Source organism: Kitasatospora sp. NPDC091207 (assembly GCF_044768625.1).
In the GTDB taxonomy this organism is placed as follows: domain Bacteria; phylum Actinomycetota; class Actinomycetes; order Streptomycetales; family Streptomycetaceae; genus Kitasatospora.
This window is the reverse complement of the sequence record NZ_JBIVVS010000014.1, coordinates 37,368-150,280: the sequence shown is the minus strand read 5'-3', so window position 1 is coordinate 150,280 and position 112,913 is coordinate 37,368. Positions and strand designations below refer to the sequence as shown.

At 74.3% G+C, this 112,913-nt stretch carries 97 protein-coding genes, 1 tRNA gene and 3 pseudogenes (1 of these 101 only partly in view); 56 read left to right on the top strand and 45 right to left on the bottom strand.

From position 1 onward, the window contains the following. The 3 genes and pseudogenes from ACIQTO_RS23195 to ACIQTO_RS23185 form a co-directional block, all read right to left on the bottom strand. Positions 1 to 220: pseudogene (locus tag ACIQTO_RS23195) on the bottom strand (amidase family protein) (its annotated part extends 634 nt beyond the left edge of the window); the annotation flags it as partial. 57 nt (positions 221 to 277) lie between these two features. Then, positions 278 to 793 (bottom strand): hypothetical protein, encoded by a 516-nt coding sequence (locus tag ACIQTO_RS23190; RefSeq protein ID WP_402391094.1) that lies wholly within the window; start codon positions 791 to 793, stop codon positions 278 to 280. A 173-nt stretch (positions 794 to 966) separates the two neighbouring features. Then, positions 967 to 1,560, bottom strand: a complete 594-nt coding sequence (locus ACIQTO_RS23185) for a TetR/AcrR family transcriptional regulator (RefSeq protein WP_402391091.1) — start codon at positions 1,558 to 1,560, stop codon at positions 967 to 969. Between the two features lie 194 nt (positions 1,561 to 1,754). On the opposite strand from ACIQTO_RS23185, the gene ACIQTO_RS23180 reads away from it, so the two are divergent. The 3 genes from ACIQTO_RS23180 to ACIQTO_RS23170 all read left to right on the top strand — a co-directional run bounded on the left by ACIQTO_RS23180 (position 1,755) and on the right by ACIQTO_RS23170 (position 4,628). After that, on the top strand, positions 1,755 to 2,714 hold the full coding sequence (locus tag ACIQTO_RS23180) for an alpha/beta hydrolase family protein (RefSeq protein WP_402391088.1): 960 nt from the start codon (positions 1,755 to 1,757) through the stop codon (positions 2,712 to 2,714). Positions 2,715 to 2,860: 146 nt separating this feature from the next. Further along, a complete protein-coding gene (locus tag ACIQTO_RS23175; RefSeq protein ID WP_402391085.1) occupies positions 2,861 to 3,880 on the top strand; it encodes an aldo/keto reductase in 1,020 nt (339 codons plus the stop codon). Positions 3,881 to 4,001: 121 nt separating this feature from the next. Further along, entirely contained in the window at positions 4,002 to 4,628 is a 627-nt protein-coding gene (locus tag ACIQTO_RS23170; protein WP_402391084.1) for a hypothetical protein, read from the top strand. Between the two features lie 200 nt (positions 4,629 to 4,828). On the opposite strand, the gene ACIQTO_RS23165 is transcribed toward ACIQTO_RS23170, so the two are convergent. Further along, complete coding sequence (locus ACIQTO_RS23165; protein ID WP_402391081.1) at positions 4,829 to 5,920, bottom strand: VWA domain-containing protein; 1,092 nt, start codon at positions 5,918 to 5,920, stop codon at positions 4,829 to 4,831. A gap of 260 nt (positions 5,921 to 6,180) precedes the next feature. Here ACIQTO_RS23165 and ACIQTO_RS23160 point away from each other — a divergent pair, with 260 nt between their 5' ends. Then, the gene (locus ACIQTO_RS23160) at positions 6,181 to 8,295 is read left to right on the top strand and encodes a HelD family protein (protein WP_402391078.1); all 2,115 of its coding nucleotides are present in this window, start codon (positions 6,181 to 6,183) and stop codon (positions 8,293 to 8,295) included. Positions 8,296 to 8,485: 190 nt separating this feature from the next. On the opposite strand, the gene ACIQTO_RS23155 is transcribed toward ACIQTO_RS23160, so the two are convergent. Continuing rightward, positions 8,486 to 9,709: a saccharopine dehydrogenase family protein gene (locus tag ACIQTO_RS23155; RefSeq protein ID WP_402391076.1), complete on the bottom strand. Its 1,224-nt coding sequence runs from the start codon at positions 9,707 to 9,709 to the stop codon at positions 8,486 to 8,488. 544 nt (positions 9,710 to 10,253) lie between these two features. Between ACIQTO_RS23155 and ACIQTO_RS23150 the strand changes: the two genes are divergently transcribed. Continuing rightward, on the top strand, positions 10,254 to 11,684 hold the full coding sequence (locus tag ACIQTO_RS23150) for an FAD-dependent oxidoreductase (RefSeq protein WP_402391073.1): 1,431 nt from the start codon (positions 10,254 to 10,256) through the stop codon (positions 11,682 to 11,684). A 77-nt stretch (positions 11,685 to 11,761) separates the two neighbouring features. Here ACIQTO_RS23150 and ACIQTO_RS23145 read toward each other — a convergent pair whose 3' ends face one another. Next, a complete protein-coding gene (locus ACIQTO_RS23145) occupies positions 11,762 to 12,415 on the bottom strand; it encodes an RDD family protein (RefSeq protein WP_402391070.1) in 654 nt (217 codons plus the stop codon). Between the two features lie 456 nt (positions 12,416 to 12,871). On the opposite strand from ACIQTO_RS23145, the gene ACIQTO_RS23140 reads away from it, so the two are divergent. Then, entirely contained in the window at positions 12,872 to 13,171 is a 300-nt protein-coding gene (locus ACIQTO_RS23140) for a DUF4193 domain-containing protein (RefSeq protein ID WP_380571985.1), read from the top strand. A gap of 144 nt (positions 13,172 to 13,315) precedes the next feature. Here ACIQTO_RS23140 and ACIQTO_RS23135 read toward each other — a convergent pair whose 3' ends face one another. Together ACIQTO_RS23135 and ACIQTO_RS23130 are read right to left on the bottom strand one after the other, a co-directional pair. Beyond that, the gene (locus ACIQTO_RS23135; RefSeq protein WP_402391068.1) at positions 13,316 to 13,714 is read right to left on the bottom strand and encodes a DUF4440 domain-containing protein; all 399 of its coding nucleotides are present in this window, start codon (positions 13,712 to 13,714) and stop codon (positions 13,316 to 13,318) included. An 84-nt stretch (positions 13,715 to 13,798) separates the two neighbouring features. Then, positions 13,799 to 15,034, bottom strand: a complete 1,236-nt coding sequence (locus ACIQTO_RS23130) for a cytochrome P450 (RefSeq protein WP_402391065.1) — start codon at positions 15,032 to 15,034, stop codon at positions 13,799 to 13,801. 513 nt (positions 15,035 to 15,547) lie between these two features. Between ACIQTO_RS23130 and ACIQTO_RS23125 the strand changes: the two genes are divergently transcribed. The 3 genes from ACIQTO_RS23125 to ACIQTO_RS23115 all read left to right on the top strand — a co-directional run bounded on the left by ACIQTO_RS23125 (position 15,548) and on the right by ACIQTO_RS23115 (position 17,788). Continuing rightward, a complete protein-coding gene (locus ACIQTO_RS23125; RefSeq protein ID WP_402391062.1) occupies positions 15,548 to 16,066 on the top strand; it encodes a MarR family winged helix-turn-helix transcriptional regulator in 519 nt (172 codons plus the stop codon). A gap of 205 nt (positions 16,067 to 16,271) precedes the next feature. Continuing rightward, positions 16,272 to 16,811, top strand: a complete 540-nt coding sequence (locus tag ACIQTO_RS23120) for a hypothetical protein (RefSeq protein WP_402391060.1) — start codon at positions 16,272 to 16,274, stop codon at positions 16,809 to 16,811. Positions 16,812 to 16,933: 122 nt separating this feature from the next. After that, positions 16,934 to 17,788 carry an SDR family oxidoreductase gene (locus tag ACIQTO_RS23115; RefSeq protein WP_402391058.1) on the top strand — a complete coding sequence of 285 codons (855 nt, stop codon included), beginning with the start codon at positions 16,934 to 16,936 and terminating at the stop codon, positions 17,786 to 17,788. 121 nt (positions 17,789 to 17,909) lie between these two features. Here ACIQTO_RS23115 and ACIQTO_RS23110 read toward each other — a convergent pair whose 3' ends face one another. The 3 genes from ACIQTO_RS23110 to ACIQTO_RS23100 all read right to left on the bottom strand — a co-directional run bounded on the left by ACIQTO_RS23110 (position 17,910) and on the right by ACIQTO_RS23100 (position 21,200). Next, the gene (locus tag ACIQTO_RS23110; protein WP_402391055.1) at positions 17,910 to 18,980 is read right to left on the bottom strand and encodes a DUF4190 domain-containing protein; all 1,071 of its coding nucleotides are present in this window, start codon (positions 18,978 to 18,980) and stop codon (positions 17,910 to 17,912) included. Between the two features lie 168 nt (positions 18,981 to 19,148). Beyond that, positions 19,149 to 19,493, bottom strand: coding sequence for an SUMF1/EgtB/PvdO family nonheme iron enzyme (locus ACIQTO_RS23105; protein ID WP_402391052.1), 345 nt, complete (start codon positions 19,491 to 19,493; stop codon positions 19,149 to 19,151). Positions 19,494 to 19,691: 198 nt separating this feature from the next. Further along, positions 19,692 to 21,200, bottom strand: a complete 1,509-nt coding sequence (locus ACIQTO_RS23100) for a TolB family protein (protein ID WP_402391050.1) — start codon at positions 21,198 to 21,200, stop codon at positions 19,692 to 19,694. Positions 21,201 to 21,632: 432 nt separating this feature from the next. On the opposite strand from ACIQTO_RS23100, the gene ACIQTO_RS23095 reads away from it, so the two are divergent. Continuing rightward, on the top strand, positions 21,633 to 21,866 hold the full coding sequence (locus tag ACIQTO_RS23095) for a peptidoglycan-binding protein (protein ID WP_402391048.1): 234 nt from the start codon (positions 21,633 to 21,635) through the stop codon (positions 21,864 to 21,866). Positions 21,867 to 22,032: 166 nt separating this feature from the next. Next, positions 22,033 to 24,978, top strand: a complete 2,946-nt coding sequence (locus tag ACIQTO_RS23090) for a tetratricopeptide repeat protein (RefSeq protein ID WP_402391046.1) — start codon at positions 22,033 to 22,035, stop codon at positions 24,976 to 24,978. A gap of 43 nt (positions 24,979 to 25,021) precedes the next feature. On the opposite strand, the gene ACIQTO_RS23085 is transcribed toward ACIQTO_RS23090, so the two are convergent. Continuing rightward, the gene (locus ACIQTO_RS23085; protein WP_402391043.1) at positions 25,022 to 26,320 is read right to left on the bottom strand and encodes a YncE family protein; all 1,299 of its coding nucleotides are present in this window, start codon (positions 26,318 to 26,320) and stop codon (positions 25,022 to 25,024) included. A 433-nt stretch (positions 26,321 to 26,753) separates the two neighbouring features. On the opposite strand from ACIQTO_RS23085, the gene lanL reads away from it, so the two are divergent. The 5 genes from lanL to ACIQTO_RS23060 all read left to right on the top strand — a co-directional run bounded on the left by lanL (position 26,754) and on the right by ACIQTO_RS23060 (position 32,495). Next, positions 26,754 to 29,486 (top strand): class IV lanthionine synthetase LanL, encoded by a 2,733-nt coding sequence (gene lanL / locus ACIQTO_RS23080; protein ID WP_402391041.1) that lies wholly within the window; start codon positions 26,754 to 26,756, stop codon positions 29,484 to 29,486. A gap of 5 nt (positions 29,487 to 29,491) precedes the next feature. Then, positions 29,492 to 29,611, top strand: a complete 120-nt coding sequence (locus ACIQTO_RS23075) for an ALQxL family class IV lanthipeptide (protein ID WP_360642026.1) — start codon at positions 29,492 to 29,494, stop codon at positions 29,609 to 29,611. Positions 29,612 to 29,655: 44 nt separating this feature from the next. Further along, positions 29,656 to 29,775: an ALQxL family class IV lanthipeptide gene (locus tag ACIQTO_RS23070; RefSeq protein ID WP_402391039.1), complete on the top strand. Its 120-nt coding sequence runs from the start codon at positions 29,656 to 29,658 to the stop codon at positions 29,773 to 29,775. Positions 29,776 to 29,810: 35 nt separating this feature from the next. Beyond that, positions 29,811 to 29,930 (top strand): ALQxL family class IV lanthipeptide, encoded by a 120-nt coding sequence (locus ACIQTO_RS23065; RefSeq protein WP_360642024.1) that lies wholly within the window; start codon positions 29,811 to 29,813, stop codon positions 29,928 to 29,930. 210 nt (positions 29,931 to 30,140) lie between these two features. Further along, positions 30,141 to 32,495, top strand: coding sequence for an FHA domain-containing protein (locus tag ACIQTO_RS23060; RefSeq protein WP_402391036.1), 2,355 nt, complete (start codon positions 30,141 to 30,143; stop codon positions 32,493 to 32,495). Positions 32,496 to 32,552: 57 nt separating this feature from the next. Here ACIQTO_RS23060 and ACIQTO_RS23055 read toward each other — a convergent pair whose 3' ends face one another. Continuing rightward, complete coding sequence (locus tag ACIQTO_RS23055) at positions 32,553 to 33,197, bottom strand: TetR/AcrR family transcriptional regulator (protein ID WP_402391034.1); 645 nt, start codon at positions 33,195 to 33,197, stop codon at positions 32,553 to 32,555. A gap of 73 nt (positions 33,198 to 33,270) precedes the next feature. On the opposite strand from ACIQTO_RS23055, the gene ACIQTO_RS23050 reads away from it, so the two are divergent. Further along, entirely contained in the window at positions 33,271 to 34,155 is an 885-nt protein-coding gene (locus tag ACIQTO_RS23050; protein ID WP_402391031.1) for an alpha/beta fold hydrolase, read from the top strand. A gap of 58 nt (positions 34,156 to 34,213) precedes the next feature. Here the strand turns inward: ACIQTO_RS23050 and ACIQTO_RS23045 are convergent, their stop codons facing one another. Continuing rightward, a complete protein-coding gene (locus ACIQTO_RS23045; protein ID WP_402391028.1) occupies positions 34,214 to 35,494 on the bottom strand; it encodes an MFS transporter in 1,281 nt (426 codons plus the stop codon). Between the two features lie 133 nt (positions 35,495 to 35,627). On the opposite strand from ACIQTO_RS23045, the gene ACIQTO_RS23040 reads away from it, so the two are divergent. The 4 genes from ACIQTO_RS23040 to ACIQTO_RS23025 all read left to right on the top strand — a co-directional run bounded on the left by ACIQTO_RS23040 (position 35,628) and on the right by ACIQTO_RS23025 (position 41,498). Further along, positions 35,628 to 36,563 (top strand): LysR family transcriptional regulator, encoded by a 936-nt coding sequence (locus ACIQTO_RS23040; protein ID WP_402391026.1) that lies wholly within the window; start codon positions 35,628 to 35,630, stop codon positions 36,561 to 36,563. Between the two features lie 173 nt (positions 36,564 to 36,736). Next, on the top strand, positions 36,737 to 37,741 hold the full coding sequence (locus ACIQTO_RS23035; protein ID WP_402391024.1) for a phospholipase: 1,005 nt from the start codon (positions 36,737 to 36,739) through the stop codon (positions 37,739 to 37,741). Between the two features lie 217 nt (positions 37,742 to 37,958). Further along, the gene (locus tag ACIQTO_RS23030) at positions 37,959 to 40,259 is read left to right on the top strand and encodes a tetratricopeptide repeat protein (protein ID WP_402391021.1); all 2,301 of its coding nucleotides are present in this window, start codon (positions 37,959 to 37,961) and stop codon (positions 40,257 to 40,259) included. Positions 40,260 to 40,787: 528 nt separating this feature from the next. Further along, complete coding sequence (locus tag ACIQTO_RS23025) at positions 40,788 to 41,498, top strand: hypothetical protein (RefSeq protein ID WP_402391018.1); 711 nt, start codon at positions 40,788 to 40,790, stop codon at positions 41,496 to 41,498. Between the two features lie 93 nt (positions 41,499 to 41,591). Here ACIQTO_RS23025 and ACIQTO_RS23020 read toward each other — a convergent pair whose 3' ends face one another. From ACIQTO_RS23020 to ACIQTO_RS23010, 3 genes are all read right to left on the bottom strand, one after another. Further along, positions 41,592 to 43,148 (bottom strand): oxygenase MpaB family protein, encoded by a 1,557-nt coding sequence (locus ACIQTO_RS23020; RefSeq protein ID WP_402391016.1) that lies wholly within the window; start codon positions 43,146 to 43,148, stop codon positions 41,592 to 41,594. Beyond that, a complete protein-coding gene (gene uppS / locus ACIQTO_RS23015) occupies positions 43,145 to 43,858 on the bottom strand; it encodes a polyprenyl diphosphate synthase (RefSeq protein WP_402391319.1) in 714 nt (237 codons plus the stop codon). Before uppS ends, ACIQTO_RS23020 begins: the two co-directional genes overlap by 4 nt. A 347-nt stretch (positions 43,859 to 44,205) precedes the next feature. Continuing rightward, positions 44,206 to 45,108 (bottom strand): NADP-dependent oxidoreductase, encoded by a 903-nt coding sequence (locus ACIQTO_RS23010; protein ID WP_402391013.1) that lies wholly within the window; start codon positions 45,106 to 45,108, stop codon positions 44,206 to 44,208. 237 nt (positions 45,109 to 45,345) lie between these two features. On the opposite strand from ACIQTO_RS23010, the gene ACIQTO_RS23005 reads away from it, so the two are divergent. From ACIQTO_RS23005 to ACIQTO_RS22975, 7 genes are all read left to right on the top strand, one after another. Continuing rightward, positions 45,346 to 46,638 carry a hypothetical protein gene (locus ACIQTO_RS23005; RefSeq protein ID WP_402391010.1) on the top strand — a complete coding sequence of 431 codons (1,293 nt, stop codon included), beginning with the start codon at positions 45,346 to 45,348 and terminating at the stop codon, positions 46,636 to 46,638. Between the two features lie 525 nt (positions 46,639 to 47,163). Beyond that, positions 47,164 to 49,359, top strand: coding sequence for a transglycosylase domain-containing protein (locus ACIQTO_RS23000; RefSeq protein ID WP_402391007.1), 2,196 nt, complete (start codon positions 47,164 to 47,166; stop codon positions 49,357 to 49,359). Positions 49,360 to 49,688: 329 nt separating this feature from the next. After that, a complete protein-coding gene (locus ACIQTO_RS22995) occupies positions 49,689 to 52,481 on the top strand; it encodes a M4 family metallopeptidase (RefSeq protein ID WP_402391004.1) in 2,793 nt (930 codons plus the stop codon). Between the two features lie 246 nt (positions 52,482 to 52,727). Continuing rightward, a complete protein-coding gene (locus tag ACIQTO_RS22990) occupies positions 52,728 to 53,705 on the top strand; it encodes a 2-hydroxyacid dehydrogenase (protein WP_402391001.1) in 978 nt (325 codons plus the stop codon). Positions 53,706 to 53,812: 107 nt separating this feature from the next. Next, positions 53,813 to 54,769 carry a GlxA family transcriptional regulator gene (locus tag ACIQTO_RS22985; RefSeq protein WP_402390998.1) on the top strand — a complete coding sequence of 319 codons (957 nt, stop codon included), beginning with the start codon at positions 53,813 to 53,815 and terminating at the stop codon, positions 54,767 to 54,769. Between the two features lie 194 nt (positions 54,770 to 54,963). Continuing rightward, positions 54,964 to 55,962 carry a type I glyceraldehyde-3-phosphate dehydrogenase gene (gap, locus tag ACIQTO_RS22980; protein WP_402390995.1) on the top strand — a complete coding sequence of 333 codons (999 nt, stop codon included), beginning with the start codon at positions 54,964 to 54,966 and terminating at the stop codon, positions 55,960 to 55,962. Positions 55,963 to 56,207: 245 nt separating this feature from the next. Next, entirely contained in the window at positions 56,208 to 56,630 is a 423-nt protein-coding gene (locus tag ACIQTO_RS22975; protein WP_402390992.1) for a carboxymuconolactone decarboxylase family protein, read from the top strand. A gap of 44 nt (positions 56,631 to 56,674) precedes the next feature. Here the strand turns inward: ACIQTO_RS22975 and ACIQTO_RS22970 are convergent, their stop codons facing one another. The 7 genes from ACIQTO_RS22970 to ACIQTO_RS22940 all read right to left on the bottom strand — a co-directional run bounded on the left by ACIQTO_RS22970 (position 56,675) and on the right by ACIQTO_RS22940 (position 63,231). After that, complete coding sequence (locus tag ACIQTO_RS22970) at positions 56,675 to 57,127, bottom strand: MarR family transcriptional regulator (protein ID WP_402390990.1); 453 nt, start codon at positions 57,125 to 57,127, stop codon at positions 56,675 to 56,677. Further along, positions 57,124 to 57,618, bottom strand: coding sequence for a MarR family winged helix-turn-helix transcriptional regulator (locus ACIQTO_RS22965; RefSeq protein WP_402391317.1), 495 nt, complete (start codon positions 57,616 to 57,618; stop codon positions 57,124 to 57,126). Before ACIQTO_RS22965 ends, ACIQTO_RS22970 begins: the two co-directional genes overlap by 4 nt. Positions 57,619 to 57,705: 87 nt before the next feature. After that, positions 57,706 to 58,272: a TetR/AcrR family transcriptional regulator gene (locus tag ACIQTO_RS22960; protein ID WP_402390988.1), complete on the bottom strand. Its 567-nt coding sequence runs from the start codon at positions 58,270 to 58,272 to the stop codon at positions 57,706 to 57,708. Positions 58,273 to 58,423: 151 nt separating this feature from the next. Next, entirely contained in the window at positions 58,424 to 59,815 is a 1,392-nt protein-coding gene (locus ACIQTO_RS22955) for an amidase (protein WP_402390985.1), read from the bottom strand. Then, positions 59,802 to 60,011 carry a hypothetical protein gene (locus ACIQTO_RS22950; protein WP_402390983.1) on the bottom strand — a complete coding sequence of 70 codons (210 nt, stop codon included), beginning with the start codon at positions 60,009 to 60,011 and terminating at the stop codon, positions 59,802 to 59,804. Before ACIQTO_RS22950 ends, ACIQTO_RS22955 begins: the two co-directional genes overlap by 14 nt. A gap of 160 nt (positions 60,012 to 60,171) precedes the next feature. Then, positions 60,172 to 61,947 carry an oleate hydratase gene (locus ACIQTO_RS22945; RefSeq protein ID WP_402390980.1) on the bottom strand — a complete coding sequence of 592 codons (1,776 nt, stop codon included), beginning with the start codon at positions 61,945 to 61,947 and terminating at the stop codon, positions 60,172 to 60,174. Positions 61,948 to 62,199: 252 nt separating this feature from the next. Then, positions 62,200 to 63,231: a serine protein kinase RIO gene (locus tag ACIQTO_RS22940; protein ID WP_402390978.1), complete on the bottom strand. Its 1,032-nt coding sequence runs from the start codon at positions 63,229 to 63,231 to the stop codon at positions 62,200 to 62,202. A 438-nt stretch (positions 63,232 to 63,669) separates the two neighbouring features. Between ACIQTO_RS22940 and ACIQTO_RS22935 the strand changes: the two genes are divergently transcribed. From ACIQTO_RS22935 to ACIQTO_RS22925, 3 genes are all read left to right on the top strand, one after another. Continuing rightward, a complete protein-coding gene (locus ACIQTO_RS22935; protein ID WP_402390975.1) occupies positions 63,670 to 64,479 on the top strand; it encodes an alpha/beta fold hydrolase in 810 nt (269 codons plus the stop codon). Positions 64,480 to 64,603: 124 nt separating this feature from the next. Beyond that, entirely contained in the window at positions 64,604 to 65,053 is a 450-nt protein-coding gene (locus ACIQTO_RS22930) for an SRPBCC family protein (RefSeq protein ID WP_402390973.1), read from the top strand. A gap of 70 nt (positions 65,054 to 65,123) precedes the next feature. Next, the gene (locus ACIQTO_RS22925; RefSeq protein ID WP_402390970.1) at positions 65,124 to 66,008 is read left to right on the top strand and encodes a DMT family transporter; all 885 of its coding nucleotides are present in this window, start codon (positions 65,124 to 65,126) and stop codon (positions 66,006 to 66,008) included. Positions 66,009 to 66,090: 82 nt separating this feature from the next. On the opposite strand, the gene ACIQTO_RS22920 is transcribed toward ACIQTO_RS22925, so the two are convergent. Beyond that, positions 66,091 to 66,726: a TetR/AcrR family transcriptional regulator gene (locus tag ACIQTO_RS22920; protein ID WP_402390968.1), complete on the bottom strand. Its 636-nt coding sequence runs from the start codon at positions 66,724 to 66,726 to the stop codon at positions 66,091 to 66,093. 62 nt (positions 66,727 to 66,788) lie between these two features. On the opposite strand from ACIQTO_RS22920, the gene ACIQTO_RS22915 reads away from it, so the two are divergent. Further along, positions 66,789 to 68,303: an FAD-dependent monooxygenase gene (locus ACIQTO_RS22915; protein ID WP_402390966.1), complete on the top strand. Its 1,515-nt coding sequence runs from the start codon at positions 66,789 to 66,791 to the stop codon at positions 68,301 to 68,303. Positions 68,304 to 68,509: 206 nt separating this feature from the next. After that, on the top strand, positions 68,510 to 69,448 hold the full coding sequence (locus tag ACIQTO_RS22910) for an MBL fold metallo-hydrolase (protein WP_402390964.1): 939 nt from the start codon (positions 68,510 to 68,512) through the stop codon (positions 69,446 to 69,448). 73 nt (positions 69,449 to 69,521) lie between these two features. Here ACIQTO_RS22910 and ACIQTO_RS22905 read toward each other — a convergent pair whose 3' ends face one another. Then, entirely contained in the window at positions 69,522 to 70,898 is a 1,377-nt protein-coding gene (locus tag ACIQTO_RS22905) for an MFS transporter (protein ID WP_402390961.1), read from the bottom strand. Positions 70,899 to 71,344: 446 nt separating this feature from the next. On the opposite strand from ACIQTO_RS22905, the gene ACIQTO_RS22900 reads away from it, so the two are divergent. Next, positions 71,345 to 71,418 (top strand) — tRNA-Met (locus ACIQTO_RS22900). A 170-nt stretch (positions 71,419 to 71,588) separates the two neighbouring features. Then, positions 71,589 to 72,404 carry a maleylpyruvate isomerase family mycothiol-dependent enzyme gene (locus tag ACIQTO_RS22895; protein WP_402390958.1) on the top strand — a complete coding sequence of 272 codons (816 nt, stop codon included), beginning with the start codon at positions 71,589 to 71,591 and terminating at the stop codon, positions 72,402 to 72,404. A 34-nt stretch (positions 72,405 to 72,438) separates the two neighbouring features. Here the strand turns inward: ACIQTO_RS22895 and ACIQTO_RS22890 are convergent, their stop codons facing one another. After that, positions 72,439 to 73,257: a class I SAM-dependent methyltransferase gene (locus tag ACIQTO_RS22890; protein WP_402390955.1), complete on the bottom strand. Its 819-nt coding sequence runs from the start codon at positions 73,255 to 73,257 to the stop codon at positions 72,439 to 72,441. A 329-nt stretch (positions 73,258 to 73,586) separates the two neighbouring features. Between ACIQTO_RS22890 and ACIQTO_RS22885 the strand changes: the two genes are divergently transcribed. Together ACIQTO_RS22885 and ACIQTO_RS22880 are read left to right on the top strand one after the other, a co-directional pair. Beyond that, positions 73,587 to 75,677, top strand: coding sequence for a bifunctional lysylphosphatidylglycerol flippase/synthetase MprF (locus ACIQTO_RS22885; protein ID WP_402390952.1), 2,091 nt, complete (start codon positions 73,587 to 73,589; stop codon positions 75,675 to 75,677). A gap of 15 nt (positions 75,678 to 75,692) precedes the next feature. After that, positions 75,693 to 76,424 carry a hypothetical protein gene (locus ACIQTO_RS22880; RefSeq protein WP_402390950.1) on the top strand — a complete coding sequence of 244 codons (732 nt, stop codon included), beginning with the start codon at positions 75,693 to 75,695 and terminating at the stop codon, positions 76,422 to 76,424. A 140-nt stretch (positions 76,425 to 76,564) separates the two neighbouring features. Here the strand turns inward: ACIQTO_RS22880 and ACIQTO_RS22875 are convergent, their stop codons facing one another. The 3 genes from ACIQTO_RS22875 to ACIQTO_RS22865 all read right to left on the bottom strand — a co-directional run bounded on the left by ACIQTO_RS22875 (position 76,565) and on the right by ACIQTO_RS22865 (position 80,576). After that, entirely contained in the window at positions 76,565 to 77,740 is a 1,176-nt protein-coding gene (locus ACIQTO_RS22875; protein ID WP_402390947.1) for a macrolide family glycosyltransferase, read from the bottom strand. 261 nt (positions 77,741 to 78,001) lie between these two features. Then, entirely contained in the window at positions 78,002 to 79,087 is a 1,086-nt protein-coding gene (locus ACIQTO_RS22870; RefSeq protein WP_402390944.1) for an AI-2E family transporter, read from the bottom strand. Between the two features lie 286 nt (positions 79,088 to 79,373). Then, positions 79,374 to 80,576, bottom strand: a complete 1,203-nt coding sequence (locus ACIQTO_RS22865; protein WP_402390941.1) for an MFS transporter — start codon at positions 80,574 to 80,576, stop codon at positions 79,374 to 79,376. Positions 80,577 to 80,813: 237 nt separating this feature from the next. Here ACIQTO_RS22865 and ACIQTO_RS22860 point away from each other — a divergent pair, with 237 nt between their 5' ends. The 5 genes from ACIQTO_RS22860 to ACIQTO_RS22840 all read left to right on the top strand — a co-directional run bounded on the left by ACIQTO_RS22860 (position 80,814) and on the right by ACIQTO_RS22840 (position 83,904). After that, on the top strand, positions 80,814 to 81,200 hold the full coding sequence (locus ACIQTO_RS22860; protein ID WP_402390938.1) for a VOC family protein: 387 nt from the start codon (positions 80,814 to 80,816) through the stop codon (positions 81,198 to 81,200). Between the two features lie 56 nt (positions 81,201 to 81,256). Further along, positions 81,257 to 81,391 (top strand): hypothetical protein, encoded by a 135-nt coding sequence (locus tag ACIQTO_RS22855; RefSeq protein ID WP_402390936.1) that lies wholly within the window; start codon positions 81,257 to 81,259, stop codon positions 81,389 to 81,391. Positions 81,392 to 81,515: 124 nt separating this feature from the next. Further along, entirely contained in the window at positions 81,516 to 83,150 is a 1,635-nt protein-coding gene (gene abc-f, locus ACIQTO_RS22850) for a ribosomal protection-like ABC-F family protein (protein WP_402390933.1), read from the top strand. A 230-nt stretch (positions 83,151 to 83,380) separates the two neighbouring features. Further along, positions 83,381 to 83,710, top strand: a complete 330-nt coding sequence (locus ACIQTO_RS22845) for a hypothetical protein (RefSeq protein WP_402390931.1) — start codon at positions 83,381 to 83,383, stop codon at positions 83,708 to 83,710. Continuing rightward, complete coding sequence (locus ACIQTO_RS22840) at positions 83,701 to 83,904, top strand: response regulator transcription factor (protein ID WP_402390929.1); 204 nt, start codon at positions 83,701 to 83,703, stop codon at positions 83,902 to 83,904. The genes ACIQTO_RS22845 and ACIQTO_RS22840 overlap by 10 nt, the downstream gene beginning before the upstream one ends. A 98-nt stretch (positions 83,905 to 84,002) precedes the next feature. Here the strand turns inward: ACIQTO_RS22840 and ACIQTO_RS22835 are convergent, their stop codons facing one another. From ACIQTO_RS22835 to ACIQTO_RS22810, 6 genes are all read right to left on the bottom strand, one after another. Further along, positions 84,003 to 84,362: a hypothetical protein gene (locus tag ACIQTO_RS22835; protein ID WP_402390927.1), complete on the bottom strand. Its 360-nt coding sequence runs from the start codon at positions 84,360 to 84,362 to the stop codon at positions 84,003 to 84,005. A 176-nt stretch (positions 84,363 to 84,538) separates the two neighbouring features. Further along, complete coding sequence (locus ACIQTO_RS22830; protein ID WP_402390924.1) at positions 84,539 to 86,122, bottom strand: hypothetical protein; 1,584 nt, start codon at positions 86,120 to 86,122, stop codon at positions 84,539 to 84,541. Positions 86,123 to 86,331: 209 nt separating this feature from the next. Beyond that, positions 86,332 to 87,558: a cytochrome P450 gene (locus tag ACIQTO_RS22825; protein ID WP_402390921.1), complete on the bottom strand. Its 1,227-nt coding sequence runs from the start codon at positions 87,556 to 87,558 to the stop codon at positions 86,332 to 86,334. 166 nt (positions 87,559 to 87,724) lie between these two features. Continuing rightward, positions 87,725 to 88,660, bottom strand: a complete 936-nt coding sequence (locus tag ACIQTO_RS22820) for a GNAT family N-acetyltransferase (RefSeq protein ID WP_402390918.1) — start codon at positions 88,658 to 88,660, stop codon at positions 87,725 to 87,727. A 379-nt stretch (positions 88,661 to 89,039) separates the two neighbouring features. Further along, a complete protein-coding gene (locus ACIQTO_RS22815; protein WP_402390917.1) occupies positions 89,040 to 89,486 on the bottom strand; it encodes a hypothetical protein in 447 nt (148 codons plus the stop codon). Positions 89,487 to 89,861: 375 nt separating this feature from the next. Then, on the bottom strand, positions 89,862 to 90,392 hold the full coding sequence (locus ACIQTO_RS22810; protein WP_402390914.1) for a hypothetical protein: 531 nt from the start codon (positions 90,390 to 90,392) through the stop codon (positions 89,862 to 89,864). 303 nt (positions 90,393 to 90,695) lie between these two features. Here ACIQTO_RS22810 and ACIQTO_RS22805 point away from each other — a divergent pair, with 303 nt between their 5' ends. The 5 genes from ACIQTO_RS22805 (at position 90,696) to ACIQTO_RS22785 (ending at position 96,474) form a co-directional block, all read left to right on the top strand. Then, positions 90,696 to 92,270: a Re/Si-specific NAD(P)(+) transhydrogenase subunit alpha gene (locus tag ACIQTO_RS22805; RefSeq protein WP_402390912.1), complete on the top strand. Its 1,575-nt coding sequence runs from the start codon at positions 90,696 to 90,698 to the stop codon at positions 92,268 to 92,270. A gap of 6 nt (positions 92,271 to 92,276) precedes the next feature. Beyond that, on the top strand, positions 92,277 to 93,752 hold the full coding sequence (gene pntB / locus ACIQTO_RS22800; RefSeq protein ID WP_402390909.1) for a Re/Si-specific NAD(P)(+) transhydrogenase subunit beta: 1,476 nt from the start codon (positions 92,277 to 92,279) through the stop codon (positions 93,750 to 93,752). A gap of 221 nt (positions 93,753 to 93,973) precedes the next feature. Further along, positions 93,974 to 94,393, top strand: coding sequence for a YciI family protein (locus ACIQTO_RS22795; RefSeq protein ID WP_402390907.1), 420 nt, complete (start codon positions 93,974 to 93,976; stop codon positions 94,391 to 94,393). Continuing rightward, positions 94,366 to 95,697: an RNA polymerase sigma factor gene (locus ACIQTO_RS22790; protein WP_402390905.1), complete on the top strand. Its 1,332-nt coding sequence runs from the start codon at positions 94,366 to 94,368 to the stop codon at positions 95,695 to 95,697. The genes ACIQTO_RS22795 and ACIQTO_RS22790 overlap by 28 nt, the downstream gene beginning before the upstream one ends. A 363-nt stretch (positions 95,698 to 96,060) precedes the next feature. After that, complete coding sequence (locus ACIQTO_RS22785) at positions 96,061 to 96,474, top strand: pre-peptidase C-terminal domain-containing protein (RefSeq protein ID WP_402390902.1); 414 nt, start codon at positions 96,061 to 96,063, stop codon at positions 96,472 to 96,474. Between the two features lie 101 nt (positions 96,475 to 96,575). Here ACIQTO_RS22785 and ACIQTO_RS22780 read toward each other — a convergent pair whose 3' ends face one another. The 4 genes and pseudogenes from ACIQTO_RS22780 to ACIQTO_RS22765 all read right to left on the bottom strand — a co-directional run. After that, a complete protein-coding gene (locus ACIQTO_RS22780) occupies positions 96,576 to 97,463 on the bottom strand; it encodes a patatin-like phospholipase family protein (protein ID WP_402390899.1) in 888 nt (295 codons plus the stop codon). A gap of 58 nt (positions 97,464 to 97,521) precedes the next feature. Beyond that, positions 97,522 to 98,337, bottom strand: coding sequence for a GNAT family N-acetyltransferase (locus tag ACIQTO_RS22775; RefSeq protein WP_402390896.1), 816 nt, complete (start codon positions 98,335 to 98,337; stop codon positions 97,522 to 97,524). A gap of 134 nt (positions 98,338 to 98,471) precedes the next feature. Beyond that, on the bottom strand, positions 98,472 to 99,149 hold the full coding sequence (locus tag ACIQTO_RS22770; RefSeq protein WP_402390893.1) for a hypothetical protein: 678 nt from the start codon (positions 99,147 to 99,149) through the stop codon (positions 98,472 to 98,474). A gap of 141 nt (positions 99,150 to 99,290) precedes the next feature. Further along, positions 99,291 to 99,608: pseudogene (locus ACIQTO_RS22765) on the bottom strand (nitrate reductase); the annotation flags it as partial. Here ACIQTO_RS22765 and ACIQTO_RS22760 point away from each other — a divergent pair. From ACIQTO_RS22760 to cpt, 4 genes and pseudogenes are all read left to right on the top strand, one after another. Further along, positions 99,604 to 100,364 (top strand): annotated as a pseudogene (locus ACIQTO_RS22760) (amidohydrolase family protein); the annotation flags it as partial. The pseudogenes ACIQTO_RS22765 and ACIQTO_RS22760 sit on opposite strands and share 5 nt — an antisense overlap. Before the next feature lie 248 nt (positions 100,365 to 100,612). Then, complete coding sequence (locus tag ACIQTO_RS22755) at positions 100,613 to 100,978, top strand: PadR family transcriptional regulator (RefSeq protein ID WP_402390891.1); 366 nt, start codon at positions 100,613 to 100,615, stop codon at positions 100,976 to 100,978. Further along, a complete protein-coding gene (locus ACIQTO_RS22750; RefSeq protein ID WP_402390888.1) occupies positions 100,975 to 101,979 on the top strand; it encodes a hypothetical protein in 1,005 nt (334 codons plus the stop codon). Before ACIQTO_RS22755 ends, ACIQTO_RS22750 begins: the two co-directional genes overlap by 4 nt. A gap of 159 nt (positions 101,980 to 102,138) precedes the next feature. Next, positions 102,139 to 102,672: a chloramphenicol phosphotransferase CPT gene (cpt, locus tag ACIQTO_RS22745; protein WP_402390886.1), complete on the top strand. Its 534-nt coding sequence runs from the start codon at positions 102,139 to 102,141 to the stop codon at positions 102,670 to 102,672. A 108-nt stretch (positions 102,673 to 102,780) separates the two neighbouring features. Here the strand turns inward: cpt and ACIQTO_RS22740 are convergent, their stop codons facing one another. Continuing rightward, positions 102,781 to 103,554: an SDR family NAD(P)-dependent oxidoreductase gene (locus ACIQTO_RS22740; protein WP_402390883.1), complete on the bottom strand. Its 774-nt coding sequence runs from the start codon at positions 103,552 to 103,554 to the stop codon at positions 102,781 to 102,783. Positions 103,555 to 103,669: 115 nt separating this feature from the next. Between ACIQTO_RS22740 and ACIQTO_RS22735 the strand changes: the two genes are divergently transcribed. Then, positions 103,670 to 104,536 carry a helix-turn-helix transcriptional regulator gene (locus tag ACIQTO_RS22735; protein WP_402390880.1) on the top strand — a complete coding sequence of 289 codons (867 nt, stop codon included), beginning with the start codon at positions 103,670 to 103,672 and terminating at the stop codon, positions 104,534 to 104,536. Between the two features lie 25 nt (positions 104,537 to 104,561). Here the strand turns inward: ACIQTO_RS22735 and ACIQTO_RS22730 are convergent, their stop codons facing one another. Further along, on the bottom strand, positions 104,562 to 105,449 hold the full coding sequence (locus tag ACIQTO_RS22730) for a LysR family transcriptional regulator (protein WP_402390878.1): 888 nt from the start codon (positions 105,447 to 105,449) through the stop codon (positions 104,562 to 104,564). 151 nt (positions 105,450 to 105,600) lie between these two features. On the opposite strand from ACIQTO_RS22730, the gene ACIQTO_RS22725 reads away from it, so the two are divergent. The 3 genes from ACIQTO_RS22725 to ACIQTO_RS22715 all read left to right on the top strand — a co-directional run bounded on the left by ACIQTO_RS22725 (position 105,601) and on the right by ACIQTO_RS22715 (position 107,491). Beyond that, the gene (locus ACIQTO_RS22725) at positions 105,601 to 106,593 is read left to right on the top strand and encodes an MBL fold metallo-hydrolase (RefSeq protein ID WP_402390875.1); all 993 of its coding nucleotides are present in this window, start codon (positions 105,601 to 105,603) and stop codon (positions 106,591 to 106,593) included. Between the two features lie 99 nt (positions 106,594 to 106,692). Next, positions 106,693 to 106,986 (top strand): muconolactone Delta-isomerase family protein, encoded by a 294-nt coding sequence (locus ACIQTO_RS22720; protein WP_402390873.1) that lies wholly within the window; start codon positions 106,693 to 106,695, stop codon positions 106,984 to 106,986. 133 nt (positions 106,987 to 107,119) lie between these two features. Continuing rightward, entirely contained in the window at positions 107,120 to 107,491 is a 372-nt protein-coding gene (locus ACIQTO_RS22715; RefSeq protein ID WP_402390870.1) for a YybH family protein, read from the top strand. 56 nt (positions 107,492 to 107,547) lie between these two features. Here ACIQTO_RS22715 and ACIQTO_RS22710 read toward each other — a convergent pair whose 3' ends face one another. The 3 genes from ACIQTO_RS22710 to ACIQTO_RS22700 form a co-directional block, all read right to left on the bottom strand. Continuing rightward, positions 107,548 to 108,192 (bottom strand): TetR family transcriptional regulator, encoded by a 645-nt coding sequence (locus tag ACIQTO_RS22710; protein WP_402390867.1) that lies wholly within the window; start codon positions 108,190 to 108,192, stop codon positions 107,548 to 107,550. Beyond that, on the bottom strand, positions 108,189 to 109,694 hold the full coding sequence (locus tag ACIQTO_RS22705) for an MFS transporter (RefSeq protein WP_402390865.1): 1,506 nt from the start codon (positions 109,692 to 109,694) through the stop codon (positions 108,189 to 108,191). The genes ACIQTO_RS22710 and ACIQTO_RS22705 overlap by 4 nt, the downstream gene beginning before the upstream one ends. A gap of 144 nt (positions 109,695 to 109,838) precedes the next feature. Then, a complete protein-coding gene (locus tag ACIQTO_RS22700; protein ID WP_402390862.1) occupies positions 109,839 to 110,249 on the bottom strand; it encodes a Fur family transcriptional regulator in 411 nt (136 codons plus the stop codon). A 275-nt stretch (positions 110,250 to 110,524) separates the two neighbouring features. Here ACIQTO_RS22700 and katG point away from each other — a divergent pair, with 275 nt between their 5' ends. Further along, the gene (katG, locus tag ACIQTO_RS22695; RefSeq protein WP_402390860.1) at positions 110,525 to 112,756 is read left to right on the top strand and encodes a catalase/peroxidase HPI; all 2,232 of its coding nucleotides are present in this window, start codon (positions 110,525 to 110,527) and stop codon (positions 112,754 to 112,756) included. The last annotated feature ends 157 nt before the right edge of the window (positions 112,757 to 112,913 follow it).

The following is a 112,913-nucleotide window of genomic DNA, read 5'->3' as shown; positions in this document are numbered from 1 at the left end:
GAAGTGCCGAGCAGCGGCCGGTCCTCGCGCGCGCGGCGGCCCGGTCCACACCGCGTGCGGCGGCCCGCGCACGGTCGAAGTCCGGTACGCCGATCGCGTTGACCTCCCCGTCGTCCCGCTCGATGCGGGCGATCGCCTCGTCCGTCGGTTCCGCCGAACTCACGTCACCGGCCCGTAAGGCAGCTGTGATCTCTTCGGCCGTCGAATGGCTCCGCGTCATGCGGCCGACCGTAACGACCTCCGGAACAGGTCACGAAGCGCCGTTTCGCGCCATGGCCTACCAACCGCCGGAGGCGGTGGGGAAGCCGCGGGCGGCCGTGGTCGCCCCGGAGGTCCGGACCGGAGGCAGGTCCGCGCCGGAGGTGCTGACCCGGGCGCCGCCCCGCGCCGGATCCTCCTGGCGGCCGGCCGACTCCGTGGTGGCCCGCCAGGGGGCCGGCGCGGACGCGGGGGCCGCCGGCGGGCGCGGGTCCTCCCGGTCGATCCGCAGGACCAGGCTGCGGCCGCCGGGATTGCCGATCCCGTCCCGGTCGGTGCAACGGATCACCTGGCTGCGGGTGCCGTCGCGCTCCTCCCACCGGCCCACGACGGCACGGACACTGGGCCCCCAGGCGCCCTCGTGTTCGTACTCGACGGCGAGGTCCCAGTCCGCGGCGTCGATCAGTTCGCTGGCGCCGAGGACTCCCGGCACCACAACGGTGCCGCCGCCCCGGACGGTCACCACGGCGCGCTGCGGCCACTCGGCCTGCACCCCGATCACCGTGATCCGGTGGGCGTCTCGGTACTTCGGCATCGGTCACTCCCGCGGGTTGGTCCGGCTGATCCGTACTCCTCCTCCCTACTACGGCCGGCGGCCGGGCGAGGGTTCGCCGCCCGGTCGCCGGCCCTGCCCGAACCGGCCCGAACCGTGCCGCACCGTCCGTCGCGGCGCCGTCGCGGTCGGCGCCGGCGGTGGTCGGCGCGGCCTCAGGGCGACTGTGGTCCCCGCAGCCCCTGGAGCAGCAGGTCGATCAGTCGGCGGGGGTTGTAGCGGGGGTCGCTGTCGCGCCCGATGCAGAGGTTGCCGATGCCGCGCATCAGTTCGTAGGCCTCCGTACCGGGCCTGATCTCGCCGGCGTCGACCGCGGCGTCGAGCAGTTGGGAGCAGACGGGCACCAGGCGGTCGAGGAAGTAGGAGTGCAGCGCGTCGAAGCCGCTGTCCGACTGCACGGTGTTGGCGAGCCCGTGCTTGGTGACCAGGAAGTCGACGAAGAGGTCCACCCACTGACGCAGCGCCGTGAGGGGGGAGTCGCCGGCGGCCAGCAGGATCGGACCGGCCTCGGCACAGGCCTCGACCTGATGGCGGTAGACGGCGACGACGAGGTCCGCCCGGGCCGGGAAGTGGCGGTAGATCGTCCCGACGCCGACGCCGGCCCGGGCCGCGATCGCGCGGATCGGCGCGTCGATGCCGGAGGTGGCGAACACCTCGGCGGCGGCGGCGAGGAGCGCCTGCTGGTTGCGCAGCGCGTCGGCCCGCTTGCCTCGGGTCGGCACCTCGGCGGGCTGGCCTGCAGTGGACACCACGTTCTCCGTCCGGACGATGACTTCGACGACGATTCGGCGATTCGGCGATTGACCAAGCGGAACCTTGTTCCGTATCGTATCTGGAACAAGGTTCCGCTTTGAGCTTAGCCGAAGCGGTCCCTCCCGTCCGCCTCCCCCGCCACCGGCCGTACGAGGCCGGCAGCACGCCGCGGGAAGGGAAAGGCCATCCCATGACTGCATCGACCCACCCGCCCGACACCGTCGGCGAACCCACTCCGGTCCTCTCGGTCGGCCCGTTGGTCCTGCCGGCCCCCGGCCGCGCGGTGGACCTGCACCTGCGGGTCTCCGCCCCGGCGACCGGAAGCGACCTGCCGGTCATCCTCCTCTCGCACGGCCAGGGACCCTCCCACCACCTCTCCTCACTGCACGGCTACGCCCCGCTCGCCGACTACTGGGCGGCGCACGGCTTCGTCGTCATCCAGCCCACCCATCTGAGCTCGAGAACGCTGCGCCTCGACCCCGACACCCCCGGGGCGCCGCTGTACTGGCGGTCACGGGCCGAGGACATGACGCGCGTCCTCGACCACCTCGACCTGATCGAGGCCGCTGTGCCACAGCTCCCCGGACGCCTGGACCGGAGCAAGGTGGCCGTCGCCGGACACTCGATGGGCGGGCACACCGCGAGCCTGCTGCTGGGCGCCCGGCTCACCGACCCCCACAGCGGCGCGGAGGTGGACCTGACCGAGCCCCGGATCACGGCGGGCGTGCTGCTCGCCGCACCCGGCCGAGGGGGTGACGCCCTCACCCGGTCCACCGCCGAGAACTACCCGTTCTTCCTGACCACGGACTTCTCCCGGATGACGACACCCGCGCTCGTCGTCGCCGGCGACCACGACTCCTCCCCCCACCTGACGGTCCGCGGCGCGGCCTGGCACAGCGACCCGTACGTCCTCGCCCCGGGCCCCAAGTCCCTGCTCACCCTGTTCGGCGCGGGGCACGGTCTCGGCGGGGTCTCCGGCTACGACGTCGCCGAGACCACGGACGAGAACCCAGCACGGGTCGCCGCCGTCCAACGACTCACCTGGGCCTACCTCCGCTCCCAGCTCCACCCCGGGGACCTCAGCTGGCGCGCGGCGCGGGAGCTGCTCGCCGCCGGACCCGACCCGCTCGGACGGGTCGAGTCCAAGTGACCCACCGCGGCGCGGGACCGGATCGGGACTCCGCCGCCCTCCCGCCCACCAGCCGGCCGGCCCCGCACCTCGGCGAGCCGTCCACCCGTCGATCCGCCCACCCGCCCGTCCGTCGATCCGTCAATCCGTCATGGAGGAACACAGCCATGCAGTACCGCACCTTGGGCCGCACCGGTGTCCAGGTCAGCTCCCTCGCGCTCGGCGCGATGAACTTCGGCCGGCTCGGGCGGACCACCCAGGACGAGGCCACCGCCCTCGTCGACGCCGCCCTCGAAGCCGGGATCAACCTCATCGACACCGCCGACCTGTACAGCGGCGGCGAGTCGGAGGAGTTGGTCGGCCGGGCCGTCGCCGGCCGCCGCGACGACCTCGTGCTCGCCACGAAGGTCGGCATGCCGATGAGCGAGGAGCGCAACCACCGGGGCGGCTCGCGGCGCTGGCTGGTCACCGCGCTGGAGAACAGCCTCCGCCGCCTCGGTGTCGACCACGTCGATCTGTACCAGATCCACCGCTGGGACCCGAGCACCGGAGACGAGGAGACGCTGTCCGCCCTCACCGACCTGCAACGCGCCGGGAAGATCCGCTACTTCGGCTCCTCGACCTTCCCCGCCCACCGCATCGTGCAGGCCCAGTGGGCCGCCCGCGAGCACCACCTGAGCCGCTACGTGACCGAACAGCCCAGCTACTCGATCCTCCAGCGCGGGATCGAGACCCATGTCCTGCCCGTGACCGAGGAGTACGGCCTCGGTGTGCTGGTGTGGAGCCCGTTGGCCTCGGGCTGGCTGTCCGGCGCGGTCCGCGAGGGCCGCGAGATCACCACCAGCCGCTCGACGTTCATGCCGCAGCGCTTCGACACCACCGTCGCGTCCAACCGGGCCAGGCTCGACGCGGTCGAGCGGCTGGCAGGGATCGCCGACGCCGCCGGCCTGACCATGATCCAGCTCGCACTCGGCTTCGTGACCGCGCACCCCGCCGTGACCGGCGCGCTCATCGGCCCCCGCGCCCTGGAGCACCTGCACGCGCAACTCGCCGCCGCCGACACCGTTCTGCCGGCCGACGTGCTGGACGCGATCGACGCCGTCGTGGCACCCGGCGTCGACCTCGCCGCCCACGAGAAGAACGACACCCCGCCCGCACTGCTCGACCCGTCACTGCGCCGCCGCTGACCCCGCACGGCTCGCGGCCCTTCCCGTCGGGTCCGATGGACAAGAAGCTTCCCGCACCACCGGCTTGGAATGGCAGGATGCCTCGCAGGTACCCCTCCGACCGACAGCAAGGACAGTGGACGTGAAACGGCACCGCGCGCTGGCCGTACGATCGACGGCCCTTCCCCTGATCCTCCTGCTCAGCGCGTGCGGCAGCGTCGCGGCACCGGTCACGGGCGACGGAGCGCCCGCCTCGCCGCTTTCGCGGAGCGACCCCGGTGAGGCGGCCCTGCAGAAGCTGGAATCGGCGCTCGGAGACCAGGGACGCGCGGATTTCGCGGACACCTTCGGCACGCTTCAACTGGACGTGGCGGGAGGGCGTGTCATCCTGTTCGCCACCGGCGAGGAGCGGGCGCGGGCGCTCATCGAAGCGGCGGCGAAGGCGCATCCGGACATCGACACCTCCCGTGCCGAGATCCGGAGGTGCCAGTACTCGCGAAGGACCGTCGATCCCGCACTCCGACGGATCGCCGACGCCATGAAGTCGGACCGGCTACCCGCACCCGTGCACACCGTGGGCCTCCTTCCGGACGGATCCGGGATCAAGGTCACGACGACAAAGGAAGGAACGGCGTCGAAGGAACTGAAGGACGCTGTCGCGAAGCTGGCCGGGGGCATTCTGGTGGCGTACGAAGTCGGCAAACCCCTGAGGGGTCTCGATGCCACCGCCACGATGGGCCCTCCGGACGCCGGCTCGACGCCGCGGTAGAACGCGATCGCCCGATATCCGGAAGCTCGACGAGAACACCTCGACGAGAACACCGAATTCCGGCTCCACCGAATGAACGGCGGGACCGGACCGGTGGACCTCCCGGCAGGGCGGTCAGAGGCGGTCGAGCGGTGGGCGACAGAGCGGCGGGAACGGCGGGAACGGCCGGGGCGCGGCAGTGGCCGGATACCCGCCCCCGGCTACAGCAGGACCAGCAGCTTCGTCCCCGGCACCAGCTTCCGGTTGACGGAGGTCGACTGGACGAACACGGTGTAGGCGGGATTGTCGCCCGGCTTCACCGTGACCTCCGACTCCGGCAGGCCGAGCAGCCGGCGGGCCGCCGGACCCGAGAACACCCGGCCCGTCATACGGCCGGTGGCGACGTCCCGCTCCGCCACGGCGAGCTGCTTCCGGCCCTGGATCTTCTCCCGCTTGGACAGCTCGTAGAAGGCGCAGCCGGTCTTGTAGGGGTGCCCGGAGCTGGTGACGAAGTCGCGGATCGGGCTCTGCTCGTCGACCGGGACCAGGATGTAGGTGCCGCTGTCCAGCGCGTCGAGATTGGCCTTCACCTCGGCGGTGCTCAAGTCCTGGCCCATCGTGAACAGGTTCCTCGTGCCGCGCACGCCCTGCTCGCGGCCCCGCAGGAAGCTCGTGGCGGCCGCCTTGACGGTGCCGATGGCCTCCTCGACGCCCTTGCTGGAGTCCGCGTCCCAGATCGCGATGTTGCCCGCGGGGAAGCCGTACTCCTGGGCGGTGCGCTTGGCCAGGGAGTTGGGGACCAGGATCGCCGAGGTCCAGTGGTCGGGGAGGTGGTCCATGGCGCTCCGGATGCGGTCCATCCAGCCGCGCAGGACGGCGGTGCCCTGGCCGCCGCCCATCCGGATGTGCATCTGGCCGCTCTCCGAGCAGCCGGAGGCGTTCTCCTCGCCGTCGGTGACGACGACCTGGAGGAAGGAGTGCTCCCCGTACCCCTCCCAGATGTTCTTGAGGTCGTCGACGGACTTCACGGCCGCCTCGATCAGCGCCGTCGCCCCGCCGTCGACCTTGTAGAGGCCCTTCAGGGAGGGCAGGTGCTTGACGTCCATGTCCCAGACCAGGTTCTGCACCTCGTGGTCGAAGGCGTAGAGGCTGATCCGGGTCTCGTGACCGAGGCGGTCGGACTCCTCCTGCAGGCCCTTCACGAACTCGTCCACCACGCGCACCAGCTGCGCCTCGTGCTGGCGCATCGAGCCGGACTTGTCGACCACGAGCGAGACGTGGTTGACCTTGTGCTTGATCCTGTTCGCAGCCATGGTTCTACCCCTTTGCCCAACGCTCTTCCGACGCCTTCCGGCGTTCCCTCCGACGTTGATTCCACTCTATGAGCCGGCACTGACATTCCGTTCGGAGCCGGGGTCGCGCGGATACTCCCGCCCGGCACCGGAACGCGGGCGGGCGGGCCGGCGCTCCGGAGGACACGATCCGCCGGGTTCGGTCAACATTTACTTTTCCGGAATACGTCTGCATAGTGACGCCTCGAAATAGTGGTGGAGTTGGGCGGAGGGGGCCTTTCTTGTCTCAGATCGACGATGCTGCCGCGCGCGAGGTGGAGCGTGAGCGCGTTCAGGTCTCCGTGATAGCCGAGCTGTTCGACGAGCGGCTGGCCGGGGCACGGGAGCAGCTGGCGCGGGTACTGGCGTCGCCGCCCGACGGCGCGGGCCGGGCCTACGAGCGGGAGGTGGCGGCCGGGCGGCTGGCCGGGGAGATCCGTCGACTGGAGGGCGCCGAGGAGGGGTTGGTGTTCGGCCGGATCGACCTGGCGGACGGGACGGCGCTGCGGATCGGGCGGCTGGGGCTGCACCGGGACGCGGACGAGCTGCCGGTGCTGATGGACTGGCGGGCCGCGGCGGCGCGGCCCTTCTACGAGGCGACGCCGGTTCATCCCATGGGGCTGCGGCGGCGCCGCCATCTGCGCCTGGCGGGCCGCACGGTGGTGGGGGTGAGCGACGAACTGCTCGACGACTCCGCGCCCACCGGACAGGACGTGATCGGCGACGGCCCGTTGACGGCGGCCCTCCAGGCGAGGCGCACCGGCCGGATGGGTGCGGCGGTCGCCACGCTGCAGGCCGAGCAGGACGCGATCGTCCGGTCGCCGCACCGCGGGGTGACGGTGGTGCAGGGCGGTCCGGGCACCGGGAAGACGGTGGTGGCGCTGCACCGCGCCGCGTACGTGCTGTACGCGTTCCCGAAGGCGGCCGAGCACGGTGTGCTCGTCGTGGGGCCGAACGCACGGTTCCTCGACTACATCGGCCAGGTCCTGCCCTCGCTCGGGGAGAACGACGTCGTCCTGGCCACGTGCGAGGAACTGGCCGGCGTCGTACCGGTCGCCGCGGAGTCCTTCGCGGTGGCGCGGCTGAAGGGGAGCGCCGCGCTGGCCGGGGCGCTGGCCGCCGTCGTCCGCTCGCGGCAGGCCCCGGGCGGTGACTTCGCCGTCCGGGTCGGACAGGAGTGGATCCGGCTGCCGGACGAGGACGTCGCACTGGCGCGGGAGTCGGCACGGACCGGCACCCTCGCGCACAACCGGGCCCGCGGGCTGTTCAAGGAGCTGCTGGTCGACGCCCTGGTCCGGGAGTTCGCCCGCGGTGGCGCCGAGGCGCTCGAGGCCATCGACGCCCAGGTCGCCCAGCTGACCGGTCTCGATCTCGACCGGGTCGCGGCGGCGGACCTGCGGCGCCTCGGCCTGGACGACGCGCCCACCGCAGGTGCCGACGAGTTCGACGCCGACGCCCTGCGCGCCGACCTCCTGGACGATGCCTCGGTCGACCGGGCCGTCGAGGAGCTGTGGCCGCGCCTCACGCCCGGCGACGTGGTCCGCGCCCTGCTGACGGACGGCGACGCGCCGGCCGGGTACCCGCGGGAGTTCACCGACGACCAGCGGGCCCTGCTGCGGCGAACGCCCGACGCGCCCTGGACGGACGCCGACGTGCCGCTGCTCGACGAGGCGGCGAGCCTGGTCGACGGTCCGCCCGGGCAGACCTTCGGACACGTCGTCGTCGACGAGGCGCAGGAACTCACCGCGATGCACTGGCGGATGGTCGTGCGCCGGTGCCCGGGCCGGTCGATGACGCTGGTCGGGGACTTCGCCCAGGCGGGCCCGGCGACGGCGGCCCGGGACTGGAAGGAGGCACTCGGACCGGAGCTCGGACGGCGCTTCGACCTGCGCACCCTGACCGTCAGCTACCGGACCACGCAGGAGATCCTCGCCGCCACCGAGGACTTGCTGGCCCGGATCGCCCCGGACCGGCCACCGGTCCGGTCGATCCGGCGCGGCGAGGTGCCGCGCACCCTCGCCGCGGCCCCCGAGTCGCTCCTCGGCACTCTCCTGCGGGAGCTGCGCGAGCAAGCCGCCGCGCACCCGGGCGAGTTGACCGGGGTGATCTGCGCCGATGACCGGACGGCGTGGCTCGCGGCCGCCGGGATCGAGCGGCACGCCCGCCTGGTGCCGGCCTCACAGGCGCGCGGCCTGGAGTTCGACGCCGCCGTCGTGGTCGACCCGGACGGGATCACCGCCGCCCGCCCCGGGGGTGAGCGGGACCTGTACGTGGCGCTCACCCGGGCCACCAAGCGACTGTGCACGATCACCGTCCCGCCCACCGCGGAGGCGGGGCACGACCCGGCCGGCCCCTGAGCGTGCGGGCGGGAGAGTCCCGCTCCCCCGGCGGCCGCTGCGCCGGCGACCACGGCGTCGGCAACCGCTGCGCCGGGCCCGGGCCCGGCCCGGTGCCGTGCGGGGCGGCATCCGCGAGGGCGGTCGGTCCACCGAGCCCGGCCGGCCCGTCGGCGTGGCCCCCGACCGCACCCGCGCCCCGGACGCGCCCCTACCCCCGGCTCGGGGCGGCGGCCGGCGGGGCGTCCAGGACGGTGAAGCGCAGGCCTGCGGCGGTCAGCCGGTCGATCAGCGCGGTGCCCATCGCCACCGCCGGGGTGACCTGGCCGGCGGTGGCGGGGAGTTCGTCGAAGGCGAGGCTGAGCGCCGACTCCGCGAGCATCTTGGCGGTCTCGGTGTAGCCCGGGTCGCCGCCGGACACCTCGGTGAAGAGCCGGCGCCCGGGGCCGGACTCGCCGACGAAGCGGACGGTGAACCAGGAGTCGGCGCGCTGCTCGGCACTGGGCCCCGCGCCGGACTTGCGCAGGCGGGTCAGCGTCCGCCGCAGTGACGGCAGCTGCGCGGCGAGCGCCAGCAGGGCGAGGCCGGCACCACCGGCCAGCAGCACCGGCAGCCGCCGGACCGCCGCGTAGTGGCCGTAGCGGAAGGTCCCGCCGTAGTCGGGCCGTGCCGCGGCCGAGCGGGCGACCACCAGCGGGTCGATGGTGGGCAGCGGCACCGCCCAGGCGCGGGCCTCCGCCGACCGCCGGACCGGTCCGGCGGTGACACTGATCGTGCGGTCGGCCGGCCCGGGGTCGGCGGCGTGGCGCGCCCGGGCCGCCCGGGCGGCCGCCCCGCGACGGGACATCACGGTCAGCGCCGAGGCGAAGGTGCCACCGGAGAACGTCCCGCCGGCCCGGACGAAGCCGCGCACGGAGACCGCCGCACCGTCCGGCAGGGCACCGCGCTCACGCATCCGTTCCAGGGTGAACAGCACCCCCAGGTCGTGCGGAACGGAGTCGAAGCCGCAGGAGTGCACCAACCGGGCACCGGTCTCGACGGCCCGGCGGTGGTGCAGCAGGTACATCCGGTCGACGAACTCGGGCTCGCCGGTCAGGTCGAGGTAGTCGGTGCCGGCGTCCGCGCAGGCGGCCACCAGCGGCTCGCCGTGCTGGAGGTAGGGGCCGACGGTGGAGACCACCACCCGGGCCGCGGCCGCCACCTCCCGCAGCGAGGCGGGGTCGGCGGCGTCGGCGGCCAGCAGCGGCAGGCCGGCGCAGCCGGGGTCCAGGGTCGCGAGACGCGCGCGCAGCGCCTCCAGCTTGGCCCGGTCGCGGCCGGCCAGTGCCCAGCGGCAGCCGGCCGGCACGTGCCGGGCCAGGTACTCGGCGGTCAGCGCGCCGGTGAAGCCGGTGGCACCGAACAGGACCAGGTCGTACGGACGTTCGGCATCCATGAGAAATCCCTACCCACTGGTAACGAAGGAGCGCCTCACGCTAGGGACCGGGCGGCCGCGGCGTCAACCGCGGTCGGCCGGACGACGGCCGGCGCGGGGCCCGCGCCGATCCGGCCGGCACCGATCGGAACGGGGCCCGCGCCGCCACCGCCGGCGCTGCCGCGGGCCGTGCCCGTTCAGGTCCCGAACGGGCACGGCCCGGGGTGGCGGTGCCAGGTCCTGCCCGGCCGGCCGGACCACGTCCAGGGGTCGCCGAACGACCGGCCCGGCACCGGCTCCCCCGGAGCCCCCCAGGAGGGCCCCGGAAAGGCTCTGCCGTTGTTCTCACCGCTCCGACGGACGGCGGCCGGAGAGCGTGACAGGAAGCGGAGCGCCCGTGCCCCGCGCCCCTTCGCGGGCGGACCGCCCCGGCGCGACGGGGGGCGCGCGGGAAGCACGGCGGGAGCGTGCGGAAGCAGTGAGCCACCCTCCCTCTGGTCAGCCGCCCCGGTACCCCTGCACCCTGGTGCGGAGACGGGCGGGCGGCCGTCGGAGGAGGGGATCGATGGGAACGCGTACGCACGGGTCGGACGACCGTTGGAACCGGGCCGTGGTCATCGGCGGCGGATTCAGCGGTCTGGTGACGGCCCGCGTGCTGACCGGCTGCTTCCGCGAGGTCGTCGTCCTGGAGCGGGACGAGGTGGACGAGCACACCGGCGTCCACCCGCACGCCCCGCAGGGCAACCACGCCCACGCCATGCTGGCCAAGGGCGCGGAGATCCTGGAGACGCTCTTCCCCGGGCTGCGCGCCGAGCTGCTCGACCTCGGCGCGCCGGTCTACGACTACGGGGAGCGGATGAGCTTCCTCCAGCCGGCCGGCTACGCCCTGCGGCACCGGACGGGCGTGCTGATCCAGTCGTTCACCCGGGACGAGCTGGAACGCCGCCTGCGGCGCCGGGTGTTGGCGCTGCCCGGGGTGACGCTGCTGGCCTCGGCACGGTGCGAGGGCCTGCTGGCGGAGCGCCCCGGTGCCGTGACCGGGGTGCTGTACCGCACGGCCGGGTCCGCCGAACCGACCCGTCTGGAGGCGGACCTGGTGGTCGACGCCTCGGGGCGGGCCGGCGGCCTGGACGGCCGGCTCGAAGCGCTGGGCGTGACCGTGCCCGAGCGGCGCGTGGTGAAGGCGAGGATCACCTACACCTCGATGAACTTCGCCAGGCCGGAGCAGGACCGGCCGGACTTCGACGCCGCCTACCAGATGACGTTCGCGCCGGACATCCCGCGCGGGGGCGTCATCCTCGCCGTCGAACGGAACCGCTGGACGTGCTCGCTGTTCGGCTTCGACGAGCAGGTGCCGCCGACCGACGACCAGGGCTACCTCGACTTCGCCCGCAGCCTGGCGAACCCCCGGCTGGCCGACCTGATCGAGCACCGCACTCACCCGGAGCCCACCCACCGGTACGTCAACCCCAACAACCAGTGGAGCCAGTACCACCGGGTCAAGGACTGGCCCGAGCGGCTGCTCGCCGTCGGCGACTCGGTCTGCGTGTTCAACCCGGTGTACGGGCAGGGGCTCACCGTGGCGGCGCTGGAGGCCCGCCTGCTGCACCGCGTGCTGTCCGCGCGCCGGACCGCGGGCGGGGGGCTGGACGGGCTGAGCCGCGGGTACCAGCGCCGGCTCGCGCGTCTGCTGCTCGTCCCCTGGACCCTGTCGAGCAATTCCGACCTGATGTGGAACCCGCGCGAACGGCCGGCCTCGGCCCGGATCGCCCACTGGTACAACACCCAGGTCTTCGCGGTGGCCGTGCACGACCCGCGGGTGTGGTCCCGGTTCGCCAGGGTGGCCAACATGGTCGCGCCGCCCAGCGTGCTCTTCGCGCCCTCGGTCCTGCTGAAGGTCCTCCGCGCGGGCCTGCGGCGCCGCACCCCGCCGGCCGCCCGGGCCGACGGACCGGTGCCGGGGGCCACGGAGCCGGTCGCCCCCCGCACATGCTGACCGGACGGCCCGGCGCGCGGAGCCCGGTCCGCGGGTGACCGGGCTCCGTCGCTCCTGCCGGGGCGACCGGCCGGCGCTCAGGCCTCCTTGACCACCACGGTCTTGGCCGCCTTGTCGTGGAAGCACTGCTGCAGCGGCTTGTCCCACAGCAGCGACAACACGTTCACCAGGGAGAACAGCGAACCGATGCAGTAGAGCGCCTGGGGCAGCCCGTAGACCGCGCTGCGGGCCCAGAGGTCGTTGTCGGAGGGACGACCGCCGTGCAGCGCCGAGACCACCCGCAGCTTCATCGCCTTCTTGCCGACGGACTGCTGGCCCTGGGTGAGCATCATCACCGCCTCGTAGCCGAAGACGACCACGGCGCCGACGACGGCGCTCAGGATCGAGCCGGCCGCCGCCGTGACGGTGAGCTGGATCACGATCAACGGGATCAGCAGCACCCCGAAGTCGATCAGACGGGCCAGGAACCGGTCGGCGGGCGTGGCCAGGGCGGGGCTGCCCGGCGGCGGGTACCCCGGTCCGGCCTGCGGGTAACCGGGGCCGGTCTGTGGGTAACCGGGCGGCGGGTAACCGGGGGTACCCTGGGGGTGGCCGGCCTGCGGGTGGCCGGCTCCGGGCTGCGGGTCGTACGGGCCCTGCGGGACTCCGTAGCCCGACTGGGCCGGCGGAGGCTGCTTGTCATAGGGGTTCTGGTCCGACGGATAGCCGTAACCGGGGGGTGGGTTCGTCATGGTCCTGCCTCGTCTCGTGGCGGCTTGTCCCTCGGGTCTAGTGGCTCCGGCGATCTTTTAGGAAGTCCTTGAGGCCAACCGTTATATGAACAGCGAGGACGCGCCGCCCGGTCACGCACCGAGGGCGGCCGGTACGGGTTGGCGTCCCGCGGCACGCGCCCGGTCCCGCGCGGGCCGGCCCGCCGCTCAAGGAGTGGCGCGCACCCGGAGTCGGGAGCGCGGCCGGCGGGATCCGGGCGGACTTCATGGCATGATCAACAGCCGCGTCGGACGCGCGTGGCACCCCGGCCACCACCGTCCCGCACTTCGACCGCCCGAACCGTCCTCGTACGTCCCCACCCCGCCCCACCCCCGCCGGGCCTCCACCCGGCAGCCGGGGAACACTCGCTGTCCCCGGGCCGGCACGACCACATCGCACACGACGTAAACTTCAACCACGACAACAAGGGACCAGCTGTGGCAACCGACTACGACGCCCCCCGCAAGACCGACGACGACGGGTCGCACGACAGCATCGAGGAGCTGAAGACCCGCCGCACCGACACCTCCTCCGCCGCCATCGACGCCGTCGACCAGCTCGAATCGGCTGACGGCGTGGAGCTGCCCGGCGCCGACCTCTCGGGCGAGGAACTCACCGTCACCGTGCAGCCCATGCTGTCCGACGAGTTCACCTGTGTGAACTGCTTCCTGGTCCACCACCGCAGCCGGCTCTCGCGGATGAAGAACGGCCAGCCCATCTGCCTCGACTGCGACTGACCGACGGCAGACCACTCCCGCCGGTGGCGGGGAGGGAAGCGCGCCTCCCCCGCCGGTGGTGACCCGCCCGGCCGGGCGCCGGCGGTCAGCCCTGCGCCGGCCGACCGCCCGGCCCGCCACTCGGAGGGCCAGGGGACCAGGGGATCAGGGCTGGTCGAACCAGGAGAACGCCGCGATCCGCCAGCCCTCCGGAGTGCGGACGAACTGGATGGTCTTCGTCCCACCGCCCTCGTACGGCTCGCCGTCCAGGATCCCCGACTTGCGGTACTCGCCGAACCGCGACGCGATGTCGCCGGCGATCTCGGTGCGCTCGGAGGTCTCCCACTCGGAGAACTCGACCAGCCGGCCCTCGGTCAGCAGCCGCCGGCGGGGCTCGATGAACTCCTCCACGGTGTAGACGGCGAACGCCGGGCCGGTCAGGACGATCACACCGCCCGGGAGCATCAAGCGGCGGACCCGGTCGACGTCGGCGGCCCCGCCGCCCCGGTTGTCGAAGGAGCCGAAGAACTCGGCGGTCACCATGTCGATCTCAGACTTGGACATGGCGCGACGGTAGCACCGGGCGGGCGGCGGTCCCGGGCCGGTACCGGCAACCGGCAGGCGGCCACCATCCACCTGCACCGATCGTCACGCGGGGGCGGGGGGCGGGACGATCCAGAGTTCGGCCGGGCCGTTGACGACGGCGGACCGCAGCCGCGCGGCAGGCGGGCCGTCCTGGTCCCGGAGGACGGCGTTCGGGTAGGAGCCGAAGAAGCCGTCCAGGGCCACTTCCGCCTCCAGACGTGCCAGCGGGGCGCCCAGGCAGAAGTGCGGGCCGTGGCCGAAGGCCAGGTGGTCCTTGACGGGGCGCGTCGGGTCGAAGTCGTCCGGCCTGTCCGGGTGGACCTCCGGGTCGCGGCCGGCGGCGCCGAAGGCCAGCAGGACCGGCTCGCCCCGGCGGAGGACGACGCCCTCACCGAGGTCGATGTCCTCCAGCGGGTAGCGCAGCGGGAGGTGCATCACCGGGCCCTCGTGACGCAGCGTCTCCTCGATGACGTCCTCCCAGCCGAGGGCTCCCCCGTGGACCAGGGTGAGGTACCGGGGGTGGGTCAGCAGGGCCTGGAGGGCGCTGGTGATCAGGTTGACGGCGGTCTCGTAGCCGGCGCCGATCATCAGGAAGAGGGTGTCGCGGGACTGTTCCTCGGTGGGCTCCGCCTCGCCGGTGGGGACGGCGGCCACGTCGCTGGCGAGGTCCGGTCCGGGCTCGCGGCGCTTGAGGTGCAGCAGCTCGGTCAGCAGCGCGTCCATCTCCACCTGGGCGACCCGGATCCGGTCCGGCGTCGACGCCGTGATCAGCAGGCTGTCCATCGCCCTGCCGAGCGGCAGCCGCATCGCGGCGGGCACCCCGAAGAGGTCGCAGATCACCGTCATCGTCAACGGGAGCGACAGCGCCCGGCGGATGTCGACGGCTTCGCCCGGGGCGAGTCGGCCGATCGCACCGATCAGCTCGGCGGCCATCGCCTCGATCCGGGGGCGCAGCGCGGTCACCCGGCGGGGCGCGAACGAGGGGGTCATCCGCCGCCGGGCCGCGCGGTGCTCGCTCCCGTAGAGGTTGAAGAAGGTCTGCTGCAGTGCCAGGGGCGCCAGTGGCCACCCCTCGGGCACGTCCGCCAGCCCCGGCCAGTGCTTGCGCGGGTCCCGCGAGACCCGGGGGTCGCCGGCCAGGGCCCGGATCACCTCGGACCGGGTGACGGACCAGGCGACGATGCCGCCGGGGAGTTCGACCCGCACGGCGGGCCCGGCGGAGCGGAGCCGGGCGTTCTGCCGGTGCGGGGCTTCGGCGGCCATGTCGAGTACGGGGCAGCCGAGCTCGTCCGGAGTCATGGGCCTGCTCCTCGGGGTTCACGGGGCGCCCGGGCGGGGCGGCGTCACTGGCCCCGGCCTACCGTGCCAGAGGTCCACGTGTTCGTTGTAGGGCGGCCGGACGCGGCCGTCAACGGCGCCCCGCACGCCCGCCTTCCGTACCGTACGGCCGCTTCGGCCCGTCCGGCCGGCGCGGCCGCGCCCCACCGCACCGGCCCACCTGCGCCTTCGGCGCCCCGCACGGCGGCGCTTCCGTCGCCGGGCCGGCCCCGGAGCCGAGCGAGCGGCCGAACCGTCCGCCGCAACGGCATGACCGGCCCTGGACGTGCGCGCGGAGCCGGTCTCGTGCGGCCGGATGACCGTCTGCCCCGGAACGGCGTGGTCGGGCCGGCGCCCGTTCAGGCGCCCGGCCGGTTCGGCGGCCGTGTCCGTGTGCTCCGGGCGCACCCCGGCCACCCGTGCGGGCAGCGCCCGGATCGCCGGGGCCTCCCGCCCGCCTTGACGACCCGAGTAATTAGGTGCCATATTACTTTCATGACGCGAGACGGGGCCGACCACGAGGCACCCACCCTGGATCAGGCCAGACGGCAGGTCGAACACTACGGCCTGGAGGCCGACCCCCAGGCGGTGCTGGTCGCGGTACGGCTGATCTCGGCGGGTGCGCGGGTCGGCCGGGCGGCCGAGGCGCACTTCGCCAGGTTCGGCCTGTCGACGGGGCGCTACCGCCTGCTCGCCGACCTGGAAGCCCACGGCGGGGAGAAGTCCCCTTCGCGCCTCGCGGCGGACCTGGACGTCTCCAGGGCCACCATCACCGGCCTGCTGGACGGACTGGAACGCGAGGGCCTGATCGCCCGGCGCCCGTCCACGGAGGACGGACGGGGCACGGTGGCCATCCTGACGGCCCGCGGCGCGCAGCGCCTGCGCGACATGGCGCCCGAGCACTTCGGGCGACTGGAGGCGATGGTGGGCGGACTCAGCGTCGAGGAACGCGCGGTGTTCCTGGACCTGCTGGCCCGCGTGGTACGCGGAAGCACGGCCCTGGCCGCCGACTGACCCACCCCCGGCCCCCTCCCGGCTCGAACGACCGGCTCGACCTCCCGGCCGACCGACCCGACCCCCGGCCGACCTGGCCCCGCCCTCCGGGCAGGGCCCTTTTCACGGACCAATAGTTAGCCACCTAATTACTTGACCGGGGCAGGCCCGCCGTCCGCCCCGAAGCAACCTTCACTTTCCGCACGCCGACGAGAAAGAGGCCCGCATGCCCGCAATGAAGGACCCCTCGGTGAAGGACCCGGCTTCGAAGGACCGGGCACGGAACGACCCCGGGGTGAACGACACCGCGGTGAACGGCAGAGGCGGCCGGAGCCGGGCGGCCTCCCGGCCGTTCGTCCTGTGGCGTGAGGTACTGACCGCCTACGCCGCCCCCGCGCTGATGGCCGGCACCGCCGGAGTCGTCACCGGGCAGCGGGAGCTCGCGGTGGCGGCGTGCACGTCCATCGCCGGCACCTCCGCCGTGGTGGCGTTCCTGGTCGGCGCCTGGCTGCGGCGCGGCGGGCGGCCGCGGCGCTGGACCGTCGCCGTACCGCGCGTCGTCCTGACCGTCGTCCTCGTCGTCGCGACCGCCGGCACGGCGGCCCTGCTGGGGTGGTTCGCCGCCCAGTGGCTGCCCGCCCACACCGCGGTCCCCGGCAGCCCCTGGCTGGACCGCCTGCGCATCGACCTGCCGGTCTCCGCGGTCCTCGCCACCACCATCGTCAGCCTGCGCTGGCGCAGCACCACCGGCACGTCCCGGCCGTAGCCCACCCCGGCGCCGGCCCCACCCGCACCACCCGCACCACCGGCCCGGCACCACCGGGCCCACTCCGGCGGCACCCGCCGCCGGGAACCCACCACGAAGTGAGAACACCGATGATCGTTGTCATGGGAGCGACCGGAGCGACCGGGACCGCCGTGGTCCACAGTCTCCTCGCACTCGGCGAACCCGTGCGCGCGCTGACCCGTACCCCGCAGCGGCCGCTGCCCGGTCTGGCCGACGCACCCCGTTCACTCGTCGAGGTCCAGTACGCCGACGCCGCCGACCCCGAGTCGCTGCGCACCGCCTTCAAGGGCGCCGACGCGCTCTTCCTCGCGATGGCCAACGGCCCCGCGCAGGTCGAACTCGAAACCCGCGTCATCGACCTCGCCGCCCGGAGCGGCATCGGGCACATCGTCAAGATCTCCGCGCCGGCGGCCGAACCCGACTCCCCCGTCGCGGTGTCCCGCGGGCACCACACCGTCGAGGAACACCTGCGCGCCTCGGGGCTCACCTCCACCGTCCTGCGTCCCTACGCGTTCATGCAGAACCTGCTGCGGCTGGCCCCCACCGTCGCCCAGGGCGTCATCCTCGGCACGATGGGCGACGCGCCCTGCAACTACGTCGACTGCCGCGACATCGGCGACGTCGCCGCCGCCGCGCTCACCAGGCCCGGCATCGCCGGCGGCACGTACGGCCTCACCGGCCCGGAAGCCGTGTCCTATCCCGAACTCGCCTCCCGGCTGGCCGCCCTGACCGGCAGAGAGATCCGCTACATCAACCTCACCCCGCACGAGCTGCGCGACCACCTCGTCCAGCGGGCCCACATGCCCGCCTGGCTCGCCGAGCACGTGACCGAGATCCAGCTGCTCGCCGTCGCCCGACCCGAGACCCCCAACGGCACGGTCGCCGACATCCTCGGCCGCCCGCCCCGCACCCTGGACGCCTTCCTGCACGAACACGGCGGCCAGTTCCGGCAGTAGCTCCGGTCGCCGGGTGCCGCGGCGACACCGGCGCCGCGGCACCCGGGCCCTGGTCATCAAAGATCACCGCCGCCCGGCCCGCCGAAGCGGGCCGGGCGGCGGTGATCGTCGCGCGGTCCGGTCAGCCGGCCGAGCCGGACCAGACGACGTTCTTGCGCTGCCCGGTGGAGCCGTAGACGAAGTTGACCGAGAACGGGTCGGCCGCGTCCTCCGGCAGGGCGTACGCGGACAGCCCGGTGGCCTCCTGACCGGGGGCGAGGGAACCGCTGAGAAGCTTCATCCGTCCGCTTCCGTCGATCAGGATGAAGACGAGATTGCCCCTGGCGTCCCTGACCACGGGCATCCCCGACCCGTCGAGCGAGACCGGCGCGGACCCGGTGTTGACGACGGTGATCCTGATCTGGACGACCTTGGCGTTCTTGGGGGCCGAGGTCACGTTCCCGCGCAGGGCGTACGGCTCGGGCGCGGCCATCGTGACCTTCAGCCCGTCGCCGTAGGTGTAGGACTGGCCGAACGTCAGGCGCCGGGCCCGCTCGTCCGCGGCCTCCTTCTCCCGCTCGGCCTCCAGTCTCTTCCGCTCGGCCTCGATCCGTTCCCGCTCCTTCGCGGCGCGCTCCTCGGCGGCCTCGATCGCGGCGTCGGAGCGGGCCCGCGCGGCGTTGCGCTCCGCCCGCTGCTCGTCGGCGACCACCTGCACCCGCGACACCACGAAGACCCCCGCGCCGACCGAGACCAGCAGGCCGCCGATGCCCAGGATCACGCCCGCGAGCGCCATCCCCCGATTGGTCGCCAGGCCCTTGCGCACGTTGCCGAGCCCGATGGCGCCGAAGATCACGGCGAGCAGCGCCGGCAGCCAGGACAGCCAGAACAGGATGATGGCCAGGCCGAGGACCGTCCCGACGATGCCGAGCACCATGGCCGCGGTACCCAGGCCGTTGCGCGGCGGCGGCGCCGGCATCGCGTACGGCGGCCAGTACGGCGCCCCCGGAGCCTCGCCGGGAGCGGGGACGGGGGCAGCAAGGACGGGGGCAGCCGGGCCGGGGACAGGGCCGGGAGTCTCGCCCTGGCCCTGAGCCTCGCCGCCGCCCTCGCTCCGGCCCTCGCCCTGACCCGGGCTCGGCGGGGCCCACGGGTTGAGGTCGGCCGGCCCCTCCGCGGGCTGCGGGCTGTCGGGCAGGGCAGGAGTGGTCATACGAGATCCTTCGAGCACGGTGGGATGGCGAGCTGATACTCAGCCCCGACGCCGAAGTCTGTCCTGGCTCCCCGGTGAGAGCGACCCATATTCCGCGCGGCGGCACCGGCCCGGGCCGAGCCCGCACGTCAGCGCCGCGGGACAGGACACCGACGGGTCGGCGGGTGATCAACATACAGGGGCCCGGTGACAGCACCGACACCACGGGGTCCCGCCGGTGACGGCGGCCGCTTCGTCCACCGGGCCGGCGCGACGGGCCCGGGGCGGCGCCGGGGTGGTCCGCCGGTCCAGCCGGCGCTCGGCCACGGTCAGGTAGCCGGTCGCCTTCACGAAGCGGCGGAACGCGGCCGCGGTGACCGGGTGCTCGTCCATCCAGAAGCCGTCCACCACGACCGGGTGCACCGGCCGTTCCTCCGGACAGCAGCCGTTCGAGCCGATCAGGGCGGAACCACCCGGGATCCACGTCATTCCCCGGGCCGGCGCCGGGAGCGCGCGCTGCGCGGTGGTCGGCACGGCACCGACGGTGCGTCACCCGCTGCGGGGTGCCGTGCCGACACGCCGCGCGGCCGGCCGGCACCCGGCCCGTCGGCAGGTGCGTCAGCAGGTGCGCCACCCGGTGCACGATCCGGCCGGACGGGCCCACGGGCGCACAACCGCCGTGCGGTGGGGGCGGGTCGCTTCGCCCCCACCGCAGGGGCGGCGGGTCCGGTCTCAGTCGTCGTCGCCGTGCTGACCGGTGGGGCGGGCGAAGACCTGGTAGCCGGTGTTCTCCGGGCCGCCGGCGCCGCCGAGCAGGTTGCCGCTGGTCGAGCCGAACACCACCGTGTCGCCGTCGGCGTCCACGACAGGGTCGATCGAGGACCCGTTACCGAGCGAGCCGTCCGGCGCGGTGGAGATCCGCTCGGTGCGGCCGGTCCGCAGATCGTGGCGGTAGACGTCCCAGCCCGTGTGCTGCGGGCCCGCCACCAGGTTGTCGGCGGCGGAGGCGAAGTAGGCCCAGCGGTTGTCGGCGGTGATCCGGCCGTGGTTGGAGGAGCCGACCGATTCGGTGCCGGGCAGGCCCCCGCTGATCTTCGTGACGGTGCCCTTCCTGAGGTCCCGGACGTACAGCACGGTGTGGTAGCGGTGGCCGTTGGTCGAGCCGCCGGGCTCGGGCAGGGCGTAGATCGCGCGCCGCCCGTCGGGGCTGATCGTCGCGTCGAAGCTCGCGTAGCCGAGCTTGCCCTCGGGGTCGAGGCTCGCGGCGGAGATCCGGCCGGACCGCACGTCGAAGGTGTAGTAGGCGCCGGTCGTCGGCCGGGACAGGTTCGGCCGGGCGCCGCCGGGCGCGGCCGCGACGGCGTTCGGGGCCGGCTCCACATCGGCGGCCGCGCCCTGGGCGGCGGCCGCGGCGGCGAGCGCGGGGGTCTGTTCGGCGGGCAGCAGGTTGCCGGCGAGCGAGGTGAAGCCCACGGTGCGCCCGTCGGCGCTGATCGTGGGGTTGAGGGACATGCTGTCGCCCGGCTTGCCGTCCACGCCGAGGGTCACCAGACGGGTCTTCCCGGTCCAGCGGTCGGTGACGTAGATGTTGTAGTCCCAGGTGTAGGGCCTGGCCAGCGAGGAGCCGGCGGCCGGGTAGTCCGGGACGAGGTCGGTCCGGCTGGAGACGAAGGCCACGTAGCGGCCGTTCGCGCTGACCGAGGGCGCGTACGAGGAGTGGAACCGGTCGGTGTCGGTGTTGGTGGGCGCACCGCTGATCAGCTCGGTGCGGCCGGTCCTGCGGTCGCGGACGTACACCTCGGTGCGGCCCTGGACCGGCAGGCCGGGCACCACGTTCTCGGCCTCGCTCTCGAAGGCGACGTAGCGGCCGTCGGCGTTGATCGAGACGTAGTCGGTGAAACCGTCCAGCGCCTGGCCGTCGTCGGAGAGGTTGACCCGCTCGGTACGGCCGGTCCGCAGGTCGCGGACGTAGGCATCGCGACCGCTCTTCGCGGGCTGGGACACCAGGTTCTTGGCCCACGAGGTGAACAGGGCGTAGCGGCCGTCGGCGCTGACCGCCTGGCTCCATGACTGGTCGTCCGGCACGGCGCCGTTCAGCCCGACACTGACCTGGACGGTGCCGCGCGCCAACGGCCGGGCCTGGGCGGGCGCGGCGGTCGCGGCGAGCACGGCGGCCGCCGCGAGGATGCTTCCGCCGCCGGCCAGCCACCGGTGACGGGTGGTTCGGGTCCTGCGTGCCATGAGATCTGTCCTTCCCCTGGTGATCGCCCGGCCGGGCTCCCTCCCGGCGGCGGGCCTCAGGAGAGCCAATCCGCCGGGGGGCACGGCGGTCAACGGCCACGGGTGATCCCGGCGGAAGATACGCCAACGGGCGTATCCCGCACGGGGGTCACGGGCGGTACCGGAACACCTCGGCGGGGTACTCGGTGGCGCCCGGGGCGGCCGGGCCGACCTGCGCCCACCTGCCCGGCCCGGCCCGCCGGATGTGCTGCGCGGCACCACCGCCCGTCGTCCCGGGGTCCCCGGCGATCCCCGTCCCCCTGCCGTGGCCGTTCGGCGGCTGAGGCAGCACGCGCGTCGACGGCCGGGGGCCGCGCACCCGCGTGCGCCGACCAGGAGAAGCGCAGTGAGTCGCGGACGCTCGACGCCACCATGCGATCGGGGAACTTCCCCGTGCCGCTGAACCTGGCGATCGGGGTGCAGACCGCCCTGGAGGACCTGGGCGTCGACCCCAACGGCCTCGACGGCGTGTTCGGGAACGACACGCGCGCGGCACTGACATCGTTCCAGGCCACCAACGGTCTCGGGCAGACGCCCGCCGCGCAGGGCTTCGACGATGTCCCCCAGGAGACCCTGGACGCCCTCGCGAGCCGACTCGACGCCAAGGGGTTCGCCCACTTCCCGTAGCACGCGGCGGCACAGGACCGTCCACGTCCCCGGACGGGCGGTCGCCGGCGGACGGGACCGGACTCCTCCGATGCGGTGAAGTCGCCTCTCAGTAGCACCGGTTGGGCCTACAGTGTCGCCGTAACGGCGGGGCGGGCACGGGGGGTACCTGGTGGACGGCGGGTCAGTGGAGAACTCCATCACCGGCGGGTTCTTCGTGGGAACGGTGATCCAGGGCCGGCACGTCGAGCTGCGGCTGCCGCCGACGGTGACCCCGGTGACCGACGGGTTGCCACCGGCCGGCGCCACGTTCGTCGGGCGCGACGGGACGGCGCGGGAGTTGCACGAACGCCTCGCGCCCGGGCCCGCGGGCGGGGCCATCACCGTGCTGACCGGCCTCGGCGGGATCGGCAAGACCGAGCTCGCGCTGCAGGCCGCCCACCGGGCCGTGGCCGAGCCCGGCTGGTTCCCCGGCGGGGTCCTCTACCTGAACCTCTCGGTCCACGACGGCGAGCACCGCCGGTCACCGGAACAGGCCCTGGACACGCTGCTGCGCCACCTGGCCGTCCCGATCGAGCACATCCCGGAGACCCTGGAGAGCCGCGGCGCGTTGCTGCGCACCGTCCTCAACGGCTATGCCGAGCACGGCCGGCGCGTCCTCCTCGTCCTGGACAACGCCGAGGGAGCCGACCAGGTCCGTCCGCTGCTGCCCTCCAACAGCGGTACCCCGGTGCTGATCACCTCCCGGCAGACCCTCACGTTCCACCTCGGCGAGCGTCTGTACGACCTGGACGTCCTCGACCAGGACGCCGGGGTCGAGTTCATCCACCGCGTCCTCGACACGGCCCGGCCGGGCGACGGGCGGGTGGCCGCGGAGCCCGCCGAGGCCGCCCGGCTCGCCGAGCTGTGCGCCGGACTGCCGCTGGCCCTGTGGATCGCCACCGCGTTGCTCACCGAGGACCCGGCCCGCCCCCTGGCCAACCTGCGGGCCGCGCTGGAGGACTCCCAGCGGCGGCTGGACCGGCTGAGCCGGCGCGACGACCAAGCGGTTCGGGCCGCCTTCGAACTCTCCTACCGGGCGCTGACCCCGCAGCAGGCGCGGCTCTTCCTGTTCCTGTCCCTCAACCCCGGCCCCGAGGTGTCCACCGAGGCCGCCGCCCGGCTGCTCGACGAGGACCTGTACGACGTCCAGGACCTCCTCGGCGACCTCGCCCGCGCCCACCTCATCGGGCACGGGGCCTCCTACGAACGCTGGCGCCAGCACGACCTGGTGCGGCTGTTCGCGCAGGAGAAGGGCAACGCGCGGGTCGAACAGGACCGGCCCCTCGACGCCGTCAACCGGCTCTTCGAGCACTACCACCGGACCGCCGAGGCGGCGGACACCCTCCTGGCGCCCGGCGACGGGGACTCCGACGGCGACGCCGACTCCGACCGGTTCACCGACCGCGCCGCGGCCCTGGAGTGGCTGGAGACCGAACGGACCAACCTGGTCGAGACGGTGAAGGTCGCGCACACCCTGCGGCGGCCCGATATCAGCGCCCACCTCGCCTTCGTGCTCACCCGGTACCTCAAGCTCCGACGTCACCTGGACGACTGGATCGAGGTCAGCACGACCGCCGTGGCGCTGTACCGGCTGAGCGGCTCCGACGAGGGCACGGCCGCCGCCCTGAACAACCACGGCGCGGCGCTGGCCGAGGCGCGGCGCTTCCCGGAGGCGCTCGGCGCGCACCAGGCCGCCGCCGACCTCTACCACGCGGCGGGCGACCGGCAGGGCATGGCCGAGGCGGCCGGCAACAGCGCCGGGGTCCTGCACCAGGCCGGCCGTTCGGACCAGGCCGTCCGGCTCTACGCGGAGGTCGCCGAGCTGTACCGCGCGCTCGGCGACCACCACGGGCGCAGCGCCGCACTCACCAACCGCGCCACCGTCCTGTCCTACCTCCGGGAGTTCGACGAGGCCCTCGACGACCTCGCCGAGGCCGCCGAAGCCGCCGAGGCCGCCGAGGCCGGACGTCCGGACGGCGGCAGCGACGAGGACGCCCATACGCTCGTCTCACGCGGCCGGGCCCTGGCGGGCAAGCGCGAGTTCGCCGAGGCCGTCGCCCTGTTCACCCGCGCGGCCGAGATCGGACGACGGGACGGGGACCAGCACGGCGAGGCGGTCGCCCTCACCGATCTCGGGAGCGCGCTGTTCGCGACCTGGCGGATCGACGAGGCCGCCGAGGCCAACACCAGGGCCGCGGAACTCGCGCACACGATCGGCGACCGCCACCACGAGGCCATCGCCCGCAACAGCCTCGGTCTCTGCCTCCAGCGCGTCGGCCGGCTGTCCGAGGCCGTCGAGGCCCACACCGCGGCCATCGAGTCGTTCCTCGACACGGAGGACCGGCACGGGACCGGTCTGGCCCGGATCAACCTCGGCATGGCCCTGACCGCCTCGGGCCGCCCCGGCGAGGCGGCCGAGGAGCACCGGCGGGCCACCGGGATCCTGCACGCGTGCGCCGACCCGCACGGCGAGGGCATCGCGCAGAACCTCCTGGGCTGTGCCCTGCGCGGGACAGGCGAGTTCGAGCAGGCGCTCGCGGCGCACGACCGGGCCATCGAGCTCTTCCGGCGGAGCCGGGACCGGAAGTCCGAGGCCGACGTGCTCAACAACGTCGGTGTGTGCCGGCGCGCGATGGGGCAGCACGAACAGGCCCTCGCCTCGCACGCCGCCGCCACCGCCGTCTACCGGGAGGTCGCCGACCGGCACGGGGAGGCCGAGGCGGCGGAGAAGAGCGCGGCGGCGCTGCTGGAGCTGGACCGGTTCGACGAGGCGGCCCGGTTCGGCGCCCGGGCGGCCGAGATCTTCGAGGAGACCGGGGACCGCTACGGCACCGCTGTCGCGTACGTCAACCTCGGCGTCGCCCTGACGGAGCTGAGCCGGTACGACGAGGCCGTCGAGGCGTCGGGCAAGGCCGTCCTCCTCTTCCGCGAACTGGACTGTGCGCCGCAGGAGGACGGCGCGATGGGGAACCTGCTGTACGCGAGCAGCCGGCAGCGGTCGGCCGCCGCGGCGCCACCGGCCGGCCGGGGCGGCGCGCCGCGGACCCTGCTCGGCCGGTGGCGGCGCACGCGCGGGGACCGACGGGGTTAGCCGCACGGCCCGGCCGGTCACCGGTGTCGGTGCCAGGTCCGGCTCATGAACCGGAGGGACCGGTCCAGCCGGCCGGCACGTGGCCGATCCGCACGCGCTGCGGGTGGTCGCCGACCGGGACGGAGACCGTCCGCAGGCCGGTCGCGAAATCGATCGCGGTGACCTGGTCGGCGCCGCTCTCGGAGATCACGCAGGACGTGCCGTCGCCGCTCACGGTGGCCCAGTAGGGCTTCGAGGCGGGCACCAGCGGCCCTTCCCGGAGCGTGGCCCGGTCCACCACCGTCGCGTAGTCGTCCATGGTGCCCGCGACGCACAGCTTGTCACCGGCCGGGCTCATCGACAGGCCGTGGTGGCGCGAGTCGTTGACCCAGGTGGTGCGGTCCTCACTGGTCGCGGGGTTCTTCGGCAGGGTCGTGACCCGGGTGATCCGGTCGGCGGCGACGTCGTACTCGACCAGCCCGTTGAAGAAGGAGACCTGGAAGTAGAGCGTCGACTCGTCGGGGGTGAAGGCGGCCGGCCGGATCGCGTCGGAGAGGTCCGGGCGACCGGCGGCGTCCAGCCGCTCCCGCATGTCGATGACCTTGACCGGCGCGAAGGTGTCGGCGTCGACCACGGTGATCCGGCGGTCGCCCTTCGTCCAGTCCAGCCACGGCGCGTCGAGGGCGGTGTTCACCTCGCCGATCGACATGTTCCAGATCCGCCGGCCGCCGTCGGTGAACAGGTTCTCGTGGGGCTTGTCGCCGGTCGGGAAGGAGCCGAGCTGCGCGCCGGTGCGGACGTCGAGCACGTGCACCGTGTCGGAGGTGGAGGCGGAGACCGCCACCCGGGTGCCGTCCGGGGAGAGCGCCATGTGGTCGGAGCGGTAACCCGACACGGGGAAGCGCCAGTTGATCCGCCCGGTGGCCAGGTCGATGGAGACGACGTCGGCGAAGCTCGGCCGGGAGACCACCACGGCCGAGCCGTCCGGGGTGGTGTACATGTCGTCGACGAACTGGTCGTGGCCCTCCCCCGGGCCGAGCCGGATCCCCAGGAAGTAGGCGAGTGCGACGGGGTCGAGGGCGATCTCGGTCAGCCGCCGGTCCTTGTCGGGGATCACGTTGACGCGGCCGATCCGGGCGAAGTCGCCGGAGGAACGGATGACGTCGGCGGTGCCGTCCCAGTTGTTGCCCACGAACATCACCTCGCGCAGGCCCGGCGCGGCGCCCGGCGGCGGCGCCGCCGCGGCCGCCGGGGCGACGGCCGCGAGGGGCAGAAGCACGGCGGCGGCGAGGGCGCCGAGGGACCTGGCCGGCCGGGAACGGCGGGCGGGACGGGAACGGGGCCTGGGCTCGCGGAGAGACATCGCCGCTCCTTCGCGCGTTCGCGCAGAGTCGGGACAGGGCGTCGGCCGGATGGCGTTACTCGACGGTAAGTACTGGGCCCACGCCCTGCCAAGGCATCGGACGGCACCAATTGCCTTGGCCGGCCCAGCCGGTACGGCGCCTCCCCCGCGCGAGCGAGCGGGACCGTTCCCCGGGGCCGGCGAGCGTGGCCCCGTGGCGGCTGTGCACGGGGGGCGCGCCTCGACCCGGCCGGCCCGCGTCCCGCGGGGGCGCCGCCGGCCTCTGACAGTCCCTCAGCATGCTAGCGCCGCCGGCCGCACGGCCATATGGGGGTTCGTGGCTCGAAAGATACGCGCGGATCACCCATGAACCGCAGGTCCGGCGGCGCCAGGATCAGCGGTGCGGTCGGGCTCCGGCCCACTCCGGCAGTCTCCACGGAACGAAGGACGGACGATGGCAGACGGGTACACGGCGGGTCAGGACTCGGCAGATCCGTACGCCACGTTCTACCCCGACCTGATCGAGGCGGTGCTGCGCGGACAGGACGCGCAGGGCTGGTCCGTCAGCCCGCAGGACTTCTGGTGCCACGTCCGCCCGGGTGACGCCGGCGCCGGCCGCAGGCAGGGCTGGAAGCTGCACGTGTCGGCCACCCCGCTCTCCGCGCCGATGGTGCTGACCCGGGCCGCCGAGGTGCTCGTCGCCGCCCGGGCCCCGTTCAAGTGCGCCGGCACCCCCGGACACCTGACGGAACTCGTCTCCGCCCGCTACGACCGGGGCGGCGGCGGGAAGTTCATCACCGTCTACCCGAACGACGACGACCACTTCCGGCAGCTGGCCGAGGAGTTGCACCGGGCCACCGCGCAGCTGCCGGGGCCGGGCATCCTCTCCGACCGCCAGTACCGGCCGGGCAGCCTGGTGTACTACCGCTACGGCGCCTTCCGGGGCTTCCCCCGGCTCACCAACGACGGCTCGCCCGAGCCGATGCTGCAGGCACCCGACGGGAGCTTCGTCCGGGACCGGCGGCCGGCCGGATTCAGCCCGCCCGCCTGGGCCGTCTCCCCGCTGCCGCCGCCCGAGGAGCCGCCGGCCGCCCCCGGGACGAGCGTGCTGCTGGACGACCGCTACGTCGTGCGCAAGGCCGTCCGGCACGCCTACCGGGGCGGGGTGTTCCTCGGCAGCGACCGGCGGACCGGACAGGAGGTCGTCATCAAGGAGGCCCGCCGGCACGTCGGGGCCACCCTCACGGGCACCGACGCGGGCGAGCGGCTCGGCCACGAGGCCGAGATGCACGCGCTGCTCGCTCCGACCGGCCTCTGTCCGAAGGTGCTGGGCGTCTTCCACCAGGGCGGCAACCGGTACCTCGCGCAGGAACGCATCGCCGGACAGACCCTGCGCTCCTGGGTGACGGAGCGGCTGCGCCCCGACCGGGCGTCGGTGCTGGAGCTGGCCGCGCAGCTGGTGACCGTCGTCGAGGCCGTCCACGAACTCGGCCTGGTCCTGCGGGACCTCAGCCCCAACAACCTGATGGTCACACCGGACGGCGAGCTCCGCCTGATCGACCTGGAGGCGCTCGCCCGCCCCGGAGAACCCGTCCTGGGCATCCGCACCCCGGGCTTCTGCGCCCCCGAGGTGGCCGACGGCACCCCGAGCGGGCTGGCCCCCGCCCCGGAGTCCGACCTCTACAGCCTCGGCGCCGTACTGTTCCACCTGCTCACCGGTACCGAACCCGAACTGGCCCCCGACCTCGGGGCGGTCCGCACCCGGCACGAACGCCTCGCCGGCCTGCTGGCCGCCGCCCTCGCCGACCGCCCCGAACTCACCGCCTTCCAGCCGCTGGTGCTGGGGCTCATGGCACTGAACGGGAGCGACCGGTGGAGTCTGGACACCGTCCGCGAGTCCCTCGCCGGGCTGCTCGCCGCCCCGGTGGACGCGCCACCCGTGGACGCGACCCCCGCCGCCGGGGCGCTCCCGGCCACCGGGGCCGTCCTGGACCGCGGGACCGCGGAGCGGCTGCTCTCCGACGGGCTGACCCACCTGATGGACACCATGACCCCGCGCGACCCCGTCCGGCTCTGGCCCGCCGACCCCGCCGCCGAACGGACCGATCCGCTCAACGTGCAACACGGCGCGGCCGGCGTCCTGTCCGTCCTCACCGCGGCTGCCGCGCACCGCACGGACCCCCGGCTGCGGACCGCGGTCGCCGAGGCCGCCCGGTGGATCGCCGCCCGGGCCGATGTCGGCGGGCAGCAGCTGCCCGGGCTGCACTTCGGACGCTCCGGCACCGCCTGGGCCCTGCTGGACGCCGCCCGGCTGCTCGACGACGACGGCCTCGCCGCGCACGCGGCCCGGCTGGCCCGCGGGGTGCCGCTGCGCTGGCCCAACCCCGACGTGTGCCACGGTGTGGCCGGCGCCGGTCTCACCCAGCTCCACTTCTGGCGGGCCACCGGCGACGAGGAGTTCCGGGAGCGCGCGGTGACCGCCGCCGAACACCTGCTGACCACCGCCGCGAAGGGCCGGTCCGGCGTGGTGTGGCCCGTCCCGGCCGACTTCGACTCCGAGCTCGCCGGCATCACCCATCTCGGCTTCGCGCACGGCGTCGCCGGCGTCGGCACCTTCCTGCTGCTCGCCGGGCTCGCCACGGAGCGGGAGGACTTCGTCCACGCCGCCCGGGCGGCCGCCGAGACCCTGCTCGCCACCGCGCGGGTCCGGGACGGCGGCGTGGGCTGGCCCGTCGAGGACCGCACCGCCGACGCCCCCGTCCACGCGCCCCACTGGTGCAGCGGCGCCTCCGGCATCGGCACCTTCCTGATCCGCCTCTGGCAGGCCACCGGGGATCCGCGCTACCGCGAGACCGCCGAACAGGCCGCGACCGAGGTGCACCGCTGGCGGTGGGTGGGTTCCGCCGCCGCCTGCCACGGCCTGGCCGGCAACGCCGAGTACCTGCTCGACCTCGCCGAGGCCCTCGACGACCCCCACTACCGGCGCCGCGCCGAGGAACTCCTCGCCTGCGCCCACGCGCGGCACGTCCTCCACGACGGGCTGCTCCTGATCCCCGACGACACCCTGACCAGGGTCGGCGTCGGTTACCACACCGGACTCGGCGGGCCGCTCGGCCTGCTGGTACGGCTCCACCACGGCGGGCCGCGCCTGTGGCTGCCCGCCCCCGATCCGGCCGGAAGGAGGTGACCACCATGACCAACGACGTCAACGCCCTGCAGCTGCTGGACAGCGAGGAGCAGACCACCACGGACTACGTCTGTTTCCCGTTCTCCATCTTCACCTGCGGCAACTGGAGCTACGGCGACATCTGACGGGTCCCCGAACCGGCCGACCCGGCCGGAAGGAGGTGACCACCATGACCGAAGACGTCAACGCCCTACAGCTGCTGGACAGCGAGGAGCAGACCACGACCGACTACGTCTGCTACCCGTTCTCCGTCCTGACCTGCGGCAACTGGAGCTACATCAACGTCTAGCAGTCCCCCCCACCCCAGGAAAGCGAGTGAGTGCCATGACCAACGACGTCAACGCCCTGCAGCTGCTGGACAGCGAGGAGCAGACCACCACGGACTACGTCTGTTTCCCGTTCTCCATCTTCACCTGCGGTAACTGGAGCATCGACGACATGTGAGTCCGACCGGAGAGGTCGTGGAGACGCCTTCCGAGGTGACCGCGTAGTACCCCCACCCCGGCGCGGGTGACCGAGACGCCTCGGCCACCCGCGCCGGTCGTGTGCCGGCCGCCGGCCGGTCCCCCGGCGGGGCCGAGGCCCGGCGGTCACCCGGAGCGCCGATCCCCGCCACCCGGGCAGGTGCCCTCCGGCGGGACTAGCATCGGTCGTATGGCAGAGCGAGAATTCGCGCTCACCGCGCCCCAGCTCGTCCTCGAGACCGACAACGACTCGAAGGTGATCAGCCCGGGCCACAGCTACGCCGTCGGCCGTGACCCCACGAGCGACGTGGTGCTCAGCGACCCGAGGGTCTCCTGGCACCACGCCGTCCTGCACGTCGGGGACGGCCACTGGATGCTCGACGACACCGGCTCCACCAACGGCACCTTCTGCAAGGGCCACCGGGTCGAGCACCTGGACGTCGGCCCCGGGTACACGGTCCGGTTCGGCAGCGCCTCCGACGGGCCCCGGTGCACCCTGAGCGCCGTGGCCGGGCCGACCGCGGTGAGCGACCGGCCGCCGTCCGCGCTGACCTCCATCACCGGCTCGCACCGGCCGCCGACCAGCGTCCGGCCGCTGCCCACCAAGGTGATCCGGATCGGCCGGGCGCCCGACAACGACCTGGTCACCGGTGACCTGTCGGTCTCCCGGCACCACGCCGAGCTGCGGGCCCACGCCGACGGCTGGTACGAGATCGTCGACCTGGAGAGCCACAACGGCACCTACCTCAACGGCCGGCCCGTCCGGCAGGCGCTGGTCGGTTCCGGGGACCTGATCGGCATCGGCCACTCGGAGTTCTGCCTGGTCGGCGACCAGTTGCAGGAGTTCGTCGACACCGGCGACATCGATCTCGACGTCGAAGGCCTCAGCGTCGAGGTCGCCGGCGGCCGCGTCCTGCTCGACGACGTCACCTTCCCGGTCGGCCAGCACTGCCTGCTCGCCGTCGCGGGCCCGAGCGGCGCCGGCAAGTCCACCCTGCTCAACGCCCTCACCGGACTGCGTCCCGCCGATCGCGGCACCGTCCGCTACGACGGCCGCGACCTCTACCGCGAGTACGCCGAGCTGCGCCAGCGCATCGGCCTCGTCCCGCAGGACGACATCCTGCACACCCAGCTGACCGTCCGCCGAGCCCTCGGCTACGCCGCCGAACTGCGCTTCCCCGACGACACCGCCCCCGCCGAACGGGCCGCCCGGGTCGAGGAGGTGATCGCCGAACTCGGCCTGACCGAACGCGCCGACCAGGTGATCTCCAGCCTCTCCGGCGGCCAGCGCAAACGCGTCAGCGTCGCCCTCGAACTCCTCACCAAGCCCTCCCTGCTCTTCCTCGACGAGCCCACCAGCGGCCTCGACCCGGGCATGGACCGCTCCGTGATGCAGATGCTCCGCGACCTCGCCGACGACGGGCACACCGTCATCGTGGTCACCCACAGCGTGCTGAGCCTCGACCTGTGCGACCGCCTGCTGCTGCTCGTCTCCGGCGGGCGGCTCGCCTGGTACGGGCCGCCCGGGGAGACGCTCGACTACTTCGGGTTCGGCCGCTGGTCCGAGGCGTTCGACGCGTTCGAGAACCAGACCGACCGGGACTGGGTCGGCCAGTACCGCGCCTCCCCGCCGTACCGCCGCTACATCGCCGGCGCGATCCCGGGGCCCGTCCCGCCCGGCCCCCCGGCCCCGGCGGCCGCCGCTCCACCGGCCGCGCCCAAGCCCAAGCCGCGCCGCTGGAGCAAGCAGGTCTCCACCCTGGTCCGGCGCTACGCCACCGCGCTGTCCGCCGACCGCACCTTCCTCGCCGTGATGATCGCCCTGCCGTTCATCATGGGCGCCCTGGCCCGGGCCCTGGCCGGCAGCCGGCTCGACAACTCCACCGCCCTCAACACGCTGCTCATCCTCTGCGTCAGCGGCGTGCTGATCGGCGCCGCCAACTCGGTGCGCGAGCTGGTCAAGGAGCGCAGCATCTACCAACGCGAGAGAGCCGTCGGCCTGTCCAGATCCGCGTACCTCTGCTCGAAGGTCGTGGTGCTCGGCACCATCACGGTCGTCCAGTCGGTGGTCCTCACCATGGTCGCCCTGGTCGGCGTGCAACTCGGACCCCCGGGCACCAAGGGCATCTTCATGCCACCGCTGTTCGAGATCACCCTCGCCGTCGCCATGCTCTCGGTGACCGCGATGATGTTCGGCCTGGTGATCTCCGCGCTGGTGAAGAAGGAGGAGGTGACCATGCCGCTGCTGGTCCTGGTCGCCATCATCCAGGTGGTGTTCTGCGGCGCGCTGCTGCAGCTGAACCACGCCCTGGTGCTCAACCAGCTCTCCTGGCTGGTCCCCGCCCGCTGGGCCTTCGGCGCGATGGTCGCCACCATGGACCTCGCCCGGGTCTTCCCCGACACCTTCAGCAATGACCCGATCTTCACCCACCAGCCCTCCACCTGGCTGCTCGACATGGGCATGCTGGTCACGCTCTCGGTCCTCTGCGGGGTCCTGGTCAGCCGGCTGCTCCGCCGCCACGAACCCGCCGTCATGCGCAGGTGACGGACGACCGCATCCGCGTCCACGTGCGGTCCGGCCCGCCCGGCCGCCGGCGGACGCTCACCCCCGCCCGGTGGCCGGGCCGCCGCCGTCACGGGCCCGCCCGCCGGGGAAGATCCGACCGAGGTGGTAGCGCAGGACCTCGACCGCGTCCTCCGCCGTCCGCTGGCCGAGCAGGACGCTCAGGCCGAGGCCGGCCGAGACGGACAGCAGGACGACGGCCTCCCGGCGGGGGTCCAGGTGCGGGTCGGCGTCCCCGGCCTGCTGGGCGGCGGCCAGCCGGTCGACCAGGAAGGCCTCCATCTCGTCGGGCGCCGCGAGGAACGGCTGGCCGGCGAGCGCCGGGTCGGTGACGGAGAGCACCGCGTACTCGGTGTAGACGAGATGGAAGGTCCGGCTCTCCCGGTCGGTCGGCACCGCTTCGAGCAGCACGGCCTCGACGACGTCGCGCGGATCCGTCGACGAGCCGGCCGCCCGCACCCGGTCGCGGACCCGCTCGCCCATCCGCACGGCGAGGTGGGTGAGCGCGGCGAGCAGCAGTTGCTCCTTGGTGTCGAAGTAGTACTGCACGAGCCGCACCGAGACACCCGCGCCGGTCGCGACGGACCGCATGGTGACGGCGTGCAGTCCGCCGTCCGCCGCCACGCGGAGCAGCGCGTCGATGATGTGGGCCCGCCGCTCCTCGTGATCCACCAGCTTCGGCATCGGGCTCCCTTCGAACGTTTTTATGGTACAACCATACCATCAAGCGTTGCCGTTTCGTGGACCGGGAGGGGTCATGACCAGGACGAGCGTCGGACGTTTCACCAGCGAGGAAGCCCGGACGAAGTTCCTTGAGGCGTACGACCGGGCCATGGACCTGTGGCCGGGCCCGCGCCGGGAGCTGGATGTCGAGACCGGCTACGGCACCGTCCACGTCCACCACTACGGAGCCCTGACCGGCGAGCCGGTCGTGCTCCTGCACGGCCACGCCGGACACCCCTCGAACTGGTACCCGCAGGTCACCGCCCTGGGTGAGCACCACCCGGTGTACGCGATCGCCACGCTGGACGACCCCGGCCGCAGTGTGCAGCGTGCCGTCGCGGCCGGCCCCGCGGAGAACGCGGCCTGGCTCGGCGAGGTGATCGCCGCGCTCGGACCGGAGCCGGTCCACCTGGTCGGCGCCTCCTACGGCGGATGGCTCGCCCTCAACCAGGCCGTTCACGCGCCCGAGGGCCTCGCGTCGATCACCGCACTGGATCCGGGCGGAATCGACAAGGTCCCCGCGCGCTTCTACGCCCACCTGGTCGGCGGCCTGTTCGGGATGCTCGCCCCCCGGCGGCTGCGCCCCGCCCTGGGCCGGCTGCTCGCCAACCCCGCCCTCGGCTCGCCGCCCGAGATGCTCGCCCCCCTGATGCTGGGCATGCGGACGTACCGGCCCAACACCCGCCCCCCGGTCCCGCCGTTCACCGACCGGGAGCTGAGTTCCATCCGGCTGCCCACGCTCGTCCTGCTGGGTCGCCGCAGCGCCCTGGTCCGACCGAACCACGCGCGGGAGAGGGTCGCCGGACTGATCCCGGGGGTCCGGGCCGAGATCGTGCCGCAGGCGGGCCACGGCCTCAACCTGGAGCGCCCCGACGTGGTCAACGAGCACCTGCTGCGGTTCATCGCCTCCTGCGGCTGACGACCGTGATCGGTGCCCGGGAGGCCCGGGCACCGATCACCGATCACCGGCCCACCGATCACCGGCCCACCGGCTGTGGCTCCGGCCCGGCCCCCGACTCGGAGCGGAGCGCTGCCGCGCCGCCGGGCAGCAGCAGCGGGGTCGCCAGCAGGAGCACCCCGGCCAGGCCGATGGCCGTACGAGGGCCGAGCAGGGCGCCCAGCACACCCCAGAGGGCCACCAGGAGCGCGGTCGCGGCCTTGGTGGTCACCGCCCAGGCGGACAACGTGCGGGCGACCCGGTCGGTGGCGGTGCGCTGGAGGCGGTAGGTGGCGGACACCGGATTGAAGACCGCGCAGCAGAGGATGAGGCCGAACTCCACGCCCATCACCAGGAGCAGCCCTCCGGTGCCCGTCCCCGGGAAGGCCAGGCCGACGGGCCAGAGCGCGCGCAGCGCCCCGGACGCGACCAGCACCCGGCGCTGCCCGAAGCGGGTGACGAGCGGCCGGGCCAGCCGTGCGCCGAGCAGGCCGCCGACCGAGGGCACCGCGAAGGCGAGGCCGTACTGCCAGGGCGCGAAACCGAGCCGGTCGAGCAGCAGGACGGCCAGCAGCGGCTCGGCGGCCATCACCAGGCCGTTGAACAAGGCGGTGTTGAGGAGCAGCGGACGCAACGTCCCGTCGGCGAGGATGAACCGCCACCCGTCGAGCAGGTCCCCGGCCCGCGGGCGCGCGGCCGGCCGGGGCACGGGCGGCGGCTCGTCCCCGCCGGTCGCGCGGATGCCCAGGGCCGAGAGCAGGTAGCTGAGCGCGTCGGCCGCCACCGTCGCCACCGGACCGAGGAGCCCGATGAGCGCTCCGCCCAGCGGCGGTCCGACGATCGTGGTCGTCCAGGCCGTGGATTCGAAGCGGGCGCCGGCGACGAGCAGGTCCTCGGCCGGGAGCAGCGTCTTCAGGTAGGCGCCGGAGGCGGCCCGGAAGGTGATGTCGGCCGCCGCGACCACGACCGAGACCAGGAGGAGCTGGAGGAAGGTGAGCGCGCCGAGCGCGAACGCGGCGGGGATCGTCAGCAGCGCCGCGCACCGCACCAGGTCCGTCGCGATCAGCACGGGCCGTTTGCGGCGGTACTCCACCCACGGGCCGAGCGGCACCGCCGCGGCCGCGCCCACGGCGGCCCCGACGCCGGCGAGCGCGGCGACCTCGGCCGGTCCGGCGTGCAGCACCCGGATGGCGATCAGCGGGAGGGCGCCGAAGGCGAGCCAGGTGCCGAGCGCGCTCGTCCCGTACGCCCCCCAGAGCCACCCGAACCGCCACCCCAGGCGATGCCCGAGCAGTTCTCCCAGCCGGTGCCCGCTCCCCATGTCCGCCGCCCCTCACCCTTCGCCCGTACAACCGATCAGCGATCGGAATCATCAAAGCGATCCCCGTACCTGGGGATCAAACAACCGCTGGCCGCCCAGCCACAACCAATCGTTGTTGCCTTAGGGTGTCGGCATGGATCTCGACACCGTCCGAACCTTCGTCGCCGCCGCCGAGGCGGGGCAGTTCCAGGAGGCCGCCGCCGAGCTGGCGGTCACCCAGCAGGCCGTCTCCAAGCGCATCGCCGCGCTGGAGCGCGGCCTCGGCGTGCGGCTGTTCACCCGCACCCCGCGCGGCGCCGCGCTCACCATCGACGGGCAGGCGTTCCTGCCCCACGCGCGCGAGCTGCTGCGGGTCGCCGAACGCGCGGTGGCGTCCGTGCGGACCGGCCGCCGCCCGTTGCGCGTCGACGTGCTCACCTCGCGCAGCGCGCAGTCGGGCCTGATGCGCGGCTTCCACCGGGTGCACCCCGACGTCGAGCTCGATGTGGTGACCCTGTTCGACATCGACGCGGCCGTCGCCGCCATCCGGTCCGGCGCGATCGACGCCTCGTTCCGCGCCGTCGCCGCGCCCGGCCGGCCCCTGCCCGAGGACATCGAGTCCGTCCGGGTGCTCGACGAGCCGCTCGACCTCCTCACCGGCCCCGGCCACGTGCTGGCGGGCGCCCGGTCGGTGACCCTCGCCGAGCTCGCCGGGCACCGGATCTGGATGCCCGGCGTCGTCCCCGGCACCGAGTGGACGGCCTACTACGACGACCTCGTCGCCGAGTTCGGCCTCGGCATCGAGGCGACCGGCCCCAACTTCGGCTCCGACGCCCTTCTCGACACCATCGCCGACACCCCGGCGCTGGCCACCTTCATGGGCGGGCGGACCCGCCTCATCTGGCCCGCCGACCACGGTCTGCGCCGCATCCCGGTCACCGACCCGACACCGGTCTACCCCCACTCGCTCCTCTGGCACCGCGACAACCCCCACCCGGCGCTGACCACCCTGCGCGCCCACCTGGCCGCCGCGACGACCGGCCACGACGCCGTCGGGACCTGGCGGCCGGGCTGGGTGCTTCCGCGCTGACCACCGCCGCGCCCGCGGTCGGCGCGCCCCCTTCCCGTACGGCCATTGGTGTACGAAGTTGGCCGAGATCGCACTCCTCGTCTATTTGTCATGTACGCAATGATCGAAGGAATCGCAACGCCTCGGATCCCACGGCGGAACGGGATCGGATCCCGACTGGAAAGGGAGCACCCATGCCTCTGCCCGTACGACGTCTCCTCCGTGCCGCCGCGGCGGCGGCGGGCGCGGCGGCGCTGCTCGTCACGGCCGCGCCCGCCATCGCCGCCCCCACCGCACCCGGTGGCGCCCCGGCGGCGGCGGCCGACCAGCGTCAGCCGGTCTACGCCATCGCGCACCGGGTGGACACCCTGGACGGCGTGGACGCCGCGCTCGACCACGGCGCCAACGCCGTCGAGATCGATGTCTGCGCCTGGTGGAACCCGAACGAATGGCGGGCCTGGCACGACTGTTCCTCGGCCGGTGACAACCGGCTGGGCCCCAGCTTCGACAGCATGCTCGACCGCATCCTCGCCCACGCGAACGCGGGGCGGCGGCTGAGCCTGGTCTGGCTGGACATCAAGGACCCGAACTACTGCGGGGAGGAGCCGAACCGCGGCTGCAGCGTCGCCGGACTGCGCGACAGGGCGCAGCGGCTGACGGCCGCCGGGATCCAGGTGCTCTACGGCTTCTTCGAGTACCACGGCGGCGACACGCCGGACGTCGGCGGCAGGGGCTGGAAGAGTCTGGAGGGCCGGCTCGGCAGCCTGGAGGGCATCACGTCGACGGGGACCCGCGACCAGGTCCAGGGCGCCTTCAACCGGTCCGGCTCCGGGTTCCCGGCCGGCCACCGGGCGATGGACTACGGCGACTCCGACATCACCAAGGGGTTCGGCAACTGCACCGAAGCCACCTACAACACCTGCGCGGAGCTCAAGAAGGGCGCCGGGGACCGCGCCGCCGGGCGGCTCGCGGCCACGCTGTCCTGGACGACCACCTACAACGATCCGTGGTACGTCGACAAGCTCCTGGGCGATGCCCGGGTGGACGGCATCATCGCGGGCTACGGCAGCTTCACCGGGGTGCGCGAGTACGACAACAGCTGGCAGTGCGCCAACGCCGTCAACCTCGTCCGTGACTGGGTGAACCGCCACGGCTCCACCCATCGCATGGCCACCAGCGGGGACCGCCTGTTCCGGTAGACGAGCACCCCCGCTCCCCGCGCGCCGTCGGCCCGATCCCCGGCCGACGGCGCGCGGACGTCCCGGTCCGCGCGGGCGGGGACCGGGCCGGTCCGGCCGGCGGACGGCCGAGCCGATAGGGTCGCGGCCTCGGCCATACTTCCGCCGGGTCGGGTCGGGGCGGCGGTCACACCTCCGGTGGGCCGGGCCGGGACCGGGCTGATCGGGGGGTGTCCAGTTGGAGAACGACGCATCGGGCCGAGGCGAGTTCGGGCAGCTGCTGTACCGGCTGCGCGGCGACGCCGAGCTCAGCCAGGAGCAGCTGGCGCACGCCGCGGGGGTGAGCGTCCGGGCGTTGGCGGACCTGGAGCGCGGGCGGGCCCGGGGAGCGCGGCGCCGGACGGTGCGGGCGCTCGCCGAGGCACTGGGGCTGGACGAGGCCGGCGAGCGGGCCCTGGAGCGGGCCGCCGCCGCGGGCAGGCCCCGCCCGCAGGCGGGCGGCACGGCGGTGGTCCGCGGTGCGCTGGCACTGCCGCGCGACATCGCGGACTTCACCGCCCGCGGCCCCGCGCTGGACCGGCTGCGTGCGGCGGTGCGGCAGGCCGACGGCGAGCACGCGCCGGTCGCCGTGGTCTCCGGGGAGCCGGGACTGGGGAAGACCTCGTTCGCCGTGCACGCCGCGCACCGGTTGGCGGAGCACTTCCCGGACGGACGGTTCGCGGTCGACCTGCACGGGATGGGACACGAACCGACCGAGCCGCGGGACGCGCTGGCCGCGCTGCTGCGCGCGGTGGGGGTACCGGAGAGCGGGGTGCCCGCCGGCACCGGGGATCGCGCGGGGCTGTGGCGCTCCGTCGTGCGCGACCGGCGGCTGCTGGTGCTGCTGGACGACGCGGCCGGCGAGGAGCAGGTCCGTCCGCTGCTTCCCGGCGGCGGGCGTTCCCTCACGATCGTCACCAGCCGGCAGGCCCTGGCCGGGCTCGAAGCGGTGCACCGCTGCGACCTGGGGGTGCTGCGGCGGGAGGAGGCGGTCGAACTGATGACGAGAATCGTCGGCCCGGAGCGGGTCGGGCGTGAGGCGCAGGCCGCCCGCGACATCGTGGACCTGTGCGGGCTCCTGCCGCTGGCGGTGCGGATCGCCGGCCAGCGGCTGGCGGCCAGGCCCGACGAGCGCCTCGGCAAACTGGCCGCCCGGCTCGCCGACGAGGGGCGGCGCCTGGACACGCTCCAGGCCGGCAGTCTGCGGGTACGGGCGGTCTTCGCGCTCTCCTACCGACAGCTGGGGCCGGCCGCACGACGCGTGTTCCGGCGGGCCGCCCTGGCGGCCGGCCCCGACTTCGGCCCCGAGATCGCCGCCCTGCTGGCCGACCTGCCGATCGCGCAGGCCGCCCGCCACGCGGAGGAGCTCACCGACGCCGGGCTCCTGCAGCCCCACCCCACGGCCGAGCGCTATCGGTTCCACGACCTCCTCAAGGTGTTCGCCGGTGAGCAGGTGGCCGCCGAGGACGGACCGGAGGGCATCCGGGCGGCACTGGAGCGGACCGACCGGTGGATCCTGAGCCGGGCGGGCGCCGCCGCGCTCCGCTTCGACGCCGACCACCACCAGGACTCGCCGCACGCGGATCCCGACCCCGAGTCCCTCCCGGCCGGCCAGGAGGGGGCACGTGCCTGGCTGGAGGCCGAGTGCGCGAACTGGCTCGCCGCCCTGCGCCGCGCCGCGCGCGCGGGGCACCACCGGCAGGTGGTCGACGTGGCCGAGGCGATGCACTGGTTCTCCGACCTCAACCAGCACTGGGAGCTGTGGGTGGAGGTCTTCCGGTCCTCCTCCGACGCCGCCCGCGCCCTCGGCAGCCGCCAGGAGGAGGCGGTCCACCTCAACTACCTGGCGTGGGCGTACAACATCTGTGTCCACGACCACCAGGCCGCGCTGGCCGCGGCCGAGGCCGCACTGACCGCGGCCCGCGAGGTCGGTGACCGGCTCCAGGTCGGTTGGGCCCTGGGCTACGGCGCGGGAGCGCTGAGCCGCACCGGGCGGGTGACCGAGTCGATCGCCTGGCTGCGGGACTCGGCGGCCTGTCTCGGCGCGCTCGGCTCCGTCCAGGCCCACCTCGGTGAACTCACCGTCCTCAACACGCTGGGCAACACCCTGCGCCAGCAGGGCCGGGCGGGCGAGGCCCTGGAGGTCCACCGGCGCGCGGAGCTGATCTGCCGCGCCGGCGCTCCCGGTCGGTCACCCGACCTCGCCGAGCTGTACGGCGCCATCATCCGGCAGAACATCGGCAACGACCTCGCCGCCCTGGGGCGCTGGAGCGAGGCCGAACCCGAGTTGTCCAGCGCCCTGGCCCGCTTCGAGGCGCGCGACGTGAAGCCGTGGAGCGCACCGGCGCGGCTGGACCTCGGCCGCGTCCTTGCCCGGTTGGGCCGCCGCCGGGAGGCCTTCGAGGCACTGACCGCCGCCCATGAGGCCCTCGGCGCGCTCAACAGCCCTCGCCGGCAGGAGGCCGCCGCGGAACTCGACGCGCTCGGGGCGGTCCGCTGACGTCGGCGCCCGCGGGCTCCCCGGCCCCGGCCCGCCCCCGGTGGGGTACCGGAAGTTGACCGCCGGACGGTAGTTCTGCCGGTCCAACCGCCTGGCTGCCGCTCGGACCGCCGTGGTCCACTGCAGGTGCTCGGAGACCTCGGCCGACCGGGCCTCGGGCACTCCTGGTCCGGCACACCCTGCTGGTCACCGGCCTGCCCGTCGAAGACATGTGAAGCGGATGAGACTCCCGTTCCCCTCGCGCAGACGGTGCCGACCGTGACGTCCTGCCTTTCCCGGTGCACACGCCGCACCGCATCGCCGGCCGCCGACCACTCCCCCGGGTCGGCGACCCGGCAGTCCGGCCGTCCGGCCCCCGCCCGGACGCCTCGCCGGACCGGGCACCGCCCAGGAGCGGCCCTTGACGCGCGAGCCGCACCAGGTGCCGATGAGCCGCCCGACCGGTCCGACCGGTCCGACCGGCTCGCCGGCGAGCCGTTGGTGCCCGGACCCCGACCAGCCACACCTCACCGACCGGAGTGACACCTGATGACCGAGCAGACCACCGCCCCGGGTACCCGCGTCCTGCGTGCCCTCGCGGGCAGCGCCGCCCCGGGCGCGGTCGCCGCCGGGGCCGCGAGCCTCGGCGCCTACCACGCACTGCGCGGACAGCCCCCGGGGATCCGCGTCACCATCGCCCTGGCCCTCGCCGGCCTCACCGCGGTGGCGGCCGACCGGCACGCCCGCCGCCCGGGCCGCCCCGGACCCGAAACCGGGACCGCGCCGGGCACCACACCGTCCCTGCCCGGGCCGGCGTCGGCCCAGCTCGCCGCCGACGCCCTCGCCCACGCCGCCGTCCAGGCCGCCGCCGGCGCCCAGGCCCTCGACCGCAGCGGCGGCGCGCTCACCAGGCCGGGCAACTGGCGGGGGTCGGAGGACGGCTCCGCCACCTTCGCGCTCACTCCGACCGCGCGCCTGCTCCACCGCCCCGCCGGCCCGCACGGCCGGTACCCCGGTGACTGCGACCGGCCCCGCCGCTACGAGTTGCTCGTCGACGGCGAACTCCCCGTCGTCATCACCACCATCACCCAGCTGACCGGCCTCCTCCGGCGCCACGCCGCCGGCCGCCCGCCGGCCGCCGACGAGCCGGCCGCGCTCCCCCGGCCGAGGCACCGCCGCAGCCCGCGCCTCGGACAGGGCCGGCCGCTGCGTCCGCTGCCGCGACCGGAGCGCCGCAGCAGGGCCGAGGGACCGTGCTGAGAGCCTGCTCCGGCCCGGCCGGACCGCCGCAGCCGGCCCGGCCGTGCCGCGTGGTGCTCCTCCCGGCCGCCAGGCCCGCCGTCAGGCCCGCCGTCACGCCTGGGTGAGCAGCGGGTCGTAGGCGGTGGACCGCTGACGACCCGCCATGAAGGCGAGGAAGTCCTTGATGAACGCGGCCCGCGAGTACGTCCCGTCCGAATCGAGCAGTTCGCGCCGGAAGCCGGTGCGGAACAGGGCCCGGTACTCGTCCGCGTCGATGGTCTGGTTGCCGTCCGCGTCCGTCACGTCGAACAGCACCTCGGCGACCCGGATCAGCGCCGGACCGGCGAGCGAGGGAACCGCCTCCGCGTACTCCTGCCGGCTGATCCGGCCGTCACCGTTCGTGTCGAGGGTCGACTGGAGCTCCCGCCACCAGGCGGCGAAGGCGGTGTAGAGCCTGGTCTCCTCCGGCTCGTCCAGATCGAGTCGGCCGGACAACTCCCGGGCCATGGCCGCGAGATCGGGCCAGTCCAGATAGCCGTTCCCGGTCTGGTCCAGCACGGCGTCGAAGAACTCCTCGGCGCCGCGGCGACCCGCACCGCCCCGGCCCGCACCGCCCGGTGCCGTCCGCCCGGACGACCCGCCGGCGCCGGGCCCGTCGGGCTCGTCCGGCAGCGGGGTGATCAGGCGCAGGAAGGCGCCGAACCGCTTCATCCCGTCGCCCACGGCGGCCAGGGTCCTGGCCCTGGGATCGTCGCTGTCGGAGGAGAGCGAGAGCAGGTCGACCAGGTTCTCGGCGGTGATCCACCCGTCCGGCAGCAACCGGGCCGCGCCCAGGGCCAGATAGGCGCTCTGGGTCAGCGTCTGGGCGCCGGGGATCTCGGTCAGCCCGGCCCGCCTGCGGAACGCCTCCGGGAGGGAGGCGACCGTGACCACGCCGATCGTCGGCCCGGCCAGCGCACGCCCGGCCGCCCACACCGTGGGCAGGCCCTCCAGCAGCGGCGGCGCCGGGAGGTGGTCGAAGAGGTGGTAGAGGATGGTGCGCAGCGCCTCGGTGTTCTCCAGCTCCTCCTCGACCACCCGGTCGTAGTACGGCCAGAAGTCCCGCAGGGACTCGGGGAGTTGACCGGAGGCGTCGCCCATCACCGCCAGGAAGGCGCGGAACTCGGCATACAGCTCCTCCATCGCGGCCTGGTCGAGCGGCCGCCCGCTCCAGCGGAACATGATGACGGCGCTCTCGAACATGGTGGCGACCACCCATGCGCGGGCCGCCGGATCCATCGCGTCGTAGGGCCGGTTCGCGGCGTCGGTGCCGTTGAGCCGGCCGTGCATCCGGTTGAGCCGGGCCGCCTCCCGCTCCCGCGCCGGTTCGTCCGTCCCGGTCATGCGCTGCAGGCTGCGGAGGGTGTTGGTCAGCCGCCGCCAGGGGTGCGTCACGAAGGTCGAACTGTCGGCCAGGGCCGCGCCGATCTGCGGGTGGGCGGCCTCCAGGACCGTCGCCCGGATCATGGCCACGGCCCAGCACGGATCGTCGAAGAGCCGGTGGAACCGCGTCCCCGGGCCGAACAACGGCCCGTGCCGCCCGGCCGACTCGGTCGCGGTCTCGGTCTCGGTCTCGGTCTCGGGAGCGGCCTCCGCGCCGCCCGGCTTGGTACCGGTCGTCTGGGTCACGATCCGGGTTCTCCCTTCGGGTCGGCCGCCACGCCGCCGAACCGGCGGTGGCGGCGCTGATAGGTGTCCAGGCATTCCAGGAAGTGCGTGGCACGGAAGTCGGGCCACAGCACCGGCGGGAAGACCCACTCGGCATAGGCGACCTGCCAGAGCATGAAGTTCGAGATGCGCTGCTCCCCGGAGGTCCGGATGACCAGGTCCACGTCCGGGGTGTCGGGGAACGGCAGATGGGCCGCGAAGGACTCCTCGTCGACCGTCTCGGGCGCCGCGCCGCTGCGGATCAGCGAGCGCGCGGCCTCGACGATGTCCCGCCGCCCGCCGTGGTCGAACGCCACGGTCAGCGTCATGCCCCGGTTGCGGCTGGTGAGCGTCGTCAGATCCTCGAAGTCGCGGGCCAGGCCGGCCGGGAGCCGCGGGTCCGCGCCGCCGAGGAAGCGGCAGCGGATGCCACGGGCGTGCAGCAGCGGAGCGTGCTTGCGCACGACCCGGCGCACCAGGCGCAGCAGGTAGTCGACCTCCTCGCCGGGCCGCCGCCAGTTCTCGGTGGAGAACGCGTACAGGCTGAGCCACCGGACGCCCGCCGACCGGGCCGCCTCGATGACGTCGATCACCGTCGCCTCGGCCGCGCGGTGACCGGAGGTGCGTGGCAGATCACGCCGCGCCGCCCAGCGGCCGTTCCCGTCCATCACACACGCGACATGGCGCGGCACCGGGGCCGACCGCTCCCCGCCGGCCTGCCGCGGGACGACCGTCCCCGCGGGCGGGGCGAGACCTCCGAACACCTGCTCCACCGGCACTGCCACCCCTCCGCTCGCCACCGGGCCGCGATCCCCGCGAACCCGTCAGCAGCGTGCCGGTGCACGGCCCGGCCTGTCCGGCGTTTCGGGGATCTTCACCCGATCCGGTAGCGCCGGCGCCGGCCGCTCGACCCGCCGACGACCGACCACCGGTCGTCACGGCCGTTCGTTACGGCCCGTCGGCGCGCGCCCGGACCGCACGCCCGGACCGCGCGCCCGGACCGCACGGCCGGACCGCACGGCCGGACCGCACGGCCGGGTCAGCCGACCAGCAGCACGAGCTTGCCGCGCACCTGCCCGTCCTCGCCGAGCCGGTGCGCCCGCGCGACGTCGGCGAGCGGGAAGGTCCGCCCGACCGGCAGCGCGAAGCGCCCGGCCTCGACCAGCGCGCCGATCCCGGCGAGCGCGTGGACCGCCCGGCCGTCGTCACCCCGGCTGAACCTCACCCCGTACTCCCGCGCGCCGGCGAAGTCGCCGATCGTCACGACGTGCTCCGGGCCGCCCGCCAGCCCGACGAGTTCGGGCAGCACCCCGCTCCCCGCCACGTCGAGCGCCAGGTCGACGCCGTCGGGCGCGAGCGCGCGGACCCGTCCCACGAGCCCCGCGCCGTAGGCGACGGGATCGGCGCCCAGCGAGCGCAGATACCCGTGGTTGGCGGGACCGGCCGTGCCGATCACCCGTGCGCCGCGCGCCACGGCGAGCTGAACGGCGGCGGCGCCGACGCTGCCGGAGGCACCGTTGACGAGCAGCCGGCTGCCGGCCCGGACGCCGAGCGCGTCGAGGGAGCGCGTGGCCGTCTCGACGGCGGCCGGCAGTGCGGCAGCGGCGGGGAAGTCCAGCGACGGCGGGATCCGCGCGTAGTGGGACAGCAGGGCCAGCTCGGCCTGGGCCGCCCCCTCGACGGAGAACCCGAACACGCGGTCCCCGACGGCCACGTCCGCGACGCCCTCGCCGAGCTCGTCGACCACGCCCGCCGCCTCGTGGCCGAGCGTCTGCGGGAGTTCCTCGTCCAGCAGGCCCCGGCGCTTCTTCCAGTCGCTCGGGTTGACGCCGGCCGCGCGCACGGCGATCCGGACCTGACCGGGCCCCGGACGCGGATCGGGGAGATCCACGATCTCCAGGACCTCCGGGCCCCCGAACCGGTCGAACCGGACTGCCTTCATCTGTCGCTCCGCTCTCGATCCCGGGATGCCGCGCTCGCCGTGCGTTCGACCAGCGCGTGCCGTCCGGGGCGGACACCGTACGTCATCCGCCCGGCGGGGCTCGGGCCGGCCACCGCGAGGTATTGCAGATCATCTGATGATCCATCCTTTGGGCGGCTCACTCGAAACGGCCCCCGCGCCCTCCACCGTGCCCGATCCTGGAAGGACAACCGGGCACCCACCGCTGGGGGATGTCGAGTGTCGTTCGAGACCGCCGCGTGGCCCCCGTCCGGAGACGTCCCGGGCGGGTGGCAGGACCTGGCCTTCCGGGCCCTGCTCACCGCCGTCGTCCTCCTGGCCGCGCAGGAACCCCTCCGAGGGCTGACCGCCGGGGCGAGCCGGCGGGCGGGCACGCTCGGGGCACGGCTCGGGCGTCTCGTCCGGCCCGGGGTGCGCACCGCTCTCGCCGTCGCGCTGGTGCTCGCCGGGCTCGCCTTCACCGCCGGTGTCCTCCCGGTGGCGGCGGCGGTGGTCATGGCCGCGGTGTTCGTGTCGGTCACCACCGTTCACCTGTCCCAGGAGTTCGCCGGCTACGTCACCGAGGACGACGACGGGACCCGCCATTTCAAGGTCCACCACCACCTCCACCTGACGGGGCTGGTGCTGCTCGCCGTGGCGGGCGCGGGGCTCGCCGCCGCCCCCGGCGGCGACCCGCACCGGGTCACCGGGTGGATGGCCCAGGCCCTGTGGGGGGCGGTGGCCGCGCACTACTTCGTCTCGGCCGTCTCCAAGGTCCGCAAACGCGGGCTGCGCTGGCCGGACCGGCGGCTCTTCCCCTTCTACCTCACCCTGTTCGCCCGTTACCGCGCGGGCGACGGCGAGGGCGTCCGGGAGTCCGGTCCCGTCCGGCTCCTGGTGCGGCGGCCGGGCCTGGGGGTGCCGGTCCTGTGGGCCGCGCTCCTGCTGGAGTTCGCCACCCCCCTCCTGTTGACCGGCCCCTGGACGCGAGCGGCCGTCGGCCTGTCCCTGGTGCTCTTCCACCTCGCCTCCCGATGGCTGCTCGCGGTCGACTTCCGGGAGAACGCGATGCTGGCGGGCCTGGCGGCGCTGCCGCTGCCCGCCGGCGCCGGGCCGTGGACCGGCCTGGACGCCCCGGCCACCGGCCCGGTCGTGTTCGCGGTGTGCGCGGCGCTGTCGTTCGCCCTGGACGACCGGGTCTACCCCTTCTCCAACCTCCCGATGTTCGCGGACGCCTACCGCCCCTCCCCCGTGGTCACCCTGCGCTGCGCGGACGGCACCGAAGTCCTGCCCACCCCGGCTACGGCGGGCTGCTCCACCGCCGGGCTGTCGCGCGAGTACGCCGCCGCCGAGGCCCCGGACGGTGACCTGGCCGCCTTCCGCGACCTGGTCCGGGCGCGGACGACCGCCGCCGGGGCGACCCCGCCCGCGGGCACCGCGCTGTGGGTCGAGACCGTCGACGTCGATCCCACCGGCGCGGTCCGGACAGCGCACCGGCGACTGCGGTCCCTCTCCCCGGCCGACCAGGACTGAGCACCGGCCCCCGGGGCCGACCCCGGACGGGACCACCCGGGGGCGCTTCCCGGGCACCCGCCCAGCGATGCCCGAGCCCCCCGCCCCCCGGAGCCGGCCGGGTCCGGGGCACGGGCAAGGGCAAGGGCCGAACGGGCAGGTCCGACGCGGCGAACGGGCAACGGTTCGCCGATGCCGGGTTCGTGTGCAACGTTTCGCGCCACCCAGGGCATCCATCTGATGTCGGGCCACGGAACGGGAGGACAGGGGCGCCGTACGCGACGTCACCCGTGCGCGGTCACGAGCGGGAAGCGACGCCCGCCCCGCCGAACGGCCGGCGGAGCGCCGAGGCCCGAATTCGCTCCGGCCCGTACCGCCCGAGGGTTCGCGGAATTCATTGCGAGCGGCCCGGAATTCCTCTCACGAAATGTCAGTACGTATACGAGCAGAACAGTCCCACCAAGCCCTCCGCATTTGTCACACGGTTGTGACACCCCGGCCCGACAATGCGCCGGATCCGTGCGAATCGGAAGCTAATGTGCTGACATGGAATCGAACATCCCGCCGATATGGAATTCGTCCGACAGCGCTGCCGCCGCCCCGACCCGCGGTTCGGCGCTCCGGCTGGCCCGCCACAGCGCGACCTTCCTGGGGGTGAGCGTGGTGTCCGGCGCGCTGCTGGCCGGCGTGGCCCTGCCCGCCGTCGGGGCGTTCGGGCTGACGGCCAAGAGCACGGCGGAGGGCTTCGACGACATCCCCGACGACTTCAAGACGCCGCCGCTCACCCAGGCCACCCAGATCTTCGACGCCAAGGGCGGGCTGATCGCCAAGGTCTACGAGCGCGACCGCACGGTGCTCACCGCCGACCAGATGTCCCCCCTCATGCGCCAGGCGCAGGTGGACATCGAGGACGCGCGCTTCTACGAGCACGGCGCCGTCGACCTCAAGGGCGTGCTCCGCGCCGCGAGCAAGAACGCCGAGAGCGGCACCGCCTCCCAGGGCGCCTCGACGCTGACCCAGCAGTACGTGAAGAACGTCAACGTGGAGAAGGCCGGCGACGACCAGGCCGCCGTCCACGAGGCGCAGCGCAAGACCCTGGGCCGCAAGATCCAGGAGCTGAAGGTCGCGATCAAGCTGGAGGAGGAGCTGACCAAGGAGCAGATCCTCACCAACTACCTGAACATCACGTACTACGGGAACGGCGCCTACGGGGTCGAGGCCGCCTCCCAGCGCTACTTCAGCAAGAGCAACAAGGACCTGACCGTCGCCGAGGCGGCGACCCTGGCCGGCCTGGTGCAGAACCCCTCGCAGTACGACCCGAAGCTGCACCCGCAGGCCGCGCAGCACCGACGCGACGTGGTGCTCGACAAGATGGTCGAGAACGGGCACATCACCGCCGACCAGGCGAAGGAGGCGAAGGCCGCCCCGCTGGGCCTGCGGTTCCAGGAGCCGCAGAACGGCTGCATCACCGCCAGCGCCGGTATGGGCTTCTTCTGCGACTACGTCCGGCACGTGGTCAAGCAGGACCCGGTGTTCGGCAAGAGCGCCGCCGACCGGAAGAAGTTCTGGGACCAGGGCGGCCTGAACATCTACACCACCCTCGACCCGGACAAGCAGACCGCCGCCCAGAGCGCCGTGAGCGACAACGTGCGGGTCACCGACCCGGTGTCGGCCGCCGCCACCATGGTCGAACCGGGCAGCGGCAAGATCCTGGCGATGGCCCAGACCCGCCCGTACGGCCTGAGGACGGACAAGAACCAGACCGTCGTCAACCTCAACGTCGACGCGGCGATGGGCGGCGGAAACGGTTTCCAGCCCGGTTCCACGTTCAAGCCGGTCGTCGTGGCCGCGGCCATGGAGGCGGGCCTGTCGCCGACCCAGGAGTACTCGTCGCCGAACAAGCTCGAGTACCCGACGATGAAGACCTGCGAGGGCACCTGGAAGAACCAGGCCCGGCCCAAGGCGGTGGTGCCCAACGAGTCCGCGAACGAGAAGGGCCCGTACCAGCTGAAGCAGGCGATGGCGCTCTCGGTCAACACCTACTTCGTACAGATGGAGCAGGAGATCGGCCTCTGCTCGGTCAAGCAGATGGCCAACAAGCTCGGCATCACCACCCGGGCCAGCGGCAAGCCCCTGGAGGAGGTCCCCGCGATGGCCCTGGGCGTCGAGGAGATGAGCCCGCTGACCATGGCCAACGTCTACGCGACCTTCGCCGCCCAGGGCACCCACTGCGCCCCGGTCGCGATCAACAAGATCACCACGGTGGACGGCAAGGACGTCCCGACCCCGGCCGGCCACTGCGAGAAGGTCTTCTCCGAGCGGACGGCGGACGTGCTGAACACCGTCCTGAACGGCGTGACCGAGAACAACGGCACCGGCGCGGCGCTCAGCCTGGAGGGCAACCGGCAGATCGCCGGCAAGACCGGTACCTCGGACCAGAAGAAGGCGGCCTGGTTCAACGGCTACACCCCGCAGCTCGCCACCGCCGTCTGGCTCGGCGGTCCGAACGGCGGCGTGGAGATGCGGAACATCACCATCAACGGGAAGCACCGCACCGAGGTGTTCGGCGCCGACGGCCCCGGGCCGATCTGGCGGGACGCCATGAACCAGGCCCTGCGGGGCGCGCCCAAGGAGTCGCTGAAGCTGGCCGACATCCCCGACCCGGCGCCCAGGACCGAGCCGGACCCCACCGGGAGCAGCGCGAGCGCCCCGGCCACCACCCCGCCCGGCAAGCAGCACTGAGCGCGGCCGCACGACGCCCCGCCGCCCTGTCGACCCGCTGCCCCGCCGCCCCGCCGCCCCGCACCGGGTGGAGCGGCGGCGCGCGGGGGCAGGTACGGGCCGGGGCCCGGGGCGGTTCACCGGCGGGGGCGATTTCTGTGCCCACGGGCGGTTCGTGCCCGTTGGTACACCCGGCGAGCAGACCAATGCGCAGGGGTTCCGGCTCCCCGCCGCACTTTCGCCCGACGGCCTGGACGGGCCGGGCGTCCACGATCGAGCATCGGGTGATCCGGCGTCACATCGCCGTTCCCGCGGCGCTCCCGCCGCTGCCGATTCCGTGGAGGACCGCAGTGCACCACCGTTCCCGTCCCACCGCCAGGGCGCTCGGCGCGGGCGCCGCCCTGAGCCTGGCGCTGGCGCTCACCCTGTCCGTCACCCCCGCCCTGGCCGCGCCGGGCGGGCCACCGGGCCCGACGGCCGAGCCCGATCCCGTCCCCGGCCTGGTGGCCGGCGAGGGCACCGCCACCCCGCAGTTGGTGACCGGGCTGTCCGAGCCGGCGCCCGGGAGTCCCGCCGAGGCGGCCCGGGCCCATCTCGCGGCCAACCCGGACCGGTACCGGATCGATACGGGGCAGCTGGCCGAACTCGCGGTCGAGCGCACGGCCGAGGGGCGGGACACCGTCAGGTTCCAGCAGCTCCACGGCGGTGTGCCGGTGCTCGGCGGGCAGTACCTGGTCCGGCTCGTCGGCGCCGGGGCCGGCCAACGGGTGGAGTCGGTCGGCGGCAAGTACTTCACCGGGCTGACCGCGCCGACCACCCCCGCCGTGCCGGCCGCCATGTTGCGCCGGCTGGCGCTGGAGTCGCTCACCGACCCGCGCGCCCGGTCCGGGGCCACCGCCGAGGACCAGGGCCCGGTCGTGCTGCCGGGCGGCGCGGGGCGGCTGGCCCAGCACTTCGTCGTGCGCGCCACCGACCCGGCGACCGGGGGCCCGCTGGTCCGCGAGGTCTACGTGGACGCCGTGCGCGGCGTGGTCGCCCTCGCCCACGACGCCCAGGGCCCGTACCGGGCCGAGGGTGTCGGTCCGGGCACCGGCCGAGCCGCGGCCGCCACCGCGCCCGCGGGATCCACCGCGGAGCCCGCCACCGGGACCGCCCCCGACCTGCTCGGCCGTACCGTCGGGGTGAACATCGCCCGTCAGCCGGACGGGGGTTACCAGCTGGTCGACCTCACCCGGCCGGCCACCATCTCCACCTACGACGGGGCCGGACGGGACTACCGGGAGTTCGGCGGCATACCCGCCGGCACCCTCCCGGTCGGCTCGCCGACCCCGGACTTCCCCGCCGCCACCGGCACCAGCGGTGCCACCGACGCCCACGTCAACGCCGGTACCGTGTACGACTTCTACCGCGACCGGCTGGGCCGGGACGGCCTGGACGGCAAGGGCAGCCCGATCACCTCCGTGGTCAACGTGAGCAACGGCGGCAACCCCTTCCCGAACGCCTCCTGGGACGGGCGGAAGATGATCTACGGCAACGGCGACGCCAAGTACCGCCAGTTCGCCGTGGCCCTCGACGTCGCCGGTCACGAGATGACCCACGGCGTCATCCAGCACACCGCCGACCTGCAGTACTCCGGGCAGTCCGGTGCGATGAACGAGGCACTGGCCGACTACTTCGGCAACGCCATCGAGGTCACCGCCCGCGGCACGGCGATGACCGACCCGAAGGCCGCCCTGATGGGCGAGAGCCTGTGCCGCACCGGCACCCCCGAGGAGTGCGCGAACCGCCGGCTGGACGACCGCCGCACCACCGTGAAGGACTACATCGGCGCCGGGCTCGACCTCGACAGCGGCGGCGTGCACCTCAACTCCACCATCTTCAGCGGCGCCCTGTGGGACATCCGGCGCACCCTCGACCCGCTCACCGCCGACCGGCTGGTCTACCGCGCGCTCACCGAGTACCTCACCCCGCTGGACGACTTCGTCGACGGCCGCGACGCCGTCCTCGCCGCCGGCCGCGCGATGAACCTCACCCGGGCCCAACTCCGCTCGGTCGCCGCGGCGTTCGACGCCCACGGGATCCGCGCCGGCTGGCAGAGCCGGATCGACACGGACAGCCGGGCGCTGCTGCCCGGCGCCTCCGCCCCGACCGGACCGGCCGCGGGCGGCGGCCACTGGGTGATGGGCAGCACCGACCCGAACGGCAAGGGCGGGTTCGTCCTGTACACCGGCTCCACCACCGGCACCGGCACGCCCACCCGGCTCAGCCCGGACGACGACCGCATGCACGGCTGGGCCGCCACCGACGGCACGTCCGCCGTCTGGCTGGCGATCGGGATCGACGCCACCGGCTCCTGGGGGACGGAGGTGCTGACCCGCTCGCTGTCCGGCGGCCCGATCCGCAGCGTGTTCCAGTCCTCGACCCAGTCGCCGGTCGACGTGCGGATCTCCGGCGCGGACATCGCCTTCGTGGTGCGCGACGGCGAGACCAACCGGGGCTCGGTCCGGCTCTCCCGCAACGGGGCCCCGCCGGTGGAGGTCCCGATGCCCGAGGGCCACGGCGTCTCGCCGTTCACCGCGTCGTCCCTCACCCTCAAGGACGGCCGGCTCGGCTGGATCGAGAGCTGGACGGCCGGGCAGGCCACCGTCCAGGCGGCGACGGCCTACTCGGTCGCCACCGGCCAGGTCACCGCGCAGTACGCGCTGAGCACCCCCGACGGCGCCGCGCGGCCGTTCCTCAGCTCCCCGGCGTTCGCGGGCGGCCGGCTGCTCTGGCTGCAGGCCGCGGCCGACCCCGCCTCGGGCGGGGACGCCCTCCGGTCCGGCGCCCTGGACGGCTCCGGCGAGAGCGAGCTGCTGTCCGGCAGCTCGCCGTACACCCCGGCGAACATGACGTTCACCGCCACCGACCAGGCCGTGACCTTCCAGCACCGCGGCCCCAGGCCGAGCGGCAGCTGGTCGAACGCCGACCTGCCGAAGCTCTACCAGCTGCCGCTCACCGGTGGCGCCCCCGTGCGCTTCTCCTGCAACCGCGGCACCCAGTTCTCCCCCGCCGCCGACCAGGGCACCCGGGTGGTCTGGCTGGACGCCACCGCCGGCCGCGACGACCTCGTGGCCCGCAACCAGCCGGCCAGGGGCTGCTGACCCGTCCGGCCTCCGCCGGGCGCCCCGGACCGGTGCCCGCCCGCACCGGTCCGGGGCGCCGGCCGTGCGACCGGAGCGGCCGCACGAAGGCGGTCTGACGGCCCGTGGGGTCCACCACGTCCCCGGCCGCGCCGGGCGGGACCGCCACGCGGGGCGCCCGCCTCCGGCGCGGGACCCTTAGGGTGGCGGACACGGCACTGCCGGGGGTCGACCGTGCCGAGGAACGAGACAACCGAGGAGCCGGGCATGGAGAGTCGCAGGGTGGTCGTGACGGGGGCGACGTTCCCGGAACGCGTGGTGCGCAGGCTGGAGGCCGGCGGGTTCACCGTCGAATCGCTCCCCGGCGACCTGGACGAGGACAAGGTGGTCCAGGCGTTGCACGGCGCCTGGGGCTATGTGCTGGGCGGCTCGGAACTGATGTCCGGGCGCGCCTGGGAGCAGTTGCCGGACCTCGCGGTGGCCTGCTTCATGGGCACCGGCTACGGCTCGTTCATGGAACTGCCGGAGGGCGGCTCGCCGACCCGGTTCAGCTACACCCCGCACGCCAACGCGGTGGCCGTCGCCGAGTTCACCGTCGCCCAGATGCTCGACCTGGTCCGCGGCGTGACCCGCCGGGTGGACGGCGTGCGGGCCGGGGTGTGGAGCGAGGACGCGACCCCGTCGCTCGTCGGCGCCCGCCTCGGAGTGGCCGGCATGGGGCACATCGGCCGCGAGGTGGCCCGGATGGCGCACGCCGCCTTCGGGATGGAGGTGCTGTACTGGAACCGCACCCGCCGGCCGGAGTTGGACGAACTGCCGTACACGGCCGTCGCCTCACTGGACGAGCTGTTCGAGGCCGCCGACGTGGTGTCGCTGCACTTCCCCCACGAGCCCGGCGTCAACGACGGGGTGGTCGGCGCGAGGCAGCTGGCCGCGCTCGGCCCCGACGGCTTCCTGGTCAACGCCGCCCGCGCCAACCTGGTCGACCCGGCGGCCCTGCGCACCGCGCTGGCCCGGCGTCTGATCGCCGGCGCCGCGATCGACGGGTACTACGCCGAGCCGACCCCGCACCCGGCCGAAGACCCCTACGGACTGCTGGAGTTCGTGCCGGGCCGGCTGCTGGTCACGCCGCACTGCGCCTACCTGAGCACCCAGGCGATCCGGCGGATGGCCGACATGGCGGCGGACAACCTGCTCGCCGTGGCCCGGGGCGACGAACCGCCGTACGCGATCACGGCCGGCTGACGGGACGGCCGGACCGGCCCCGGCCGGGCGGCGCTGGCAGGATGCTCGCGGTAGGGAGCGGCCGGGCCGGGTGGGCCCGGCCCGGCCGGTGACAGGGAGGAAGCCCGATGGCCCGCAGGAACCACCGTGTCGCCGTACTCGTGCTGGAGGGCGCGAAGCCGCTCGACGTCGGCATTCCGGCGCAGGTGTTCTCCCACCGGCCGAGCATGCCCTACGAGGTGCGGGTGTGCGGAGCGGCGCCCGGGCTGGTGACCGGCGGCGACGGGCTCGCCTACCACGTGGCCGACGGGCTCGACGCCCTGGAGCAGGCGGACACCGTCTTCGTGCCCGGCTACCGGGATCCGGCGACCACCGCGCCGCCGCCGGCGGTGGTCGAGGCGCTGGTGGCCGCGCACGGCCGGGGGGCGCGGCTGGCGGCGATCTCGACGGGGGCGTTCGCGCTGGCGGCCACGGGGCTGCTGGACGGCCGGAAGGCGACGACGCACTGGCACTACACGAAGGCCCTGGCGGAGCAGCATCCGCTGGTGTCCGTGGACGAGAACGTGCTGTTCGTGGACGAGGGCGACATGCTCACCTCGGCGGGCGCGGCGTCCGGCATCGACCTGTGCCTGCACCTGGTGCGGCGTGACCACGGGGTCGGGCTGTCCAACCACGTGGCCCGGCGGCTGGTGGCCGCGCCGTACCGCAGCGGCGGGCAGGCGCAGTACGTCCCCCGGAGTGTGCCGGAACCGCTCGGCGACCTGTTCGCCGGCACCCGCGAGTGGGCCCTGGCGCACCTCGCCGAGCCGCTGACCCTGGAGCGGCTGGCCGGTGTCGCGCGGGTGTCGGAGCGGACGTTCTCACGGCGGTTCGTGGAGGACACCGGCTACACGCCGATGCAGTGGGTGCTGCGGGCCCGGGTGGACCTGGCGCGTGAGTTGCTGGAGCGGACGGACCTGGGGGTGGAGCAGATCGCGGACCGGGTGGGGCTCGGCTCCGGGGCGAACCTGCGGCTGCACTTCCACCGGATCCTCGGGACCTCGCCGACGGAGTACCGCCACACCTTCGCCGCCCCGGCCTCCTGACCGCCCGGCGCCGCGCCGGGACCGCCGGTGCCGCGCCGACCGCGGGGACCGCCCGCGAGGTCCGGCGGGATCCTTGCGGGCGGTGGCGACGACTGTGGCGGGATACTTGCGCACCCTGTCGATCCAGCCCCTGTCCGGGCGCCGGCCGAGCGCCGACCATGGAGAGCGAAACGAACGGAAGGGATGACCACACCATGACCCGCATCGCCATCAACGGTTTCGGTCGCATCGGACGCAACAGCCTGCGCGCCCTGCTCCAGCGAGGCAGCGACCTCGAAGTGGTCGCCGTCAACGACCTCACCGCGCCCGACTCCCTGGCCCACCTGCTCAAGTTCGACAGCTCGCTCGGGCGCCTCAACCGCCCGGTCTCGGTCGACGGCACCGATCTGGTGGTCGACGGCCACCGCATCAAGGTCCTCGCCGAGCGCGACCCCGCCGCCCTGCCGTGGGCCGAGCTCGGTGTCGAGCTGGTGCTGGAGTCCACCGGCCGCTTCACCTCGGCCGAGGCCGCCCGCGCCCACATCGGGGCCGGCGCCCGGCGGGTCCTGGTGAGCGCCCCCTCGGACGGCGCCGACGTCACGCTCGCGTTCGGGGTGAACACCGACGCCTACGACCCGGCCGAGCACGTCATCGTCTCGAACGCCTCGTGCACCACCAACGCGCTGGCCCCGCTGGCGGCGGTCCTGGACGAACTGGCCGGGATCGAGCACGGGTTCATGACCACGGTGCACGCCTACACCCAGGAGCAGAACCTCCAGGACGGCCCGCACCGGGACCTGCGCCGGGCCCGCGCCGCCGGGGTGAACATCGTGCCCACCACCACCGGCGCCGCCAAGGCCATCGGCCTGGTCCTCCCGAACCTCGACGGCAAGCTGTCCGGCGACTCGATCCGGGTGCCGGTCCCGGTGGGCTCGCTGGTCGAGCTGAACACCACGGTGGCCCGCGAGGTCACCCGGGAGGAGATCCTCGCCGCCTACCGCGAGGCCGCCGACGGCCGGCTGAAGGGCATCCTCGACTACGCCGACGAGCCGCTGGTCTCCGGCGACATCACCGGCGAGCCCGCGTCCGCGATCTTCGACGCCGCCCTGACCCGGGTGGACGGCCGGCACGTCAAGGTCGTCGCCTGGTACGACAACGAGTGGGGCTTCTCCAACCGCGTCATCGACACCCTCGAACTCCTCGCCCGGAGCTGACCGGGCCCGGCCGGGCGCGGCCCCGGAGCCCCGGTCGGGCGCCGTGACCGGGGCTCCGGGGCCGGCCACCGCCTCCGTGGCTTCGCCCCTGAACTTCCGTCACCGGGCGGCACGGCCGTGCGGACACCGGCGCCGGCCGTACGGCCTGTCGGGCTTGAGTTCGAGTGCACTCAAGGTTCTACGGTCGTGACAGAACCGCACGGAACGAACGGGCGCCGACGCGCCGCCGGAAACGGAGCAACCCCATGAGCACTCCCCCGAACACCGCCGAGACCCGCCAGGACCGCTACGACCGCGGTCTGGAGGTGCTGACCCGGATCGACGGCGAGGCCGGGCAGCGGGTGGTCGACTCGCTGGCCGACATCAGCCCCGAACTCGGCCACCAGATCGTCGCCTGGGGCTTCGGCGAGATCTACCGGCGGCCCGGACTGGTACCGCGCGACCGGCAGTTGGTGACCCTGGGCATGCTCACCGCGCTCGGCGGCTGCGAGGCCCAGCTGGACGTCCACATCAACGCCGCGCTCAACGTCGGCCTCACCCCCGAGGAGATCGTCGAGGCCCTGCTGCACTCCGCCGGCTACTGCGGCTTCCCCAAGGCCCTCAACGCCACCTTCGTCGCCAAGAAGGTCTTCGCCGAGCGCGGCCTGCTGCCGGTCGCGGCCGACTGATCCCCGACCCGCCCGCCGGGCGGACCGGTCAGGCGGCCCGGCGGTCAGGCGGTCAGCGCCGCGAGCTCCGCGTCGGCACGCTCGGTGACCAGTGCCAGGACCCGGCCGGCGGCGGCCAGGTCCCCGGCGGGTATCCCGCCCCAGACCCGGGCGGTGACCGGGGCGGTGGCCGCGCCGACGGCGGCGAGCAGCTCGCGCCCCGCGTCCGTGGGGCGCAGGTGCGCGCCGTCCACCGCGAGCAGTTCCTTGGCCAGCAGCTCGTCGAGGGTGACGCGGACCTCGGCGGGATCGGCCTTGAGGGAGCGCTGGACCTGGGCGGCGAGCCGGTCCGCGGTCTGCGGGGCGTCGGCGGTGACGGCGGAGCGCAGGGCGACCTGCTGCTGGAAGGTGATGCCGTGCCCGGCCAGGACGTGCTCCAGGACGCCGCGGGCGGCGTAGTGGGCCAGGCCGAGGGCGCGGGCGTCGGCGACCGGTGCGGTGGCGGCGGTGCTGGTCATGGTGTTCTCCCCTGGGTGCTCTGGTCGTGCGGGACGGATGGAGCGAGAGGTACGTCGAGCAGGGCCGTCAGCTCCGCGGTGAACGCCCGCGTGCGGGCGGCGTCGAGGCCGCCGAGCGGCTCCAGCAACTGCTGGAGCAGTTCCTGGACCACCTCGACGGCTTGCCGCGTGACGGCCTGCCCCCGCTCGGTGAGGGCGAGTTGGACGGCGCGCGGGTCGCGGGGATCGCGGGTGCGCTCGATCAGGCCGGCCGACTCCAGCGCGCGTGCCAGCTTGGAGACGTACAGCGCCTCCAGACCGGTGTGATCGGCGAGTCGGCGCTGACTGGGCCGCTCCCCGGCGCGCTGCATGCCGTACAGCGACGCGACCAGGGAGTACTGCGCGTGGGTGAGGCCCAGCGGAGCCACCGCGCGATCGACCGCGACACGCCACTTGTTGGCGAGCCGCCATACCAGGAAGCCGGGCGTGGGACCCGGTGAACCCTTGCTCATGAAAATAGAGTACATGGCTACTATGTCCATGGCTACTATCTTCGGCCGGTGCGACCCCCCGCCCCCGGCGGGCGACACCGGCCGGACCTACTCCCCGTCCGCGCCCAGCAGATCGGCGACGAGCCCGCGCGCGTACCCGGCGTCGAGACCGGCCGGACGGAAGAGGACGCGGTACATCAGGGGGGCGACGACCCGGTCCATGGTCGTCTCGACATCGGGAACGCCCTTCTCGCGGGCGCCCGCCCGGGCCAGCACGACCTCGACCTGCTCGGCCGCGTAGGCCGAGCACCGGCCGGCGTTGCCGCCGTCCGGATCGCCGAGCAGGGCGTCGCGGATGTAGGCGCGGCCCGAAGGGGACGCCATCTCGTCGAGGAACTGTTCGGCCCACGCGGTCAGGTCGGACCGCAGGTCACCGTAGTCCTCCGGCTCGGTGTCGGGCCGCAGCCGCTCCACCGCCACGTCCGACAGCAGCTCCTGCAGATCGCCCCAGCGACGGTAGACCGTAGACGGGGTCACTCCGGCGCGCTGGGCGACCAGCGGCACGGTCAGCGCGTCGCGGCCCACCTCCGCCAGGAGTTCCCGCACAGCGGTGTGCACCGACTCCTGCACCCGGGCACTGCGCCCACCGGGGCGCACCATCTGCTTGCGACTCATGGCACCACCTTAAAGCACAGTCGTTGCGTTTAAGGGGTACAGGTGGCGCCCGCCCAGCCCAGGCCGCGCCCACCCGCCCGCCCGCCCGCCGCGGAGCCGGACGGGCACCCGGGCCGGGTCGCCGGCGGCCCGCGCACCGCCCTCGGGCCCCTCAGGCCACCGGCGCGAGCGCCCGGACCGGCCGCGACCGCTCGTAGGCGTGCCCGACCCGCAGCAGGGCGCGCTCCCCGAGCGGCCGGCCGAGCAGCTGCATCCCGATCGGCAGACCCGCCGCGTCATGGCCGACCGGGACGGACAGCGCGGGCACCCCGGTGATGTTGGCGGGGGCGGAGAGCCGCACGAGCGCGTCGGCGACGCCCTCGGTCGTCCCGTCGGACCAGGTCAGCGTCTCCTGGCCGGCCCCCGTCGCGGTCGTCGGCACCGTCGGGGCGGCGATCACGTCGACCGTCTCCAGCACGCGGGCCCACTCCTCCCGCATCAGGGTCCGGGAGCGCTGGGCGCGCAGGTAGTCCCCCGCGCTCATCAGTTCACCGGCCTCCAGGAGGATCCGGACGTCCGCCTGGTACAGCTCGGGCACCGTCCGCAGGGTGCGCTCGTGGTAGGCGGTGGCCTCCGGCGCCACCAGCCCCCACAGGGTGGCCCGGATGTAGCGGGTCATCGGGATGTCGATCTCGACGAGCTCCGCGCCGAGATCCTCCAACTGCCCGACGGCCCGGCGGACGGCGGTCTCGACCTCCGCGTCCAGGCGGTCGAAGTAGTAGGTGCGCGGGACGCCGACCCGCAGCCCCGCCAGGTCCGTGGCCGGGCCCGGCCGGTAGTCCACGGCGGGCGCGGCCAGCGAGGCGGGGTCGCGCGGGTCGTGCCCGGCCAGGGCGGTCAGGACCATCGCCGCGTCCTCGACGGTGCGGGTGATCGGACCGACGTGGTCCAGCGACCAGGACAGCGACGTGACGCCTTGCCGGGGGACGAGACCATAGGTCGGCTTGAGGCCGACGACCCCGTTCAGCGCGGCCGGCACCCGGATCGACCCGCCGGTGTCGGTACCCAGCGAGAAGGTCGCCGTACCCGCGGCGACGGCGACCGCGGAGCCGCCGCTGGACCCACCGGCGACCCGGCCGCGGTCCCAGGCGTTGCTGGTCTGCGGGGTGGTCAGGCCGTAGGCGAACTCATGGGTGTGCGTCTTGCCGACCAGGATCGCGCCGGCCGCCGTCAGCCGCGCGGCGACCGTACTGTCCTCCCGCGCTCGGTGCTCGGCGCGGACCCGGGAGCTGGCCGTGGTCGCCGTGCCGGCCACGTCGATCAGGTCCTTGAGTCCCATCGGGATGCCGTGCAGGGCCCCGCGGAAATGCCCTCGCGCCGCGTCGCGTTCGGCCTCGCGCGCCGCACGGCGCGCCCGCTCCGCGTCGACCGTGACATAGGCGTCGAGTCGGGGTTCCACCTGCTCGACGCGGTCGAGGACCGAGTCCACCAGCTCCACGGGGGACAGCCGGCGGGCGCGGATCGCGTCGGCGGCGTCGGCGAGGGAGAGCTCATACGGCCGCATCGGACCACTCCCCTCCCGCCCGGTAGGCGACGGCGGGAGGGGTGTCCGCGAAGTCCAGCTCCCGCAGGACCGCGACGACGGAGTGGAGGTGATCGGCGGTGGCCGCGACCGCGGCGTGCCGGTCGGCGGGCAACGGAAGTCCGGCCCGGGCGGCCCAGCGGGCCGCCTCCTGCGGGGTGAGTTCGGCGGCAGACACGGAGGTCCTCTCCTGATCGGGACGGGAGCGCGAAGGCCCCCACCCAAAAGCTAACAGTTTGCTTTAACCGAACGTAGGTTCTACGGCCAGCTAAAGCAAATCTGTTGCGTTTAAGGCGAAGGATTCCCTGCCCCGTGCCCTGCCGGCGAACGACCGGGCGCTACGGCCGCTCCTCCTCCTTGATGAGGTCGAACTCCTGGAGCAGTTCGCCGACTTCGGTGGCCTCCAGGCGGTGGAGCAGGCGCTTGCGGACGAACGCCGGTCCCGGGAGGTCGAGTTCGGCCCCGTCCCGCAGGACGCTCGCCGCGGCCAGCAGCGCCCGGATGTCGTAGGTGGAGTTGAAGACCTCCGGGACACCGCGCTCGACGCCCGTCAACCGGTACACGGCCTCCATCCCGGTGCGGACGGAGTACTCGGTGGTGAAGATGCAGTCCCGGCTCGTCTCGGCGAACTGCCCGATGAACGCGAAGTTCACCGCGCCGTCCGGCACCACGGCGGGGCGGTCGCCGGCCCGCCGGGGCAGGAAGAAGGAGGTGACGTAGGGCATCATCACCGGCACGCAGCGGGCGGCGTCGGCGGCGAGTTCGGGGATCTCCGCGACCGGCACCCCGAGGTGGTACAGCCACTCCCGGGTGATCTCCTCGCCGGTGCACTCCTGCATCGGCTTCTTGACGAAGTCGCCCGGCCGGTCCACGAACAGCGAGTACAGCCAGACCACGATCTGGTCGGCGGGCTGCTGCTTGAAGTGCGGCTGGCGGTTGACCGTCCAGCTCAGCAACCAGCTGGAGTCCCGCGCGGTGACGATGCCGCCGGTGACGACCCGGCCGCTGAACGGGTCCCGCTTGGCGATCTTCTGGATGTGGCGGGGGATCCGTTCGTCCAGGGTGGTGACGGTGGCGGACTCCCACTTGCTCCGCGGGATGTCGCCGCAGAACACCTCGGGGCGCCCGAAGGAAGGGTCCTTGGCCGCGATGCCGCGCCACAGGTCCCAGGCGGGCGCGGGGCCCTCGTCCAGCCGGGCCGGGGTGTGGTGGTCGCCGTTGTCGGAGTTCTCGGTGAGCGAGCCGATGGTGGTGAACACCAGGTCGTCCTCGCCCAGGTCGACGCCGCCCCGGCGGCCGTCCTCGGTCCAGTGCAGGCGGGTCGCCCGCTTGCGCCCCGGGGCGAGGTCGAAGTCCAGATCGGTCACCTCGACGCCGAAGCGGAACGTCACCCCCTGGTCCAGCAGCCAGCGCGTCAACGGCAGCACCATCGACTCGTACTGGTTGTACTTGGTGAACTTCAGCGCCGACAGGTCCGGCAGGCCTCCGACGTGGTGGACGAAGCGGTGCAGGTACAGCTTCATCTCCAGCGCGCCGTGCCACTCCTCGAACGCGAACATGGTGCGCCAGTACAGCCAGAAGTTGCTGTCCAGGAAGTCCCGGCCGAACACCTCGTCGATGCGCCGGCCCTCCAGTTCCTCGCGCGTGGCGAGGAAGATCCTGACGAGGTCCTTCTGGGCGCGGTCGTTCAACGCGAACAGCCCGTCCGTACCGGCGTCCTCGCCCTGGCGTTCGGTGACGCGCTGCAGCGAGCGGTTCGGGTCGTCCTTGTTCAGCCAGTAGAACTCGTCCAACACCGACGCCCCGTCGATCTCCAGCGACGGCACGGAGCGGAAGAGGTCCCACAGGCACTCCATGTGGTCCTCCAGCTCCCGGCCGCCCCGGATCACGAAGCCCTTCTTCGGCTCCTTGATCCCGTCCAGGGCGCCGCCGGGCAGCCTGAGCCGCTCCAGGACCGTGATCCGCTCACCGGGCACCTGCGCGTCCCGCACCAGGAACGCCGCCCCGGCCAGCGAGGCCAGCCCCGCCCCGACGAACCAGGCGCTGACCCGCTCGGACCGCTCCGGCCGCCGCGGGCGGGCGAACGCCTCGTAGTTGCCGCTGCTGTAGTACACGCTCGACTCCTCGGTGATCTGCTCGGCCGGCCGGCGAATCGACCCCGGCCGCGCGGCCGACCACCACACCGCGGGGGCATGCACCTCGCCATTCACCGTCACCGCGCGGGCGGCCGCACTCCCGGTGGGCCGTCCGGGTGAAACGGGCGGCTCGCCGGCCGCGCCGTCGCGGGTGGGTGCCGGTCCGGCCCGGGCGCCGGCCGCCCCCGGGCCGGACCGGGGGGCGGCCGGCCACCCGGCCCCGACCCCGGGTCACCCCAGGCGCGCGTCGAACGCCAGGGCCTCGACGAGCTCGCCGACCCGCCGCTCCGGCAGGCCCCGGGACACGAACCAGGCACCGACGTTGCGCACGTCGCGCTCCAGGAACGAACGTCCGCGCGGATTGGCGACCACATCCACGATCTGCGGCACATCGATGATCACCAACCGCCCGCCGTGGACAAGGATGTTGTAGGCCGACAGGTCCCCGTGCGCGTAGCCGTCACCCGCCAGCAGCGACAGGCTGCGACCCAGCTGCTCCCACAGGTCCTCGACGTCCACCTCCTCCGCCCGCAGCTGCGCGAGGCGCGGCGCGGCCGTGCCGTTCTCGTCGCCGACGAACTCCATCAGGATCTCCGTGCCGGTGATCTGCACCGGGTACGGGACGGCCACGCCGGCCGACCAGAGCCGGCACAGGGCCGTGAACTCGGCGCCGGCCCACTGCGCGGCGATGGCCTCCTTGCCGAACGCGGTGCGCTTGGCCATCGCCCGGGCGATCCGGGACTCCTTGTGCCGGCGGCCCTCCAGGTACCCGGAGTCCCGGTGGAACATCCGGTGCTGGGCGTCGCGGTAGCGCTTGGCCGCCATCAGCGTGCGCCGGCCGGTGCCCGGCACGCCGCGTTCGAGGAGGAACACGTCGGCCTCCTTGCCGGTCTTCACCAGCCCGAGCTCGGTGTCGACCGCCGCGAGCTCCGTCACCACCCAGGCAGGGCGCGGCTCGGGCCCCTTCTCGGTGGGCGTGGACCGGTCCCAGGTCGACCAGCGATCGCCCCCGGCCGGGCCGTCACCGGCCGGGCCCGAGTGGGCCGCCCCGTCATAGCTGACGTGGGAGTCGTCGCCGACGTGATCGTCATAGGTGTCGTAGCCGTGCTGCTCGGCCGGGCCGGAGAGCCCGGGCCCGAAGGCCTCCTGGTACACGGCATCGGGCTCGTGGTCGTCGAACCGCTCGGACCGGCGGCCGCGGCGGGGTGCGCCCTTGGCGCGAATGCGGGAGAAGGAATCGGTGTCGGAAAAGCGCTCGCGCACTGTGGTGGCTCCTGAGGAACGGCCCACCGGTGCGCCAGTTGTGAGGCGTCGTCAGCCGATGGGCGAAAGACGAGAGGAAGAGGCGTATGGCGCGCACACGAGGGCGCGCCGCGACACGGCGGCAACCATCGGGACACACCTCCTCTGCTTCTCCACGTCAGTCCTCACACCGCGGCACAGGAGTGCGGCGGCGGAGCCACGGCGACACCGCGGCGAGAACGGTCGACAGCTTAGCGTCGTCCAACATCGGCGCAACCGAATATTTCCGCCGCCGCACGGGCCGCGCCGTCGCCGTCGACCGGGACGCACCACCGCCACCCCACCGCCACCACCCCACCGCCCCGCCGTCCGACATGCCGCGCACGGCCCAAGGTCGCCGAGCGGCGGGGGTCGGCGCGGAAGAATGCGGGCCATCGCTACCAGCCGGGAGGCCAAACCGTGGGCGGCACACCGAAGTTCGACAGCTGGGAGGTCCGGGAGTCCGGACCGCCCGATGCCCCGCACCGGGTGCTGCTGCTGCCCGGCGGGCTGTGCGGCACGGCCTTCTACGACGATATGACGGCCGCCCCTCCCCTCGCCGACGCGCCGATCCGGCTGGTGGCGGCGACCGTCCCGGGCCACGCGGGGACGGTCGCGCCCGAGGACGTGTCGATGGAGAACTACGCGGCGATCACCGGCGCCTTCGCGGCCGAGCACGGCTGCACGGCCGTGGTCGGCCACAGCGTCGGCGCCAACATCGCGCTGGAGATGGTGGGCGGCGGGCACTTCGCCGGGCCGGTGGTCCTGCTCTCCCCCACGTTCTCGCGACCGGACGAGTCCACGGCGCTGGCGGTCGCCACCGCACTCGGACGGGTCCCCGGGCTCGGCGCGCTGACCTGGCCGGCGATGCTCTGGCTGACGCCCAAGGTGCTGGCCGACAGCATTCCGGAACGGCGCAGGGAGGCACTGGTCGCCGATCTGAGGAAGAACTCCGCGTCGTTCTGCCGGCGGGCGATGGCCGAGTACTTCGCCTATCTGGACCGGCACGGCCAACTGGTCCCACGGCTGTGCGGATCCGGGGCGCGGGCCTGGGTGGTGCGCGGCGACCGGGACGAGGTGGGGCTCACCGACGCCGAACACGCCGCGCTCGAAGCATGCCCCTCCGTCACCCTGGAGGTGATCCCGGACAGCGGGCACCTGGTGATGGTGGAACAGCCGGGGGCGGTGGCCCGTCTGGTCGCCGACGTCGTCCTCGGCCCGCGCCAGTGACCGCCCGGCCTGGGTTGCCGTCGCCCACCGGAGGACGGACATTCGTGGTGGTGCGGTCGGCGGCCCCCGCCCGGGAGACCGGCCGCCGGCAGCGAGTCCGAGCGACGTTGCGGAGGGTGCGGCGATGAGCAGGGTGGAGGAGTCGATCGACGTGGACGTGCCGGTCGGCGTCGTCTACGACCAGTGGACGAGCTTCGAGCGCTTCCCGGAGTTCATGGAGGGCGTGGAGGAGGTCAGGCAGCTGGACGACACGCACGCCCACTGGCGGACGAAGATCGCCGGGTTGTCCCGGGAGTTCGAGACCGAGATCGTCGAGAGGGTCCCCGACGAGCGGGTGTCCTGGCGCACCAGCAGCGACAACGTGAAGCACACCGGGACGGTCTCGCTGCAGGCGATCGACGGGACCCGCACGCGCGTCAGGATGACCATGGACTTCCAGCCCACCGGATTCGCCGAGAAGGCCGCCGACAAGCTGGGCGTGCTCGATCGCATGGTGAGCGGTGACCTGCGTCGTTTCAAGCAGTTCGTCGAGTCGCGCGGCGCCGGGCCCGACGCCCGGGGCGACGGCGCCTGACCGACGCCGCCCGGCCCGCCCGCCCGATATTTCGGTGGGGGCCGAACGGTGGAACCCGTAGCTTCTCCGCATGGACCTTTCAGCGACGGGCGTGGCCCCGAGGGACGGCAGGGCACTGGCGGCGGCTTCGACGGCGGTGGTGCTGTGGGCGTCCGCCTTCGTGGCGATCCGGAGTGCGGGCGACCACTTCGGGCCGGGGTCGCTCGCGCTCGGGCGGCTGCTGGTGGGGGCGGTGGCGCTGCTCGGACTGCTGGTGTACCGCCGGGAGGGCCTGCCGCCGCGGTCCGCCTGGCCGGGGATCGTCACCTCGGGCGTGCTCTGGTTCGGCCTGTACATGGTCGTGTTGAACTGGGGCGAGACGCAGGTCGACGCGGGCACGGCGGCGATGCTGGTCGGCATCGGCCCCGTGCTGATCGCCCTGCTGGGCGGCCGGCTGCTGCGTGAGGGGCTCCCGCCCAAGCTGGTGGCCGGGATGGCGGTCTCGCTGGCCGGCGTGGTCGTGGTGGGTCTCTCCACCTCGGGCGGGGACGGCAGTTCGGTGCTCGGGATCGCGCTCTGCGTGCTCGCGGCGGTGGCCTACGCGGCGGGAGTGGTGAGCCAGAAGCCCGCCCTGCGGCACGGCACCGCGCTCCAGGTGACGACGTTCGGCTGTCTGATCGGTGCGGCGGCCTGCCTGCCGTTCGCCCCGCGGCTGGTGTCGGACCTGGCGGCGGCACCCCTGTCCGCGACGCTCGACGTGGTGTACCTGGGCCTGTTCCCGACCGCGCTGGCGTTCACCACCTGGGCCTACGCGCTCTCCCGGACGACCGCGGCGCGCATGGGCGCGACGACCTACTCGGTGCCGACCCTGGTCGTCCTGATGGCGTGGGCGCTGCTCGGCGAGGCACCCGCGCCGCTCACCCTGATGGGTGGCGTGCTCTGCCTGGCCGGCGTCGCCGTCTCCCGCCGCGGCTGACCGGGCCACACCGCGGCGCCCTTCCCGGCCGGCCCCGCGGGTGTGGGGCCGAGCGCTCGGCCCCACACCCGCGGGGCCGGGCTCAGAACCCGCGCGCGGCGGCGCCGCCGCGCAGCAGGGCGAACGCCTCGGCCGTCTCGGCGTCGGCCTTCCGGGCGGCCTCGGCGAAGTCCAGCCCGCCGGCGAGCCGGCTCCAGGTGGCGTGGGCGAGCACCTGGCGCACCGCCGTGTACTGGGCGGCGACCAGCCGGGCGGCCACCGCCCCGTCCGGGTCCAGCGCCTCGGTGAGCGCGCGGGTGTCGGCCTCCAGGTAGTCGAAGAGGTGGGCGGAGAGGCTGGGGGTCTCGTAGACCAGCCGGAGGAAGGCCAGCACCTCGGGGTCGTCGGTCAGTCCGGTGTTGGGGTCGCGGGCCGCCAGCCCGGCCTGGTGGTGGCGCTCCAGGGCGTCCAGCGCGGTGAGCCCGGCCGCGCGGTCGCGCACGACCCGCCCGGCCTCGCCGAGGTGGTCGGCGAAGCGGTGCAGGACCAGCTCCTCCTTGCTGCCGAAGTAGCGGAAGAGCGTGGGCTTGGACACCTCGGCGACAGCGGCGATCTCGGCCACCGACACCTGCTCGAACCCCCGGTCGAGGAACAGGGCGATGGCCGCGTCGGCGATGGCCTGCCGGGTGCGCTGCTTCTTGAGGGTCCGCAGACCCGTGTCTGGCTCGCTCGGGCTCATGCCCCGATCATAACCCGGATAAATTTGTTACTGGGTTGCATTTCTTACCCGGTTGCCGTTTCATGGTGTGCACCGACAACCGGAAGGGCGGACACGCCATGACAACCGTGGTGATCGTGGGAGCAGGACCGACCGGACTGACCCTGGCGTGCGGGCTGGCACGACAGGGCGTCGCGGTCCGGGTCATCGAGAAGGCGGACGCGTTCCCCACCGGCTCGCGCGGAAAGACGCTCAACCCGCGCAGCCTGGAGGTCCTCGCCGACCTGGGCCTCGGCGAGCGACTGGCAGCCGCGGGCCGCACCCACCTGCCGTTCCGCAAGTACTTCGCCGGCGAGTTCGTCAACGAGACCGAGCCGTTCGCCGGCATCCGCCCCAGCGCCGGCGTCCCGCAGCCGGCGGGCCTGTGGCTGCCGCAGACCCGGGTGGAGCGACTGCTGCGCGAGCGGCTCGCCGAGTACGGCGTGACGGTCGAACTCGCCACCGAGCTGGTGGACTTCACCCAGGACGGCGACGGGGTCGAGGTCCGCCTCGCGGACGGCGGGCGGATCCGCGCCGCGTACCTGGTCGCCTGCGACGGCGGCCGCTCCACGGTCCGCAAGCTCCTGGGCATACCGTTCGTCGGGGACAGCGCCCCGGAGCCGATGATGGTCTGCGGCGATGTCGAGGTCGAGGGGCTGGACCGGGGCGCCTGGCACCAGTGGTTCGGGCCGGAGGGCGTGTTCATGCTCTGCCCGTTCGAGGGCACCCGCCGCTGGCAGCTGCAGGCCACCCCGGAGACGGACGCCGACGGCCGGACGGTCCCCCCGTCGCTGGAGAGCTTCCGACGGCTGGCCGCCCTGCACACCGGCCGGTCGGACCTCGTCCTCACCAACGCGACCTGGCTCTCCACCTGGCGGGTCAACGTCCGGGTCGCCCAGCGGTACCGCACCGGCCGGGCCTTCCTGGCCGGCGACTGCGCGCACGTCCACCCCACCGCCGGCGGGCTCGGCATGAACACCGGCATCCAGGACGCCTGGAACCTCGCCTGGAAGCTCGGGTACGTGGTGCGCGGTCTCGCCGCGCCGGCCCTGCTGGACACCTACCAGGAGGAACGCCTGCCGATCGCCGCCTGGACCCTCGACGTCAGCACGGCCGGCATGGCCGCCGTCACCGAGGGCATCAGCACCCCCGGCGTCGGCGTCGAAGCCGGCCGGGTGGGCGATCTCACCGGCCTCTCGCTCGGCTACCCGTGGAGCCGGCTGGCCGCCGCGGACCCCGGTGGCCCACTGCGGGCCGGCGACCGGGCACCGGACGCCGTCTGCCCCGGCCCCGACGCCACGCCCGGCCGGCTCTTCGACCACTTCACCGGCGACCACTTCACCCTGCTCGGCCTGGGCCCGGGCGCCCGCCCCGCACTCACCGCCCTGCCGGACCACCTCCGGGCGGTGGCGCTCGACGATCCCGACGGCTCCGTCCGCCGGGCCTACGGGATCACCGGCGACGCCCTCGTTCTCGTCCGGCCGGACAACCACGTCGCCCTCGCCGTCCCGGCGGCCGGCCGCGCGGAGGTGCTCGGCTACCTCGCCGCACTGCGGTAGCGGGGGCGGACGGGCCGTCAACTCCGGCGTCACACCCCCTGGTCGGCGGCGGCCATCCCTAAACGCTACGCCTTTGCTTTAGGGATGGCCCTGCCCTAGGATCAGCTCACGCAAAGACGGAGCTTTAGCAGCGGGACTCGCGCGCCCCCGGGCCGCCCGGCCGCCGCCGACCAGCACGACACCCCGTACGAAGGGCACACCGGACCATGCGCACCCCGTCCACCGTCCCGGAGGACACCTCCCCCGCCGGCGCCCCCGGCTGGACCGTCGGCGACCTCACCGTCCACCGGATCGACGAGACCGCGCTGCCCCCCGGGACCGGTCCCTGGCTCCTCCCGGACGCCACCCCCGAGATCGTCCGCGGGCAGCCGTGGCTGTCCCCCGACTTCGCCGACCGCGCCGGCCGGCCGCTGCTCGACAGCCACACCTTCGCGTTCACCGTCGGCGGCCTGAAGGTCCTGGTGGACACCGGCATCGGCAACGGCAAGACCCGGGCCAACCCGGCCTGGCACGACCTCGACACCGACTACCTCGACCGCCTGACCGCCGCCGGGTACCCGCCCACCACCGTCGACCTCGTCGTCCTCACCCACCTGCACACCGACCACGTCGGCTGGAACACCCGCGCCGACGGGGACGGCACGTGGCGCCCCACCTTCCCCAACGCCCGCTACCTCACCTCGCGCACCGAACGCGCGTACTGGGCCGCCCAGGACATGGACGAACCGCGCCGCCAGACGTTCCGCGACTCCGTCCACCCGGTGGAGGAGGCCGGACTGCTCGACCTGGTCGACCTCGACCCGGACGGCACCGAGGTAGCCCCGGGCCTGCGGCTGCTGCCCACCCCCGGCCACACCCCGGGCCACCTGGCCGTCCAGCTGTCCAGCGGCGGCGAGGCGGCCGTCGTGACCGGTGACTGCGTCCACCACCCGGTCCAGTTCGCCCACCCCGGCATCGGCAGCTGCGTCGACACCGACCCGGCTCGGTCGCGGGCGACCCGCCGGACCCTGCTGCGCTCGCTCGCCGACACCGGCGCCCTGGTCCTCGGCACCCACTTCCCCCCGCCGACCGCCGGCCGGGTCGTCGCCCACGGCGACGGCTACCGGCTGGCCCCCGTCCCCGGCGCCCACCGGCCGGCCCGCTGAGCACAGGGGCTCGCGGACCGGCCGGCGGGCGCGGCGGGGGCCGTGGATCCCCCCGGACCGGAAGCGCCCGGCCTCAGCCCACCGGCTCGGGCGCGCGCCGGGCCGATACGCCGGTCGCGGCCCCGGCGCCCTTCGCCGCGCCCAGGGCGGTGCCACGCGTCTCCTCGGCCCACAGGACACACACCAGCAGGCCGACCGCCGTGGTGGCGGCCGCGATCAGCATGGTCGGCCCGGTACCGAGCCCGCTGAGCGACAGGGGCAGCAGATACGTGCCCACCGCCGCACCGATCCGGCTCACCGATGTCGCGACACCGACCGCCGTGGCCCGGATCTCGGTCGGGAAGAGCTCGTTCGGGTAGGTCCAGTCGAGCACGTTGGGCCCACCGCACAGGAACGCGTAGGCACAGAGCGCGATGACGGCGACGGCGGCGGGGGCGGCGGGCCAGACGCCCAGCAGGGCGAGCGGGACGATCATCAGGGCGAAGGACCAGATGATCACCGGGCGGCGGCCCCAGGTGTCGATCAGCCGCAGGGCCGGGAAGCAGCCCAGCAGGAAGACCAGGCTCACCAGACCGGTGCCCAGCGTCTCCAGCACGGTGCCGCCCGGCATCCCGAAGGAGGCGAGGATCTGCGGGCCGAAGGTCAGCATCGCGAACAGCGGGCCGACCTGGCAGAGGAAGAACAGGCCGCAGAACAGCGTGCGGCGCCGGTAGGGCTGGGTCATCAGCAGCCGCAGACCGCCGGGGCGGCCGGCCTCGGCGGGGTCCGGCATCAGCTCCCGGCCGTCCACCCGGACACCGAGGTGCTTCTCGACCACGCGCACCGCGTCACCGACCCGCCCGTGGGCGGCGAGCCAGCGCGGGGACTCCGGCGAGCCGCGCCGGATCACCAGGAACACCACGCACAGGACGGCGGAGCTGGCCAGCATCCAGCGCCAGCTGCCCGGCCCGCCGATCCGCAGGAACAGATAGCCCGTCACATAGGCGAGGACGGAACCGGCGTACCAGGCGATGATCTGCTGCCCCAGCAGCCGGCCGCGGTCACGGGCCGGCAGCCACTCGGCGAGCAGCGAGGTCGCGATCGGGTAGTCGGCCGCCACCGCCAGACCGAGCACGAAGCGCAGCACGGCGATCGCCCACACCGTGTCGACCCAGAAGGAGAGCACCGAACAGGCCACCATCACCAACAGGTCGGCGGTGTACATCACCTCCCGGCCGATCTTGTCGGTCAGCACGCCGAAGAGCGCGCCCCCGACGAACATGCCGACCAGGGCCGCGGCGCCGATCAGGCTCACCTCGGCGGTGGAGAGGCCGAGTTCGGGACGCATCCCGATCAGGGCCACGCCGACGATGCTCAGGATGTAGCCGTCCAGCAGGGGTCCACCGGAGCAGGCCAGGGCCAGTCTCCGATGGAAGGCGGTATACGGGGCGTTGTCGATGGTTCGGGACATGGAATTCGGGTCCTCCGGGGCGTACGGCGGTGCTCCCGCACTCCGTACGCCTGGTAGACGGCAGAAGTCGGGGCCGCCCGGGCGGGCGGCCCCGTCACCCGGGCTCACCGGGCGACCGTCCACGGTTGCCCCGTCCGGGCCGGTCCCGACGAGGACGAAGGTCTGCCGGACCGAGGCCCTTGGTCCCGAACCGGACGGGCCCTGCGACCCGTGCGTTCGGGGCTCCGGCCTGCCAGGCCCGGGCGGCGCCGCCCCGCACGTGACGACGGCGGGGACCGGGTGACGCTGGTCACGTCCACCCGGCAATACATCCCATTTGCCTGATATGCACCCCTTTCAAGCCCGGGAACGGCCCGCGGAGCCGCCCGCCCGCCACCCGGCTCGCCGGCCCGTCCGGGAAACCGGCCGGCCTGCCGCCATTCATGCCGTAGAGTCGTGTTCACCGACGCGGGGTGGAGCAGCTCGGTAGCTCGCTGGGCTCATAACCCAGAGGTCGCAGGTTCAAATCCTGTCCCCGCTACTGCCACGGCCCCGGCGCTCAACGCGCCGGGGCCGTCGTCGTGTCACCGACGTGCGGGCCCGTCGCCGCTCCCGCGCGCGGCACGGGCGGCGCCACCGGTCCTACTCGCCGGTAATCTCCTCCGTCGAAGCCCTGGACAGCCGGGCCCGCCTGGTCCACGATTCACCTCCATGACCCCTGCCCAGGCCCCCCGGGACGCCGTGCCCGCCGCTCTCCTCGACGCCGTCCTCGGCGTGGCCGAGGACATCGCGGCGCTGCTCCGCGACCGCCCCGACAGCGGCCGGCCGATCCCCGGCGCCCGGTGGACCGTGGGCGAGGCCGCGGCCCACCTCGCGCTGGCCAACGAACTGATGGCCGCGCTGGCCGGCGGTGAGCGGCGCGGTTACGGGGACGGGACACCGGACGGCCTGGCCGAGGCCAACGCGGCCTCGCTGGCCGCCTTCCCCGAACGTGACGCGACGGTCCTCGCCGGGGAGATCGTCCGGCACGCCCGCGCCTTCACCACGGCCTGTGCCGGACGGCCGGCGTCGGCCCCGGCGCTGACCCCGCTCGGGCCGATGGACCTCGCCACGCTGGCCTCGTACCTGCTCACCCACATGCTCGGCCACGGCTACGACCTGGCCCTCGCGCTGCGGCGGCCGCACATGGTCGACCGCCACCGGGTGGCCCTGACCGTGCCGTTCCTGATGACCGCCATGCCCAGGGTGGTCGACGCCGGGTCCGCCGCCGGCCACTCGGCCCGCTACGACCTGCGGGTGCGCGGCGGTGCCCGCTTCACGGTGACCTTCCGCGACGGCGTCGCCACCGTCTCCCCCGGACCGGTGCCGCAGCCCGACTGCACGATCCTCACCGAGCCGGTGACCTTCCTGCTGCTCGCCCTGGGCCGGTGCAACCCGTTCGCCGTGCTGGCCCGCGGCAAGGTGCTCGCCTGGGGCCGCAAGCCCTGGCTGGCCCTGGGGTTCCCGCTGCTGTTCAACGCGCCCTGAGACCGTCTCCGGCCGCCACCCGGCGCCGGGTGGCTCAGGGCAGCCGTCCCCAGGCGGTGACCAGGCCGGGCGAGAGGTCGGCGACGGTACCCGAGAGCAGTGCCGCGCGGGCCTCGTCGAGGACTCCCGCGTCGACGAGGCCGGTGGCGAGCATGCCCGCGCGGGTGCGGTCCCAGGTGTCCAGCCAGAACGCGGTGATCGGGGCGTCCGGGACCAGGGCGGGGACGAAGACCTCCGCGCCGACCCCGGTCAGCCCGAGTTCGCGCAGCAGCCGCGGGTAGTCGGGCGTCCAGCTGATGTCGGTGCCGATGGACGCCCCCAGGGCGCGCCACATCGCCCGCATCGCACGCCGGTACGGGGTGTCGGGCGGGCCGGCCGCGGTGAGGTCGACCGGGTCCCCCAGGACGAGGCAACCGCCCGGGGCGAGGAGGTCCCGCAACCGGGCCATCACCCGGTGCCGCTCCGGCAGGTGCATCAGCACGAAGCGCGCGTGCACCAGGTCGAAGCGGCCGGGGTCGAAGTCCGGCGCGGCGATGTCGGCGGTGAGCGTGCGCAGCGCGCCACCCGCGTACGGGTCGACGAAGCGGGTGTCCCGGTCGACGGCGAGCACCTCGGCGGCCCCGCCGGCCGTCGCCAGCCAGCGCGCCACGGTCCCGGTGCCGGCCCCCACGTCGCAGCAGCGGACCTCGGGGCCGACCCCGAGGGCGCGCAGCCGGGCCCGGGTGATGTGGTCGTAGGCGAGGGAGCCGAGGTCGATGCGCTCGCCCTCGCCGGGCTGCCACGGCTCGAAGAGCGACTCCCCGTACCCGCCGTCGGCTCCGGCCGGGCCCGGCGCCACCGGGTCGATGGGCATCGGTCGTCCTCCCGTCACGCCGTCCGGGCGCCCCCGTCCGACCGCGGACGGCAGGCTCGCCGCGACCGGCCGCGACCTGCGCCGCGGGCTCCGCCCAGCCTAGCGAGGCCCGGGCGCCCCGTCGCCCCGGCCGGCCGGGGCCACCGGCCGGCAGCGCCGCACGGCGGCCGACGGGCTCGCCCGGCCCCGGCCGCCGAATCCCGATACGCTGAGCGAGGAGGCTCCGGGCCCGAGGTGGGGGCGAGGTCGGCCACACCGTGCGGAGGTGCGAGGTGCCGGGAGAATCAGAGCCGCGACGGCGGCGCGACGCCCTGCCCGCGGTCGCGGCGGTGTTACGCCGCTTCCCCTTCACAGCCGCCACCGCCGCCGTGATCCTGCTGCTGGGACTGGGCGTCGGCGGGTTGTGGGACGCGGTGTCCGACCGGTCCTGGTACCCGGACGTCGCGTACGGCCTGCCGTCGTTCGAGCACGGGCGCTGGTGGACCCTGGCCACCGGACCGCTGTTCTGCGCGACGCCGATCGGCTACCTCCCGGTGCTCGTCGGCGTCGTCCTGCTGTGCGGTCTCGCGGAGGCCCGGATCGGGACCCGCTGGACCGCCGCGGTGACGGTCGCCGGCCAGCTCGGCGCCGTGCTGCTGGCCGCCCTGCTGCTGTTCGCCCTGCGGCACACCGCGTGGACCTGGGCGAAGGACCTCGCCGGCGATGTCGACGTCGGCATCTCGGCGGGCGTGCTCTGCGCGGGCGCGGTGGCCTCGGCGGCCCTGGCCTCACCGTGGCGCCAGCGGCTGCGGCTGGGCCTGGCCGCCTACGCGGGCGTGTCCCTGCTGTACGTCGGAGGGCTGGACGATCTGGAGCACGCGCTGGCGGTCGCCGGCGGGCTGGCGGCGACCCACTGGCTGCGGGTGCCGGGAGCGGCCCGGACCTCCGGCCGGCTCAGCCGCCGGGAGTGGCGGCTGCTGGCGGTGGCCGGTCTGGTCCTGATCGCGGCGATCCTGCTGGTCGTCTGGCTGGTGCCGGGCCACGGCCCGGTCGGCGAGACCAGGGGACTGGGCGGACCGGGCTGGCAGGTCCTGCTGTCGCTGGCGGTCATCGCCCTCCTGGTCAACGGGCTGCGCCGGGGCCGGCGCACCGCCTGGCGCTGGACGGTGCTGCTCTGCGCGCTGAACGCGCTGCTGGGCCTGTTCGTGGCGGTCGCGTACGTGATCGGCAAGGCCCTCGACGAACAGGTCACCGTCACGGGCGCGGCGGTGTTCGTCCCCACCTCCGTGCTCTGGACCGCCGAGCTGGTGGTGCTGATCGCCGGCCGGGACGCGTTCCGGGCGCGGCGACCGCGCGGCCGGGCCCCCGTGCCGGGCAGCCGGCCACCGGCGGCCGCGACGCCGGCGGACCAGGACCCCCGCGGCCGGGCCGCGGACCTGCTCGTGCACCGGGGCGGGGAGAACCTGTCCTGGATGACCACCTGGCCGGACAACTCCTACTTCTTCCCCGCCGACGACGGCGGGAGCTACGTCGCCTACCGGGCGCACGCCGGCGTCGCCGTCGCCCTGGGCGATCCGGTGGGCGCGGAGGCCGACCGGGCCCGGACGATCACCCGCTTCGCCGAGATGTGCGACCGCGCGGGGCTGGTCCCGTGCCTGTTCTCCGCCACCGCCCGGGCCGCCGGGACCACCGACGCGCTGGGCTGGCGGTCCGTCCAGGTCGCCGAGGACACCGTGATCGACCTGCCGGACCTGGAGTTCCGCGGCAAGGCCTGGCAGGACGTGCGCACCGCCCTGAACCGCGCCAGGAAGGACGGCGTCGAGTACCGGCTCGTCTCGCTCGCCGAGCAGCCGCGCCCGATCCTGTCCCAGGTCCGCGGCATCTCCGAGGAGTGGGTCGGCGACATGGGTCTGCCGGAGATGGGGTTCACCCTCGGTGGAGTGGAGGAGGCGATGGATCCCCGGATGCGGGTCGGGCTGGCCCTGGAGGGCGAGGAGCACCTCCACGGTGTGACGTCGTGGATGCCGGTGTACGGCACGGACGGAGTACCGCGGGGCTGGACCCTGGACATGATGCGCCGGCGCCGCGACGGGTTCCGGCCGGTGGTCGAGTTCATGATCGCCTCCAGTTGCCTGGCCCTGCGGGACGAGGGCGCGGGCTACCTCTCGCTCTCCGGCGCGCCACTGGCCCGCACCGGCCCCGCCCGGGCGCCCACCGTGCTGGACCGGATCCTCGACCAGTTGGGCGCGGCGATGGAGCCGTACTACGGCTTCCGCTCGCTGCACTCCTTCAAGGCGAAGTTCCAACCGCACTACGAGCCGATGTTCCTGCTCTACCGCGACGAGGCCGACCTGCCGCGGATCGGCCTGTCGCTGCTGCGCTGCTACCTGCCCTCCGCGACGGTGCGCGACCTGCTCCGGGTCCCCGCGCACCACGGCTGACGGGGCGGACCCACCGTGCGGGGCGCGGCAGTCGAGGTCGACGTGGTCATCACCGTCCCCAACCAGGGTCTCGGGCTCTGGATGCTCGGCGCGTTCGTCCTGACCTTCACCGGCACCAGGGTGGTCACCCGGCTGATCAGGGCGGGCCGCGGGCCGTTCCGCGACGTCGCGGTCGGCGGCACCCATGTGCACCACCAGGTGTACGGCATCCTCGCGATGCTGGTGGCGGGCGCGATCGAGTTCTCGTACCGGCCGGGCACCCCCGGGGCGCAGATCCTGGCCGTGCTGTTCGGCGCGGGCGGCGCGCTGACCGTGGACGAGTTCGCGCTCTGGCTGCATCTGGAGGACGTCTACTGGGCGAAGGAGGGCCGCAAGTCCGTCGACGCGGCGTTCCTCGCGGTGGGGGTCGGCCTGCTGCTGGTCGCCGGGTTCAACCCGTTCTCCGACATCGGCCACGGCGCCGCCGACCAGGCGGTCTTCGCCGGGCTGATGCTCGTCAACCTGGCCCTGTGCGTCGGCACGATCCTCAAGGGCAAGACGGCGCTCGGGGTGATCGGCCTGCTGGTCCCCCTCGTGGTCGGGCTGGTCGGCGTCCTGCGGCTGGCCAAACCGGACTCCCCCTGGGCGCGCTGGCGCTACCGCCCGGGCTCACGCAAGGCCGCACGCGCCCTGCGCCGCTACCCGCCCGACCGCCGGACCCGCCTCGACGCCCTCAAGGACTTCGTCGGCGGCACCCCGCACCGCTGACCTGCCGGCGACCGCTGGGCCCGCGGTCGCCGGCAGGGTCCCGGCCGGGGGGCCGGAGCCTGGGGGCCGGAGCAGGGGGGCCGGAGCCTGGGGGGCCGGAGCCTGGGGCTGCCCACCTCCCCGTCCGGGGCGGCTGGGGATCAGTCCAGCATGCGCTCGATCAGGTCGGCGGCCTGCGCGGTGCCGCCCTCGGCCCGCGCCTCGGCCCGCAGTCGTGCCGAACGGCGGGTGACCTCCGGGTCCGCGACGAGTTCACTCAGCGCGGTCCACAGGGCCTCGGCCGTGGCATCAGCGGTGTCGATGCGGCGGGCCACGCCCAACTCCACCAGCCGGTCGGCGTTGACGAACTGTTCGGCGGCCTGCGGGACGGCGATCATCGGCACCCCGGCCAGCAGCCCTTCGCCGCAGCCGCCCATACCGGCATGGGTGACGAAGGCGTCGGCCTGTTCGAGGACCGCCCGCTGGGGCACCCAGGAATGCACCTCGACGTTGGACGGGACGCCGCCCAGCTCCCGCACGTCGGTGTACTTCCCGATCTGGAGCACCACGTGCCAGCCCGGCCGGTCGCCGAAGGCCGCCAGGCACCCGCGGTAGAACTCCGGCTGCCGGGTGTACGCCGAGCCCAGGGAGATCAGCAGGACGTTCCCGGCACCGGCCGGACGCGTCCAGCCGTCCTCGCCCCCGCGCGGGCCGCGGCAGGCGCCGACGAAGGTCACCACGTCGGGGTCGACCCGGTCCGCGTGCGGTTGCATCGTTCGGGGGATCAGGGCCAGGGCCCGGGCCGGGCGGCCGGAGAACGCGTCCACGTCGGTGGTGGACGCACCGCACCCGGCCAGCCACCCGGCGAACTTCGCCCGGTGGGCGTCGGCGCCCGGCAGCTGCCGCAGGTGGACGGCCACCTCCTGTTCGTACCCCTGCCAGGCCACGAAGGTCGGGGACAGCTGCAGCACGGGCCGGTCCTGTGCCTCGGCCAGGGCACGGGCGGCGTAGGCACCGATGTCGTACAGATACAGGTCCGCGGGGTCGCGGTCGTACGCGGCGCGCAGTTGCGGGAGGGCCTGGACGGCGTTGTCGAGGAACAGGTCCATCGCGGCGACGGCGTCGTCGGGCCAGTTGTTGTCGGCGACCGGCAGCACGGAGGCGCAGCGGACGAGTTCGGCGCCGGTGGGCGAGATCAGGCCGTTGACCGCCGGGTCGTTGGCGTAGGTCACCCGATGGCCGCGGGCCACCAGCTCGCGGATGATCTCAAGGCTGGGCAGGACGTGGCTGACGGCGGGAATGCCGACCATCGCGATATGGGCACGGCGACGGGACATGGCGGATCACACTCGTTTCAGGTCTACGGGGAGGAGGACACGGCGCACCCGGGCGCCCGCCGTCGCGGCGGGAAGCCACGCCGCCGGGGCGTCACAGGGGTGTGCGCGAGGAGGGCGGGGGCCCGCCCCGCCGGTGTCAGCCGTAGATCTGGTGGAAGCACATGCCCGGGACTCTAGCCCGCCGCCGGGCCGCCGCGCACGGCGATTTCCCGGCGGCCGGTGCGACGGGCACGGAGCCCGGTCGGGTGACGCCGGCGCGCGTCACCCGACCGGGCGCCGCAGCTCGGTGTAGACCGACCAGACCACCGAGACGGCGGGCACCGCGACCACGGCGCCGATCACCCCGGCCGCGATGCTGCCCGCGAGGACCGCGACCGCGACCACCACCGGGTGCAGGCTGACCGCCCGGCTCATCACCAGCGGGTGGAGCAGATGGCCCTCGATCTGGCCGATCACCACGATCAGCAGCAGTACCACGATCGCGGTCACCGGCCCCTTGGCGGCCAGCGCCACCAGCGAGGCGACCAGCATCGCGACCGGCGAGCCGACCAGCGGGACGAAGGAGGCCAGGAACTCCAGCACGGTCAGCGGCAGCGCGAGCGGCACGCCGAGGAAGAACAGGGCGATACCGACCATGATCGCGTTGCCCCCCGCGACGACGAAGATGCCCCGGGTGTAGCCGGCGAAGGTCCGCCAGGCCGCCCGGCCGCCCCGGTCGAGGTGATCGGCCGCGGCGGGCGGCAGCTGGGCGGCGGTCCACCGCCACATCCGCTCCCCGGAGTGCAGGAAGAACACCGACATGAAGAGGGCCAGCGCGCCGCCGGTCACCACCTCGAACGCCCGGTGGGCACCGCTGACGACCGTGCTGATCAGCGTCGAGCGGTGGTCGGAGGCGAAGTCGGAGATCTTGTGCTGGAGGTCGTCGAAGGCCGTCGGGTCGAGGCGGAACGGGGCTCCTTCGAGCAGCTTCTCCAGCCGGTCCAGGCCGCCCTGGAACTGGCCGGCCACGCGCGACACGTCGTCCGCCACGTTCTCGCCGATCAGGGCGAGCAGCCCGGCCGGCAGCAGGATCGCCACCGCCAGGCCGATCAGGACGGCGAGCGGGCGGGGGACGACCCGGTCGGCCAGGTCGACCACGGGCCGGACCACCGAGGTGATCACCAGGGCGAGGAAGGCGGCCAGCGTGATCAGGTGGAACTGCCCCAGCACCGTCAGCACCAGGTACCCGGCCACCGAGACGACGAGCAGCCGCCACGTGTAGTCGGAGAGCCGGCGCAGTGCCGGGCCCGCGCCGGCCCGGTCCGCCCCGGAGCCCGGCCGGCGGGGCCCGGGCCGTCTCACCCGCATACCGCGCCGCCGTCCGCCGCGCACCCCGCCCCGGCCGCGGGTACGGGGACCGGTCCGCCGTGCCCGGCACCGCCGGAGGGCGTGCGGCCGCCCGGTGTCGGGGGCCGGCCGTGGGACCGGGGACTGCTGGGGTGCGAAGGCGCCATGGATCCTGGATAGCGGGTGGAGTGCCGCACGGGCGGTTCCCGCGCCGACGGCCCCGCAGGCCGAGCACCCCCGCACCGGTGGGCCCCGGCGCCGGCCGGCCCCGCAGCGACGGACCGCCCGGCCGGCGGGCCCCGGCCGGTCACCCGCCGGAGCGGGCCCGGCGCAGCAGGTAGACCGCGGCGAAGGCGGCGAGCAGGGCCATGCAGGCGGCGAAGACCAGGCCCGCGTCGGCCAGGCCCAGTGGCTCGGCGAGCAGGCCGATCCCGATGACGGGGATCGAGATGCCGAAGTAGGCGACCACGAAGAGCGCGGAGAGGGCGCCACCGCGGTGCTCGGCGCGAGCGGCGGCGGCGATCTCGCCCACCGCGCCGCGCAGGCCCATGCCCTGGCCCGCGCCGCCCACCACGGCACTGAGCACCAGCGGCGGGAGGGTGGTCCGGGCGAGCGAGGCGGCCAGCAGGGCCAGCCCGGCGATGAGCACCAGGCAGCCCAGCGGGATCGCCCGCGCGGTGCCCAGGCGAGGCACCAGGAGCTGGCCGAGCGTCGAGGAGAAGAAGGCCGTGAACACGATCAGGCCGACGACCGCGGAGTTGTGCACGCCCAGGCTCTCGGCCAGGAAGGCCGGGCTGACCGAGGTGAAGACACCCAGCAGCGAGAAGCCGGCGAAGGCGGCGAGCCCGGCCGGCACGAACACCCCGCGGACCTCCGGCGGCACCGACAGCCGCCGCGGCCGGGCGCTGCGCAGCGGCCGGGCCCCGTCGACGGTCTCCGGGAGGAACCACATGACCGTGAACGACGCGGCGAGCAGTGCCAGGTGCACGACGAACGGCAGCACCAGGGCGTCGGGCGCGTACTCGGCGAGCAGCCCCGACAGCAGCGGTCCGCAGCCCAGGCCCCCCATGTTGGCGGCGGTCGCCACGAAACCGGCCCGGGCCTGCCGCCCGGGTGGGGCGAGCTCCAGCACGTACGCGGTGGCGGCGCCGGTGAACAGACCCGCCGACAGGCCGGACAGCAGGCGGCCCAGGCAGAGCAGCGGCAGGCCGCCCTCGGCCAGGAAGGCGACCGCGCTGCAGGCCGCGAGGGCCAGGCCGCAGAGCAGGACCGGCCGGCGGCCGACGGAGTCGGAGACGTTGCCGACGAACAGCAGCACGCCGATCACGCCGAAGGCGTAGACGGCGAACACCACCGTCACCATCAGTTCGGAGAAGCCGATCTCCTCCTGGTACCGCCCGTACAGCGGGGTGGGCAGGGTGGTGCCCGCCATGCAGACGGCGAAGGCGGCGGCGGCCCCGAGGTAGCCCAGCCGGCCGGCGGCGGGCCGCGCGTTCCGACGATCGGTCATCCGCCCACCGTAGGCGCCCGCTCGCGCCGACCTCGCGACGCGCGGGCGGGGCTGCGCCGAATGGCCGCGACCGGTCGGGGGCGGGGCGGGCCGCCCTCCCGGCCTGCCGGCTCCCGGCCGTTCCGGAATACTCGGGACCGGCCCGTCACGGCGCCCCAGGATCCGACGTCCTGACCCCGAACCCCTTGAGCGGATCGCGCACCGGTCGCTCAGGCCCGACGCACCGGAGAGCACACCATGAGGATTCACCTGTCCAGCGTCTTCGTCGACGACCAGGACAAGGCCCTGCGCTTCTACACCGACGTGCTGGGCTTCGTGAAGAAGACCGAAGTGCCGCTGGGCAAGGACCGGTGGCTGACCGTGGTCTCGCCGGACGACCGGGACGGGACGGAGCTGCTGCTGGAGCCCGACGGCCATCGTGCGGTGCGGCCGTACAAGACGGCGCTGGTGGAGGACGGCATCCCGGCCGCCTCCTTCGCCGTGGACGACGTCCGGGCGGAGTTCGAGCGGCTGAGCGGGCTCGGGGTGCGCTTCACCCAGGAGCCGCGGGACATGGGACCGGTCACCACCGCGGTGCTGGACGACACCTGCGGCAACCTGATCCAGCTCGTGCACCGGAGGTAGCGGCCGGGGGCTCGCGAGGCGGCCGGGCCGCGGTCCGGCCGCCCCAAGGAGCCGCCGTGGCAGGCCCGCTGGAAATGCCGACGGACGGCGAGCATCACCTGTTACGCTGCGTACGACCTGAAATTCGTGTGATCGAGGAGTGGCAGACGTGGCGGGTGACGACGACATCTCCGGGTGAGATCCGGATCTGACGGCCACCGGCCGGTGCTTCAGGAGCGCCGCAGCCCAAGTGGTCCGTTTCGTCGTACCCCTTTCCCGTATCTGCCCAGGGCAGAACTCTCCGTCCTGCCCTCAGTCTCCTTCGAGGTCACCTCCATGTCCGATGCCGCCGTCGTCTGCGCGAACGTCTCCTTCGCCTGGCCGGACGACACCCCGGTCTTCCACGACCTGTCCTTCACCCTGCCCGCCGGCCGGACCGGCCTGGTCGCCCCCAACGGCTCCGGCAAGAGCACCCTGCTCAAGCTCATCGCCGGCGAACTCCAGCCCTCGAAGGGCTCGTTCACGGTGACCGGCAAACTGGGCCACCTGCGCCAGAGCCTCCCCCTGACCGCCGGCCTCACGGTCGCCGAGGTGCTCGGCGTCGCCGACATCGTCCGGGCCATCGACGCCGTGGAGTCCGGCGACGTCGACGAGCGGCACTTCACCGCCATCGGCGACGACTGGGACATCGAGGAGCGCACCCGCGCCCAGCTCGACCGGCTCGGCCTGGGGCACCTCGCCCTGGACCGCAGCCTGGGCACGCTCAGTGGCGGCCAGATCGTCTCGCTCGGCCTCGCCGCCCAACTCCTCGGGCGGCCGGACGTGTTGCTGCTCGACGAACCGACCAACAACCTCGACACGGAGGCCCGGCACAAGCTCTACGACGTGCTGGCGGACTTCAACGGCTGCCTGCTGCTGGTCAGCCACGACCGCGCGCTGCTCGATCGCATGAGCCACATCGCCGAGCTCAGCAGCGGCGAACTCCGCTTCTACGGCGGCAACTTCACCGCGTACGAGGAGGCCGTCCGGGCCGAGCAGGAGGTCGCCGAGAAGAACATCCGCAACGCCGAGCAGGAACTGAAGCGGGAGAAGCGGGAGTTGCAGCAGGCCCGCGAACGCGCCGACCGCCGCGCGAGCAATGCCGCCCGCAACCTCAAGAGCGCCGGCCTGCCCCGCATCTTCGCCGGCACCATGAAGCGCGGCGCGCAGGAGTCCGCGGGCCGGGCGGGCCAGGTGCACGCGGACCGGGTCGGCGAGGCCAAGGCCCGGCTCGACGAGGCCGGCCGCGCCCTGCGCGAGGAGCAGCGCCTCTCCCTGGACCTGCCCGACACCCAGGTGCCCGCCGGTCGCAACCTCTTCCTCGGCGAGGGGATGCAGGTACGCCACGGCGCACGCGCCGTGTTCGCCGACGACGGCGTCGACCTGAGCGTCCGCGGCCCCGAGCGCATCGCGCTGACCGGCCCCAACGGCGCGGGGAAGTCCACCCTGCTGCGCCTGGTCACCGGGGACCTCGCCCCGGACGACGGCCGGATCACCCGCAACGACGGCCGGACCGCCTACCTCTCCCAGCGCCTCGACCTGCTGGACCTGGACCGCACGGTGGCGGAGAACTTCGCCGCGTTCGCCCCCGAGCGGCCCGAGGCGGAGCGGATGAACCTGCTCGCCCGCTTCCTCTTCCGCGGCGCCCGGGCCCACCTGCCGGTCGGGGTGCTCTCCGGCGGCGAGCGGCTGCGCGCCACCCTGGCCTGCGTGCTGTGCGCCGAGCCGGCCCCACAGCTGCTGCTGCTCGACGAGCCGACCAACAACCTCGACCTGGTCAGCGCGGGCCAGTTGGAGAGCGCGCTCAACTCGTACCGGGGCGCCTTCGTGGTGGTCAGCCACGACGAGCGGTTCCTCGCCGCGATCGGCGTCGACCGCTGGCTGCGGCTCGCCGACGGGGCGCTGCGGGAGACGGGGGCCCCCGTGGTCTGAGCCGCAGCGTGAGCCGCAGCGCGCGTCCCGGCCCGGCCCGGGACTCCGCGCCGGCGGGGCTACCCCCGGCAGTCGCGGTCCGGGGACGGGGCTACCCGGGTGCGGGGCTATCCGGGCAGGGCGGCCCGGCGCAGGTGGCGGCTCACGTCGCCGAGCAGGGTGTTGCGGACCTGCACACCGGGCGCGCCGATCAGGCCCGGGCCCACGCGCCGGCCGCACGGGACACCGGCTTGCCCGACCTCTCCCCGCGCCTCGCCCTGATCACCCACGGGGCCCTGGCGATGACGGCCGACGACGACGGGGAGGCGGCGGAGATGTACGCCCGCGCCCAGTCCCACCCGGCTACCGAACGGTTCCCGTTCGAGCTGGCGCGGATCCGCCTGGCGCACGGCATGCGGGTGCGCCGCGCCCAGGGCGGCGCGGCGGCCCGCCCGGTCCTCACCCCGCCGGCCGAGACGTTCGAGCGGCTCGGCGCCACCGCGTGGGCCACGCGGGCCAAGGCCGAACTGCGGGCCGCCGGGGTCGCGCCCCCACCCCGGTGCCCACCGCGGTGCCGCTGACGTGGCAGGAGTTCCGGGTCGCCGAACTGGCCGCCGGCGGCCTGACGAACAAGGAGATCGGCGAGCGGATCCGCCTGTCCCCCCGTACGGTCGGCGCCCACCTCTACCGCGTCTTCCCCAAGCTGGGCATCACCACCCGCGCCGCCCTGCGCGACGCCCTCAGCAGGACGGACCACCACCCCGCCGCACCCTGACGCCGGCCCGCACCGGGTCACCCGGCCGCTCCGGCCTCCCCCGAAGGCCGACGGCCGGGTGAGGGCGACCGGACGGCACGGGGCGCCCTGCCCCCGGTTCACACCCTCGTCAGGTCGATTCCCCGCCGTGTCGGCATCCAGAGGGAGTCGGCCGATCGGCCGAGCCAGATCGAGCAACCGGCGCCGTTGTCGGAGCGGACCGCCTCGACGACGACCAGGTACCCCGCGTCGGACTCCCACATCGCCGTCCACGTGCCGCTCCGCAGGGCGACGGTGGCGGACGCGTCCGCCGCCTCACTGGCGCAGACGCTCACCGGCACCGTCGCGACCCCGAGGCCACCGCCCGGCAGCAGTTCCACGCTCACGGCACCGTTCGCCCAGCGCCCGACCGGGTCGGGCAGGTCGGGGTGTCCACCGAACGGCCACCCGAAGACCGCCGCCACCGCACCCCCCGTCACCAGGGCCACCCCGGCACAGACCGCACCGTCCCGAACCCGACGCCGCCTTGCCGACCTCCCGGTCAAAGCCCCACCCCTCCCCCGGACGATGTCCGGAGGAGGCTAGCAGGCGCGGGACTCGGGCCCGGAGAGCGCGCTACGGCGACCGCGGACATCCGACAGCGCCGCTGACGCGGTTACCGCTCCGTCCCTCGGCCGACCGCACCGGCCGTGTCCGGGCGCGGCGCCGGCGCGGGCGGGCGGCCGGGCCCGCGCCACCCGACGGCGATGCCGGCGGCCGTGGCGGCCAGGGCACCGAGAAAGGCCCAGTCCGAGGCCTGCGACCAGGCGGCCACCCGGCCCGCCGCCCACTGGAGGTAGGGCAGCAACGCCACCGCGCCGAACCCCGCGCCGAGGACGGACAGGGTGAGCGCCGAGCGTCCGGACGGCCCCGGGCCGCGCCTCAGGAACCACAGCATCGGCAACAGCCCCAGCGTCAGAACGGCCGCGGGCAGCACCCCGGGCACCTTCCACAGCAGGTCGCCGCCGCAGAGCCAGGCCGCGAGCCGTACCCACAGCAGGCAGATCCCCTGACGGAGCGCCAGGAGCAGAAGCTCCCGCCGGCGGCCGGCGGGTCGGGTGGCGCGCATCAGCCGGGTGGCGGTGGCCGCCAGCACGCCCGCGAAGCCGGCGGCTACCGCCACGGGCAGGCCCAGGGCCCAGGGTCGGGTCTGCTCGGGGACGACGACAGGCCCGCGGACGGGGTAGCCCTGGAACGACCAGCTGCCGTCGGGCGTACCGCGCACCAGACCCAGACCGGGATAGTGGGCCAGCACCGCCCACCCCTCCGGCGCCACGACGACGAGCAGCTGGGCGGGGTACTGGTACCTGTTCCCGCTCGGTGACTCGGACGGGGTCGGCGCGGACGGCGCGGGCGCGGCCGGGTCCGTGTCGACCGCTCCTTCCGCGGGCGGCGTCGGAGTCGGCGTCGGGAGCAGCCGCTCGCGCCACGGAACCCCCGGGTCGAAGGCGGTCCGCCAGGTCAGGCCGCCGTCCTCACTGACCTCGATCGGCACACTGGAGTCGAGCAGACGGAAACAGCGCACGAGGGTGCCGGTCACGCAGTGTCCGTCCTGTGGCCGATACTCCGCCGGGCCGGACTTGTCGTAGCGGTGGCGTTTCAGCGAAGTCCAGGTCGCACCGCCGTCCTGCGACGTCCACCGGTCGTCCCGGGTGTCCAGGACCGGCTGCTTCCCGTTGATCCACAGCCTGGCAGAGGGCGGGTTGATGGTGGAGGTGGCCACCATCGCGACCACGGCCAGCGGCACCCCCGCGACGGCCGCCCACTGCCACGACCTCCGTGTCGTACGCGCCCGGGTCCACAGCCACCAGGCGATCCCGAGCGCGGGCAGGGCCACCAGGTCGCTCCGGTCCCCCTGGATCCGGCTCGGCACACCGCTCCACGACCAGACCGCGGAGGCGAGTTCGCCGCCCGCGGGGCCGGACTTCGCCACGGCGAACATCACCGCCGTGCCGGCCAGCCCGACGATCGCCGGCCAGTCGCCGCGAAGCCGCAGCAGCGGGGTCAGCACCAGCGCCAGGACCACCGGCGAGACCAGCATCCACGCCAGGTCACTGGCCTTGCCGGTCACCGCGCCCGGCCACATCCGCTTGCCGACATGGTCGTTGAACAGCAGCACCGCCACCGCACCCGACGTCCCCGGATGCCCCGCCCAGCGGACGACCGCCCGAACCTCTCCCCACTCCCCCAGTCCGCGCATGCCCCGAGTCTCCCCCGCCCAGGACACCGGCACGCCACCGACAGGTCACGCCGGGATACCGGATCCGGGCACCAGCCTTGCCTGGCGTGGATCATGACGGAGCGTCAGCGATTCGGTCGCGAGGCCGAGCGGTACGAACGTCCGGCTCCGGGCCGGGTCCACCGTCGGGCGGCGCTCCCGCCCCGTACCGGCCCGCGACCCGCGCCCCTTCACCCGGCGATGCGCACCGGCAGGCTGCGCACCCCCCTGAGCAGCACGCTCGGCCGGCGCTCCAGACCGGCCGGGTCGGCCGCCAGGGCGAGGTCGGGGCAGCGTGCGAGGAGGGCCCGGACGGCCGTCGCGGCCTCGGTGCGGGCCAGCGGGGCACCGAGGCAGTGGTGGATCCCGTGACCGAAGCCGAGCTGGCCGGCCGGCTTGCGCCGGATGTCGAACCGGTCGGGGTCGGGGAAGTGGCGCGGGTCCCGGGACGCGGCGGCCAGCGAGACCAGGACGGAGTCGCCGGCCGCGATCCGGGTGCCGCCGATCTCCAGGACCTCGGCGGCGAAGCGGAAGGCGGCGGCGCCGACCGGGCCGTCGTACCGGAGCATCTCCTCGATCGCGCCGTCGATCAGGGCCGGATCGGCGCGCAGGGCGGCGAGCTGGTCGGGGTGGGTGAGCAGGGCGAGCACACCGCCCGAGATGAGGTTGACCGTCGTCTCGTGGCCCGCGACGAGCAACAGGAAGGCCATGCCGAGGAGTTCCTCGGGCGACAGCGGTGCCGGCCCCGCCGCGGGTGTCCCGTCACCGGGCGCGGCGGCGGCGACGAGGGCGCTGAGCAGGTCGTCACCGGGATGGGCCCGCTTGTCCTCGATGAGGGCGGCGAAGTACGCGGTCATCCCGGTGACCGCGGCGCCGGCCGCCTCGGCCGAGGTGGGTGCCACGATCTCGCTGGACCAGCCGTGGAAGTCGCCGTGATCCGCCGCCGGCACCCCGAGCAACTCGCAGATGACGGTCAGCGGCAGCGGCAGCGCGAACGCGCTGACGAGATCGGCGGATCCCGCGTCGGCCATCGTGCCGAGCAGGCCGTCGAGCAAGTGGTCGGCGAGCTTCGCGATCCGGGGGGCCAGCGCCGCGATCCGGCCCGGCGTGAACTCGCGGGCGACGAGGGCCCGCAGGCGGGTGTGCTGGGGCGCGTCGGTCTGGAGCATGTTGAGGCCGATGGCGTGGCCGCCGTCGTCCGCCCAGGAGGCGGAGAAACGGATGTCGTTGCGCAGCCGCGGGTCGGTCAGGGCGGCACGGGCCTCGTCACGGGTCACGATCAGCCAGGCCTCGCCGGACTCGGGGACGAGGATGCGGTGCACCGGTCCCTTCGCGCGCAGGGCGGCGTAGACGGGGTACGGGTCGACGGTGACGTCGAGGCCGTCGGGAGCCAGGTCCTGAAGTGTCGGAGCGCGCACGGCGGTTCCCTCCCAGCGGTTAAACGGGCAGCGGTCCCCGTTTCCTGGTCGGAACCGTACCAGTAAACGGGGACGGATCCCCATTACGGTTCCCGGCGGACCGGCCGGCGCGCGAATCGGCTCCCGGGGCGGCGCGCGCCGCCCCGGGAGCCCCGGGAGCCCCGGCCTACCGGGGCGGGCACTCCAGGACGAGGCGGATCTCCGTGACCTCGTAACCGGCACGGTCGAACGCGGCGGCCATCGGCGCGTTGACGGTGTCCGTGGTCGCGGTGATCCGCTCGGCGCCCGCCGCCGCGTGGAAGCGGGTGATCTCGCCCAGGATCTCGTCGATCAGGCCCCGGCCGCGCTGCTCCGGCACGACGCCCAGGTAGCCGACGTTGCGGTGGTAGGGGGTCGCGGAGGGGATCGCCATCCCCGCCGGCGTCCCGTCCGGCAGCTCCGCAAGGCGCCACCACGAGCGCTCACCGGGGCAGTTCAGGTAGAAGTCGAAGTCCTCGCGGGCCAGCTGCTCGGCATCCATGGTGAGCAGCTCGTTCTGGGTCGCCAGATCGAGGCTGCCCCGGGAGAGGCGCACGAAGGCCTCCAGGAACTCCTCGTCGGTGCCCTCCCGGAAGACCAGCCGCCCGGTGGGTTCGGCGGTTCCGCCCTCCGGGGTCCACTCGTAGCGGAGCCGCTCGATCGCGCGGGTCAGACCGGCCCGCTCGCCGGCCCGCCGACGCCAGGCGACCGCCTCGACCAGCTCCGGCTCGTCCCGCCAGCCGCGCGGCAGCGACATGTTGTAGCCCGGGAGGTTCCCGAAGGCGGTGTGGCCGGCCTCCAGCAGGGCGGTCGCGACGGCGGCCGGGTCGGCCACCCCCGCCCGGACCTGGAGGCAGTCCAGCGCGATGGGCCGCTCGCTGTCGGCACGGCCCCACCACAGGGCGCGGGCCAGGATCCCGCCGTCCTCGTCCTCGGCGAACCAGATCCATTCGGGGCGCATCCGGTTCTCCGCGAGCTCCTCGCGGATCTTCGCCGCGGTCAGGGCGGGGACGGGACCGTCGGCCGGGTAGGCGAGGGCACGGTCGAGGTCTGAGGGGTCTGCGGTGGCAGCGCGAAAGATCATTTGGCGATGATCACATAGGGCCGGCCGACCGAGCCACGACCCCTCGGCGGGGCACCACCGCCCCGGACCGCACGTGCGCCACCGGGCGCCACGGCCACCAACACCGGCGCGTGTCCGCGGTGCCGCGCTCCTCGGTCACCAGCCCCGGGGCCGGTCGCCCCTGAACAGCATTCGCGAACGACAGGACGAGGCCGCCGGGCCGACGCCCACGGCCCCGGGCATTCCGGATTACTCCCGCCGGTCCGGGCGCGGTTCACCAGGCACCGAGCGGGAGTTCACGACCCGCGCGGACCCTCCGACACGAACCGCCCCGCCGCCCCGCCGGACAGCCGACAGGGCGACGGGGCGACGGGGCGAGCCGGGACAGCGCCCGCGCTCCTCAGAGCTTCACCTGGATGATCCCTCCACCGGGCAGGTAGATCGTCCCCGTGGCCTGCCCCGGGTCGCGGGAGACGACGCCCGCGGAGGCGCCGTTGCCCTGGCCGCCCTCCACCCGGGCCGAGTCGATCGCCGGTCCGCGGTTCTGCACGATCCGCACGTAGAAGGTTCCGGCGCTCGCGCTGTACCCGTTCACCCAGGCGCTGTGGCCGTTGTTGTTGAGATGAACGGCGACCCAGTCCTTGCTGTACCAGTTGGATCCGTTGTAGGCGACCCGGCAGCCCGTGTCACCGTTCTGCCAGAGGCCCGAGTCCGAGGGGCACGTCTTCTCCCCGAGGATCTGCTGGACCACGCCCTGCCCCTGCGCCACCGGTGCCGCCTGAGCGACGCCCGGCAGGACACCCGCCAGGACCGCCGCTCCGGCGATCGGCCGGACCCACTTCTTCACGGAACGCTCCCTCCGTCGGAATTCACCAACTCCTGGCACAGATACCTACCCGAACAAACTTGACCCGTCTATGCCGTTCGTTGGCCCGCGCACGGTCTGGCCGATTCCCTCCGCCCAGAGCCCTGAAAGTCCCCCCGGGCCACTCAGGCCGATCATTCGACCGCCGAACTCCGTTTTCCCGCACAGGAGTTGTGCAAGTGGTAGCAGAAGGCCGCCGGGGCGGACACGAATTTCCCCACCCACCCCGCGCGAACGGTCCCGCCCCGGGAATCGGCATTCCGCCGGAGGCACGCATTCCCCATCGGATCGGAGCCGGGACCGGCTTCTTCCCGAATGCAGGACCTCTCCGGCATCGGCCGCCCGCCGGCCCGACCGTCAGGCGCGCGCCGCGGCGTGCTCCGCCAGGAAGGCCCCGGCGTGGGCGGCGGCCTCCTCCCTGGTCGCGCACCCGGCGCCGGCGGCAGCGGCGCCGCGCGTGCCGTCCGCCCCCTCGGCCGTCCAGCTCCAGCCGCCGGGCTCCTGACCCGCCACCAGCTCGGCCGTTCCACCGAACAGCGTCAGCCCGGTGCCCGCCCGCCCCGTCGCGGGGCGGGCGACCGCCTCGGGCCACTTCTTGCGCGCGCCCTGCCGGGTGATGCCCCAGGCGGCGCCCAGCTGCTCGTAGCTCGCGCCGTAGGAGCCGGCGGTTCCCGCCGCGATCGCCGTCAGGCGCTTCACCTCCGCGTCCACCAGCCTCCAGGCGGCGAGGACGGACAGGGTGACGTCGACCGGGTCCTCCTCCCACATCCGTTCCTCGGGCAGCCCGGACGTCCGGGAGCGGATGGCCGACGCGAGCGGATGGAGAGCGTCGAGGAGGGCCTTGTCCAGCCCGACCTGCTCTTCGAGGGTGATCTCAATCGAAGCCATGCGACAACCATAGTTACCGCTAGAGGACCTGGCAACCAAAGTTTCCGAACAGGGCCGCCGGGCCCGTCCGCTGGGCCGATCGGAGGAAGGAGGCGCGGGGCCCGCTCGCCCGCCGAGGGGCCGCGCCACCGAGCACGCGGGCCGATCCGCCCGACAGGCCGCGAACGGGTGAAGCATGTCACGGCTCCGCCCCGTCCCCCGGCCGGGCGCGGGCGGGTAGGTTCCTGCGTCCAAGGGAAGAAGACTCCCCCTTGGACGCAGATCCCGCCGTCAAGAGTTCCTCCGACGAGAGAGGCACGAGTGATGTCTGCACACGATGCACAGGACGCGCAGGACACCACGCACCACCCCCCGCTGCGCATCGGTGTGGTCGCCGAGTCGACCGCCGGGGAGACCAGGGTCGCCGCGACGCCGTCGACGGTGCGCGGGCTGCTGGCACTCGGCTACGAGGTCGGTGTCGAGTCCGGGGCCGGCACGGCCTCCGGCTTCACCGACGAGGCCTACACCGAGGCCGGCGCGCACATCGGGGAGGCGTGGCAGGCCGACGTCGTCCTCAAGGTCAACGCGCCGTCGACCGCCGAGATCGCCCGGCTGGGTGACGGCGCGACCCTGGTCGGCCTGCTCGCTCCGGCCCAACGGCCGGAACTGCTGGCGGAGCTGTCCGCGCGCCCGGTCACCGCGCTGGCGTTGGACGCGGTGCCGCGGATCTCGCGCGCGCAGTCGATGGACGTACTCAGCTCGATGGCGAACATCGCCGGGTACCGGGCCGTGATCGAGGCCGCGCACGTGTTCGGCCGCTTCTTCACCGGCCAGGTGACCGCCGCCGGCAAGGTCCCGCCGGCGAAGGTCCTGGTGGCCGGCGCCGGCGTGGCCGGGCTGGCCGCCATCGGCGCCGCCTCCAGCCTGGGGGCGATCGTCCGCGCGACCGACCCCCGGCCGGAGGTCGCCGACCAGGTCAAGTCGTTGGGCGGCGAATACCTGCCGGTGCGGGTCGCGCAGGAGACCAGCACGGACGGCTACGCCAAGGCGACCTCCGCCGACTACGACCGGGCCGCGGCCGAGCTCTACCACGAGCAGGCCGCGGACGTGGACATCGTCATCACCACCGCGCTGATCCCCGGGCGGCCCGCCCCCCGGCTGCTGACCGCCGCGGACGTGGCGGCGATGAAGCCCGGGAGTGTCGTCGTCGACATGGCCGCCGCCCAGGGCGGCAACGTCGAGGGAACCGTGCCGGGCCGCACGGTGGTCACCGCCAACGGCGTCACCCTGATCGGCTACACCGACCTCGCCTCCCGGCTGCCCGCCCAGGCCTCGCAGTTGTTCGGGACCAACCTGGTCAACCTGCTCACCCTGCTGACGCCCGGCAAGGACGGGCGGCTGGTCGTCGACTTCGACGACGTGGTCCAGCGCGCGGTGACCGTGGTCCGGGCCGGGGAGGTCACCTGGCCGCCGCCTCCCGTGGCCGTGTCGGCCGCCCCCGCCACTCAGCCCGCGGCCGCCCCGGCGGTCCCGGAGCCGAAACGGCCCCGGCTCACCCCGGCGGCCCGCTTCGGCCTGATCGGCCTCGGCATGCTGGCGATGTTCGCCCTGGTCGCCGTAGCCCCGGCCCAACTGGCGGGGAACTTCACGGTGTTCGCGCTCGCGGTGGTCATCGGCTACTACGTCATCGGGAAGGTGCACCACGCCCTGCACACCCCGCTGATGTCGGTGACCAACGCGATCTCCGGGATCGTCGTGGTCGGCGCGCTGCTGCAGATCGGGCACGGGGGCACGCTCGTCACCGTGCTGTCCTTCGTGGCCGTCCTGCTGACCAGTGTGAACATCTTCGGCGGCTTCGCCGTCACCCGCCGCATGCTGTCCATGTTCTCGAAAGGCTGAGCCCCGATGACTTCCACGACGGCCGCCCACGCCGCTGACCTGGTCGCCGCCCTGTTGTTCATCCTGAGTCTGGCCGGACTGTCCCAGCACCGCACCTCCCGCGCCGGCGTCGGCTACGGCATCGCCGGCATGGGCCTCGCCCTGGTCGCCACCGTCGTGCTGGCGTCCCGCAGCATCAGCGCCGGCGCGGTCGCCCTGATCCTCCTCGCGATGGCGCTGGGCGGCGTGATCGGCCTGTGGCGGGCACGGCAGGTCGAGATGACGCAGATGCCGGAACTGATCGCCGTGCTGCACAGCTTCGTCGGCCTCGCCGCGGTGCTGGTCGGCTGGAACAGCTACCTGGAGGTCGAGTCCCGCGGGTCGGCCCAGGCCGCCGTCGCCGCCGACCTGCTGCGCATCCACCACGCCGAGGTCGTCATCGGCATCTTCATCGGCGCGGTCACCTTCACCGGCTCCGTGGTCGCGTTCCTCAAGCTGTCCGGCCGGATCGCCTCCCGCCCGCTGACGCTGCCCGGCAAGAACGCGCTGAACCTCGGCGCACTCGCCGCGTTCGTGGCCCTGACCGTCTGGTTCACCGTCAGTCCTGGCCTCGGTCTGGTGATCGCGGTGACCGTGCTCGCCCTCGTGCTGGGCTGGCACCTGGTGGCCTCGATCGGCGGCGGCGACATGCCCGTCGTCGTCTCCATGCTGAACAGCTACTCCGGCTGGGCCGCGGCCGCCGCCGGGTTCCTGCTCGACAACAACCTGCTGATCGTCACCGGCGCGCTGGTCGGCTCCTCCGGCGCCTATCTCTCCTACATCATGTGCAAGGCGATGAACCGCTCCTTCCTCTCCGTCATCGCCGGGGGCTTCGGCATCGAAGCACCCTCCGGCGGGAGCGAGGAGCAGGGCGAGCACCGCGAGGTCCGCGCCGAGGAGGCGGCCCGGCAGCTCGCGCAGGCCCGGTCGGTCGTCATCACCCCCGGTTACGGGATGGCGGTGGCGCAGGCGCAGCACCCGGTGGCCGAGCTCACCCGCCGGCTGCGCGAGCGCGGCGTCGAGGTCCGCTTCGGCGTCCACCCCGTCGCCGGCCGGCTGCCCGGTCACATGAACGTGCTGCTCGCCGAGGCGAAGGTGCCCTACGACATCGTCCTGGAGATGGACGAGATCAACGACGACCTCGCCGACACCTCCGTCGTCCTCGTCATCGGTGCCAACGACACGGTCAACCCCTCCGCCACCGACGACCCGGCCAGCCCCATCGCCGGCATGCCGGTGCTGCGCGTCTGGGAGGCCGAGCAGGTGATCGTGTTCAAGCGGTCGATGGCCTCCGGCTACGCGGGGGTCCAGAACCCGCTGTTCTTCCGTGAGAACAGCGCCATGCTCTTCGGCGACGCCAAGCAGAGCGTCGAGGAGATCCTGCGCGCCCTCGACGCGGACGGCCGGGACGCCCCGGCGCCGGCCGCCCGCCGGACCGCGGCGGCCGGCCGGGTGGCCGGATAGGCCCGGCCGGTGGCCGAGGTGTGCCGGCCGGGGCAGCGGCCGGCACGCCTCGGCCACCACGCCGGTCCGCCACAGGGGCCGGGACCGGAGCGGCGGACCGGGCCAGGGGCGCGGATCCGGCCGGAGAAATTGGTGGCCCGGTCGTGTCGATCCACGGCCGCCCCGTTCGACCTGGGATAGAGAGGATCGACGAGCGATCCCCAGGACGACGGAGAAGAGCCATGGCGAAGTACATGTTGATCATGCGGGGCAATGACGAGTCGATCGCGAAGATGATGGAGACACCCTTCGACGAGATGCTCACGACCATGGGCCGCTTCAACGAGGAGCTGATCCGGGCCGGCGTGCTCGTCGCGGCCGAGGGCCTGGACGACGCCGCGCAGAGCGTGGTGGTCGACGTCAGCGGTCCGGCCCCGATTGTCACCGACGGCCCGTACGGTGAGACCAAGGAACTGTTCGGCGGCTTCTACATCCTCGACGTGGCGTCGAAGCAGGAAGCGGTCGAATGGGCCAAGCGACTGCCGGCCTTCCCCGGCACGAAGATCGAGATCCGGCGCGTGCCGGGGATCGACGAGTTCCCGCAGGACAACGAGTGGATCATCAAGGAGCGGGCATGGCGGGAGCGGACCGGCCAGCTCTGACACCCATGACGACGGACCACCCGCCGGGCGGTGAAGCCGCCCGGCGGGCCGTCGAGGCCCTCTGGCGGATCGAGTCCGCGCGGGTCGTCGGCGCGCTCACCCGGTACACCGGGGACTTCGACCTCGCCGAGGACGTCGCGCAGGAGGCCCTGGCGCAGGCCCTCGTGGTCTGGGCGCGCGACGGCGAGCCGGCCAACCCGGTGGGCTGGCTGCTGGCCACCGGCCGGCGGCGCGCCATCGACCACTTCCGCCGTCGCTCCGCCCTCGACGACCGCTACGCCGCGATCGCCGGCCGGCTCGTCGAGGGCGGGGCGAGCTCCGGCGCCGAGCCGTCGCCGGACCGGTCGGACGACCTGCCCTGGGACCCGGACCGGATCGAGGACGACGTCCTCGCGCTGATCTTCGTGGCCTGCCACCCCGTCCTCTCGCCCGAGGCCCGCACGGCGCTGACCCTGCGGGTGGTCGCCGGCCTGTCCAGCGAGGAGATCGCCCGCGCGTTCCTGGTGCCCGTGCCGACCGTCCAGGCACGGATCACCCGGGCGAAGAAGACGATCGCCGCCGCCGGGGTCCCCTTCGAGGTGCCACCGTCGGCCGAGCGGCGCGAGCGGCTGGGCGGTGTCCTGAGCGTGCTGTACGTGATCTTCACCGAGGGCTCGACCGCCACCAGCGGTGACCGGTTGCTGCGCCCCGATCTCGCCTATGAGGCGATCCGGCTGGCCCGGACCCTGACCGCGCTGCTGCCCGCCGAACCGGAGGTGTTCGGGCAGCTCGCGCTGTTCGAGCTCACCGCCGCCCGCTTCCCCGCGCGCACCGGCCCGGACGGCGAGGCCGTCCTGCTGGAGGACCAGGACCGCCGGCTGTGGGACCGCTCCGCCGTCCGGCGCGGCCTGGCCGCGATCACCAGGGCCACGGCCGCCGGACGCGGTCTCGGGCCCTACGGGCTGCAGGCGGCGATCGCCGCCTGCCATGCCACCGCCCCGTCGGTCCCGGAGACGGACTGGGAGCGCGTCGTGCTGCTCTACGAGGCGCTCGGCCGGGTCGCGCCCTCCCCCGTCGTCGAGCTCAACCGGGCGGTCGCCGTCGCCATGGCGTCGGGACCGCAGGAGGCCCTGCCCATCGTCGACGGGCTGGCCGCCGCCGGCCGGCTGTCGGGCTCCCATCTGCTGCCGAGCGTGCGCGGGGAGCTGCTCGCCCGGCTCGGCCGCACCGCCGAGGCACGGGCGGAACTGGAGCTCGCCGCCCGGCTGTGCGGCAACACCCGCGAGCGGTCCGTGCTGCTGCGCAAGGCGGCGGCGCTCGGCTGACGCTCCACGGGCGCGCCCCGCCGCCGGGGGAGCCGAGGGCCGCTTCCCGGACGGCCGGGGAGCCGCCGGGCGGTTGGGCCGGGCGGCCGGGGGGCTTCGACGGCAATCCGCCGCGCGCCCGACGAAGAGCGATTCAGCCGATACGGCGCACTCGGTGACTGGGCATCACAGGATTCCGGAAGCCGTCGCACTGGCCGTGAAGCTCGGGTCAAGCACTTCCACTATCCATATGACATGTGCCATTGTACATTTCACATTCCCCAGCGGGCACGGAGAACCAGCTGAAGCGGAGCCTTCGCCATCGGTCCTCACCCCACAGGCCGCGTCCCCAACGCGGCCGACGAAGGCCCCGGAGGCCCCTACGTGAGTACCGACGCCGACCTCGACAGCCGGCTGACCCGGTGCGCCGCCGGCGCCTGCCGCACCGCGACGACCTTCCCGACGTTCTCGGAGTGCGCCGACGGCGGCCTCCGGAAGCTGGACCGGAACTGCGTCCGCGGCAACCTGTCGGCGACCGCCGGCACCTACGCGCACTCCTACCTGCTGGTCCCGGCCGGCACCCGGCAGCTGCGGATCACCGGCGAGGGCGGCACCGGCAACGGGGAGCTGTCCTACCACCAGTCCGGATGGGCGTACACCAACGCCTGCACCACCCGCTCGGCCGGGCCGGGCAACTCCGAGTCCCTGACCGTCACCGACCCGCCCACCGGCTACGCGTTCTTCAGCCTCTACGCGCCGGAGGGCTTCAGCGGGGTGAGCGTCACGAGCGATTTCTGACCGGCCGCCCCCGAGCGACCGCACAAGGACAGGTGACCGCCCCGGCGGAGTGCTTCGGCACCCCGCCGGGGCGGGTCCGTCCCCCCGCCGCGCAGTACCCCTCAGGCCGTGTCCGCCCGGCCCGCGTCGGCGGCGGCCCGCCACACGGAGCGCAGGCGGGCGTCGATCTCACCGGCCTGGCGAAGGCCTGCCCGGAAGGACGGCTCCCAGGCCGCCGAGTCCCCCGGGTCGGCGCCGAACGCCGCCACCGAGGCCGGATCGGGGCTGAGGACCACCACGGCCGCCGCTCCCCCCGCCACCTGCCGGTCGAGTCGCTCCGGGGGGAACAGGTGCGCCAGCGGGTCGACCACGACCAGCGTGCGGGCGCCGGCCGCGAGGTCGGCGTTGGGGCCCGACCGCAGCGCACCGTCCATGTACCGCCGGCCGTCGACGGTCACCGGCGGCGCGGCCCCGGGGAAGGCGCTGCTCGCCGCGACGGCGCGGACCAGCGGCACCTCGCTGTCGCGGTCCCACACCACGGGCTCACCGGTGGCCGCGTCCACGGCGGTGATCAGCAGTCGCCGCTCCGGCCACGCGTCCGCGCCGACCAGGGCGGCACGCGAGGCGAGCAGCACGTCCTCGGCCTCGGGACCGAAGCTGTCCAGCGCGATCCGGCCGACGCGGCGCCTGGACTCCTCGGGGGCCGCGGTGCGGTCGCCGAGCACCGCGAACACCGCGCCGGTCCGTGCGGGGTCCACCGTGATCCGGTGCTCGGGCCGGCGGGTCACGGTCGCGAGCCGGCCCGGATCCTGTCCGGTGGCGAGCAGCGCTCCGACGATCGCGCCGGCCGAGGTGCCGACGATCAGGTCCGCCTCGCCCAGATCGACGCCTTCGCGGCGCAGCCCGCGGGCCAGCCCCGCCGTCCAGGCCGTGCCGGCGTGGCCACCGGGGCCCAGGACGAGTGCGCGGTCGACGGTGTTCATGTGCTCCCCCTCATTGGTGCGGCTCATCGGTGTGTACGGGTGACCGCCGGCACCGGCCGGCTCCCGGCTCCCCGGGGTGCGACCCCTAGGCCCGGCCCGGTCCGGCGGGCTGGGCCCGCGCGGTGAACGTCGCCTCGGTGAACGTGGTGACGTCGGTGAAGCCCAGTCGCCGGTACAGGTCCACGGCGGCGGTGTTGTCCGCGCGGACGTTCAGCCCGATGTGGTCGGCGGTCTCCGCGAGCTGCCGGCAGAGCGCGGCCACGCAGGCGCCCGCGGCGCCCTGTCGCCGGGCCTCGGGGTGCGTCGTGACGTTGCCGAGCACGGCCACCCGCTGGACGGGCGGCCAGGCGTGCACGCCCGCGACCGCGACCAGGCGGCCGTCCAGCCGGGCGCCGAGGTACTGCCCGGTGTCGATCATCCGGTCGTCGAACCAGTTGCCCGGGTAGGCCGCGGCGAACAGCTCCAGCAGTTCGGGCAGGTCCGCCCGGCCCAGTGCGGCCGGCGTCCACCGGTCGGCGGGGTACGCCGCGGCCGCGCGCCCGGGGTCGGTGAGCGCCATCCGCAGCAGCGTGCCGTGGCGGTGCACCTCGTAGGCCTCCGCCAGGATCTCGGCCGCGTCCCCGGTGAGGTGGCCGAAGAAGCGGCGCGGCAGGACCGGCAGCAGCTCCCGGACCAGGTCCTCCACCGCCGACGCCTCGTCGGCCGCGCCGAAGGCCAGCACGGTGGGGATGTCGCCGACGGCGTACAACAGCGCCACCGGACCGTCCGGCGCGAGGCCGAACCACGAGGTGTGCGGCCACAGCAGGTCGTCGAGGTCGCCCAGTTCCATCAGGTGCAGCGCCGGGTCCCGTCGGAAGCGGGCTTCGAGGGCGGCTCGGTCGTGCAGGCTCCGCAAGGACATCGGGCCAGCCTACGGACCGCCGTCCGGCCGGGAGAGCGCGGCCCGGCTCCGCCCGGACAGGCCCCCGGGAGCGGTCGCCGGGACCCGCCGCCGGCCGGGCAGCGGGGCGGCGGCCCCGCTGCCCGGCCGGCGGATCAGGAGGTGAGCTGCCCGGGCCGGCCCGGCACCCAGAGCGGCACCGGACCGGCCTGCGTCATGGACCGGGTCGCGTACTCCTCCAGGCAGGCGGCCGCCCGGCCCTCGTCCCCGCCGCTCAGTTCCACCAGGGCGGTGGCGGCGGCCCACGCGCAGGACAGCGTGAGCGCGAGCGTGTCCTGGCGGCGGTGCCGGCGGCGCACGTACGCCTCGCACCGTTCGGCGATGCGCCGGCCGTGGGACTCCCGCTCCGCCGCCGCCCCGGGCCCGCTGCCGGCGGTCGCCGCCTGGACGCCGTGCCAGAGGAGGGCCAGCGCGACGGGTTCGGCCGGGCGGGACGCGTCGGCGGTCCGCGCCCGCTCGTGGGCCTCGGCCGACTCCCGGCCCAACCGGTCCAGCGCCGCCGGCCCGTCGCCGTCGCCGGTCAGCAGGACCAGCTCCGCCGCCCGGTGCACGACCGCCCGCAGGACGGCTCCGGCCGGCACCCGGAGCCCGGCCGCCGCCGGGTCGGCGAAGGCCAGCCAGGCGTCCGCGAAGGAGGCCGCCCGCAGCTGCCACAGCCACGGCGGGGCCCCGGCCCCCGACCGTTCTCCCGCCGCCAGTCGGATCAGCCCCACGGCGGCGAGATCCGCCGCCTCCGTGTCCGACCCGAGGCCGAACAGCCGTCCACTCCCCATCACGTACCCCCGTCAGCGACCATCACCTGGTGACGGCACATCTCACCACATTGGGACGCGAACGAACTGGACCCGGCCGCCGATGAGACCCAGGACACGTACGGGGCCGGCGCCCGGCCGTCCACGCGGCCGGGTGGCCGCTCACCCGCCCGACGGCACGGCGGTGCCGGCGCGCAGGCCCCGCGTCAGGACGGCGTAGACGCCCGCGGCGGTGAGCAGGCCGGCCGGCAGCGAGAGGTCCAGGCCGACGGCGCCGGCGACCGGACCGGTGCAGAGGGTGTCGACGCACAGGGCACCCGCGGTGACGCCCGCCGCGAGCGCGGCCGCGCCCGCCCGGTTGACGCCGCCGGTGTACCAGAACGGGCTTCCCGGGGTCTCGTCGGTCAGCGCCGGGCCGTCGTAGCGGTTGCGGCGCAGCAGGATGTCGGTGGCGTAGACGGCCGTGGTGGGACCGAGCATCGACAACGGCACCGCCTGGCTCGAACACCCCGACTGCCACGGGCAGTCCACCCACGCCTTCTGGCCCGACCCACTGGCCTACACCCGGGCGATCGCACGGCTCCACCGGGCCGGCGGGCCCACCGCCACCGACGCCATCGGCGACGCCGCCGTCCGGCACGCCCTCGACGCGGTCGAGCGGGCCCGGACCGGCGAGCCGGGTACCGGGCGCGCCGTCCGGCACCGGATCGAGCACATCGAGACGGTGCCCGACGACACCGTGCGCCGGTTCGGCCCGCTCGGCGTCGTCGCCTCCATGCAGCCCACCCACTGCTGCGACTGCACCCGCGCCGACCACACCGACAACTGGTCCCGCCGGCTCGGCGAGGAGCGCGCCTCGCGGGCGTTCCGCTGCCGCGACCTGTGGGACGCCGGCGCGACCGTCGTCCTCGGCTCCGACTGGCCGATCGTCCCCTTCCCGCCCCTGGGCGTGATGGCCGGAGCCCGCCACCGCCGCCCCAGCCGGGACCTCGCCGAACCGCCGCACGGGATCGAGCAGGCGCTCACCCCGCTCCAGGCCCTCCAGGGCATGACCGTCAACGCGGCCCGGGCCGCCGGGGAGGAGGGACGGCCGGACGCCCGGCCGTCGGCCACCGCGCCGACCTCACCGTCCTGGCCGACGACCCGCTCACCGTCCGCAGCACCGATCTGGCCGAACTGCCCGTCCTGCTCACCGTCGTGGGCGGACGGCCGGCACACCGCGCCCCCGGCCTCTGACCGGGGCGGCGACGATCCGGCGGCGCCGGGTGGGGCACCTCGGCCGCCCCACCCGGCGCCGCCGCTTCCTGACCGGGGCCCGGAAGGGGACCGCGGGCCGGGGCCCGGAAGGTGACCGCGGGCCGGGGCCCGGAAGGTGACCGCGCGTCCGGGGCCCGGAGGGCGACTGCGGCCGGGCCGCGCCGGCTGCCGACGGACCAATAGCTAAATCATCGACATACTCTGATCATTGATCTATCCTCTCAGCCATGGCCAACCGTCAACTACAGGAGCCGTCCAGGCTCGTCCTCACCGCGCTGGCAGACGCCCCGCGGCACGGCTACGCGATCGTCCAGGAAGTCCTCGCCATCTCCGGCGGCCGGACCAAGCTCCTCACCGGCACCCTCTACACCGCGCTGGACCGCCTCCTCCAGCAGGGGCTGATCCGGATCGACCACGAGGAGACCGTCGCCGGCCGGATGCGCCGCACCTTCGCCCTCACCGAGGACGGCCGGCAGGTGCTCGGCGAGGAGACCGAGCGCCTGCGCGCCGGGGTCGCCGAGGCCGACCGCCGGCTCGCCCTCGGCAGCGGGCCGGGCCTCGGCGCACCCCGACTGAACGGAGCCACCGCATGACCACGCCCTCGCAGGCCACCGCCCTGCCCGCCAGGCTCCCGCTGCTCGGGCTCTACCCCGCCGCCTACCGGGCCTCCCACGGCGAGGAGATCGCCGCCGTCTTCGCGGAGTCCGTCCAGGGCAGCGACCGCCGGACCGTCGTGCGCGAGTGGGCGGCCCTCGCCGCGCACGCCGCCCGGCTGCGCACCCGGCTCAGCTCCCGCGACCCCGCCGGGCGCGTCCTCGCCGGCGCCGCGCCGTTCATGCTCGCCGGCGGAGCGGCCCTGGCCGCCGTCCACCTGGTGATGGGCCTGTTCCTCACGGTGCCCCGGTTCGACCTGGGGAGTACGAACACCACCGCCACCGCCGTGGTGGGCGCGGTGCAGACCGCGCCCTGGATCCTCGCGCTGGTCTGCGCCGCCCTCGGACGCTGGAGCCTCGCCCGCCTGCTGGTGCTGGCCGGCACCCTCGCCCGGATCGGCGCCGTCGTCGGCTTCTTCGTCCACCCGGCCGGGGCGTTCGCCCAGTACCTCTTCCTGCTCCCGCTGTGGCTGCTGCTCGCCGCACCGATCCTCATCGCCCCGCCCGACGCCGTCGACCACTCGGCCCGCGGTCGCGCCGGGACGACGATCGCCGCTCTCGCCCTCGCGCTGCCGATGACCACGCTCGTCCTGAACTGGCCCTGGCGCGAGGCCGGGGACTACTCCGAACCCATCTTCTCCGACAACCTCCAGGCCCTCCTCGACGCCGCCTCGGCCTGGCCGGCCCTGGTGATGGCGACCGCCTTCCTCGTCCAGCTCGCCGCGGCCCGCCCCGACCGGCTGCGCGCCGCCGGCACGGCGCTGGCCGTGCTCCCCTGGACCGTCATGCTCGCGGCGCCGTACTACTCGCGCCCCCCACGCGATCTCGCCGAACTCGCCCGCAACGCCGCGGTCGTCGCCGCCTTCCTGGCCGTCGCCGTCGGCCTCGCCGCCCTCCGGCGCGCCCTCGCCCCGACCCCGAAGCCGGTCGAACCGGCCTGACCCGGTGGCGGCCTGACACCGGGTCCGTCACCGGGCCGGCCCCACCGTCACGGCGGTGGGGCCGGCCCGTCCGGTCCGGGACGTGGTCCACCGCCGGCACGGCACCGGCGTGGCGAAAATCGGTTTCGAGCGGTGCCCCGGTGCCTCTACTGTGGCGCGGTGGCGACTCAGGTGATTGTTCTCAACGGTGGTTCCAGCTCGGGGAAGTCCGGGATCGTCCGCTGTCTGCAGGCCGTCCTGCCGGGCCCGTGGCTGGCCCTCGGGACGGACACCCTGGTGGAGGCGATGCCGGCGTCCATGCGGGTGTCGGACGGTGGGATCGAGTTCGCGCCGGACGGCGAGGTGACCGTCGGGCCGGAGTTCCGCAGGCTGGAGGCGGCCTGGATCGAGGGGGTCACCGCGATGGCCCGTGCGGGCGCCCGGGTCATCGTCGACGAGGTCTTCCTCGGCGGAGCGGAGTCACAGCGGCGATGGCGGCAGGCCCTGGGCGACCTGCCGGTGCTGTGGGTCGGCGTCCGGTGCGACGGCGCGGTCGCCTCGGGTCGCGAGGTCGCGCGGGGCGATCGGATCATCGGCATGGCCGCCTCCCAGGCCGATCTGGTCCACCGGGGCGTGAGCTACGACCTGGAGGTGGACACCGCGCACGCCGAGTCGATGGAGTGCGCGGTGTCCATCGCCGCACGGGTCGGGTGAGCGGCGGCCCAAATCCCGTCGACGTCAGTCGGCCCGGCCGACGGCCACTTCGCGTGGCCGAGCGGCCCAGGCCCAAACTCAGGCTCAGGCTCAGGCTCGGGCTCAGACTCAGCTGAACGAGCGGGTGGCCGTGATACCGCCGTCCACCGGCAGCGTCACCCCGGTGACGTAGGAGGACCGGTCGCTGAGCAGCCAGGCCGCCGCCTGCGCGATCTCACCGGCGGTCGCCGGGCGGCCTGCCGGGGTGAACCGGGCGACGGCCGCGCCGAAGGCGGGCCCGGCGGTGAAGAGGTGTTCGACGGCCGGCGTCCGCACGACCCCGGGCGCGATCGCGTTGGTCCGGATGCCGTGGCGGGCGTAGTCGGCGGTGGCCGCCTTCACCAGGCCGGTGAGTCCGTGCTTGGCCGCCTGCTGGGTGCCGTCGCCGAACCCCCCGACCAGCCCGCCGACACTGCCGCACAGCACGATCGCGCCGCCGCGGCCGCCCGTGAGCATCGCCCGGAGCTGGGCCCGCAGGCAGAGCCAGGTGCCGCGCAGGTTCACCGCGTGCACCGCGTCCCAGTCGGCCTCGGTCCGCTCCGCGAGCGGCGCCGGCAGGGGGCCCGACCCCGCGTTGTCGAAGGCGGCGTCGAGCCGTCCGTAGGTGTCCAGCGCGGTCCGCACCACCCGGTCGGCACCCTCGCCGGTGGCGATGTCCGCGGCGACGGCCACCGCCCGTCCGCCGCGTGCCCGCACACCGGCCGCCACCGCCTCCACCTGGTGCCCGGTGCGGGCCGCCAGGACGAGCAACGCGCCCTCCGCCGCGAAGAGTTCGGCCGCGGCCGCGCCGATGCCCCGGCCCGCGCCGGTGATGATCGTGACCTTGTCGTCGAGAAGTCCCATACGGCGAGCCTCCCCCGGCCGGGAAACCGGTACCAGGGGCCGGATCGTCCCGGGTCCGCGAACCGGGGTCTGCCAGGTCCTGGATCCGCCGCGCGGACTGTGCCAGCGTGGGCGCATGCCCGACACCCCGCTGAGCGCGTTCCTGCGCGCCCGCCGCCGGAGCCTGGCCCCCGCCGAGGTGGGGCTGCCCGCCGGACCGCGCCGCCGTACGCCGGGCCTGCGCCGGGAGGAGGTCGCCGTCCGCGCGGGCATCTCGGCCGACTACTACGCCCGGCTGGAACAGGGCCGCCAGCGGCTCCCGACCGGCCCGGTACTGGACGGGATCGCCCGCGCGCTGCTGCTGGCCGACTCCGAGCGGGCCTACCTCCACCGGCTGGCCCACCGGCGGCGACCGGAGCAGCAGGCCGCCGCGGCCGACGGCGTGGGAACAGCCACCCGGGCGCTGCTCGCGACCCTGGACCGGACGCCCGCCTTCGTCACCGGCCCCCGGTTCGACCTGCTCGCCTGGAACCCGCCGGCCGGTGCGCTGCTGGCCGATCCGGCCTCCCGGCCGGCCTTCGAACGCAATCTGCTCTGGCAGGTGTTCTGCTGTCCGTACGGCGCGGCCGAGCGGGCCAACCACACGCCCGCCGACTCCATCGGCGCCGACCTGGTCGCCGGGCTGCGCGCCCAGCACGCCGACCGCCCGGACGACCGGGAGCTGACCACGCTGGTCGCCCGGCTCTCCGCGCAGAGCCGGGCGTTCGCCGCGCTCTGGGCCCGGCACCGGGCCGGCCCGCCCCGCCAGGGCCGGCTGTCGCTGCGTCATCCGGATCTGGACGCCGAGGTGCTCGACTACACCGTGCTCGGACTCCCGGACGGCGGCCAGCACCTGTTCGTCTTCCTGGATCCCGGCGGCAGCCGGGCCTCGGACACCTTCCGGCGGCTGCGGGGCGCCGGCCACGCCGACGCCGGCGCCGCACGAGGGACGCCGGTCCGCTGAGCGCGGCCGCCGGGGCCCGGCGCGCTCACCCGGCCGCGGGCCGGCGGCCGTCGCGGGGCGCGGCGAGCGCGACGAACGAGCGGATCAGGGGGTCGGCGTCGCCGGTCCGCCAGGCGACGACCAGACGGCTCGGCGGCATGTCGGCGAGCGGGACGACGGTGAGGCCCTCGGCGGGCCGGTGGCCGACCGGTGCCAGTCCGACCGTGCCGTTCCACAGCACCGCCCGGACGCACTCGTGGACGGTGCGCACCACGGGCCCCTCGCGCGGCGGCCCGCCGGCCCTGGCGCCGCTCCAGTAGGCGCGCCACCGCCGGTCCGTACCGTCGGGGAAGCGGAACCAGGTGCGGTCGTCGAGGTCGGCCAGGCGCAGCAGGTCGCGGCCGGCCAGCGGATCGTCGGCGCGCAGGACCACGCCGACGGGTTCGGCCCGGATCACGCGGGTGCTGATCCCGGTGTCGTCGAACGGCGCCCTGGTCACCGCGACGTCGACCAGGCCGGCGCGCAGCCCGGTGGTGGGGTCGGTGAGGTCGGCTTCGAGGACCTGGACGTCGACCTCCGGATGGCGCCGGCGGAAGGCGGCCGCGAGGGAGGAGCCGGCGCCGCCGGCGTGTTCCACGCTGTCGCCGAGGGTGCCGATGGTGAGGCTCCCCGCTCCCGCCGCGGCCCGGACCCGGGCACGGGCGAGTTCGGCCCGCGCCAGCAGGTCGCGGGCCTCCTCGTACAGGGCGGCCCCGGCCGCGGTGGGCGTCGCGCCGGTGGCGGAGCGGTGCAGCAGGGTGACGCCCAGGTCCGCCTCCAGCCGTTGGACGGCACGGCTCAGCGGGGGCTGGGTCATGTGCAACCGGGCGGCGGCCCGACCGAAGTGGCGCTCCTCGGCGACGGCGACGAAGTAGCGCAGCAGGCGAAGGTCCATCACCGGTCACGATACCCGCGCGGTATCGGGTGGGCCCAACGGGTATTGGACGCCGCCCTCGGCCCGGCGGTGGAGTGGAGGGGCAAGCGATGTCAGCCCCCGTAGCCCGGGTTCCGGTCCCGACCGGTCGGGCGAGGCAAGGAGTGCCACCATGACCGACCACCGACTGCCCGACCCCGTGGTGCGGACCGGCGACGCGTACGAACTCGCTCCCGACCTGCTGATCGTGCCCGACCGGGCCGTCCCGCTGGTCCCGAACATCGGGGTCGTCGGCGGGTCGCACTCCGTCCTGGTGGTCGACACCGGCCTGGGCCCGGAGAACGCCGAGCGCGTGCTGGCCCTCGCCCGCGACTACGCCGGGGGGCGCCGGCTGTACGTGACGTCGACGCACTTCCACCCCGAACACGCCTTCGGCGCGCAGGTCTTCGCCGGGGAGGCGACGTTCCTGCTGAACCGGGCGCAGGCCGAGGACCTGCGGACGAAGGGCGACGGGTACCTCGCGATGTTCCGCGGCCTCGACGCCACCGTCGCCCGGCGGCTGGACGGTGCGCGGGTGCCCGTGCCGGACTTCGTCTACGAGCACTCCCACGACCTCGACCTCGGCGGCCGGTCGGTGCGGCTGAGGGCCGTCGGCCGGGCCCACAGCAAGGGCGACCAGGTGATCACCGTGCCCGACGCCGATGTGCTGTTCACCGGCGATCTGGCCGAGGCCGGACAGTTCGCGATCTTCCCGTGGTTCCCGCCGCACGACACCGATGTGAGCGGCCTCCGGTGGATCGAGGTGATGGCCCGGCTGGCGGCGGCGAGGCCGGGGACGGTCGTCCCGGGCCACGGCGCCGTCGGCGGCACCGAGGTGGTCGAGGACGTGCTCGGGTACCTGCGGGAGCTGCGCGACGAGACCTGGGCGCGCCGGGACTCGGCGATGAGCCGGGAAACGATCGTCGAGGAGGTCCGGGCGGTGCTGATCGAGCGGCACCCCACCTGGGCGGGCCGGGAGTGGATCGACCCGGCGGTCGCGTGCCTGTGCGGCGAACGCCCGGACCGGGATCCGGCCCCGGACGCCCACCGGCCCGGCGGGGACGGGGCGGCACCGGACAGCGGCGCGCCTCGGCCGGCCGGCAGCGCCGGGTACTCCGTCGGGTGAACCGGGGTGCGCCTGCCGACCCGGGGGACACCGGTCGGCGATCGTTGCGGGAGCCCGGCCGACACCCGCGGCCGGCGCGGGCGGACGAGGGAGGCAGCCGTGGAGTTCCTGGTCGACATGGTGACCAGCGTTCCGGAGGGCACGTCCGAACAGGACGTGGCCGGGATCCGGGCCCGGGAGGCCGAGCGGGCCCGGGAGTTGGCCGCGCAGGGGCATCTGCTCAGGCTCTGGCGTCCGCCCCTGGCACCCGGCGAGTGGCGCACCTGGGGGCTGTTCCGGGCGCGGGACGCGGAGCAGCTGGAGCAGGTGCTCGCGTCGATGCCGTTGCGCGTGTGGCGGCGTGACACGGTGACTCCGCTGTCCCCGCACCCGAACGACCCCGGCCGCCCGTAGTGCCGACCCACGTCCGGCCCAGGTTCGGGTCCGGCCCCGGGGCGGCGGTCACCCGGCCGTCGTCCGCCGGACGGATCCGGACACCCGCCCGGCCGGCCGCGCCCGCCTGCCCCGACGACCCGCAGGAGCCCCGATGAACAGCACCCCGGCCCGTGAAGCGATCCTGCACGACGTCCTGGAACGGTGGAAGGCCGCCGTGGACGCGCACGAACCGCAGCAGGCCGCCGCCCTCTTCACCGAGGACGCGATCTTCCAGGGGCTGCACCCCTACAGCGTCGGACGGCAGGGCGTCGCCGACTACTACGGCGCCCAGCCGCTCGGCATGACGGCCGGGTACCGGATCCTCGAAACGCGGCAGCTCGCCGACGACCTCGTGCTGGGCTACCTGGCCGTCGACTTCTCGTTCACCGACCGGCCGACGCTCGCGGTCACCCTCGGCGTCCTGGTCCGGCGGGTGGGCGACGCCTGGTACCTCGGCCACTACCAGGTCTCCCGGCTCGACTGACCCGCCCGCCCCGGTGCGCCCCGCCCGGGAGCCGGCCGGGCGCGGCCTCCCCGGCCTCAGTCCCCGTCGATCAGCCGTTGGAGCGCGGGGGCGTACAGGTCCGCCAGCCGCTCGGGCGTCGCACGGTCGCCCGCGCCCGGGCGGTGCAGGCTCAGTGTCGCGCCGAGTCCGAGCAGCTGACCGGCGATCAGCTCGGCCCGCAGCTCGGCGTCCGGCCCCGGCAGCGAGGCGGCGAGGCGCTCCGTCACCTGGTGCCGGAACCGCTCGCGCAGCAGGGTCCGCTCGTCCTCGTTGCCGAGCGCGAAGACGACGCGCAGCAGTGGGTCGCCGCGCTGCTCCCGGCGCATCCGGACCGTGGTCAGCACCAGGTGGCGGCCCAGCCCGGCCCGCTCGGCGGCGAACAGTTCGTCCGCCGCGGGCCGGAAGTCGGCGACGGTGTTGAACAGGTGCTCCTTGCTGCCGAACCGCTTGACGATCAGCGAAGGGCTCACGCCCGCGTCGGCCGCTATCCCCCGCATGGTGACGTCGGCGTAGGGGCGCAGGGCGAAGGCCCGGCGGGCGGCGCGCAGGATCGCGTCCCGTCCGGTGCCCTGGTCGGCGGCGGGATCGGCCCCGCCCGGCCGCTCGGGCGGGCCGGGGAGCGGCTCGGCGGGCAGCTCGGCGGGCGGCTCGGCGGCTCCGGTCTCGTCGGCGATGGTCATGCGCTCTCCTGGGCCGGGGCCGCGGGGGTCGTCACCCCGACCGTACCGGGCGCGGCCGGGCCGGGGGGTACCGGCCGGCCGGAGGGCAGGAAGAGCGTCGCGACCAGCGCCGCGGCGGCCGTCGCGGCCGCGATCAGGAAGATCAGCAGATAGGCGTGCAGGGTGGGGGCGGTGTGCCCGGCGGCGGTGAAGGTGACATGGGCGAGCACGGCGGTGACCACCGCGCTGCAGCAGGCCTGTCCGACCGAGCGCATCAGCGTGTTCAGCCCGTTCGCCGCGCCGGTCTCGCCGACCGGCACGGCCCGCATCACCAGCGCGGGCAGCGCCGAGTACGCGATGGCGGTGCCGGAGGCGACGACGGTGGCGCCGGCCACGATCAGCCAGAGGCTGTGGCTGGTGAAGAAGCGCACCAGGTAGCCGACCACCATGACGGCCGCCGCGAGGGCGAGCGTCGTCCGCGGCCCGTACGTCGCGGAGATCCTGGCGGAGAGCGGGGAGAGCGCCACCATCGCCAGGCCGCCCGGCAGCAGGCAGAGCCCGCCCACCACGATCGAGGCGCCGAGGCCGTAGCCGGTCTCCTTGGGCTCCTGCACCATCTGCGCGGTGACCAGGGAGTTCGCGTAGAAGGCGAAGCCGATGAGCATCGCGGCGACGTTGGTCAGCAGCACCGCGGGCCGGGCCGAGACCCGCAGGTCGACCATCGGCGAGGCGGTGCGCAGCTCGTACCGGCCCCAGAGCAGCCCGAGCAACGCGGAGCCGCCGAGCAGGCCGAGCGTGCGCGGCGAGGTCCAGCCCCAGCCGGCGCCCTGGGTGATCGCGAGCAGCAGGCCGACGAGCACGGCGCCGAGGCCGAGCGTCCCGAGCAGGTCGAAGCGTCCCCGGGAGCGCAGCGGCGACTCCGGCACGATCCGGAGCACCAGGGCGATGTCCAGCAGGCCGAGTGCCGCGGAGGCCCAGAACATGGTGTGCCAGTCGAAGTTCTCGACGACCAGCGCCGCCACCGGCAGACCCACGGCGGCGCCGATGCCGAGGGTGGAGCTCATCAGGGCGATGGACGGCAGCACGCGCTCGGGCGGCAGTTCGTCGCGGATGATGCTGATGCCGAGCGGGATGACGGCGAGGGCCGCGCCCTGCAGGGCCCGGCCGGCGATCAGCACGCCGATCTGCGAGCTCACGGCGCACAGCACGGACCCGGCGGTGAGCACGGCCAGCGAGGCGATCAGCACCCGCCGTTTGCCGTACATGTCGCCGACCCGGCCGAGCACGGGGGTGAAGACCGCGCCGGTCAGCAGGGTGACGGTGACCAGCCAGCCGGCCGCGCCCGGCGAGCTGCCGGTCAGCGCGGGCACGTGCGGGAGCAGCGGCACGACCAGGGTCTGCATGACCGCGACGACGACCCCGCAGAAGGCGAGGACCGGCACGATCAGGTGGGCCCGGGGCGCCCGCGCGGACGGCGAAGGGGCTGGGGAGGGCGGGCCGGGCTCGGCCGTCACCGGGGTCATACCGCTCCAGACGCTGATCCACAGAGGTGTGCACAGATGTTCACCCCTCTCAGAGTAAACGCCTGTGCACCCCCCTGTCCCGCCTCTTCGACATCGCGGCCGGGCCCGCGGCCGACCCCCCGGCCGCCGTCAGCCCGCGGGACGTCAGGCGCAGTCCGGGCAGATCCCGCGGTAGGTGACCTCGACGGTGGCGACGGCGAAGCCGAACCGCTGCTCCGCCGGGAGGTCGCCCAGCGGGTCCCCGGCCGGGTGGACGTCGCGGATGGTGCCGCAGCCGGAGCAGACCAGGTGCTGGTGCGGGCGGTGCGCGTTGGGGTCGTAGCGCCTGGCCCGGCCGTCGGTGGCGACCTCCATGACCTCGCCGAGGCCGACCAGCTCGCCCAGGGTGTTGTAGACGGTCGCCCGGGAGATCTCCGGCAGCCGTTCGACCGCGCGGGCGTGCACCTCGTCGGCCGTGAGATGGACGTGATCGCCGTCGAGGACCTCCGCGACGACCCGCCGTTGGGCGGTCAGCCGCCAGCCGCGCCCTCTCAGCCGTACCAGCAGGTCACTCATATCGGTTCACCTATTCAGGCTCATGGGGGAACCCCGGATTCTAGCAGTGGCCTTCCGAACTCCGACGGGATACCGACTCGGTGTGGTTCTTGACTTGGAATCCGTCCATCGTAGGATCGGTTCCGGCGATAGCCTAGGGGGCAGTGAGGCTCCGGAACGGCGGTGAGCACCTCCGCGTCGGGTGAGCTACTCCTCCTCATTGAACGACCCCCTCAGGTGTTTCACCCCTCGATCGTTCCTGAACACAGTGATCCGCCCGGCCCGGAAGGATTCCCATGTCTGAGAACCATGACGCGATCGTCACCGACGCGAAGGCGGAGGGGGGAGGAGGGTGCCCGGTCGCGCACGGGCGCGCCCCGCACCCGACCCAGGGCGGTGGGAACCGCCAGTGGTGGCCGGACCGGCTCAACCTGAAGATCCTCGCCAAGAACCCGGCGGTGGCCAACCCGCTCGGCGCGGACTTCGACTACGCCGCGGCGTTCAACACGCTCGACCTCGCGGCCGTCAAGCGTGACCTCGCCGAGGTGCTGACCACCTCGCAGGACTGGTGGCCGGCCGACTTCGGCCACTACGGCCCCTTCATGATCCGGATGGCCTGGCACAGCGCGGGCACCTACCGGATCAGCGACGGCCGCGGCGGCGCCGGCGCCGGCCAGCAGCGCTTCGCCCCGCTCAACAGCTGGCCGGACAACGCCAACCTCGACAAGGCCCGCCGCCTGCTGTGGCCGGTGAAGAAGAAGTACGGCCAGAGCCTGTCCTGGGCCGACCTGATGATCCTGGCCGGCAACGTCGCGCTGGAGACGATGGGCTTCCAGACCTTCGGCTTCGGCGGCGGCCGCGAGGACGTCTGGGAGTCGGAGGAGGACGTCTACTGGGGCCCCGAGACGACCTGGCTCGACGACGAGCGCTACACCGGCGACCGCGACCTGGAGAACCCGCTGGGCGCGGTCCAGATGGGCCTGATCTACGTCAACCCCGAAGGCCCCAACGGCAATCCGGACCCGATCGCGGCGGCCCGCGACATCCGCGAGACCTTCCGCCGGATGGCGATGAACGACGAGGAGACCGTCGCCCTGATCGCGGGCGGCCACACCTTCGGCAAGACCCACGGCGCGGGCCCGGCCGACAACGTCGGCCCCGACCCCGAGGCCGCCCCGCTGGAGCAGCAGGGCCTGGGCTGGAGCAGCACCTACGGCACCGGCAAGGGTGACGACACGATCACCAGCGGCCTTGAGGGCATCTGGACCAACACCCCGATCACCTGGGACAACACCTTCTTCGAGATCCTCTTCGGCTACGAGTGGGAGCTCTTCGAGAGCCCGGCCGGCGCCAACCAGTGGCGGCCCAAGGACGGCGCCGGCGCGGGCACCGTCCCGGACGCGCACGACGGCTCGAAGACGCACGCCCCGACCATGCTGACCACGGACCTCTCGCTGCGGTTCGACCCGGTCTACGAGGAGATCTCCCGGCGCTTCCTGGCCGACCCCGCGGCGTTCGCGGACGCCTTCGCCCGGGCCTGGTACAAGCTCACCCACCGCGACATGGGCCCCGTCGTGCGCTACCTCGGCCCCGAGGTCCCGGCCGAGACCCTGCTGTGGCAGGACCCGCTGCCCGCCGCCACGCACGCCACGGTCGACGCCGCCGACATCGCCGCCCTCAAGCAGCGGGTGCTGGCCTCCGGCCTGTCCGTCTCCCAGCTGGTCTCCACCGCCTGGGCCTCGGCCTCCTCCTTCCGCGGCAGTGACATGCGCGGCGGCGCCAACGGCGGCCGCGTCCGGCTGCAGCCGCAGAGCGGCTGGGAGGTCAACGAGCCCGACGAGCTGGCGACGGTGCTGCGCACCCTGGAGGGGGTGCGGGAGTCGTTCAACGCCGGGCGGACCGACGGCAAGGCGATCTCGATCGCGGACCTGATCGTCCTCGCGGGCGCGGCGGGTGTCGAGAAGGCCGCCGCCGACGCCGGCTCCCCGGTCGAGGTGCCGTTCACCCCGGGCCGGGTGGACGCGACCCAGGACGAGACCGACGTCGAGTCCTTCGCGGCGCTGGAGCCGGCCGCCGACGGGTTCCGCAACTACCTCGGCAAGGGCGTCCGGCTGCCGGCCGAGTACCTGCTGCTGGACCGGGCCAACCTGCTGAACCTGAGCGCCCCGGAGCTGACCGTCCTGGTCGGCGGTCTGCGCGTGCTGGGCGCCAACCACCAGCAGTCCTCGCTGGGCGTCCTGACCGCCACTCCCGGGCGGCTGACGAACGACTTCTTCGTCAACCTGCTCGACCTGGGCACGACGTGGAAGGCGACCTCGGAGGACGCGAACACCTTCGAGGGCCGGGACGCGGCCACCGGCGAGGTCCGCTGGACCGGCAGCCGGGCCGACCTGGTGTTCGGCTCCAACTCGGAGCTGCGCGCGCTCGCCGAGGTCTACGCGAGCGACGACGCCAAGGAGAAGTTCGTGGCGGACTTCGTCGCGGCCTGGACCAAGGTGTCCGAGCTCGACCGGTTCGACCTGCGCTGACCCCCGCCCGTCGGGAACCCGCCGTGGCCCCGCCGCCCGGGTGGGGGGCGGGGGCCCGCCGGGGGGGGCGGGGGGGGGGCGCCCCCCCCGGTTTGCGGGCCCGGGGCCCCTCCAGACACCGGTGGCCGGGGGCACCGCCGGCCTGCCCCCCGCCCCG

What these genes read in the sequence shown, in the direction of transcription:
- ACIQTO_RS23190 (WP_402391094.1), bottom strand. Translation starts at nt 793, where the DNA reads ATGCCGAAGTACCGAGACGCCCACCGGATCACGGTGATCGGGGTGCAG.
- ACIQTO_RS23180 (WP_402391088.1), top strand. Translation starts at nt 1,755, where the DNA reads ATGACTGCATCGACCCACCCGCCCGACACCGTCGGCGAACCCACTCCG.
- ACIQTO_RS23175 (WP_402391085.1), top strand. Translation starts at nt 2,861, where the DNA reads ATGCAGTACCGCACCTTGGGCCGCACCGGTGTCCAGGTCAGCTCCCTC.
- ACIQTO_RS23165 (WP_402391081.1), bottom strand. Translation starts at nt 5,920, where the DNA reads ATGGCTGCGAACAGGATCAAGCACAAGGTCAACCACGTCTCGCTCGTG.
- ACIQTO_RS23155 (WP_402391076.1), bottom strand. Translation starts at nt 9,709, where the DNA reads ATGGATGCCGAACGTCCGTACGACCTGGTCCTGTTCGGTGCCACCGGC.
- ACIQTO_RS23150 (WP_402391073.1), top strand. Translation starts at nt 10,254, where the DNA reads ATGGGAACGCGTACGCACGGGTCGGACGACCGTTGGAACCGGGCCGTG.
- ACIQTO_RS23145 (WP_402391070.1), bottom strand. Translation starts at nt 12,415, where the DNA reads ATGACGAACCCACCCCCCGGTTACGGCTATCCGTCGGACCAGAACCCC.
- ACIQTO_RS23135 (WP_402391068.1), bottom strand. Translation starts at nt 13,714, where the DNA reads ATGTCCAAGTCTGAGATCGACATGGTGACCGCCGAGTTCTTCGGCTCC.
- ACIQTO_RS23130 (WP_402391065.1), bottom strand. Translation starts at nt 15,034, where the DNA reads ATGACTCCGGACGAGCTCGGCTGCCCCGTACTCGACATGGCCGCCGAA.
- ACIQTO_RS23125 (WP_402391062.1), top strand. Translation starts at nt 15,548, where the DNA reads ATGACGCGAGACGGGGCCGACCACGAGGCACCCACCCTGGATCAGGCC.
- ACIQTO_RS23120 (WP_402391060.1), top strand. Translation starts at nt 16,272, where the DNA reads ATGCCCGCAATGAAGGACCCCTCGGTGAAGGACCCGGCTTCGAAGGAC.
- ACIQTO_RS23115 (WP_402391058.1), top strand. Translation starts at nt 16,934, where the DNA reads ATGGGAGCGACCGGAGCGACCGGGACCGCCGTGGTCCACAGTCTCCTC.
- ACIQTO_RS23110 (WP_402391055.1), bottom strand. Translation starts at nt 18,980, where the DNA reads ATGACCACTCCTGCCCTGCCCGACAGCCCGCAGCCCGCGGAGGGGCCG.
- ACIQTO_RS23100 (WP_402391050.1), bottom strand. Translation starts at nt 21,200, where the DNA reads ATGGCACGCAGGACCCGAACCACCCGTCACCGGTGGCTGGCCGGCGGC.
- ACIQTO_RS23085 (WP_402391043.1), bottom strand. Translation starts at nt 26,320, where the DNA reads ATGTCTCTCCGCGAGCCCAGGCCCCGTTCCCGTCCCGCCCGCCGTTCC.
- lanL (WP_402391041.1), top strand. Translation starts at nt 26,754, where the DNA reads ATGGCAGACGGGTACACGGCGGGTCAGGACTCGGCAGATCCGTACGCC.
- ACIQTO_RS23075 (WP_360642026.1), top strand. Translation starts at nt 29,492, where the DNA reads ATGACCAACGACGTCAACGCCCTGCAGCTGCTGGACAGCGAGGAGCAG.
- ACIQTO_RS23070 (WP_402391039.1), top strand. Translation starts at nt 29,656, where the DNA reads ATGACCGAAGACGTCAACGCCCTACAGCTGCTGGACAGCGAGGAGCAG.
- ACIQTO_RS23065 (WP_360642024.1), top strand. Translation starts at nt 29,811, where the DNA reads ATGACCAACGACGTCAACGCCCTGCAGCTGCTGGACAGCGAGGAGCAG.
- ACIQTO_RS23060 (WP_402391036.1), top strand. Translation starts at nt 30,141, where the DNA reads ATGGCAGAGCGAGAATTCGCGCTCACCGCGCCCCAGCTCGTCCTCGAG.
- ACIQTO_RS23055 (WP_402391034.1), bottom strand. Translation starts at nt 33,197, where the DNA reads ATGCCGAAGCTGGTGGATCACGAGGAGCGGCGGGCCCACATCATCGAC.
- ACIQTO_RS23050 (WP_402391031.1), top strand. Translation starts at nt 33,271, where the DNA reads ATGACCAGGACGAGCGTCGGACGTTTCACCAGCGAGGAAGCCCGGACG.
- ACIQTO_RS23045 (WP_402391028.1), bottom strand. Translation starts at nt 35,494, where the DNA reads ATGGGGAGCGGGCACCGGCTGGGAGAACTGCTCGGGCATCGCCTGGGG.
- ACIQTO_RS23040 (WP_402391026.1), top strand. Translation starts at nt 35,628, where the DNA reads ATGGATCTCGACACCGTCCGAACCTTCGTCGCCGCCGCCGAGGCGGGG.
- ACIQTO_RS23035 (WP_402391024.1), top strand. Translation starts at nt 36,737, where the DNA reads ATGCCTCTGCCCGTACGACGTCTCCTCCGTGCCGCCGCGGCGGCGGCG.
- ACIQTO_RS23025 (WP_402391018.1), top strand. Translation starts at nt 40,788, where the DNA reads ATGACCGAGCAGACCACCGCCCCGGGTACCCGCGTCCTGCGTGCCCTC.
- ACIQTO_RS23010 (WP_402391013.1), bottom strand. Translation starts at nt 45,108, where the DNA reads ATGAAGGCAGTCCGGTTCGACCGGTTCGGGGGCCCGGAGGTCCTGGAG.
- ACIQTO_RS23000 (WP_402391007.1), top strand. Translation starts at nt 47,164, where the DNA reads ATGGAATCGAACATCCCGCCGATATGGAATTCGTCCGACAGCGCTGCC.
- ACIQTO_RS22990 (WP_402391001.1), top strand. Translation starts at nt 52,728, where the DNA reads ATGGAGAGTCGCAGGGTGGTCGTGACGGGGGCGACGTTCCCGGAACGC.
- ACIQTO_RS22985 (WP_402390998.1), top strand. Translation starts at nt 53,813, where the DNA reads ATGGCCCGCAGGAACCACCGTGTCGCCGTACTCGTGCTGGAGGGCGCG.
- gap (WP_402390995.1), top strand. Translation starts at nt 54,964, where the DNA reads ATGACCCGCATCGCCATCAACGGTTTCGGTCGCATCGGACGCAACAGC.
- ACIQTO_RS22975 (WP_402390992.1), top strand. Translation starts at nt 56,208, where the DNA reads ATGAGCACTCCCCCGAACACCGCCGAGACCCGCCAGGACCGCTACGAC.
- ACIQTO_RS22970 (WP_402390990.1), bottom strand. Translation starts at nt 57,127, where the DNA reads ATGACCAGCACCGCCGCCACCGCACCGGTCGCCGACGCCCGCGCCCTC.
- ACIQTO_RS22965 (WP_402391317.1), bottom strand. Translation starts at nt 57,618, where the DNA reads ATGAGCAAGGGTTCACCGGGTCCCACGCCCGGCTTCCTGGTATGGCGG.
- ACIQTO_RS22960 (WP_402390988.1), bottom strand. Translation starts at nt 58,272, where the DNA reads ATGAGTCGCAAGCAGATGGTGCGCCCCGGTGGGCGCAGTGCCCGGGTG.
- ACIQTO_RS22955 (WP_402390985.1), bottom strand. Translation starts at nt 59,815, where the DNA reads ATGCGGCCGTATGAGCTCTCCCTCGCCGACGCCGCCGACGCGATCCGC.
- ACIQTO_RS22930 (WP_402390973.1), top strand. Translation starts at nt 64,604, where the DNA reads ATGAGCAGGGTGGAGGAGTCGATCGACGTGGACGTGCCGGTCGGCGTC.
- ACIQTO_RS22925 (WP_402390970.1), top strand. Translation starts at nt 65,124, where the DNA reads ATGGACCTTTCAGCGACGGGCGTGGCCCCGAGGGACGGCAGGGCACTG.
- ACIQTO_RS22920 (WP_402390968.1), bottom strand. Translation starts at nt 66,726, where the DNA reads ATGAGCCCGAGCGAGCCAGACACGGGTCTGCGGACCCTCAAGAAGCAG.
- ACIQTO_RS22915 (WP_402390966.1), top strand. Translation starts at nt 66,789, where the DNA reads ATGGTGTGCACCGACAACCGGAAGGGCGGACACGCCATGACAACCGTG.
- ACIQTO_RS22910 (WP_402390964.1), top strand. Translation starts at nt 68,510, where the DNA reads ATGCGCACCCCGTCCACCGTCCCGGAGGACACCTCCCCCGCCGGCGCC.
- ACIQTO_RS22905 (WP_402390961.1), bottom strand. Translation starts at nt 70,898, where the DNA reads ATGTCCCGAACCATCGACAACGCCCCGTATACCGCCTTCCATCGGAGA.
- ACIQTO_RS22895 (WP_402390958.1), top strand. Translation starts at nt 71,589, where the DNA reads ATGACCCCTGCCCAGGCCCCCCGGGACGCCGTGCCCGCCGCTCTCCTC.
- ACIQTO_RS22890 (WP_402390955.1), bottom strand. Translation starts at nt 73,257, where the DNA reads ATGCCCATCGACCCGGTGGCGCCGGGCCCGGCCGGAGCCGACGGCGGG.
- ACIQTO_RS22875 (WP_402390947.1), bottom strand. Translation starts at nt 77,740, where the DNA reads ATGTCCCGTCGCCGTGCCCATATCGCGATGGTCGGCATTCCCGCCGTC.
- ACIQTO_RS22870 (WP_402390944.1), bottom strand. Translation starts at nt 79,087, where the DNA reads ATGCGGGTGAGACGGCCCGGGCCCCGCCGGCCGGGCTCCGGGGCGGAC.
- ACIQTO_RS22865 (WP_402390941.1), bottom strand. Translation starts at nt 80,576, where the DNA reads ATGACCGATCGTCGGAACGCGCGGCCCGCCGCCGGCCGGCTGGGCTAC.
- ACIQTO_RS22860 (WP_402390938.1), top strand. Translation starts at nt 80,814, where the DNA reads ATGAGGATTCACCTGTCCAGCGTCTTCGTCGACGACCAGGACAAGGCC.
- abc-f (WP_402390933.1), top strand. Translation starts at nt 81,516, where the DNA reads ATGTCCGATGCCGCCGTCGTCTGCGCGAACGTCTCCTTCGCCTGGCCG.
- ACIQTO_RS22830 (WP_402390924.1), bottom strand. Translation starts at nt 86,122, where the DNA reads ATGCGCGGACTGGGGGAGTGGGGAGAGGTTCGGGCGGTCGTCCGCTGG.
- ACIQTO_RS22820 (WP_402390918.1), bottom strand. Translation starts at nt 88,660, where the DNA reads ATGATCTTTCGCGCTGCCACCGCAGACCCCTCAGACCTCGACCGTGCC.
- ACIQTO_RS22810 (WP_402390914.1), bottom strand. Translation starts at nt 90,392, where the DNA reads ATGGCTTCGATTGAGATCACCCTCGAAGAGCAGGTCGGGCTGGACAAG.
- ACIQTO_RS22805 (WP_402390912.1), top strand. Translation starts at nt 90,696, where the DNA reads ATGTCTGCACACGATGCACAGGACGCGCAGGACACCACGCACCACCCC.
- pntB (WP_402390909.1), top strand. Translation starts at nt 92,277, where the DNA reads ATGACTTCCACGACGGCCGCCCACGCCGCTGACCTGGTCGCCGCCCTG.
- ACIQTO_RS22795 (WP_402390907.1), top strand. Translation starts at nt 93,974, where the DNA reads ATGGCGAAGTACATGTTGATCATGCGGGGCAATGACGAGTCGATCGCG.
- ACIQTO_RS22790 (WP_402390905.1), top strand. Translation starts at nt 94,366, where the DNA reads ATGGCGGGAGCGGACCGGCCAGCTCTGACACCCATGACGACGGACCAC.
- ACIQTO_RS22780 (WP_402390899.1), bottom strand. Translation starts at nt 97,463, where the DNA reads ATGAGCCGCACCAATGAGGGGGAGCACATGAACACCGTCGACCGCGCA.
- ACIQTO_RS22775 (WP_402390896.1), bottom strand. Translation starts at nt 98,337, where the DNA reads ATGTCCTTGCGGAGCCTGCACGACCGAGCCGCCCTCGAAGCCCGCTTC.
- ACIQTO_RS22770 (WP_402390893.1), bottom strand. Translation starts at nt 99,149, where the DNA reads ATGGGGAGTGGACGGCTGTTCGGCCTCGGGTCGGACACGGAGGCGGCG.
- ACIQTO_RS22755 (WP_402390891.1), top strand. Translation starts at nt 100,613, where the DNA reads ATGGCCAACCGTCAACTACAGGAGCCGTCCAGGCTCGTCCTCACCGCG.
- ACIQTO_RS22750 (WP_402390888.1), top strand. Translation starts at nt 100,975, where the DNA reads ATGACCACGCCCTCGCAGGCCACCGCCCTGCCCGCCAGGCTCCCGCTG.
- ACIQTO_RS22740 (WP_402390883.1), bottom strand. Translation starts at nt 103,554, where the DNA reads ATGGGACTTCTCGACGACAAGGTCACGATCATCACCGGCGCGGGCCGG.
- ACIQTO_RS22735 (WP_402390880.1), top strand. Translation starts at nt 103,670, where the DNA reads ATGCCCGACACCCCGCTGAGCGCGTTCCTGCGCGCCCGCCGCCGGAGC.
- ACIQTO_RS22730 (WP_402390878.1), bottom strand. Translation starts at nt 105,449, where the DNA reads ATGGACCTTCGCCTGCTGCGCTACTTCGTCGCCGTCGCCGAGGAGCGC.
- ACIQTO_RS22725 (WP_402390875.1), top strand. Translation starts at nt 105,601, where the DNA reads ATGACCGACCACCGACTGCCCGACCCCGTGGTGCGGACCGGCGACGCG.
- ACIQTO_RS22715 (WP_402390870.1), top strand. Translation starts at nt 107,120, where the DNA reads ATGAACAGCACCCCGGCCCGTGAAGCGATCCTGCACGACGTCCTGGAA.
- ACIQTO_RS22710 (WP_402390867.1), bottom strand. Translation starts at nt 108,192, where the DNA reads ATGACCATCGCCGACGAGACCGGAGCCGCCGAGCCGCCCGCCGAGCTG.
- ACIQTO_RS22705 (WP_402390865.1), bottom strand. Translation starts at nt 109,694, where the DNA reads ATGACCCCGGTGACGGCCGAGCCCGGCCCGCCCTCCCCAGCCCCTTCG.
- ACIQTO_RS22700 (WP_402390862.1), bottom strand. Translation starts at nt 110,249, where the DNA reads ATGAGTGACCTGCTGGTACGGCTGAGAGGGCGCGGCTGGCGGCTGACC.
- katG (WP_402390860.1), top strand. Translation starts at nt 110,525, where the DNA reads ATGTCTGAGAACCATGACGCGATCGTCACCGACGCGAAGGCGGAGGGG.